The sequence below is a fragment of the Candidatus Kosakonia sp. 282A-S69 genome, from assembly GCF_029433855.1.
Taxonomy (GTDB): Bacteria; Pseudomonadota; Gammaproteobacteria; order Enterobacterales; family Enterobacteriaceae; genus Kosakonia; species Kosakonia cowanii_A.
In genome coordinates this window covers 1,028,595-1,143,937 of sequence record NZ_JAROAU010000003.1, presented here as the reverse complement: position 1 = coordinate 1,143,937, position 115,343 = coordinate 1,028,595, and the positions used below count along the sequence as shown (strand labels likewise).

The 115,343-nt window shown below is 54.8% G+C and carries 100 protein-coding genes, 1 riboswitch and 1 other annotated feature (2 of these 102 cut by a window edge); of the genes, 30 read left to right on the top strand and 70 right to left on the bottom strand.

Annotated elements, in window-relative coordinates; translation table 11 throughout:
* Both sbmC and dacD read right to left on the bottom strand, forming a co-directional pair.
* Positions 1-80, bottom strand: partial view of a DNA gyrase inhibitor SbmC gene (gene sbmC / locus PU683_RS11035; protein WP_277174270.1) — the 5' portion only. Its footprint begins 394 nt before the window's first position; only the first 80 of its 474 coding nucleotides appear in the window; its start codon is at positions 78-80; its stop codon lies off the left edge, out of view.
* A gap of 121 nt (positions 81-201) precedes the next feature.
* Positions 202-1,362 (bottom strand): serine-type D-Ala-D-Ala carboxypeptidase DacD, encoded by a 1,161-nt coding sequence (dacD, locus tag PU683_RS11030; protein ID WP_277171497.1) that lies wholly within the window; start codon positions 1,360-1,362, stop codon positions 202-204.
* 209 nt (positions 1,363-1,571) lie between these two features.
* On the opposite strand from dacD, the gene sbcB reads away from it, so the two are divergent.
* A complete protein-coding gene (gene sbcB, locus PU683_RS11025; RefSeq protein WP_277171496.1) occupies positions 1,572-2,996 on the top strand; it encodes an exodeoxyribonuclease I in 1,425 nt (474 codons plus the stop codon).
* 34 nt (positions 2,997-3,030) lie between these two features.
* Here sbcB and tsuB read toward each other — a convergent pair whose 3' ends face one another.
* The 4 genes from tsuB to PU683_RS11005 form a co-directional block, all read right to left on the bottom strand.
* Positions 3,031-3,258 (bottom strand): thiosulfate utilization sulfurtransferase TsuB/YeeD, encoded by a 228-nt coding sequence (tsuB, locus tag PU683_RS11020; protein WP_023479141.1) that lies wholly within the window; start codon positions 3,256-3,258, stop codon positions 3,031-3,033.
* Between the two features lie 16 nt (positions 3,259-3,274).
* Positions 3,275-4,330 (bottom strand): thiosulfate utilization transporter TsuA/YeeE, encoded by a 1,056-nt coding sequence (tsuA, locus tag PU683_RS11015; protein WP_277171495.1) that lies wholly within the window; start codon positions 4,328-4,330, stop codon positions 3,275-3,277.
* A gap of 172 nt (positions 4,331-4,502) precedes the next feature.
* On the bottom strand, positions 4,503-5,864 hold the full coding sequence (locus tag PU683_RS11010; protein ID WP_277171494.1) for an APC family permease: 1,362 nt from the start codon (positions 5,862-5,864) through the stop codon (positions 4,503-4,505).
* A gap of 338 nt (positions 5,865-6,202) precedes the next feature.
* The gene (locus PU683_RS11005; protein ID WP_277171493.1) at positions 6,203-7,027 is read right to left on the bottom strand and encodes an SDR family oxidoreductase; all 825 of its coding nucleotides are present in this window, start codon (positions 7,025-7,027) and stop codon (positions 6,203-6,205) included.
* 175 nt (positions 7,028-7,202) lie between these two features.
* Between PU683_RS11005 and hisL the strand changes: the two genes are divergently transcribed.
* From hisL to hisIE, 9 genes are all read left to right on the top strand, one after another.
* Positions 7,203-7,253: a his operon leader peptide gene (gene hisL / locus PU683_RS11000; RefSeq protein WP_124971351.1), complete on the top strand. Its 51-nt coding sequence runs from the start codon at positions 7,203-7,205 to the stop codon at positions 7,251-7,253.
* Positions 7,229-7,350 (top strand) — a sequence feature (His leader region). It overlaps the preceding gene by 25 nt.
* Before the next feature lie 35 nt (positions 7,351-7,385).
* Positions 7,386-8,285: an ATP phosphoribosyltransferase gene (gene hisG / locus PU683_RS10995; RefSeq protein WP_023479108.1), complete on the top strand. Its 900-nt coding sequence runs from the start codon at positions 7,386-7,388 to the stop codon at positions 8,283-8,285.
* A 51-nt stretch (positions 8,286-8,336) separates the two neighbouring features.
* Positions 8,337-9,641, top strand: a complete 1,305-nt coding sequence (gene hisD, locus PU683_RS10990; protein WP_277171492.1) for a histidinol dehydrogenase — start codon at positions 8,337-8,339, stop codon at positions 9,639-9,641.
* A complete protein-coding gene (hisC, locus tag PU683_RS10985) occupies positions 9,638-10,699 on the top strand; it encodes a histidinol-phosphate transaminase (RefSeq protein WP_277171491.1) in 1,062 nt (353 codons plus the stop codon). Before hisD ends, hisC begins: the two co-directional genes overlap by 4 nt.
* The gene (gene hisB, locus PU683_RS10980; RefSeq protein WP_277171490.1) at positions 10,696-11,763 is read left to right on the top strand and encodes a bifunctional histidinol-phosphatase/imidazoleglycerol-phosphate dehydratase HisB; all 1,068 of its coding nucleotides are present in this window, start codon (positions 10,696-10,698) and stop codon (positions 11,761-11,763) included. The genes hisC and hisB overlap by 4 nt, the downstream gene beginning before the upstream one ends.
* The gene (gene hisH / locus PU683_RS10975) at positions 11,763-12,353 is read left to right on the top strand and encodes an imidazole glycerol phosphate synthase subunit HisH (RefSeq protein ID WP_277171489.1); all 591 of its coding nucleotides are present in this window, start codon (positions 11,763-11,765) and stop codon (positions 12,351-12,353) included. The genes hisB and hisH overlap by 1 nt, the downstream gene beginning before the upstream one ends.
* Entirely contained in the window at positions 12,353-13,090 is a 738-nt protein-coding gene (hisA, locus tag PU683_RS10970) for a 1-(5-phosphoribosyl)-5-[(5-phosphoribosylamino)methylideneamino]imidazole-4-carboxamide isomerase (protein WP_277171488.1), read from the top strand. Before hisH ends, hisA begins: the two co-directional genes overlap by 1 nt.
* Positions 13,072-13,848, top strand: coding sequence for an imidazole glycerol phosphate synthase subunit HisF (gene hisF / locus PU683_RS10965; RefSeq protein ID WP_277171487.1), 777 nt, complete (start codon positions 13,072-13,074; stop codon positions 13,846-13,848). The genes hisA and hisF overlap by 19 nt, the downstream gene beginning before the upstream one ends.
* On the top strand, positions 13,842-14,453 hold the full coding sequence (gene hisIE / locus PU683_RS10960) for a bifunctional phosphoribosyl-AMP cyclohydrolase/phosphoribosyl-ATP diphosphatase HisIE (RefSeq protein WP_277171486.1): 612 nt from the start codon (positions 13,842-13,844) through the stop codon (positions 14,451-14,453). The genes hisF and hisIE overlap by 7 nt, the downstream gene beginning before the upstream one ends.
* Before the next feature lie 42 nt (positions 14,454-14,495).
* Here the strand turns inward: hisIE and wzzB are convergent, their stop codons facing one another.
* The 39 genes from wzzB to PU683_RS10765 form a co-directional block, all read right to left on the bottom strand.
* A complete protein-coding gene (gene wzzB / locus PU683_RS10955; protein ID WP_277171485.1) occupies positions 14,496-15,479 on the bottom strand; it encodes an LPS O-antigen chain length determinant protein WzzB in 984 nt (327 codons plus the stop codon).
* Between the two features lie 217 nt (positions 15,480-15,696).
* Positions 15,697-16,863: a UDP-glucose 6-dehydrogenase gene (ugd, locus tag PU683_RS10950; RefSeq protein ID WP_277171484.1), complete on the bottom strand. Its 1,167-nt coding sequence runs from the start codon at positions 16,861-16,863 to the stop codon at positions 15,697-15,699.
* 267 nt (positions 16,864-17,130) lie between these two features.
* Positions 17,131-18,537 (bottom strand): NADP-dependent phosphogluconate dehydrogenase, encoded by a 1,407-nt coding sequence (gene gndA / locus PU683_RS10945; protein WP_023479125.1) that lies wholly within the window; start codon positions 18,535-18,537, stop codon positions 17,131-17,133.
* 104 nt (positions 18,538-18,641) lie between these two features.
* On the bottom strand, positions 18,642-19,040 hold the full coding sequence (locus PU683_RS10940) for a WbuC family cupin fold metalloprotein (RefSeq protein ID WP_277171483.1): 399 nt from the start codon (positions 19,038-19,040) through the stop codon (positions 18,642-18,644).
* Entirely contained in the window at positions 19,027-20,238 is a 1,212-nt protein-coding gene (locus tag PU683_RS10935; RefSeq protein ID WP_277174269.1) for a glycosyltransferase family 4 protein, read from the bottom strand. Before PU683_RS10935 ends, PU683_RS10940 begins: the two co-directional genes overlap by 14 nt.
* Positions 20,238-21,368, bottom strand: a complete 1,131-nt coding sequence (gene wecB, locus PU683_RS10930; protein WP_277171482.1) for a non-hydrolyzing UDP-N-acetylglucosamine 2-epimerase — start codon at positions 21,366-21,368, stop codon at positions 20,238-20,240. The genes PU683_RS10935 and wecB overlap by 1 nt, the downstream gene beginning before the upstream one ends.
* Positions 21,368-22,471: a UDP-2-acetamido-2,6-beta-L-arabino-hexul-4-ose reductase gene (wbjC, locus tag PU683_RS10925; RefSeq protein ID WP_277171481.1), complete on the bottom strand. Its 1,104-nt coding sequence runs from the start codon at positions 22,469-22,471 to the stop codon at positions 21,368-21,370. The genes wecB and wbjC overlap by 1 nt, the downstream gene beginning before the upstream one ends.
* A 1-nt stretch (position 22,472) precedes the next feature.
* Complete coding sequence (gene fnlA, locus PU683_RS10920) at positions 22,473-23,507, bottom strand: UDP-N-acetylglucosamine 4,6-dehydratase/5-epimerase (RefSeq protein WP_277171480.1); 1,035 nt, start codon at positions 23,505-23,507, stop codon at positions 22,473-22,475.
* A complete protein-coding gene (locus PU683_RS10915) occupies positions 23,507-24,592 on the bottom strand; it encodes a glycosyltransferase (protein ID WP_277171479.1) in 1,086 nt (361 codons plus the stop codon). Before PU683_RS10915 ends, fnlA begins: the two co-directional genes overlap by 1 nt.
* Positions 24,593-24,594: 2 nt before the next feature.
* On the bottom strand, positions 24,595-25,719 hold the full coding sequence (locus PU683_RS10910; RefSeq protein WP_277171478.1) for a glycosyltransferase family protein: 1,125 nt from the start codon (positions 25,717-25,719) through the stop codon (positions 24,595-24,597).
* Positions 25,709-26,977 carry a hypothetical protein gene (locus PU683_RS10905; protein WP_277171477.1) on the bottom strand — a complete coding sequence of 423 codons (1,269 nt, stop codon included), beginning with the start codon at positions 26,975-26,977 and terminating at the stop codon, positions 25,709-25,711. Before PU683_RS10905 ends, PU683_RS10910 begins: the two co-directional genes overlap by 11 nt.
* Positions 26,965-27,927, bottom strand: coding sequence for a glycosyltransferase family 2 protein (locus PU683_RS10900; protein ID WP_277171476.1), 963 nt, complete (start codon positions 27,925-27,927; stop codon positions 26,965-26,967). The genes PU683_RS10905 and PU683_RS10900 overlap by 13 nt, the downstream gene beginning before the upstream one ends.
* On the bottom strand, positions 27,905-29,155 hold the full coding sequence (locus tag PU683_RS10895) for an O-antigen translocase (protein WP_277171475.1): 1,251 nt from the start codon (positions 29,153-29,155) through the stop codon (positions 27,905-27,907). Before PU683_RS10895 ends, PU683_RS10900 begins: the two co-directional genes overlap by 23 nt.
* On the bottom strand, positions 29,152-30,255 hold the full coding sequence (locus PU683_RS10890; protein WP_277171474.1) for a DegT/DnrJ/EryC1/StrS family aminotransferase: 1,104 nt from the start codon (positions 30,253-30,255) through the stop codon (positions 29,152-29,154). The genes PU683_RS10895 and PU683_RS10890 overlap by 4 nt, the downstream gene beginning before the upstream one ends.
* Positions 30,248-31,447, bottom strand: a complete 1,200-nt coding sequence (locus tag PU683_RS10885) for a formyltransferase family protein (protein WP_277171473.1) — start codon at positions 31,445-31,447, stop codon at positions 30,248-30,250. Before PU683_RS10885 ends, PU683_RS10890 begins: the two co-directional genes overlap by 8 nt.
* Positions 31,447-31,839: a sugar 3,4-ketoisomerase gene (locus tag PU683_RS10880; protein ID WP_277171472.1), complete on the bottom strand. Its 393-nt coding sequence runs from the start codon at positions 31,837-31,839 to the stop codon at positions 31,447-31,449. Before PU683_RS10880 ends, PU683_RS10885 begins: the two co-directional genes overlap by 1 nt.
* 3 nt (positions 31,840-31,842) lie before the next feature.
* Positions 31,843-32,712, bottom strand: a complete 870-nt coding sequence (gene rfbA / locus PU683_RS10875) for a glucose-1-phosphate thymidylyltransferase RfbA (protein WP_277171471.1) — start codon at positions 32,710-32,712, stop codon at positions 31,843-31,845.
* Positions 32,713-33,786, bottom strand: a complete 1,074-nt coding sequence (gene rfbB, locus PU683_RS10870) for a dTDP-glucose 4,6-dehydratase (protein ID WP_277171470.1) — start codon at positions 33,784-33,786, stop codon at positions 32,713-32,715.
* Positions 33,787-34,184: 398 nt separating this feature from the next.
* The gene (gene galF / locus PU683_RS10865) at positions 34,185-35,078 is read right to left on the bottom strand and encodes a GalU regulator GalF (RefSeq protein WP_277171469.1); all 894 of its coding nucleotides are present in this window, start codon (positions 35,076-35,078) and stop codon (positions 34,185-34,187) included.
* A 178-nt stretch (positions 35,079-35,256) separates the two neighbouring features.
* On the bottom strand, positions 35,257-36,672 hold the full coding sequence (wcaM, locus tag PU683_RS10860; protein ID WP_277171468.1) for a colanic acid biosynthesis protein WcaM: 1,416 nt from the start codon (positions 36,670-36,672) through the stop codon (positions 35,257-35,259).
* 12 nt (positions 36,673-36,684) lie between these two features.
* Entirely contained in the window at positions 36,685-37,905 is a 1,221-nt protein-coding gene (wcaL, locus tag PU683_RS10855; protein ID WP_277171467.1) for a colanic acid biosynthesis glycosyltransferase WcaL, read from the bottom strand.
* The gene (gene wcaK / locus PU683_RS10850; protein WP_277171466.1) at positions 37,902-39,182 is read right to left on the bottom strand and encodes a colanic acid biosynthesis pyruvyl transferase WcaK; all 1,281 of its coding nucleotides are present in this window, start codon (positions 39,180-39,182) and stop codon (positions 37,902-37,904) included. The genes wcaL and wcaK overlap by 4 nt, the downstream gene beginning before the upstream one ends.
* A 32-nt stretch (positions 39,183-39,214) precedes the next feature.
* A complete protein-coding gene (wzxC, locus tag PU683_RS10845) occupies positions 39,215-40,693 on the bottom strand; it encodes a colanic acid undecaprenyl disphosphate flippase WzxC (protein WP_277171465.1) in 1,479 nt (492 codons plus the stop codon).
* A 9-nt stretch (positions 40,694-40,702) separates the two neighbouring features.
* Complete coding sequence (gene wcaJ, locus PU683_RS10840; protein WP_277171464.1) at positions 40,703-42,097, bottom strand: undecaprenyl-phosphate glucose phosphotransferase; 1,395 nt, start codon at positions 42,095-42,097, stop codon at positions 40,703-40,705.
* A 55-nt stretch (positions 42,098-42,152) separates the two neighbouring features.
* Complete coding sequence (gene cpsG, locus PU683_RS10835; protein ID WP_277174268.1) at positions 42,153-43,523, bottom strand: colanic acid biosynthesis phosphomannomutase CpsG; 1,371 nt, start codon at positions 43,521-43,523, stop codon at positions 42,153-42,155.
* A 108-nt stretch (positions 43,524-43,631) separates the two neighbouring features.
* Entirely contained in the window at positions 43,632-45,068 is a 1,437-nt protein-coding gene (cpsB, locus tag PU683_RS10830; protein WP_277171463.1) for a mannose-1-phosphate guanyltransferase, read from the bottom strand.
* Complete coding sequence (gene wcaI / locus PU683_RS10825; RefSeq protein WP_277171462.1) at positions 45,065-46,372, bottom strand: colanic acid biosynthesis fucosyltransferase WcaI; 1,308 nt, start codon at positions 46,370-46,372, stop codon at positions 45,065-45,067. The genes cpsB and wcaI overlap by 4 nt, the downstream gene beginning before the upstream one ends.
* Positions 46,369-46,842: a GDP-mannose mannosyl hydrolase gene (locus tag PU683_RS10820; protein ID WP_187799363.1), complete on the bottom strand. Its 474-nt coding sequence runs from the start codon at positions 46,840-46,842 to the stop codon at positions 46,369-46,371. The genes wcaI and PU683_RS10820 overlap by 4 nt, the downstream gene beginning before the upstream one ends.
* 2 nt (positions 46,843-46,844) lie before the next feature.
* A complete protein-coding gene (gene fcl / locus PU683_RS10815; RefSeq protein ID WP_023479152.1) occupies positions 46,845-47,810 on the bottom strand; it encodes a GDP-L-fucose synthase in 966 nt (321 codons plus the stop codon).
* A gap of 2 nt (positions 47,811-47,812) precedes the next feature.
* Complete coding sequence (gene gmd / locus PU683_RS10810; RefSeq protein ID WP_277171461.1) at positions 47,813-48,934, bottom strand: GDP-mannose 4,6-dehydratase; 1,122 nt, start codon at positions 48,932-48,934, stop codon at positions 47,813-47,815.
* A 25-nt stretch (positions 48,935-48,959) separates the two neighbouring features.
* Positions 48,960-49,514 carry a colanic acid biosynthesis acetyltransferase WcaF gene (wcaF, locus tag PU683_RS10805; RefSeq protein ID WP_023479143.1) on the bottom strand — a complete coding sequence of 185 codons (555 nt, stop codon included), beginning with the start codon at positions 49,512-49,514 and terminating at the stop codon, positions 48,960-48,962.
* Between the two features lie 22 nt (positions 49,515-49,536).
* Positions 49,537-50,283: a colanic acid biosynthesis glycosyltransferase WcaE gene (wcaE, locus tag PU683_RS10800; RefSeq protein WP_277171460.1), complete on the bottom strand. Its 747-nt coding sequence runs from the start codon at positions 50,281-50,283 to the stop codon at positions 49,537-49,539.
* 13 nt (positions 50,284-50,296) lie between these two features.
* Positions 50,297-51,517 (bottom strand): colanic acid polymerase WcaD, encoded by a 1,221-nt coding sequence (wcaD, locus tag PU683_RS10795; RefSeq protein ID WP_187799366.1) that lies wholly within the window; start codon positions 51,515-51,517, stop codon positions 50,297-50,299.
* Complete coding sequence (gene wcaC, locus PU683_RS10790; RefSeq protein ID WP_277171459.1) at positions 51,492-52,709, bottom strand: colanic acid biosynthesis glycosyltransferase WcaC; 1,218 nt, start codon at positions 52,707-52,709, stop codon at positions 51,492-51,494. The genes wcaD and wcaC overlap by 26 nt, the downstream gene beginning before the upstream one ends.
* Positions 52,706-53,197: a colanic acid biosynthesis acetyltransferase WcaB gene (gene wcaB, locus PU683_RS10785; protein WP_023479173.1), complete on the bottom strand. Its 492-nt coding sequence runs from the start codon at positions 53,195-53,197 to the stop codon at positions 52,706-52,708. The genes wcaC and wcaB overlap by 4 nt, the downstream gene beginning before the upstream one ends.
* Positions 53,197-54,042 carry a colanic acid biosynthesis glycosyltransferase WcaA gene (wcaA, locus tag PU683_RS10780; RefSeq protein WP_054803228.1) on the bottom strand — a complete coding sequence of 282 codons (846 nt, stop codon included), beginning with the start codon at positions 54,040-54,042 and terminating at the stop codon, positions 53,197-53,199. Before wcaA ends, wcaB begins: the two co-directional genes overlap by 1 nt.
* Positions 54,043-54,148: 106 nt before the next feature.
* A complete protein-coding gene (gene wzc, locus PU683_RS10775) occupies positions 54,149-56,317 on the bottom strand; it encodes a tyrosine-protein kinase Wzc (protein ID WP_277171458.1) in 2,169 nt (722 codons plus the stop codon).
* Positions 56,317-56,763, bottom strand: coding sequence for a low molecular weight protein-tyrosine-phosphatase Wzb (wzb, locus tag PU683_RS10770; RefSeq protein ID WP_277171457.1), 447 nt, complete (start codon positions 56,761-56,763; stop codon positions 56,317-56,319). Before wzb ends, wzc begins: the two co-directional genes overlap by 1 nt.
* A gap of 5 nt (positions 56,764-56,768) precedes the next feature.
* Positions 56,769-57,911: a polysaccharide export protein gene (locus PU683_RS10765; protein WP_277171456.1), complete on the bottom strand. Its 1,143-nt coding sequence runs from the start codon at positions 57,909-57,911 to the stop codon at positions 56,769-56,771.
* 686 nt (positions 57,912-58,597) lie between these two features.
* Between PU683_RS10765 and PU683_RS10760 the strand changes: the two genes are divergently transcribed.
* Together PU683_RS10760 and PU683_RS10755 are read left to right on the top strand one after the other, a co-directional pair.
* Positions 58,598-60,181 carry a TerC family protein gene (locus tag PU683_RS10760; protein WP_277171455.1) on the top strand — a complete coding sequence of 528 codons (1,584 nt, stop codon included), beginning with the start codon at positions 58,598-58,600 and terminating at the stop codon, positions 60,179-60,181.
* A 158-nt stretch (positions 60,182-60,339) separates the two neighbouring features.
* Positions 60,340-60,882, top strand: coding sequence for an NUDIX hydrolase (locus PU683_RS10755; RefSeq protein WP_277171454.1), 543 nt, complete (start codon positions 60,340-60,342; stop codon positions 60,880-60,882).
* Between the two features lie 70 nt (positions 60,883-60,952).
* On the opposite strand, the gene asmA is transcribed toward PU683_RS10755, so the two are convergent.
* The 3 genes from asmA to udk all read right to left on the bottom strand — a co-directional run bounded on the left by asmA (position 60,953) and on the right by udk (position 64,137).
* Positions 60,953-62,803 carry an outer membrane assembly protein AsmA gene (gene asmA, locus PU683_RS10750; RefSeq protein WP_277171453.1) on the bottom strand — a complete coding sequence of 617 codons (1,851 nt, stop codon included), beginning with the start codon at positions 62,801-62,803 and terminating at the stop codon, positions 60,953-60,955.
* A gap of 25 nt (positions 62,804-62,828) precedes the next feature.
* Positions 62,829-63,410, bottom strand: coding sequence for a dCTP deaminase (gene dcd / locus PU683_RS10745; protein WP_277171452.1), 582 nt, complete (start codon positions 63,408-63,410; stop codon positions 62,829-62,831).
* An 85-nt stretch (positions 63,411-63,495) separates the two neighbouring features.
* The gene (udk, locus tag PU683_RS10740) at positions 63,496-64,137 is read right to left on the bottom strand and encodes a uridine kinase (protein WP_023479149.1); all 642 of its coding nucleotides are present in this window, start codon (positions 64,135-64,137) and stop codon (positions 63,496-63,498) included.
* 353 nt (positions 64,138-64,490) lie between these two features.
* On the opposite strand from udk, the gene PU683_RS10735 reads away from it, so the two are divergent.
* Positions 64,491-67,820 (top strand): diguanylate cyclase, encoded by a 3,330-nt coding sequence (locus tag PU683_RS10735; RefSeq protein ID WP_277171451.1) that lies wholly within the window; start codon positions 64,491-64,493, stop codon positions 67,818-67,820.
* An 88-nt stretch (positions 67,821-67,908) separates the two neighbouring features.
* Here PU683_RS10735 and alkA read toward each other — a convergent pair whose 3' ends face one another.
* The gene (gene alkA, locus PU683_RS10730) at positions 67,909-68,769 is read right to left on the bottom strand and encodes a DNA-3-methyladenine glycosylase 2 (RefSeq protein ID WP_277171450.1); all 861 of its coding nucleotides are present in this window, start codon (positions 68,767-68,769) and stop codon (positions 67,909-67,911) included.
* 133 nt (positions 68,770-68,902) lie between these two features.
* On the opposite strand from alkA, the gene yegD reads away from it, so the two are divergent.
* The 10 genes from yegD to yegS all read left to right on the top strand — a co-directional run bounded on the left by yegD (position 68,903) and on the right by yegS (position 84,837).
* Positions 68,903-70,255: a molecular chaperone gene (gene yegD, locus PU683_RS10725; protein ID WP_277171449.1), complete on the top strand. Its 1,353-nt coding sequence runs from the start codon at positions 68,903-68,905 to the stop codon at positions 70,253-70,255.
* 176 nt (positions 70,256-70,431) lie between these two features.
* Positions 70,432-71,655 (top strand): MdtA/MuxA family multidrug efflux RND transporter periplasmic adaptor subunit, encoded by a 1,224-nt coding sequence (locus PU683_RS10720; protein ID WP_277171448.1) that lies wholly within the window; start codon positions 70,432-70,434, stop codon positions 71,653-71,655.
* Positions 71,655-74,777, top strand: coding sequence for an MdtB/MuxB family multidrug efflux RND transporter permease subunit (locus PU683_RS10715; RefSeq protein ID WP_277171447.1), 3,123 nt, complete (start codon positions 71,655-71,657; stop codon positions 74,775-74,777). Before PU683_RS10720 ends, PU683_RS10715 begins: the two co-directional genes overlap by 1 nt.
* Complete coding sequence (gene mdtC / locus PU683_RS10710; protein WP_277171446.1) at positions 74,778-77,855, top strand: multidrug efflux RND transporter permease subunit MdtC; 3,078 nt, start codon at positions 74,778-74,780, stop codon at positions 77,853-77,855.
* Positions 77,852-79,267 (top strand): MFS transporter, encoded by a 1,416-nt coding sequence (gene mdtD / locus PU683_RS10705; protein WP_277171445.1) that lies wholly within the window; start codon positions 77,852-77,854, stop codon positions 79,265-79,267. The genes mdtC and mdtD overlap by 4 nt, the downstream gene beginning before the upstream one ends.
* On the top strand, positions 79,264-80,736 hold the full coding sequence (gene baeS / locus PU683_RS10700; RefSeq protein WP_277171444.1) for an envelope stress sensor histidine kinase BaeS: 1,473 nt from the start codon (positions 79,264-79,266) through the stop codon (positions 80,734-80,736). Before mdtD ends, baeS begins: the two co-directional genes overlap by 4 nt.
* A complete protein-coding gene (baeR, locus tag PU683_RS10695) occupies positions 80,733-81,455 on the top strand; it encodes an envelope stress response regulator BaeR (RefSeq protein ID WP_277171443.1) in 723 nt (240 codons plus the stop codon). Before baeS ends, baeR begins: the two co-directional genes overlap by 4 nt.
* 17 nt (positions 81,456-81,472) lie before the next feature.
* A complete protein-coding gene (locus PU683_RS10690) occupies positions 81,473-82,204 on the top strand; it encodes a tetratricopeptide repeat protein (protein WP_277171442.1) in 732 nt (243 codons plus the stop codon).
* Between the two features lie 117 nt (positions 82,205-82,321).
* Positions 82,322-83,683 (top strand): prephenate-dependent tRNA uridine(34) hydroxylase TrhP, encoded by a 1,362-nt coding sequence (gene trhP / locus PU683_RS10685; RefSeq protein ID WP_277171441.1) that lies wholly within the window; start codon positions 82,322-82,324, stop codon positions 83,681-83,683.
* A gap of 251 nt (positions 83,684-83,934) precedes the next feature.
* On the top strand, positions 83,935-84,837 hold the full coding sequence (gene yegS, locus PU683_RS10680; protein WP_277171440.1) for a lipid kinase YegS: 903 nt from the start codon (positions 83,935-83,937) through the stop codon (positions 84,835-84,837).
* 520 nt (positions 84,838-85,357) lie between these two features.
* Here the strand turns inward: yegS and PU683_RS10675 are convergent.
* From PU683_RS10675 to PU683_RS10625, 11 genes are all read right to left on the bottom strand, one after another.
* Positions 85,358-86,131, bottom strand: a complete 774-nt coding sequence (locus tag PU683_RS10675; protein WP_277171439.1) for an ABC transporter ATP-binding protein — start codon at positions 86,129-86,131, stop codon at positions 85,358-85,360.
* Positions 86,132-86,141: 10 nt separating this feature from the next.
* Positions 86,142-87,005, bottom strand: a complete 864-nt coding sequence (locus PU683_RS10670) for an ABC transporter ATP-binding protein (protein ID WP_277171438.1) — start codon at positions 87,003-87,005, stop codon at positions 86,142-86,144.
* Positions 86,977-87,882: an ABC transporter permease gene (locus PU683_RS10665; protein WP_277171437.1), complete on the bottom strand. Its 906-nt coding sequence runs from the start codon at positions 87,880-87,882 to the stop codon at positions 86,977-86,979. Before PU683_RS10665 ends, PU683_RS10670 begins: the two co-directional genes overlap by 29 nt.
* On the bottom strand, positions 87,879-88,916 hold the full coding sequence (locus tag PU683_RS10660; RefSeq protein WP_277171436.1) for an ABC transporter permease: 1,038 nt from the start codon (positions 88,914-88,916) through the stop codon (positions 87,879-87,881). Before PU683_RS10660 ends, PU683_RS10665 begins: the two co-directional genes overlap by 4 nt.
* On the bottom strand, positions 88,913-90,541 hold the full coding sequence (locus tag PU683_RS10655) for an ABC transporter substrate-binding protein (RefSeq protein WP_277171435.1): 1,629 nt from the start codon (positions 90,539-90,541) through the stop codon (positions 88,913-88,915). Before PU683_RS10655 ends, PU683_RS10660 begins: the two co-directional genes overlap by 4 nt.
* Positions 90,542-90,638: 97 nt before the next feature.
* Positions 90,639-91,793, bottom strand: a complete 1,155-nt coding sequence (locus tag PU683_RS10650; protein WP_277171434.1) for a mandelate racemase family protein — start codon at positions 91,791-91,793, stop codon at positions 90,639-90,641.
* A gap of 227 nt (positions 91,794-92,020) precedes the next feature.
* On the bottom strand, positions 92,021-93,073 hold the full coding sequence (gene fbaB, locus PU683_RS10645; protein ID WP_277171433.1) for a class I fructose-bisphosphate aldolase: 1,053 nt from the start codon (positions 93,071-93,073) through the stop codon (positions 92,021-92,023).
* 153 nt (positions 93,074-93,226) lie between these two features.
* Positions 93,227-94,027: a bifunctional hydroxymethylpyrimidine kinase/phosphomethylpyrimidine kinase gene (gene thiD / locus PU683_RS10640; protein WP_277171432.1), complete on the bottom strand. Its 801-nt coding sequence runs from the start codon at positions 94,025-94,027 to the stop codon at positions 93,227-93,229.
* A complete protein-coding gene (thiM, locus tag PU683_RS10635; protein ID WP_277171431.1) occupies positions 94,027-94,809 on the bottom strand; it encodes a hydroxyethylthiazole kinase in 783 nt (260 codons plus the stop codon). Before thiM ends, thiD begins: the two co-directional genes overlap by 1 nt.
* Positions 94,810-94,844: 35 nt before the next feature.
* Positions 94,845-94,941, bottom strand: a riboswitch (TPP riboswitch).
* A 76-nt stretch (positions 94,942-95,017) separates the two neighbouring features.
* Entirely contained in the window at positions 95,018-95,989 is a 972-nt protein-coding gene (locus PU683_RS10630; RefSeq protein ID WP_277171430.1) for an Rpn family recombination-promoting nuclease/putative transposase, read from the bottom strand.
* A 104-nt stretch (positions 95,990-96,093) separates the two neighbouring features.
* Positions 96,094-97,167, bottom strand: a complete 1,074-nt coding sequence (locus PU683_RS10625) for a LacI family DNA-binding transcriptional regulator (protein ID WP_277171429.1) — start codon at positions 97,165-97,167, stop codon at positions 96,094-96,096.
* Positions 97,168-97,435: 268 nt separating this feature from the next.
* Here PU683_RS10625 and PU683_RS10620 point away from each other — a divergent pair, with 268 nt between their 5' ends.
* Entirely contained in the window at positions 97,436-98,701 is a 1,266-nt protein-coding gene (locus tag PU683_RS10620) for a maltoporin (RefSeq protein WP_277171428.1), read from the top strand.
* Positions 98,702-98,839: 138 nt separating this feature from the next.
* On the opposite strand, the gene PU683_RS10615 is transcribed toward PU683_RS10620, so the two are convergent.
* The 6 genes from PU683_RS10615 to PU683_RS10590 form a co-directional block, all read right to left on the bottom strand.
* The gene (locus tag PU683_RS10615; protein WP_277171427.1) at positions 98,840-99,151 is read right to left on the bottom strand and encodes a PTS sugar transporter subunit IIB; all 312 of its coding nucleotides are present in this window, start codon (positions 99,149-99,151) and stop codon (positions 98,840-98,842) included.
* 65 nt (positions 99,152-99,216) lie between these two features.
* Entirely contained in the window at positions 99,217-101,274 is a 2,058-nt protein-coding gene (locus PU683_RS10610; protein ID WP_277171426.1) for a beta-galactosidase, read from the bottom strand.
* 30 nt (positions 101,275-101,304) lie between these two features.
* Positions 101,305-102,492: a glycoside hydrolase family 53 protein gene (locus tag PU683_RS10605; protein WP_277171425.1), complete on the bottom strand. Its 1,188-nt coding sequence runs from the start codon at positions 102,490-102,492 to the stop codon at positions 101,305-101,307.
* A gap of 4 nt (positions 102,493-102,496) precedes the next feature.
* On the bottom strand, positions 102,497-103,348 hold the full coding sequence (locus PU683_RS10600; protein WP_042716650.1) for a sugar ABC transporter permease: 852 nt from the start codon (positions 103,346-103,348) through the stop codon (positions 102,497-102,499).
* Positions 103,349-103,357: 9 nt separating this feature from the next.
* A complete protein-coding gene (locus PU683_RS10595; RefSeq protein ID WP_277171424.1) occupies positions 103,358-104,665 on the bottom strand; it encodes a carbohydrate ABC transporter permease in 1,308 nt (435 codons plus the stop codon).
* A 57-nt stretch (positions 104,666-104,722) separates the two neighbouring features.
* The gene (locus PU683_RS10590) at positions 104,723-105,958 is read right to left on the bottom strand and encodes an extracellular solute-binding protein (RefSeq protein ID WP_277171423.1); all 1,236 of its coding nucleotides are present in this window, start codon (positions 105,956-105,958) and stop codon (positions 104,723-104,725) included.
* A 342-nt stretch (positions 105,959-106,300) separates the two neighbouring features.
* On the opposite strand from PU683_RS10590, the gene PU683_RS10585 reads away from it, so the two are divergent.
* The 4 genes from PU683_RS10585 (at position 106,301) to PU683_RS10570 (ending at position 109,546) form a co-directional block, all read left to right on the top strand.
* The gene (locus tag PU683_RS10585) at positions 106,301-107,413 is read left to right on the top strand and encodes an ABC transporter ATP-binding protein (RefSeq protein WP_277171422.1); all 1,113 of its coding nucleotides are present in this window, start codon (positions 106,301-106,303) and stop codon (positions 107,411-107,413) included.
* A 149-nt stretch (positions 107,414-107,562) separates the two neighbouring features.
* Positions 107,563-108,576 carry a zinc-binding alcohol dehydrogenase family protein gene (locus PU683_RS10580; RefSeq protein ID WP_277171421.1) on the top strand — a complete coding sequence of 338 codons (1,014 nt, stop codon included), beginning with the start codon at positions 107,563-107,565 and terminating at the stop codon, positions 108,574-108,576.
* Between the two features lie 196 nt (positions 108,577-108,772).
* Positions 108,773-109,108 (top strand): RcnB family protein, encoded by a 336-nt coding sequence (locus PU683_RS10575; protein WP_034812043.1) that lies wholly within the window; start codon positions 108,773-108,775, stop codon positions 109,106-109,108.
* Positions 109,109-109,120: 12 nt separating this feature from the next.
* Positions 109,121-109,546 (top strand): GNAT family N-acetyltransferase, encoded by a 426-nt coding sequence (locus PU683_RS10570; RefSeq protein ID WP_277171420.1) that lies wholly within the window; start codon positions 109,121-109,123, stop codon positions 109,544-109,546.
* A 194-nt stretch (positions 109,547-109,740) separates the two neighbouring features.
* Here PU683_RS10570 and apbC read toward each other — a convergent pair whose 3' ends face one another.
* Positions 109,741-110,850: an iron-sulfur cluster carrier protein ApbC gene (gene apbC, locus PU683_RS10565; protein ID WP_277171419.1), complete on the bottom strand. Its 1,110-nt coding sequence runs from the start codon at positions 110,848-110,850 to the stop codon at positions 109,741-109,743.
* A 165-nt stretch (positions 110,851-111,015) separates the two neighbouring features.
* Between apbC and metG the strand changes: the two genes are divergently transcribed.
* Both metG and PU683_RS10555 read left to right on the top strand, forming a co-directional pair.
* Positions 111,016-113,046, top strand: coding sequence for a methionine--tRNA ligase (gene metG / locus PU683_RS10560; RefSeq protein WP_277174267.1), 2,031 nt, complete (start codon positions 111,016-111,018; stop codon positions 113,044-113,046).
* A 90-nt stretch (positions 113,047-113,136) separates the two neighbouring features.
* Positions 113,137-113,592 carry a YehR family lipoprotein gene (locus PU683_RS10555; protein WP_023479721.1) on the top strand — a complete coding sequence of 152 codons (456 nt, stop codon included), beginning with the start codon at positions 113,137-113,139 and terminating at the stop codon, positions 113,590-113,592.
* 93 nt (positions 113,593-113,685) lie between these two features.
* Here the strand turns inward: PU683_RS10555 and PU683_RS10550 are convergent, their stop codons facing one another.
* The 3 genes in view from PU683_RS10550 to PU683_RS10540 are tightly spaced (at most 52 nt apart) and all read right to left on the bottom strand, a layout consistent with a single transcriptional unit that may run on beyond the window.
* Complete coding sequence (locus tag PU683_RS10550; RefSeq protein WP_277171418.1) at positions 113,686-114,156, bottom strand: YehS family protein; 471 nt, start codon at positions 114,154-114,156, stop codon at positions 113,686-113,688.
* 52 nt (positions 114,157-114,208) lie between these two features.
* On the bottom strand, positions 114,209-114,928 hold the full coding sequence (gene btsR / locus PU683_RS10545) for a two-component system response regulator BtsR (RefSeq protein ID WP_277171417.1): 720 nt from the start codon (positions 114,926-114,928) through the stop codon (positions 114,209-114,211).
* A protein-coding gene (locus PU683_RS10540) for a sensor histidine kinase (RefSeq protein WP_277171416.1) crosses the window boundary here: on the bottom strand, positions 114,922-115,343 show its 3' end. The gene runs 1,267 nt beyond the window's last position; the window shows 422 of its 1,689 coding nt (coding positions 1,268-1,689); its start codon lies off the right edge, out of view — the gene reads right to left on this strand; the stop codon is at positions 114,922-114,924. The genes btsR and PU683_RS10540 overlap by 7 nt, the downstream gene beginning before the upstream one ends.

The following is a 115,343-nucleotide window of genomic DNA, read 5'->3' as shown; positions in this document are numbered from 1 at the left end:
TTGACCTTCTCTTCCCACGGCCCCACCAGATGAAACCCGGCGATACGGCGCTGCTCTACTTGTTTAACGTTGTAGCCCATCATGACCTCCTGCGCGTTACTGTTTGTCTGTACAGTATATCTACCCGGCGACCATCCGGCTTGCCGCACGCGTCAATTATGCGAGCAGACTCGCAAGCCTGCCACTCTGCCCGCACGCTGGTCACCCTTTGTGGTGCAGGTAGTCGCTCAGACGGGAGAAGAGCCCACCTTTGCCAACGCTCTCTAGCGTCACCAGCGGCATTTTGGCGATCACTTTATCGCGGTCATACAGCTGGATTTCACCGACGCGCTGATGCGCGGCAAGGGGCGCTTCTAGTTCTTTGCTGTCCAGCACATATTTGGCTTTGATGTTTTGCAGTTCCGCTTTCGGCAGCACCAGCCAGCGATCCTCATCGGTGCCGACGGCAATCTGCTCTTTATCGCCATACCAGACGCGTTCGCTGCCCACTTTTTTACCGTTACGCAGGATCTCAACCGTATCGAAGTTCTGCTGGCCCCAGTGCAGCAGCTTGCGCGCCTGCTCTTCGCGCCCTTTCGGGCTGTCCGCCCCCATGATCACCGCAATCAAACGCCGCTGACCATCCACACTTGAGGCGATCAGGTTAAAACCAGCGCCAGAGGTGTGGCCCGTCTTCAGCCCATCGACATTCAGGCTTTTGTCCCATAAAAGGCCATTGCGGTTCTGCTGCGTGATGCCATTCCACGTCAGGCTCTTTTCGCTGTACATGTGATAGAAATCCGGCTCGCCGTGAATAATGGCGCGAGATAACACCGCCAGATCGTAGGCCGAGCTGTGCTGCCCCGGCGCATCCAGGCCGTGTACCGTTTCAAAGTGGGTATCACGCAGGTTCAGTTTCTGCACATAGTCGTTCATCATTGCCACGAACTGCGGCTCCCCGCCAGCAACGTGATCCGCCAGCGCCACGCAGGCGTCATTGCCGGAATCCACAATCAGCCCGCGACTCAAATCGCGCACGGTCAGACGGTCGCCAGGCTTCAGGAACATAAGTGACGAGCCGGCAAACACCGGGTTGCCCTGCGCCCAGGCATCTTTGCCAACCGTCACAACATCATCGGCACTGATGCGATGGCTATCAATCGCGCGATCGACGACATAGCCGGTCATCAATTTCGTCAGACTCGCCGGATTACGCTGCTGATGCTCATGCCCCGCAGTTAAGATTTGCCCGGTTGTGTAGTCCATCAACACCCATGATCCGGCCTGCACTGCCGGGGGTTGAGGGGCAAATGGGAGGTCGTCGGCCTGAGCGCAATGGACGCTCACCGCCAACAATGAAGCAGCAAACAAACGGCGTTTCAATGAAATATCCTCAATACTTCGGAAAGGGGCGTCCTTTGTACGGAACTTCGTGTGTCGTTACCTGGCAAAATTGCAAAGAAATGTGACATAAATCATTTTTAAGCCCCTGTTTTTGCGTGTTACGCCGTAAGCTGGCACGGTTTTTCTTCGGCACACGGGCGACGATGGTTTACCATAGTCGGCATACTTTCTGACAGGATGAGCTTCTGGTGTCTGATTCCCCGGCTACCCCGACATTTCTTTTTCATGATTACGAGACCTTCGGAACCAGCCCCGCGCTGGATCGCCCGGCGCAATTCGCCGCGCTGCGCACCGATGCCGATTTCACGACTCTCGGCGAGCCGGAAGTCTTCTACTGCAAACCCGCCGATGACTATCTTCCCCAGCCTGAAGCGGTGCTGATCACCGGGATTACCCCGCAGGTGGCACGCGCCAGAGGTGAAAACGAAGCGGCATTTGCGAAACGTATTCACGCCCTCTTCACGGTGCCAAATACTTGCGTGGTGGGCTACAACAACGTCCGTTTTGATGATGAAGTGACGCGTAATATTTTTTACCGCAACTTCTACGATCCCTATGCCTGGAGCTGGCAAAACCATAACTCGCGCTGGGATCTGCTGGACGTAATGCGTGCCTGCTACGCCCTGCGCCCGGAGGGGATCAACTGGCCGGAGAATGAAGAGGGGCTGCCCAGTTTCCGCCTTGAACACCTCACCAAAGCCAACGGCATTGAACACAGTAACGCCCACGACGCGATGGCGGATGTCTATGCCACCATCGCCATGGCGCAGCTGGTGAAAGCGAAGCAGCCGAAGCTGTTTGCCTATCTCTATAGCCATCGCAGCAAGCAGAAGCTGGCGACCTTAATTGATGTGTCGCAGATGAAACCGCTGGTGCATGTCTCTGGCATGTTTGGCGCGGCGCGCGGCAATACCAGTTGGGTTGCGCCGCTGGCGTGGCACCCGGAAAACCGCAACGCGGTGATTATGGTTGATCTGGCAGGCGATATGTCGCCGCTGCTGGAGCTGGATGCCGATGCGCTGCGTGAGCGCCTCTATACGCCGAAGAGCGAGCTGGGGGATGCTGCTGCGGTGCCGGTTAAGCTGGTGCATCTTAACAAGTGCCCGGTGCTGGCGCAGGCCAATACGTTGCGGCCAGAGGATGCCGAGCGGCTCGGCATCGACCGCCAGCGCTGTCTCGATAATTTACAGATCCTGCGTGACCACCCGCAGGTGCGCGAAAAAGTGCTGGCACTCTTCGCCGAAGCGGAGCCGTTTGTACCGTCGGAGAATGTCGACGCGCAGATCTACAACGGCTTTTTCAGCGATGCCGATCGCGCTGCAATGAAGATCCTGCTGGAGACCGAGCCGCGCAACCTGCCCGCGCTGGATATCACCTTTGCCGACGGGCGCATTGAGAAGCTGCTGTTTAACTACCGGGCGCGCAACTTCCCCGGCACGCTCGATGAAGAGGAGCAGCAGCGCTGGCTGGCGCATCGCCGCGAGATCTTCACGCCGGAATTTTTACAACGCTATGCCGAAGAGTTGCAGGCGCTGTTCCAGCAGTATGAAGGGGACAGTGAAAAACAGGCGCTGTTGAAAGCGCTGTGGCAGTACGCCGAAGAGATTGTCTGAACGTTGCCCTCCCGTGCGCGGGAGGGCCTGCGGCTTACGCCTTCTGGACGGTGATGCTCCAGGCGGCATCACCCACCTGCTGGTAATCCGTAATGGTGTGCCCCTCTTCTGCCGCCCACTGGGGAATCGCTTCCGTCGCCTGGGTGCAGTCGAACTCAATCACCAGTTCATCGCCGCTGTGCATCTCTGCCAGCGCCGCTTTTGCTTCAATCAGTGGGAACGGGCATACCTGGGTTACCACATCGAGTTTTTTAACCGCCATAACAGCTCCTGTTTATTTAAGCCACAGCCGCGGCAAGCTTCGCTTTGCGCTGCGGACGAACATATAAAAACCATGACGCGGTCCATACGCCAAAGATCATAAATACCAGACCGATCCAACCCTGCCAGGTCATCATCGCCGTCATCACCAGACCATTACCGATGGAGCAGCCGCCGGCCATGCTGGCACCGACGCCCATCAACAGCCCGCCGAAGCCGCTGCGCAGCGTGGTTTGCGCATCGGCGGCGCGTACGCGGAACTCGCGGCTGGCTTTCGCGGCAATCAGCGATCCGAGGAAGATCCCCAGCACCAGGAAGACGCCCCAGTTCAGCACTTTGCTCTGGCCTGCCACCAAAAATTGCAGAATGTTGGCGGTCGGCGAGGTGATGCCGAGACCAAACATGCGCCCGGTAGCTTCGCTCAGCGGCCACGCCAGCAGCGCAATCAGCCCGATAAGCACGGCGGTGACAAACGGATGCCAGCGCTTCTCAAACAGAATGTGCGCAAGGCCGGTTCTGCGCGGCGGCAACGAGGCCACTTTCAGCTTCGGTTTACGCAGCTCTTTCGCAACCACCCACAGGGTTACCGCCACCAGCAAAACAATTAACGGCCAGACGGAGAAGCCAAAGGTCTCGGCGATCGAGTTGTGTTCGGTGCTGTAGGTTTTCAACAGCTGGTTGAGGCCCGCCGCGTTCGGCGAGCGCATCACCGCACTCATCACCATATAGGTGAAGAGCGCAATCCAGCTGCCGATCAACCCCTCCCCGGCGCGATACCAGGTTCCGGTTGCACAGCCGCCGGCGTAGACGATGCCGAGCCCAAAAATATAGCCGCCCACCACCGTGCCAAGCCACGGGAAAGCGCCTGCGTCATACTGCACCACACCCGCCTGAATCAGGGCGAAAACCCCCACGCTCTGAATAGCAATCGCGATCAGCAGGGCGTAAAACATACGGTTATTTTTCGCGATATACATATCGCGAAAGCCGCCAGTGAGGCAGAAACGGCCCCGCTGCATCACAAAGCCGAGCAGCGCGCCGCAGATCAATCCACTTACAATCATTGAGAACATAACGGTGTAAACGTCCGGAAAAACAAGATCGCAAATTATTCACAAGCGGGCGGACGGGAACCAATAACAAAATGGTCTAGCATAGGGTGTTTGGTTATTAGCAGCTGGCGGAAGGGCGAAGGCAAAAAAAACCGGAGGCGTGGCCTCCGGTTCTGTTATCTCTGAACAGATCTTACTGGGTAATATCTTCGTACTGCGGCACCGGGTTACGGAAGCTGCGGGTCACGCAGGCGAGGTAAACCAGACCAATACCGCCCCAGATGAGGCCCAGCACCATCGAGCTCTCTTCGAGGTTGACCCACAGCGCACCCACTGTCAGCGCGCCGCAGACCGGCAGCACCAGGTAGTTGAAGTGGTCTTTCAGCGTTTTGTTACGCTTCTCGCGGATCCAGAACTGGGAGATCACCGACAGGTTAACGAAGGTGAAGGCCACCAGCGCACCGAAGTTGATCAGCGCCGTCGCGGTGACCAGATCGAAGTTAATCGCCAGCAGCGCAATCGCGCCAACCAGCAGCACGTTCCACGCCGGAGTGCGCCATTTCGGGTGCACATAGCCGAAGAAACGGGTCGGGAAAACGCCGTCGCGGCCCATGACGTACATCAGACGGGAGACGCCTGCGTGTGCCGCCATACCGGATGCCAGTACGGTGACGCTTGAGAAAATCAGCACGCCCCACTGGAAGGTTTTGCCCGCAACGTAGAGCATGATCTCCGGCTGCGACGCGTCCGGATCTTTAAAGCGCGAGATATCCGGGAAGTAGAGCTGCAGGAAGTAGGACGCAACGATAAAGACCACGCCGCCCAGCAGTGCGGTGAGGAAGATTGCGCGAGGAATCACGCGCTCAGCGTCTTTGGTCTCTTCAGAAAGAGAAGAGATGCCGTCGAAGCCGAGGAACGAGAAGCAGAGGATCGTCGCACCGGTGATCATCGGCACCACGTGCGCCCCTTCGGACCAGAACGGACGGGTGCTGGTCAGCGTACCTGCGCCTTCGCCATGCGAGACACCGTAGATGATAAGCCCGACGATGACGGCAACGATGCCCATCTGCAGGATCACGATCAGGGTGTTGAAGTTCGCCACGGTCTTAATGCTGCGCAGGTTGGAGATGGTCATAAAGGCCACCAGCGCCACCACGAACAGCCACGACGGAACAGAAGGCACCAGCGCTTCAAAGTAAATTTTCGCCAGCAGAATGTTGATCATCGGCATGAACAGGTAGTCCAGCAGCGATGACCAGCCGACCATAAAGCCCACGGCCGGGGAGATAGATTTCTGCGCATAGGTATAGGCGGAGCCCGCCGACGGGAAGCGGCGCACCAGTTTACCGTAGCTCAGGGCAGTAAAGAGAATAGCGACCAGGGCAAACGCGTAGGCGGTTGCCACGTGACCATCGGTCAGGCCGGAGACGATACCGAACGTATCGAACAGCGTCATCGGCTGCATATAGGCAAGGCCCATCATTACAACCGGAATCAGCGTAAGGGTCTTACGCAATTCCACGCGAGAGGTTTTTGGAGTAACGTTATGCGACATGGCTATCCTCCAGAACGGCGGCCGCCGTCGCAAATGCAAAATATTGCCCCATTTGTGTTCTTTCCTCAGCGACAACGACTGTCGGTTTTTAAATGTGTATCTATCCGGTACGAAGCCCGGCCTCTTTTATTGAATGACGTTTTGCTTGCAAAAAAATAACCGACGCGTTGAACGTCGGTTAATCTTCTCTTTTTTTGCAGCGGCATATTCTGCACCATGTTGAAGCACAATGACAATAGAATGCAGGCCGCCGCAAAGATTAATGATGTCTAACCGTTTGATTTTTAAACGCCAGCATGATCATTAATCCTTCTAATAGCATTTTTTGCTAAAAAGCTCTACTCCAGAGGCATCTGCATGGGATCGGGGTAGAGATATTCAAAGCCTAGTTCATAACAGATGCGGCTGCCATCCACCACTTTGCCGCGCTTTTCCGCCGGCGAATCGGTAAAGTTTGGCGCTGGCAGACCCAGCTTACGCGCCATCGCCGGATAGAAAGTTTCGCGCGTCGGATGCGCGGGCGCGCAGATATTATAAATGTGCCCGCCTTTCGGCGATTGCAGCAGCAGCGTAATAGCGGCAATCACATCTTCGAGATGCACCAGGTTAACGCCAAGCTGACCGTCCGGCGCGGTTTTACCGGCGAAGAAGCGCCCCGGATGGCGAGCGGGCCCGACTAATCCGGCCAGACGTAAAATATCGACCTGCGTACCCGGTAAATTGTGCAGCCAGTCCTCCAGCTCCTTCAACACGCGCCCGCTGGCGGTCACTGGCTGCCGCGGCGTACTCTCTTTAACGATACCAGGCGCATCGCCATACACCGAGGTAGAGCTGGTAAAAAGTATGCGCGGAATGCGGTGCGCCAGCGCGCTGTCGACAATCTCCTGCATCGCCTGCAGATAGAACTCCTCGCCGGGGCCGCTGCGACGGGCAGGTAGTGTTATCACCAGCGCGTCGACACTCATCAGCGCATCGAGATCGTCTGCGTCACAGACCAGTTCCGGTTCGAGCCTGAGCAGATAGCTTTCAATACCGCACATGCGCGCCGCCTCGACGCCATCTTCCGTGGTCTTACTGCCAGTCACGTGCCAGCCTCGCGCCATTAATGAGAGCGCCAGCGGCATCCCCAACCAGCCTAATCCGACAATTGCGACTTTTTTCATGCCTCTCCCCTGCTGACAACCTGCGAATAGCATTAGGCTACGCCAGCGCTCTGTCAGTGACAATTCATAGAACGAATATGAAATGATTTAATCATAAAAAAAAGCCCTTGCCTTCAACGCCCAAACTGGTTTACGGTAATTGCCAACATATGAATAAGCATTCATCGAGAATTTTATGAACCGCGTTCCATCTAAACACCACCATCATCACCATCACCCTGACTAGTCTTTCAGGCGATGTGTGCTGGAAGAGAGTCAGATCTTCCAGTGGTGCATGAACGCAAGAGAGCCCCCGGAAGATCGCCTTCCGGGGGCTTTTTTTTGGACAAATTTTAGCAGGATTACAGAGGACAACAGAATGTTAGATAACTCGCGTTTACGCATAGCTATTCAGAAATCCGGCCGTCTTAGTGACGATTCACGCGAACTGCTGGCCCGCTGCGGTATCAAGATCAACCTGCACACCCAGCGCTTAATCGCCCTCGCGGAAAATATGCCGATCGATATTCTGCGTGTCCGCGATGATGATATTCCAGGCCTGGTCATGGATGGTGTGGTCGACCTCGGCATTATTGGCGAGAACGTTTTAGAAGAGGAGCTGTTGACCCGCCGCGCACAGGGCGAAGATCCGCGCTACTTCACCCTGCGCCGCCTCGATTTCGGCGGCTGCCGCCTGTCGCTGGCCACGGCGGTCGATGAAGCCTGGGACGGCCCGCTGTCGCTCAACGGCAAACGCATCGCCACCTCCTACCCTCACCTGCTGAAACGCTACCTCGATCAGAAAGGCGTCTCCTTTAAATCCTGCCTGCTGAATGGCTCGGTCGAAGTCGCCCCGCGTGCCGGTCTGGCGGACGCGATTTGCGATCTCGTCTCTACCGGTGCGACGCTGGAAGCAAACGGCCTGCGCGAAGTCGAGGTGATCTACCGCTCGAAAGCCTGCCTGATCCAGCGCGACGGCGAGATGCCGGAGGCCAAACAGCAGCTGATCGACAAACTGCTGACCCGTATTCAGGGCGTAATCCAGGCACGGGAGTCGAAATACATCATGATGCACGCGCCGAGCGAGCGTCTGGACGAGGTCATCGCCCTGCTGCCGGGTGCTGAACGCCCGACCATTCTGCCGCTTGCGGGCGATCAGCAGCGCGTGGCGATGCACATGGTCAGCAGCGAAACCCTCTTCTGGGAGACCATGGAGAAGCTGAAAGCACTGGGCGCCAGCTCCATCCTGGTACTGCCGATTGAGAAGATGATGGAGTAAGGCCTCGCTGTGTGCGGCCTGCGGTCCCGTTTGCCAGATAAGGAAAAGAGTATGAGCTTTGACACCATCATCGACTGGAACAGCTGTAGTGAAGAGGAGCAGCGCGCCCTGCTGCAGCGCCCGGCGATCTCCGCCTCTGAAAGCATTACCCGTACGGTCGCGGAGATTATTGAAGCAGTGCGCACAGGCGGCGATGACGCCCTGCGCGCCTTTAGCGCGAAGTTCGACAAAAGCCAGGTCGATGCGCTGAAAGTGACCGCGCAACAGATTGAAGAAGCCAGCGCCCGCCTGGGTGACGATATCAAACAGGCAATGGCGGTGGCGGTGAAGAACATCGACACCTTCCATACCGCGCAAATTCTGCCAACCGTGGATGTGGAAACCCTGCCCGGCGTGCGCTGCCAGCAGGTGACCCGGCCGATTGACTCGGTGGGGCTCTATATTCCCGGCGGCTCTGCGCCACTCTTCTCGACGGTGTTAATGCTGGCGACTCCGGCACGCATCGCCGGTTGCCGCAAAGTGGTGCTCTGCTCACCGCCGCCGGTTGCCGATGAGATCCTCTACGCCGCGCAGCTGTGTGGCGTGCAGGCGGTCTATCAGGTCGGCGGCGCGCAGGCGATTGCCGCCCTCGCCCTCGGTACCGAGTCAGTGCCGAAAGTGGATAAGATTTTCGGCCCCGGTAACGCCTTCGTCACAGAAGCTAAACGTCAGGTGAGCCAACGCCTCGATGGCGCGGCAATCGATATGCCGGCTGGCCCCTCTGAAGTGCTGGTGATCGCCGACAGCGGCGCAACGCCGGATTTCGTTGCCTCCGATCTGCTCTCGCAGGCGGAGCACGGCCCCGATTCGCAGGTGATCCTGCTCACCCCAGACAGTGGGATGGCATCACGCGTGGCGCAGGCCGTTGAGCGTCAGCTCGCGGATCTGCCGCGGGCGGAGACGGCACGCCAGGCGCTTGCTGCCAGCCGCCTGATTGTGGCGCGCGACCTGGCGCAGTGCGTTCAGATCTCAAACCAGTATGGCCCGGAGCATCTGATAATTCAGACCCGCGACGCGCGCGCGCTGGTGGAGAGCATTACCAGCGCCGGCTCGGTGTTCCTCGGCGACTGGTCGCCGGAGTCGGCGGGGGATTACGCCTCCGGCACTAACCACGTGCTGCCGACCTATGGCTACACCGCGACCTGCTCCAGCCTGGGGCTGGCAGATTTTCAGAAACGCATGACGGTGCAGGAGCTTTCGCGCGAGGGGTTTGCGCAGCTTGCCAGCACCATTGAGACGCTGGCGGCGGCTGAACGCCTGACCGCGCACAAAAACGCCGTAACCCTGCGCGTCAAGGCGCTGAAGGAGCAAGTATGAGCATTGAAGAGCTGGCGCGTAAAAATGTACGCGAACTGACGCCGTACCAGTCGGCGCGCCGTCTTGGCGGCAAAGGTGATGTCTGGCTGAACGCCAATGAGTTCCCGACCGCAGTCCCGTTCGATTTAACGCAAAACGCACTCAACCGCTACCCGGAGTGCCAGCCGAAAGCGGTGATCGATAACTACGCCGGGTATGCGGGCGTAAAACCGGAGCAGGTGCTGGTGAGCCGCGGCGCTGATGAGGGGATTGAACTGCTGATCCGCGCCTTCTGCGAGCCGGGCCAGGATGCGGTGCTCTTCTGCCCGCCGACCTACGGCATGTACAGCGTCAGTGCGGAAACTTTCGGCGTCGAATATCGCACCGTGCTGGCCCGTGAAAACTGGCAGCTGGATCTGCAGGGCATCGCCGATAAACTGGACGGCGTGAAACTGGTCTACGTCTGCAGCCCCAACAACCCGACCGGGCAGATTATCAACCCGCAGGATCTGCGCAGCCTGCTGGAGATGACCCGCGGTAAAGCGCTGGTTATCGCTGATGAAGCCTATATCGAGTTCTGCCCGCAGGCGACGCTCGCCGGCTGGCTGAGCGAATATCCGCACCTGGTTATTCTGCGCACCTTATCCAAAGCCTTTGCGCTGGCTGGGCTGCGCTGCGGATTCACCCTCGCCAATGAAGAGGTGATCGCCCTGCTGATGAAGGTGATTGCGCCCTACCCGCTCTCCACGCCGGTCGCCGATATTGCCGCGCAGGCGCTGAGCCCGCAGGGCGTGGTGGCGATGCGTGAGCGTGTGGCGCAGATCGTCGCCGAGCGGGCCTACTTAGTGAAGGCATTGCGCGATATTCCCTGCGTTGAGCAGGTGTTCGACTCCGAAACCAACTATATTCTTGTGCGCGTGACCGCCTCGAGCGCGGTGTTTAAATCACTGTGGGATCAGGGCATTATCCTGAGAGACCAGAACAAGCAACCCTCTTTAAGCGGCTGTCTGCGTATCACTATTGGTACCCGTGAAGAGAGCCAGCGCGTCATTGACGCTTTACGTGCGGAGCAAGTATGAGCCAGAAGTACCTCTTTATTGATCGTGACGGAACCCTGATTTCCGAGCCGCCCACCGATTTCCAGGTGGACCGATTTGACAAGCTCGCTTTCGAGCCGCAGGTGATCCCGGTGCTGCTCAAGCTGCAGGCGGCGGGCTATAAGCTGGTGATGATTACCAATCAGGATGGTCTCGGCAGCAGCAGCTTCCCGCAGGCGGATTTTGACGGCCCGCACAATCTGATGATGCAGGTATTTACCTCGCAGGGTGTGGAGTTTGAAGAGGTGCTGATCTGCCCGCACCTGCCGACCGATAACTGCGACTGCCGCAAACCGAAAGTGAAACTGGTCGAGCGCTGGCTGGAAGAAGGCGCGCTGGATCGCGCCAACAGCTATGTGATTGGCGATCGCGCCACCGACATTGAGCTGGCTGACAATATGGCGATTGGCGGCCTGCGCTATAACCGTGAAACCCTCAACTGGGCGATGATTGGCGAGCAGTTGACCCGTCGCGACCGCTACGCGCATGTTGTCCGCAACACCAAAGAGACGCAGATCGAGGTCAAAGTGTGGCTTGACCGCGAAGGCGGCAGCAAGATCAACACCGGCGTCGGCTTCTTCGACCATATGCTCGATCAGATCGCCACCCATGGCGGTTTTCGCATGGAGATTGCGGTAAAAGGCGATCTCTATATCGACGATCACCACACCGTTGAGGATACCGGCCTGGCGCTGGGCGAAGCGCTGAAGCTGGCGCTCGGCGACAAGCGCGGCATTAACCGTTTCGGCTTTGTGCTGCCGATGGATGAGTGCCTGGCGCGCTGCGCAATGGATATCTCCGGCCGCCCGCACCTGGAGTATAAAGCGGAGTTCACCTATCAGCGCGTCGGCGATCTGAGCACTGAAATGGTGGAGCACTTCTTCCGCTCGCTCTCCTACACCATGGCGCTGACCCTGCATCTGAAAACCAAGGGCAAAAACGATCACCACCGTGTTGAGAGCCTGTTTAAAGCCTTTGGCCGTACGTTGCGCCAGGCGATCCGCGTTGAGGGCGATACCCTCCCCTCCTCAAAAGGAGTGCTGTGATGAATGTGGTGATCCTCGATACCGGCTGCGCCAACCTGCACTCGGTGCAGTCCGCCATTACACGCCACGGCTATGAACCGCAGGTCAGTCGCGATCCCGACGTGGTGCTGCGCGCCGATAAACTCTTTCTGCCAGGCGTCGGTACCGCGCAGGCGGCGATGGATCAGCTGCGCGAGCGCGAGCTGATTGAGCTGGTCAAAGCCTGCACGCAGCCGGTGCTGGGTATCTGCCTCGGTATGCAGCTGCTCGGGCGTTTCAGTGAAGAGAATGGCGGCGTTGACCTGCTGGGCATTATTGATGAAGCGGTGCCGAAGATGAACGATGTCGGGCTGCCGCTGCCGCATATGGGCTGGAACCAGGTCTACCCGAAAGCGGGCCATCGCCTCTTCCAGGGCATTGAGGATGGTGCCTACTTCTACTTTGTTCACAGCTACGCAATGCCGGTCAATGCCAGCACCATCGCCCGCTGTGATTATGGCGAGCCGTTTACCGCCGCCGTACAGAGCGACAACTTCTACGGCGTGCAGTTTCACCCGGAGCGCTCCGGGCGCGCGGGCGCGCAGCTGCTGAAAAACTTCCTGGAGATGTGATGATCATTCCCGCTTTAGATTTGATTGATGGCAGCGTAGTGCGCCTGCATCAGGGCGATTACGCCCAGCAGCGCGATTATGGCAGCGATCCGCTGCCGCGCTTGCAGGCGTATGCCGCCGAGGGCGCGCAGTTGTTACACCTCGTCGATTTAACCGGCGCGAAAGATCCGGCGCGCCGCCAGATCCCGCTACTGAAAACGCTGGTGGCAGGCGTCACCGTGCCGGTGCAGGTTGGCGGCGGCGTGCGCAGCGAAGAGGATGTTGCCGCCCTGCTCGACGCGGGCGTGGCGCGGGTGGTGATTGGCTCGACGGCGGTGAAATCGCCCGAGAGGGTTAAACGCTGGTTTACCCGCTTCGGCGCCGACAAGCTGGTGCTGGCACTGGATGTACGCATTGATGAACAGGGCACAAAGCAGGTGGCGATCAGCGGCTGGCAGGAGAACTCCGGCGTGACGCTGGAAGCGCTGGTGGAGACCTATCTTGCCGTTGGTCTGCGCCATGTGCTGTGCACGGATATCTCCCGCGACGGCACGCTGGCAGGCTCGAATGTGTCGCTGTATGAAGAGATCTGCGCCCGCTGGCCGCAGGTAGCGTTTCAATCCTCCGGCGGCATTGGCGACATTAACGATATCGCCGCGCTGCGCGGAACAGGCGTGGGCGGCGTGATTGTCGGCCGTGCGCTGCTGGAAGGTAAATTCACGGTGAAGGAGGCCATTCAATGCTGGCAAAACGGATAATCCCTTGTCTCGATGTGCGTGATGGCCAGGTGGTAAAAGGCGTGCAGTTTCGCAACCACGAAATCATCGGCGACATTGTGCCACTGGCAAAACGCTACGCCGAGGAGGGCGCAGATGAGCTGGTGTTTTACGATATCACCGCCTCCAGCGATGGCCGTGTGGTAGATAAAAGCTGGGTGACGCGCGTGGCGGAGGTGATTGATATCCCCTTCTGCGTCGCGGGTGGTATTAAGTCAGTAGAGGATGCGGCGCAGATCCTCTCCTTCGGCGCGGACAAAATCTCCATTAACTCGCCGGCGCTGGCGGAGCCTGAGCTGATTACCCGGCTGGCGGATCGCTTCGGCGTGCAGTGCATTGTGGTCGGGATTGATACCTGGTTCGACGCAGCAACCGGCAAATATCACGTTAATCAATATACCGGCGATGAGAGCCGCACACGTGTAACGCAGTGGGAAACGCTCGACTGGGTGCAAGAGGTGCAGAAGCGCGGTGCCGGTGAAATTGTACTGAATATGATGAACCAGGATGGCGTGCGTAATGGCTACGACCTGGAACAGCTGAAGAAAGTGCGCGACGTGTGTAATGTGCCGCTGATCGCCTCCGGCGGTGCCGGCACGATGGAACACTTCCTTGAAGCCTTCCGCGATGCGGATGTCGACGGCGCGCTGGCCGCCTCGGTGTTCCACAAACAGATTATCAATATTGGTGAATTAAAAGCGTACCTGGCAGGCCAGGGCGTGGAGATCAGGGTATGTTAACAGAGCAACAACTCTCCCAACTGGACTGGGAAAAAACCGACGGTCTGCTGCCCGCCGTGGTGCAACACGCGGTCTCCGGCGAAGTGCTGATGCTGGGCTATATGAACCAGGAGGCGCTGGCAAAAACGCTGGAGAGCGGGAAAGTGACCTTCTTCTCGCGCACCAAAGGCCGCCTGTGGACCAAAGGCGAAACCTCCGGGCACTTCCTCAATGTGGTGAAGATCGCCCCTGATTGCGACAACGATACGCTGCTGGTGCTGGTGGATCCGATTGGCCCCACCTGTCACAAAGGCACTTCAAGCTGCTTTGGCGACACCAGCCACCAGTGGCTGTTCCTCTATCAGCTGGAGACGCTGCTGGCAGAGCGTAAAAGCGCCGATCCGGCCAGCTCCTACACCGCCAAACTCTATGCCAGCGGCACGAAGCGTATTGCGCAGAAGGTTGGCGAAGAGGGTGTAGAGACGGCGCTGGCGGCAACGGTAAATGACCGGGAAGAGCTGACTAACGAGGCGTCGGACCTGATGTATCACCTGCTGGTGCTGCTGCAGGATCAACAGCTCGATTTGACGACGGTGATTGAGAACCTGCGCGCGCGGCATCAATAAGCTGTGGGCATAAAAAAACCGGGCACTGCCCGGTTTTTCTTTTTACGCTCGCTGCTTGTAGGCTCGCAGTGCGTTGCGTGTTAGCACAATACCTGCTCCGATGAAACCGCCGAGAAGTACGGACAGAATCATTATCAGCGAACGACGAGGGCTGTCGCGCTGAATCGGTAAGGTGGGTTTCATGACATAACGATAGGCGTGAATATTCTTCGGATCGACTTTAAGCCCCTGTATATCAAGAAGATTCTTTCTGTCACGGTAATATTCATCAGAGAAAGCTAGAGGACGAGAGGACTCATTTTTAATCATCGATTCCAGCGCACTGCTGCCAAGCAGGAACATGGTGTCTTGTGAGACGTTTTCTGTTTGTTGCACCTGTGGCGACTGCAGTTGTGACTCTTTAGCAACAGCAAGCGCCTGAGATATCTGCTTGATCCGCAGATCTTTCTGCTCCTGAGCGACTTTTTCTTGGGTTGAAAGCGACTCAAGCAAGTCAGTAGCGCGGGCTTTGATATTGATATTCAGGTCATCAACCAGCTCTTTAGAGATCTGTTGATCGACTTGCTCAATATACTCTGCAAGTTTTTGCTGCGCCTCTCTGGCTGATGAAGCCTGATAGGTGACTTTTAAGGGTAAATCCTGCCCCTGGACGGCGGGGTCGATGGTCAGTTTTTCTGGTATCTGCTGGTTTTTTAGCGTTTCAACCAACGCGGAAAAGGCGGTATTGAAGCGGGCAATAACACGCTGCTGCGTCCCAGTGGTATCGAATTTAGTATCGTTGCTGAGCACGTTAATGGCGCTGGTGTAACTGGCGATCTGACCCGCATCAGGTGAGCTGACGACGGCGACAGATGTCCACTTCTCCTTTGCCGTTGCGAGATAAACCCCAGCAATAACTATACTAAATAAAATAAAAATGATAACGACCCATTTTCCACGCCAAATTTGCGCTAAAATATCAACCAAATCAATTTGTTCAGCGTCGTTATTCTGTCGGTAGGACAGGTTATTTTTTTCGTGTGTCATAGCCACCCTAAATGAGAAGCATAAAAAAGAGTTATAGAGCACGAGTTTAGCGTTTCGCCTTCTTTTTGCTATAGGAATCGATGTAAATAAATGTTAGCAGGCGTTATTTAAGCCATCAGGCGAGTTTATTTCTGTTATTCCTGGATACGGGGCGATTTTTACCTTTCCCGGTAGAGGATCGACGGCCCATCCGGGCCGTCTTTTGAAGAATCACAGATTAATCATTGTTGAAGAGATCGCGGGTATAGACTTTATCCTCTACGTCTGCCAGTTCGCTCGCCATGCGGTTGGAGACGATCACATCTGCCTCTTGCTTAAACGCTTCGAGATCGCGCACCACGCGCGAGTGGAAAAACTCATCTTCCTGCATCACTGGCTCATAGACGATAACCTGCACGCCCTTCGCTTTAATGCGCTTCATGATGCCCTGAATCGACGACGCACGGAAGTTGTCTGAACCACTCTTCATCACCAGGCGATAGATACCCACCACTTTCGGTTTACGCGCGAGGATAGAGTCAGCAATAAAGTCTTTGCGCGTGCGGTTAGCATCAACGATCGCCGAAATAATGTTATTCGGCACCGACTGATAGTTCGCCAGCAGCTGCTTGGTGTCCTTCGGCAGGCAGTAACCGCCGTAACCAAATGAGGGGTTGTTGTAGTGGTTGCCGATGCGCGGATCAAGGCAGACGCCCTCAATGATTTGACGCGTGTTCAGGCCAAGGCTCTCAGCGTAGCTGTCCAGCTCGTTAAAGTAGGCGACGCGCATTGCCAGATAGGTGTTGGCAAACAGTTTGATCGCTTCTGCTTCGGTGGAGTCCGTAAACAGCACCGGGATATCCTGTTTGATAGCCCCTTCCTGCAGCAGTGCGGCAAAACGTTCGGCGCGTTCTGAACGCTCACCAATCACGATTCGTGAAGGGTGCAGGTTGTCATACAGCGCTCTGCCTTCACGCAGGAATTCTGGCGAGAAAATCACATTATCAATACCCAGCTTCTCTTTAATCGACTGGGTGAAGCCCACGGGAATGGTCGATTTGATGATCATCACTGCCTGGGGGTTGATGGCGTGAACATCACGGATCACCGACTCTACGCTGCTGGTATTGAAGTAGTTGGATTTCGGGTCGTAATCCGTCGGTGTGGCAATAATGACGTAATCAGCGTTGCGGTAAGCGTCATGCTTATCGGTGGTTGCGCGGAAATTGAGCGGCTTATTCTGTAAATACTCCTCAATCTCTTTATCCACGATCGGAGAAATTTTCTCATTAAGCATATCCACTTTGGACTGCACAATATCGAGCGCAACGACCTCATGGTTCTGCGCGATAAGGATCCCGTTTGATAACCCAACGTAACCTGTTCCGGAGATTGTTATTTTCATTCGATAAGCAACTTTTGTCAGTGTATGAAACCGGAGGTAGCGATCCCATCGCCACCGCTTTATATCAATAACTGTTGGGGTTTTTACCTCTTCCGTTGAGAGAGTGTCAATAAGACAAACAGCGGCTGCGAAGCGCGCCCTGCCTGGCTTTGCCTGGCTTTATTCCTAAAAATAAATGCCCGACCCCCGTAATTATCGCGGTTTCGATGAAAAAAAAGCCCGGTTTTCACAACCGGGCTTATATTCAACTAATGGATGATTATCAGATTAATCCAGCCATTCCGTATGGAATACGCCGTCTTTATCCGTGCGCTTGTAAGTGTGCGCACCGAAGTAGTCGCGCTGCGCCTGAATCAGGTTCGCCGGCAGCACTGCAGAACGGTAGCTGTCATAGTACGCGACTGCCGCGGAGAAAGTCGGTACCGGAATACCGTTCTGCACCGCATAGGCGACAACATCACGCAGTGCCTGCTGGTAATCATCAGCGATCTGCTTGAAGTAAGGGGCCAGCAGCAGGTTAGCGATAGCCGGGTTTTCTGCATAGGCATCGGTGATTTTCTGCAGGAACTGGGCGCGAATGATGCAGCCCGCGCGGAAGATCTTCGCGATTTCGCCGTAGTTCAGATCCCAGTTGTGCTCGTCAGAGGCAGCACGCAGCTGAGAGAAGCCCTGCGCGTAGGAGACGATTTTGCCCAGGTAGAGCGCGCGACGCACTTTCTCGATGAATTCCGCTTTATCACCAGCCGGTTTAGCCTGCGGGCCGGAGAGAACTTTAGACGCCGCAACGCGCTGCTCTTTCAGCGAGGAGATGTAACGAGCGAATACCGATTCGGTAATCAGCGACAGCGGTTCGCCGAGATCCAGCGAGCTCTGGCTGGTCCATTTACCGGTGCCTTTGTTAGCCGCTTCATCCAGGATCACATCAACCAGGTATGTGCCCTCTTCATCTTTCTTAGTGAAGATATCTTTGGTGATGTCGATCAGATAGCTGCTCAGCTCGCCCGCATTCCACTCGCTGAAGGTTTTCGCCAGCTCGTCGTTAGAGAGGTTCAGGCCGCCTTTCAGCAGGGCATACGCTTCAGCAATCAGCTGCATATCCCCATATTCGATACCGTTGTGCACCATTTTGACATAGTGACCGGCACCGTCAGGACCGATATAGGTAACGCACGGCTCGCCATCTTCAGCTACCGCGGCAATTTTGGTCAGGATTGGCGCAACCAGCTCATAGGCCTCTTTCTGGCCGCCAGGCATGATAGAAGGCCCTTTCAGCGCGCCCTCTTCACCACCGGAGACGCCAGTGCCGATAAAGTTGAAGCCTTCCGCAGAGAGTTCACGGTTACGACGAATAGTGTCGTGGAAGAAGGTATTACCACCATCAATGATGATGTCGCCTTTATCGAGATAAGGTTTCAGGGAGTCAATCGCGGCATCGGTACCGGCACCGGCTTTCACCATCAGCAGAATGCGGCGGGGAGTTTCCAGAGATTCGACAAATTCTTGTACGGTGTAGTAAGGAACCAGCTTTTTGCCTGGGTTCTCGGCAACAACTTCTTCGGTTTTTTCGCGCGAGCGGTTGAAGATAGAAACGGTATAGCCACGGCTTTCAATGTTCAGCGCCAGGTTGCGCCCCATCACGGCCATACCAACAACGCCGATTTGTTGCTTGGACATTACATACTCCTGTCAGGTGTGGTCACCACGCGACCTATGCGCGGCTTGAATGTTTGAAGATGGTAACTCAGGATCAGCACAGGTAGATAGCGTAAGATGCGTTTCTAAACGAACGCCTTAGCAAAGGAGGGATCAAAAGGTCCCTCCTTCACTTCCATCATAAGTGCACGCGGTGATACACATTCAACACTGTGTATGTCTCCGGGAGAAAACTCCACCACACTTATTCCGGTATTTTCACCGACAATAAATTGCTTAATGACCTTGCCATCATTTCCATGCAAGCAGACCTGAAGCTGTCCCTCCATGACGATAAACATTTCCCACTGGTGTGGAAGCTCATGGTAATGGGGTTCAACATAGCTGCCTCTGACCAAAGCAATCAGCAGTCTTTGCACCTTCTCCTGATGCGAGCTATGCAACAGCAGATGAGAACGCAGCCGTTCTGATTGCCCTGCTTGTAGGTAGAGTGCTTCGAGCTGCTCACTCTCAATTAATCGCATTGCCTGCCTCCAGCCTCATTTCTATCGTGTGTGCTGCAGACTCAACGGAGAACTGCTCTTGTAACAATCGATTAGCACCGATGCCAAAACGGCGGCGCGCATCACTATCCTGAAGCATTAACAGCGCAGACGTGTGAAGTTTGTCATCTTCACCATTGATATGAATTAAGCCTGCGTTATTTTGATTAACGATATCAAGCAGATCGTTCCCGGCATTCACGCTGCCTAATATAGGCAGCGAGTTGACCATATAACCCAGTAGCTTGCCGGGAAAATTGTGCGAGGAGTGTTTTGCAGAGAGCGAAAATAGCCCAATATCCACTTCAGCCAGAATGGACTTAAATTCTTCCTGGTTGACTGAGTCAAGGTAGGTGAAATTTGGCAACCCCCACTTTGTAGCCAGAGAGTTAATTAAACCTACCTCATCACCTTGTCCAACAAAAAGGAAATGGGCCTGTGGATGTTCCACCATCCGCCGCGCGAGTCGCATTAAGTTTGCCATATCCTGCGCATGACCAATATTTCCACCATAGAAGAAAATCACTTTATCTTCCAGGCCAAGACGCTTACGTAACGACACATATTCCTGAGTTAATATCCCTGGCTTCACAGATGCCCAGTTATGCAAAACCTCGCAAGGATAGCACTTGTTTGTCATCTGGAAGACTTCAAGGTTTTTAATGGACATGAGGCCGATATGGTCTGCCTGACGATAAGACGATCTTTCGAACAGACGGAAATAACGTTCAATCGGAGAACCCGCTTTTAACATTCCTGCGTCAATTACCCATTGAGGGAACATATCCCTCAACACAAGATAAGCTGGACATTGACAACGAGCTTTAATCTTCTTAACAAGATGCCCCCAAAATATGGAGGGTGAGTAATAAACCACACCATCAAAAGTCTCTTTTTTAATCCGACTCTTAATGGATTTCCACGCCCGATAGGACAAGAGCGTTTCATTGATGGCCCGCTTAACTCTACTCACATCCTTTAGTGGCCCACTTTTGAAACGCCATGTATTAACTCCCTGAAAGGTGTCTGATGACACCTCCTGTTGCAGGCCTGGATCAGGGGTAATTACCGTCACTTCGTGACCGCGTCGCATAAGTTCCTGAGCTAATTCATGAAACATCTTCGCGCCGACGCGGGTACTTTTGGGCAGGTAATCATCTATGATTAAAGCAAGTTTCATCAATATTCTTTCCAGACGACTCTCTTGACGTAATCTGTATAAGAGTGAACGATTCTGACAACTTTATCTGACACATTCGGCATGCTGTAATCGCTCACCTGCCGTAAGAGACGCGTCTCGCCGCGTGGCTGCGTTGCCAGTACGTCCAGCGCCTGGAGAACGCGCTCACACTCAAGCCCTACCATCATGACAGAGGCTTCTTCAAATCCTTCAGGACGTTCATGCGCTTCGCGGATATTCAGCGCCGGGAAATTCATGATGGAGGACTCTTCAGTGATGGTCCCACTGTCGGAAAGCACCGCACGCGAGTTTTTCTGCAAGTGGTTGTAATCATGGAAACCTAACGGCTTCAGCAGATTGATCAATGGATGGAACTCGATCCCCTGCTCGTTGATACGATTACGCGTACGCGGGTGCGTGGATACGATCACTGGAAGGTTGTATTTTTCAGCGATAGTATTCAGCGTTGTCGCCAACTTAATGAGTTGTTTTGGGGAATCAACATTCTCTTCACGATGGGCGCTAACAACAAAGAATTCACCCGGTTGCAGATTCAGACGTGAAAGCACATCCGAACCATCAATTTGCGGCATATAGTATGAAAGCACCTCAAACATCGGGCTGCCGGTTTTGATGATGCGGTCCGCTGGAATACCTTCAGCAAGCAGATATTCCCGTGCAATATCGCTGTAGGTCATATTGATGTCGGCAGTATGGTCAACAATGCGTCGGTTGGTCTCTTCCGGAACGCGCTGATCGAAACAGCGATTCCCCGCTTCCATGTGGAAGATGGGAACTTTACGACGTTTGGCAGGGATAGCGGAAATGCAGGAGTTTGTGTCGCCTAACACCAGCATAGCTTCTGGTTTTTCAGTCTCTAAAGCTTCATCGACTTTGATGATGACCTGACCAATCGTTTCAGCCGCGTTTTTACCCGCAGCGTTTAGGAAATAATCTGGTTTGCGCACGCCAAGGTCGTTAAAGAAAACCTCATTTAACTCATAATCATAATTTTGACCGGTATGGACAATAATATGTTCGCAGTGTTCATCCAGCTTAGCTAAAACGCGTGATAAACGGATAATTTCGGGACGTGTCCCAACCACGGTCATAATTTTTAATTTTTTCATTACAAGGATCTCGCAATAGTATCAGGCTCATCACGATTAAAAATTTCGTTTGCCCAGAGCATGACTATTAAATCATCATCGCCAATATTCGTAACGTCATGGGTCCAACCCGGCACCGTTTCAACGATTTTGAATTCATCAGAAGAAACATTCAGTTCATAACGTTCACCGGTAATCACATGTTCAAATCGGAAGCAGGCCTGACCACGAATGACCAGGAACTTCTCATTTTTGCTGTGATGATAGTGCCCGCCGCGGGTGATACCTGGGTGAGCGGTGAAAAATGAGAACTGTCCCGCAGAAGGCGTTTTCAACATCTCACAGAAGATCCCACGGGCATCGCCATAAGACGGTACCGTATAGGCAAATTCCTCAGCGGGTATATAACTTAGCCATGTCGAATATAGCGCACGGGTGAATCCCGTCCCGACTTCTTCAGTGACCAGTGTGGAGCGACTATTTTTGAAGCGGTTAATTAATTCCGCTACCTTGCCAACGGTAGTTGAATATATTGGCGTCACGTCCTTATATCCGCTGTCGCTCGTTGCCGTCAGTAACTTAATCGCATGAGAGCAAACGTCATCAATATAAACCAGATTTACCGGTGCAGATGGGTCGTTGATAACAATGTCGATATTGTTGGCAATGTTATGGCAGAAAGTCGCAACGAAGGAGTTGTAGTTTGGTTTACACCATTTACCAAATACATTTGGGTAACGGTAAATGTAATAAGCCGCCCCGCTTTCCTCAGCGTAACGCTCAATCTCTCTTTCTGCCGCAGCCTTACTCTGACCGTAGGCATTATCGAGTTCTGCCTGAATCGACGAACTGATCATGATCGGAGTCTTTTTCTGCTTAGCTAACAGCGTATCAACGATATGTTTCGTCAGATTGCTGTTGCCTTGCACAAACTCTTCAACGTTTTTTGGTCGATTAATGCCCGCCAGATGATAAATAAAATCGGCTTCTTGCAGTCCGTTTTCAAGGTCATCCGCGCTTGAAGCGCGGTCGATTTTTACAAGGTCAACGTACCCTGCTTCCTGAAGGCGTAAGCATAGGTTGCGTCCGATGAAACCATCAGCTCCAGTAATCAGGATTTTCATATCAGGCGTCCAGCTCGTAGGTTTTACCATCACGCAGTGCACGTATAAACGGCAACTTCAACAGCAGCGTTTTCATGCCTTCGACATCGAGTCGCTGGGTATTGTGAGAGTTATAATCGTCCACCACAGAGATACGGGTATCACCTTGTTCTACATATTTTCCGTAGTTCAGGTCACGCAGATCGGGCGGTACACGGTAGTAATCACCCATATCAATGGAGGCGATCATTTCTTCGCGGCTCAACAGCGCTTCATAGAGTTTTTCGCCATGGCGGGTGCCAATCACATTGATCGGGTGATCGTTAACATTCAGCAGCTCTTTCAGAGCGATAGCTAGCGTCTCAATCGTTGCCGCAGGCGCTTTCTGCACAAAAATGTCGCCGTTATTACCGTGTTCAAATGCATAGAGCACCAAATCAACGGCATCTTCCAGCGTCATCATGAAGCGAGTCATGTTCGGATCGGTAATGGTCAGCGCTTTGCCCGCCTTAATCAGATCAACAAACAGAGGAATCACCGAGCCACGCGACGCCATGACGTTGCCATAGCGAGTACCGCAAATCACCGTTTTTTCGCTGTTTACATTTCGGGATTTAGCGACCATGACTTTCTCCATCATTGCTTTAGAGATACCCATAGCATTGATAGGATAGACCGCTTTGTCAGTGCTCAGACAAACAACACGTTTCACTTCATTATTAATAGCGGCTTCAAGTACGTTTTCAGTGCCGAGGACGTTAGTTTTAACTGCCTCCATCGGATGAAACTCACAGGACGGTACTTGTTTAAGCGCTGCAGCATGATAGATAAAATCAACACCGCGCGTGGCGTTACTAATACTGTTATAATCGCGAACGTCACCAATATAGAACTTTAACTTATTGCTGTTATATTTCTTCCGCATGTCATCTTGTTTTTTTTCATCTCGACTGAAAATACGGATCTCAGCAATATCAGTTTCGAGAAATCTTCGCAGCACCGCATTTCCAAAAGAGCCAGTACCACCAGTAATCAACAATACTTTATTCTTAAACATTAAATCTCTCCTGAAACTAACTTTTCAAAAAAAATATTCCAATCAGATCGAGCTAAAGCTTCATCACGTAGAGGTGGGAATTTTTCGCTTTTACCTGATATGATTTTGGCAAGTGAAAATCGCCAACTCTCTACATCACTATAGTTAATAAAGCTCGCGCCGCAATATCCATTCAGCGTTTCCCTGGCATAGGGAAGATCGGCTGCGAGAATTTTAACCCCAAGATTAGCCGCCTCAACTAATGGCAAACCAAATGTCTCAATAAAGCTCGGGAAGAGCAGAGCCCTACAAGAATTATATTCATTCAACAAGCCCTTTTTATCAAGGAAACCTAAATAATGAACATTATCATTTAATCTAAGCTTATCCACTAACAGATCAAATTCCTTAAAATCACCTTTACAAAAAGTGATCCTTAATTCATAGCTACCAGCCTCTTTATTGACTCTATGCAGGGCCTTCAAGAGCAGTATATGGTTCTTATAGCTATAGGGGGCTGCAGGGTAAAACAAATAGACTTTACTCACTGTATGAGCAGTATTTCCATCGCAATCCGTACTAAACCGGGGATTGTCTGGCCGATAGACATGCACACGATTTTGTAATTTCGGTTTCTTTTTTACAACCGCAGCTTTCATCCATTTTGTTTGAACGACATATTGCGTATCTTTTTTGTCATATAAGAAAACAAAGAAAGAGTAAAAGAGATAATAGAAAATTAGCTTGATTTTCTTTGTACGTAAAACGCTTAGCAAATCATAAAAAGGCAACGGTTGGTGTAGATAGACAATTTGTTTGTAATCAACGTTAGCAGTGGTATTTTGCAAAGATATAACGCGCTGGGGTTTAATACCATGCTTTTTCAGATAAATGGGCAATCCTCTAGCATCCCACAAAATCCTCGCCAACCATCCCATTCGCGGGCATCTAATAATTGAAACATTATTTGATACAGATAATTCAATATCTTCAGCAACGAAAACATAGTAATGCGTATTAGTATGTGCGGCATAAGAAATAAATTGCTCGAGTATTGTCAAGCCGCCACCAGGGGATATTGCGGTTGCGTTTACTACAAAATCCATAATTAGTCCTTATTATGCAGATTTTGATGTATCTTATTTATACATCTATCCCAAGATAAATGTTTTTCTGCATAATTTATTCGTGAAACATAGTCTTCGCGAGGATTTTTTTGTCGTGCATGATCAACCACCGAAGATAAACGAGTCAATTCATCATCAACAATAAATAGATTGTGTTTTATTTTTTCCGTCAGGCCGTAGAAATCGTTAACAACGACGTATCCCCGACAAGTGTAAATATCAAAAAATTTGGAAGGAAAGAAATAACGCTGGTTTATACCTCTGTCATATCGCAGACAGAAATTCAACAGAGCCGTGGTTGTATAGTGCTTTACTTCTTCAGGCGGAACCTTTCCATGAAAAATAATAAAGGGGTTGATTTTGGCCAGATTTAAAATCTTCTCTTTATCTGTCCCATCGCCAAAGATATGCAGGGGTATACTAATTTTTTGATCAACCCACGCCTTACATAAATCATAAGCACCGTTATAGGGCATCAGGGTGCAGGCAAGCACACCATATTCTGCCAGTTCACCTTCTCTGTAATCAGACTGTACGTCACCGATAATTCCCCCGGCCCAAACCAAGCTTCCCTCTTTTTTGAAGTTGAAGTCTTCAACTATTGCTTCACTAATTGGAAGTATTTGGGTATAGGCCAGCTTGGCAATTTGAAGTGCTAACCATTCCCAAAAACGCCCTTGCTTTACGGACTTAAAAAAAGAAGCATTGCAATGAATATCCTGCAAAATCAATACATTCTTTCTTCCAAACAGACGCAAAATCAAGCACGTCAGGTTGACAAAAAAAAAGGAGTTGTACTGATACACGACTCTGAAATTATTACTAATAACATGAACCAGCAACAAGAAAGAAAAGACCAGAAACTTTATAGCCTTAAAATTAAAGATAAATGGGTAATAGATATTGCCGAATCGTCTGGGTTTTTCGATCAAATCAGAGTATGGCCATGCCCTTTTCTCGCCCAGCACAAAAGCTTCAGCCTCATCATATGATTTGCTGAGAGAATTCAATATTTGATGCTGTACTTTTGAACCGGCTGGCGAACCGGCATCAGCTACTTCGTCTAGCGGATTGAAAAAACCGACTAATAAAGCTTTATTTCTCACAAAGATTGGCCTTGTAACAATAAAAAATGATAACTAAAACCAAGAAATTCATTAAGTCATTATTAAGTAATAGCATCCCTTTAAAATAAAAAAAGGGCAGTGATATCAAAACTGTTGAAGCAACAATGGGGTTGTATTCTATATTAATTGCTTTATATATAATTTTGGCTATAAAGACCGCAGGCAGGAAAAAGACTATCATACCCACAATTCCAATCAAATTAATGTCCCGGATATAACCGATGTCGCTGTGTACTCCGAAAACATCAATGCCGGTGCCAAAAATCAATTGCGTATCATTACCACCGAGATAATGCATATTGGCAAGTTCAAGGAAAACACCAGTAACGTTTCCACTGAGTAAATTTAATACATCTTCAAGTCGCATACTGAGACGTGCAAATGTATCCGCCTTAACTCCACCGCCAACATTCACTATACCTATTGATAACACAGTGTATACGGCGAAAAGTAGCACCGATAAACCGAGAGTTATTCCAAGCGAGCGACTCCAGTTAATAATGAATAAATTCAAGATGCCACTAACAAGGACTAATCCAATATAGATAAGTGATGGCAGTAAGCCAACCTGAGCATTAAGAATGATCGCATACGTTGTCAGAAGAGAAAAAAGAAGCCAAACGGCTCTATTTATAACTCTTTTGCCGAAAAAAACATTATTCAGACAAATAACGTTTATGATACCTAAAAACATAGGCATGCTGTATGTCAATCCTGAACTCAACCCAAAGGATCTCAGCAGTCCATACTGGTTTGAAATATTTTCAAAATTCTTGATTTTTGACGATGACAAAATCCAGCTTCGGATTCCTTCATTAGATAATGTCAGATATACAAAGATAAGCTGAATAATTGCCACAACAATAATCAGACAGAAAACATTCCTCCTAAAAAGATTATTGGAGTAAATGAAATTTGCAATATACAAAGCACAAAAAGGTATTTCGACAAGAAATATAAAATCCGCATAGGCTCTGACTAATAGCGCATTTTCGGAGATGATGACGTACAAAAGCAATACATATCCAATTACCAGAAAATTCCATAATAGATAAGAAACTGAGAACACGTTAAATTTAATATACTTGATCTTACCCAAAACAATTAAGTCAAAAGCCGCAACCAAAAATAGCAAGTGTACTAGATTTATAGCCGTAAAGTTATCTGGATTAAAAATAAATAAAAAGCTAAACAGTAGTATATAAATCACTTTCCAACTTAATATCACCTTTTCCATAAAAATACCAATTTTATCAACGATCTCAAATACATTTTATTGAGCACTTTCCTTTTACATCTTATTGCTCCCCTCAACGCATATATTTTTGTATCAATGTACTTAGAAAAAAGAATGAATCGTCTAAAGTTCCATTCCAGAATCGCATGGTCGTATGATGGGTGGTTTCTGAATTTGTTGATAGTTGTTAGATGTGCTTCGGAAACATCCAAACGCATCGGTCTTCTTTTACGTGTACCGCCAATCGCGGCAGGCGAGCGATAGTAATATAATGGCTCATCGATAAAAATAAGTTTGTAACGGGATGCCAGTTTTAAGGACATATCGTAATCTTCCGCGGCCAGAGAACTATCAAAGCCACCAACTTCTCTCAGCACATCCAGACGATACATACAAGTTACCGGCAGGACAGTTTTAAATGTAAAGAGTTCATCAAAGCTGATATCACCAGATAGGCCTGAGTTGTAAAGAGCTGATTCTGTATCCAGGATGCAATCATCATCATCCACCACACTCGCTTTTGCAACTACACAGGGTGAAGCAGGTTCGTTGTTGAGTGCTCTGACCTGCATTTCAACTTTATTACTGTAGTACATGTCATCAGACGAACACACGCTGAAATATTCGCCGTTAGCCATATCAATGGCCTTATTTAAGGTTGCAGACAGCCCCATATTTTGTTGGAAAATAGCTTTAAAAGAAAACCTCTCTTGCAATTTTTCAACAATTTCTTTTGTTGCATCTTTAGAGCCATCATCAATGAAGATAACCTCAATATTTTTATATGTCTGGTTGAATACCGAAACTAACGCTCGTTCAATAAATTGAGCGTGATTATATGAAGGTATTACGATCGTAACTAATGGGGTTCTGTCATGCATAACGCGCACCAAAATATCTTTATTATAAATTGATTGCATAGCAATATCAGCGTGAGAATCTTCTGACATTAGCAACCATGAAAATCAAATAAAGGGAATAATTCACTAAATAAGCAATATTGGCCCCCTCGGCGCCGAACTTAGGAATCAGCACCCAGCCGACGGCGACAAAGACCATTGAGAAAAAGATCTCACTAAATATGAACCACTTTGTTGCTCCGCGAGATATCATTGGACATGCATACAACCAGCCAACAACCTTCACCACGTCACCGATCAATTGAATAGCAAACAGATCTCTGGAGGCCGAAAATTCCTTAGTAAACAGAATGAATATAGCCACATCTCTAAGCATGTAAACTATAATAGCTACAACTGCAACTACAGGAAGGATAATTTTTAAAACGTCATGAATTTTGTTAATTATGTCGTCTGGGCTTTTTAATGTTGACAGTGTGGGAATAAAATATGTACTCAATGAAATAGTTATAATACCTAAATATACTTCAGATATTTTCCAAACCGCTTGCCATTGACCTGCAGCGTCCCAACCAGCGTGATCTACTAAAATATTCCTGATTAAAATCAATGAAATAGGTAACGTAAGGGAACTGGTCAACGCCATAAGCATGTACAGCCCAATCTCTTTACGCTTTTCATTGGTGCTTGAACCCCACCATAACTTCATTTTTGTCCATGGTTGAGCAATATTACTGAGTACCAGAACAAGGCCAATCGCGGCTGATTGAGCAACTGCAGCGATGAGAATCCCTTCAATACTAAATAAAGCAACCAGCGCAATAATTATTGCGCTTGAGATTAAAACAGAGATCATACTTGTGATAATGAATCTCTTGTATTGTTGTTTTCCATTTAGTACTGAAGAAAAAAGAGTGCCTAACGCTGAAAGCGGCATCAGTAGTATTGCTAACTGAACAACATAGCCATAATGCTTAGTTTGAAAAAGCCATTGTGATATTTCTGCTGAAAAAAAAACTCCCGGCACAGCAAAAAGCACGGTGATCAAAAGTATTAACTGAATAGACGCTTTCCACCATCCAGAACAATACTCATCGCCTTTATCCTGATTCTGTGCTGTATAGCGGACAATGCCATTACCTGCTGGAGAGTTCGCGATTCCGTTAAGGCTATTTACCATGTTTTGTACCTGCCCTAACAGAGCCATACCATTTGGCCCTGAATAGACAGCGACAATTTTAACAATAATAAAACCGAGTAGCATGCGTAATAACGTAAGCAATGCACTCATTGCTGTAACCGAGAAAATTGTTCTCATAGAGTGAATTTATTTATTGCATTAATCACAGTGACTACCTCAGCATCGCTCATAGTCGGATCGAGAGGAATGGAGAGAACAGTGTTGTGAATTTTTTCAGTAACAGGGAGTTCTTTATCATTCCATTCAGAGTAAGCTTTTTGCTTATGCGGAGGGACAGGATAATGAATCAGAGTCTGAACTCCATTACGCTCTAAATGCTTTTGTAATAACTCTCGATGCTCTGTTCTGATAACGAACAAGTGCCATACATGCTCTTCTTCTTTAGCTACGCTCGGTAATTTTACGTATGGGTTATGAATATCGCTTAAGTATTTACTGGCAATTGCACGGCGCAGCTCCGTATCCTGCTCAAGGTATTTCAACTTGACGCGAAGCATAGCTGCTTGAATTTCATCCAGGCGGCTATTACAGCCGACATATAAATTTTCATATTTCTTATGTGAGCCGTAATTTCTCAGAGCCTTTAATACATTAGCCAAGTCAGCATCTTTTGTTGTGATAACGCCTGCATCTCCTAGCGCACCAAGGTTTTTTCCCGGATACAAGCTAAAACCTGATGCGTCGCCCCACGCTCCTGCTTTAATACCATTAATAGAAGCGCCATGTGCCTGCGCTGAATCTTCTAATACAAGCAGATTTTTTTCTTTAGCAAACTGCATAATCTCACGCATTGGCGCAATTTGGCCATACAGATGCACAGGAAGAATGCCTTTGACATCGCTGTCCCAGGCCTTCATAACACCGTCAATACTAAGATTGAATGTTTCGTTATCAGGCTCAACCAAAACAGGGACCAAATTATTTTCGGTAATCGCAAGGATAGAGGCGATATAGGTATTTGCAGGGACAATGATTTTATCGTTATCTTTTAATTTGCCCATTTCTTTCCATGCGCGTAGGACAAGAACCAAGGCATCGAGGCCATTTGCTACGCCGATAGTGTGTTCTATCCCCATATATTGGGAGAATTCACACTCAAATTCGGTCAGTTCTTTTCCTTGAATATACCAACCCGAACGAATGACGCGGGAACATGCATTCACTAGCTCTTGTTCATATCTTTCATTAATTTTTTTTATATTTAAGAAATCAACCATTTATACACCCCGTCATATATTTATACAGTTTTTTATCTTCATCGTTTTTCAAATAGTCGAAAACAGAAAGACCACGATAATCCTTTATATGAAGATTCGAACCAAGTTTGAGTAAAACATCTAATCCTGAATAGTTCCCTGTTCTCTTCATATATTCTTTATAATACATAGCGACGGTAGTGCCGTTATGATTGATATCGTTAATATCTGCTCCTTCGTCTACTAACCACTTGACGACTTCTAAATTACCATGATAAGCGGCGACAATTATTGGACTCCAGCCCGCTTCGTTCTTTTCAAACAGCGTACATTTATGTCTCAATATGTTAGTGAGATAAGCAACATCTTTATCTTTGCAAGCATTCAACACTTCAAGAAAGTTATCTTTAAAAACTAAAAGATCATAATCTATAGTCGAAATAACAAATCGATCAGCACGATTTTCTAGAATCGTACCCGGTTTTGTGAGCGATGCACTTTGCAGGATTTTACCATGGAAGACATTGACGCCTTCAATCTTAGCAAGTTGATAAGCCCTGAATGTAAAAGCTCTTATCTGGCTTAATATCTCATATGCTGTCTTATTAAGGTCTATTGTTAGATTTGCATAGTTAATTGTTTTGTTTGAATAATAAGACGATCCAATGGCGTTCTGCTTAACCAGAACAATGTTGGATTTTAATATATTCTCGATGTTGTCAATAACTAGTTTAGTGCCATATTTAATGTATTTGAGATATAAACTATTAGCAGTTTCTGTTTCGCTTAGCGAGAATGACTCTTGCGACAATATTTCGCCAGTGTCGATACCATGGTTTATCTTATGTAAAGTTACGCCACTTTCACTCTCATTGTTCAATATTGGCCATGCCGACGTAAACATACCTTTATATTTAGGTAGAAGCGAAAAATGAATATTATAGATATTTTCATGAAGAAACTTATCTGGATTAACAATTTTATCGAATTCTAATGACAGGAATATCGCATCTTTTATGGCATAGGTTTCAGCAAGAGAAAGCTCATTGATATTAGCTTTTTTACAATATTTTCTATACGAGCGCTGGAATCCATCATTTCCCTCGTCGTTCTTATTAAACACAGCGTAAAGCTCGACGTCCGGTCTGTGCTCTCGGATCCAGCTGGTAACATCGACAGCTATGTTATTTTTACCGGCAATAATCAGCTTCATTATAGAACCATCATTTGTTTGAAATCTTCATAGCTGCGAATATAATCACTTTCGTCATAATAATCATCAGCAAGAACCATCAATACACAATCGTCTGAATAGTCGTACATTTCATGCCAGACCATTGGCTCTATGACTAAGCCGATTGTCGGAGAATCTAATAATATATGCTCAATATTTTTACCATCGTCCAGTAAAAATCTGCATGAACCTTTTACTGGAATAGCAATTTGTGTCAGTTTTTTATGCGCATGAAATCCGCGCCGGACATCATTAGCAGTATCAAACATGTAGTAGACCCGCTTAATTTCTATCGGGATATCTTTATGCTGTTCAACTACTACTAATGCTCCACGAGCATCGCCCTTTTTACTCAACTCTACTAATTTCATTGCTTACTGGCCCTTAACTAATCTGAGCAAATACTGACCGTAATGATTTTTTTTGAAAGAATCGCCTTTAGATAAAAGGTCTTCAGTACTTAGCCAGTTATTGCGCCATGCAATTTCTTCCGGACAGGCAACCATCATACCCTGCCGCTTCTGCACGGTTTCAACAAAACTACCCGCCTCGATCAAACTGTCATGAGTGCCGGTATCAAGCCAGGCAAACCCACGTCCCAGCAGTTCCACTTTCAAATTATTATTCCGGAGGTAAATCTCATTGACGGAAGTAATTTCCAACTCACCACGAGAAGAGGGTTTAACGCTTTTAGCTATATCAATAACATTGTTATCGTAAAAGTAGAGCCCGGTTACTGCCCAATTCGATTTAGGCTTTGCTGGTTTTTCTTCAATACTTATTGCATTAAAGTCTTTGTCAAATTCGACGACGCCAAAACGTTCAGGATCCATTACTTGATACCCAAAAACAGTCGCTCCACTATTTCTCTCAGCGGCGGCGCGAAGTTTTGGTGTAAAGCCCTGGCCGAAGAAAATATTATCACCCAGCACCAGACAGACTGAATTTTTTCCGATAAATTCCTCACCAATGATGAAAGCTTGTGCTAAACCATCCGGAGAATTCTGGATAGCATAGGAAATATTAATACCAAACTGCGAACCATCACCTAATAATCGAATAAACCCCTGTTGATCATCTGGTGTAGTGATAATCAAGATATCTTTTATCCCTGCCAGCATTAATACTGATAAAGGAAAGTAGATCATTGGTTTGTCATAAACAGGTAGAAGCTGCTTAGATATTCCCATAGTGATGGGATACAATCGTGTACCTGAGCCACCCGCTAAAATGATACCTTTCATTTATACCAACCCCAGTCGTTCACGTTGATAACTGCCATCCTGCACTCGGCGACACCAGTCTAAATTATTTAAATACCATTCAACCGTTTTACGAACACCGCTTTCAAAGGTTTCCTGCGGCTTCCAGCCCAGTTCGCGGTTAATTTTGTCTGCGTCAATCGCGTAGCGGCGATCGTGACCCGGGCGGTCGGTGACATAGGTAATCTGATCGCGATACGAGCTGGCCTTCGGCACGATTTCATCAAGCAGATCGCAGATGGTGTGAACCACATCGAGGTTCTGTTTTTCGTTATGACCACCGATGTTATAGGTTTCACCAGCCACGCCCTGGGTCACGACCGTATAGAGCGCACGGGCATGATCTTCTACATACAGCCAGTCACGAATCTGGTCTCCTTTGCCGTAGATCGGCAGCGGTTTACCCTCAAGCGCGTTGAGGATCACCAGCGGAATCAGTTTCTCGGGGAAATGATAGGGACCATAATTATTTGAACAATTGGTGACAATGGTGGGGAAGCCATAGGTTCTGCGCCATGCGCGCACCAGATGGTCACTTGAGGCTTTGGAAGCAGAGTAAGGGCTGCTCGGCGCATATGCGGTGGTTTCTGTGAAAAGTGGCAGCGTTTTACCGGCGGCAACCTCATCCGGATGCGGCAGGTCGCCATACACTTCGTCAGTCGAAATGTGGTGGAAGCGAAACGCGGCTTTACGCGTCTCATCCAGCTGGGACCAATATTGACGCGCTGCTTCGAGCAGGACGTAAGTACCCATAATATTGGTTTCGATAAAGGCAGCAGGCCCGGTAATGGAACGATCGACATGGCTCTCTGCGGCAAGGTGCATCACAGCATCAGGCTGATGCTCAGTAAAGATGCGCGCCATCGCTGCGCTATCACAGATATCTGCATGCTCAAACGCATAACGGGCGCTCTTATCGACGTCTGCGAGTGATTGCAGATTTCCGGCATAGGTTAATTTGTCAACATTAACCACATGATCCTGAGTGTTATTAACAATATGACGCACAACTGCAGAGCCAATAAAGCCTGCACCACCGGTGACCAGTATTTTCACGAGAATTATCCGTACTTGCTTTGCAATGTTTAGAACGCGAGCGGCGAGTAGTGGAAGAGGCGTGAGCAAATAAATGGCACGCTACCGCCCCAGGCTTTCAGCTACCCGAACGCTGTATGCAACAGTCAACATTAATATCGTCAAAGCCCGACACACGCGTCATTCCCGCTGCGCTGGGCACAAAATGCTAAGCGGCTATTCTCCGCTGAAACAGTCATGGAAACAAGGGAAAATCTATAGTCTAAAAGCTTAAAAAATCCACATAACTACCTTTTTTAATTGTTTATTTTTAAATAAAAACAAAAAAGGCAGTAAGAATAACCTGAGAGTAAACTCTCTCAGCGTTACCCTTTACTGCCCTGTCGGTCAGGCGTAAAGCACCGGGTTAATTTATCTGATTATTGCGCCAGCAATTTCTGAATGCTGTCGCGGAATTTTTGACCTTCTTTCAGATTACGCAGGCCATAGTTCACGAACGCCTGCATGTAACCCATTTTCTTACCGCAGTCGTAGCTGTCGCCGGTCATCAGCATGGCATCGACGGACTGTTTTTCTGCCAGACGCGCAATCGCATCAGTCAGCTGAATACGTCCCCAGGCACCCGGCTCGGTTTTTTCCAGCTCTTCCCAGATATCCGCAGAGAGCACATAGCGCCCTACCGCCATCAGATCGGAGTCCAGCGTCTGCGGCTGATCCGGCTTCTCAATAAACTGCACGATGCGGCTCACTTTGCCTTCGCTATCCAGCGGCTCTTTGGTCTGGATAACCGAGTACTCAGAGAGATCGCCCTTCATACGTTTTGCCAGCACCTGGCTGCGACCGGTTTCGCTAAAGCGCGCGACCATTGCGGCGAGGTTATAGCGCAGCGGGTCGGCGGTTGCCGTGTCCAGCACGATATCCGGCAGCACGACGACAAAGGGATTGTCACCCACGATGGGGCGCGCACAAAGGATGGAGTGGCCCAGCCCCAGCGGCTGCGCCTGACGCACGTTCATGATGGTGACGCCCGGCGGGCAGATAGACTGCACTTCCGCCAGCAGCTGACGCTTAACGCGCTGTTCAAGCAGCGCTTCAAGCTCATAGGAGGTGTCGAAGTGGTTTTCAACCGCGTTTTTTGACGAGTGGGTAACCAGAACAATCTCTTTGATCCCGGCCGCGACAATCTCGTCGACAATGTATTGAATCATCGGCTTGTCGACAATCGGCAGCATCTCTTTTGGAATCGCTTTTGTGGCGGGAAGCATGTGCATCCCAAGTCCGGCTACCGGAATAACTGCCTTTAAATTAACCATTATTTCTTCCACCTATAATTTATTGATGAATTATAAACCCTTGATCTGTTTTCGCCAGTGCGTTGATGGCAAACAGGTATGAAAATGGCGACGAGTAATGCTCCCTCATAACAACTGATGTAATCCTAACGCCCCGGTTTAATCTCCAGGATTCCTCGCAAAAGCCCCGTAAAGAGGCTTATGACCGTTTAGCGGGTAAGCGGAAGTTTAAATTTTCGACATTTACGGTGTGCTGATCGACACGGTCGATATCCACGGAGCTCTGACCATTTTCATTGACTGCGTGAATATTCGCCATCGACAGCAGCGTCTCATTTTTCGCCATAAAGCGGCCACGCACATCTTTACGCAGGTCAAAGTTGAGCTTGAGCGCCGGGCCGACCGCCGCATCCTGCGTAATATGAATGTTGCGCAGAAAGAGGTGCTGCGGTTTGTTATGCAGCTCAAGCGTGGCCTGCTGCATCTTGATGTTGGTGATGGCCACGAACGAGGTGGCATTACCCGAGGAGACCTGAATGCCGCGCAGCTTATATTTACTGCGGCTGTTATCCTGCTGAATATCGTTGAGTTTGAAGTTTTGCGGAATGGATAAATAATCGCCTTTGATCACGCCGTAACCAATCAGCATGCCGGCACTATTTTCCATGGTGACATTATCAATAACGAAATTATCACAGCCATAAATAGCGACCGTTGCGTTATCAATCCCCGCTTTTTTACTGAAGTCCGGCGTAATGTTTTTCGCTTTGATATTACGAATAACGAAATGCTTACCGTTTTCTACATGCACCAGCTGGCGGCAATTACTGCCGGTGATATTTGCCACGACAAAGTTTTTCACCGACTGATCTTCCGGGTAATTATTGTCATAGGTGCTGCCCGCTAACCCGATGCCAATCCCCCAGTTAATTTTGCCGTTAGTACAGTTGATATTGTCGATGACGTGATCGGAAATGAGGATATTGCGGTCATTGATTGCCACGTTCCACTCAATCGCATCGCCCTGCAGATCGCTAAAACGACTATGGGTGATACGCGCGCCATCCAGCTGGTTATGGAAACCCTGGCGCAAAATGCCGTAGTTGGCTTTGCTGATGGTGATGTTATCGATCAGCAGATTGCGCATCACACGCTTCTCTTTACCACCAATATAGATCTGCATTACCGGGCCATAACCGCTCATGCTAACGCCTTTAATGGTGCAGTCTGAGCCGCGCACATCCAGCATAACGTTATAGAGGCTGCCGCCCTGCTCGCCGATGACCTTGCTACCATCCTGCAGGACAAGACGTCCGCGTCCGCTGCCTTTTAACGCACCGCGCACCAGCAGCGTTTTACCGGCGGGAATAAAAATGCCGGTATTGATGTTTTCACACACCAGCCCGGCGGGAACCTCTACCGTCTGCGCTTCGGAAAAAGCCTTATTGAGCGCAGCCGGCCAGTCATTGTGGTTGTAATCACTTAATTTTACCGTGTCGCTGCGGGTCAGGGCACGCGCGGCAGGCAGATGCAGCAGGGGAAGCGCCGCCAGCGCGGAGCTGGCGGTCAGAAAAGAGCGGCGCGTCAGCGCGGTTGAGCGTCGTTTCGCAGTCATAAAAGCCTCTTATCAAAGCGTTTGCAGCAGACTGGCCAGTTGCTGGTTGATGATCGTTTGATTAAAGTCCGTTTCCACTTTTTCCCGTGCGCGGGTCACGACCGGCGTAAGCTCCTCACTCGCCATCTGACCAAAGGAAGCCAGACGTTCAGCCAGCGCTTCGGCGTCGTTTTCCGGCACCAGCCAGCCGGAGCGCCCTGCCTCAATCAGTTCAGGTATGCCGCTGTGAACGGTCGAGACGACAGGAATACCAACCGCCATCGCCTCCATCAGCGCAACCGGAATACCTTCCATGTCGCCATCAGTGCCGGTAATGGAGGGAAGCAAAAAGACATCCGCTTCATCAAGCAGCGCTTTTACTTCATGGCTCGGCTTAAAGCCGGGCATCTCAATCACATCCTCAAGCTGAAACTGCTCGATCAGGGTGCGTAAACGGCGCTCCCAGGGGCCGATGCCCAGGATGCGGTATTTGAACGCCACGCCGCGCGCTTTCAACAAGCGGCAGGCTTCAATCGCAACGTGCAGCCCCTTTTTCTCCGTCAAACGCGCGACAGAGATGATTTGCAGCGGACGGCCCGGCGATTTCACTTCACGCAGGCTAAAACGCGTCATATCCACGCCCATGCGCGAGACGGCAATCTTACTCTGCGGACAGCCCATGGTGAGCAGCCGCCCGGCCCACAGATCGCTTATCGGCAGCATCAAATCACCGCGCTGAAAGAGCTGCTGATACTCCGGGGTGTAGTGCGTAAGCACGTCGCGGTGCGAGATATCGATCCCGTGAAAAACGGTGGCGATCTTGCCCTTCAGCACGCCAAGCTCGCGCAGTTTTGCGGCGGTGACGCCCGCCGGGCCAAAGTGGGCGATAAAGACATCCGCGGTGAAAGTTTGCGGCGCGAGGCCGCAGATCGCCGGCAGGATCAGGTTGCGCGCCTCATCACCGTAACGGGAGAGGTTAAGCGCTTTCCAGGTCGATGCCTTAAACATGCCGCGGGCGATGGCCTGCCCGCGATAACTCAGCTTCGCCAGCTTCCCTTCCGGCTCCGCCAGCAGCCAGTGGGTCTTCTCCGCCAGCTTATATTCAGTGTACGCGGCGTGAGTATTGTTCATATCGCCCTTGTGCAGGGCGACAATCTCAACCTCAAAACCCATATTGATAAAGGCGACAATCTGGTTGAGGACAAACGTTTCGGACGAGAGAGGAAATTTCAGCAAAAAGAAGCCGACTTTCATTTCACCCCCTGCACGCGCTCAAGCACCGATTGCACCATCTTAATGCCCTGTTCGCGCTCGGCCGCCACCGCCGTTGCCAGACGTGCGTTGATCGCCGGCAGTTGACCCAGCGTATCAGCCGCCATTGACGCCAGTGAACCGTCAAGCAGATGACGAATATCCACCGCCATCTCCGGCATGCCGAGCTGCTGCATGATGCCAGCCGACTTGTGTTCGTAGTTGATGGCAATCGCCGGGGTACCGAAGTTCATCGAGATGATCGCCGAGTGCAGGCGCGTACCGATGGTTAAGTCGCACGCCGCGAGAATTTTCCCCATCTCCAGATCGTTCAGCTCGTCCATGACCACGTGGTAGCGGGACGGGTCCTGAATATGCTGGCGCAGGTTGAGCGCCACCATACGGTCATCTTTGTTATAGCTGTCGATGCCGGTGCAGGTGGAGAGCGCAATCACCTGATAACCGGCGTCAATCACCCGGTTAACGACATCAGCAAAGGCCTTTTCATACGCCTGCTGGGTGGTGCCAAGACGTTTATCAAACGGTGCCAGTTCACGCAGGGTAATGGCAACGCTCTTCTCTTTTGCCGCCAGATCCAGCCAGTGCTGAACAGCATAACTGGCGGTAAAGTCCTCCTGATGGTGATCCACCAGCCAGGCGGTATCGACGCCCTGCTCCACTTTATCGGTGGTGATGCCGCTCTGCTTCATCAGATTGAGGCTGACATGCTCGCGCAGGATCAGCGCGTCGCAATGGCCGAACACGTAGTTCGCCAGCTTATTGAAGTCGTCGTTCTGGAACGGCCCGACGCTGTGACCAATCATAAACAGCGGTTTTTTCGCCATAAACGTACAGAGTGCATGTTCAAACTGCGGCACACCGTAGAGATCAACAAAGAAAGAGCCGCCGACCTGGATAATCGCATCGTAATCCGCCAGACGGCGTACAAAATCGGTAAACCCCTGTGCGATGGAGATATTGCGCAGCTTGCCGGTATCGGTCACGCGCGAAAGCAGCACCTGGTGCTGGTAGCGACGGCGCAGCACTTTCTTCACGCGCCCCATCAGGCCAGCGGCGTTGTTGTGCGCTTTCATCTGGCTGTAGAGCGGGTCGCCCATTACCGGACGATTGAGTAACCAGGAGGAACTCACCGGAAAGCGGCTCATTACGTCCACTTCCGCCTCAGGATTCAGGCGGGCAATAGCGTCCAACAATCCACGTAAAATTGCGCTGTCACCACGGTTGCCGCATGTGTGATTGCCAAGGATCAATAATTTCATAACGACCTCATAAAGGGGTTCAATAAGGTTTCTTATCCTGCGCGAAGCAGTGTTTTCAATTTCTCGTTGCGGCAAAACTGACGCTTCATCTCCACCACCAGCGCGTTACGCGAGACAATCAGCATCACGGCGAAGGCGATAGCACCCGCTGCAACCTGAATCGCCAGCATCGCGGCGAGCGGCAGATGGCCATTCAGCGCCAGGCCGAGGCCATAGCTGACCACCAGCGTCGGCAGCGACAGGTAGAACGGCAGCCACAGGCTGAGGATGTACTGGCGGTAGCTCGAGCCGAGCACCGGTTTAATCATCACGAAATAGCTCAGAATGGTGTTGATAATCTGCACCAGCAGGAAGCCGAGCGTCACGCCCAGCGCACCGGCCATATGGCCGCCAATAATGATCGCCGGAATAAAGAGAAACGTTTTAAAGACGTTGAATTTAAAGCTGATATCGACACGCGCTTTCGCCATCAGCAGCGAGCCGATAGGGTTACCGACCGCCCGCAGCAGGCCAACAATGCACAGCAGTTGCAGGATCGGAATGATGCTGTTCCACTTCTCGCCAAATACCAGCGGCACAAAGTTATTCGACACCACCATCAGGCCGAGCAGGATCGGGAAGTTGATGATCCCCACCACTGACAGCAGCTTGTAGAAGTTCAGGCGCAGCTTTTCCGTGTCATCCTGGATCTTGGCGAACGCCGGGAAGAGCACGCGGGTAATGATCGGGTTGAGCTTCATGGGCGGCACTACCGCTACGTTGTAGGCGAGGTTGTAGCCCCCGGCAACGCTCGCACCGAGGATACGCGCCAGCACCAGCGTGGAGAGGTTGGTGTTTACGTAGTTGATGATGCTGTCTGCCGTAAGCCACGCGCCAAAACGCAGGTTGGAGCTGACGGAAGCGAGGGAGAAGTGCAGACCAGGGCGGTAGATCTTGCGGCCAAAGTAGCCAAACAGCAGCGTACGCACGGCGCTGTTGACCAGATAACCGAGGATCGCGGTCATCGCCAGCGGCCAGAAGAAGGCGCTGATCACCGTAAAGCTGAAGCCCGCCATTACCGACAGGGTCTCAATCGCGCCAATCTTGTTGAACTCCAGCTCTTTTTGCATCAGCGCGCGGAACTGCTGCCCGTGCGGGATCACCACAAAGGCAACCGACAGGGTTTTGATCAGCGGTGCCAAATCGGGGTTATTCAGCACATCAGCAATCAGATTGCTTAAGGAGAAGACCGCGATACAGACCACAATCCCCAGCCCGACGTTAAGCCAGTAGAGCGTGGTCAGCTCGAGATGGCTGATCTCTTTGCGCTGAATAATCGAGTTAGCGATACCAAAATCCGACAGCGTATCCGCCAGCGCGATAATCACCAGCGAGACGGTCAGCAGACCGAACTGGTGGTTATCGATAATGCGCGCCAGCACCGTCATCTGCACCAGCCCCAGACCAATAATGGTCAGAGTGGCCATTGCTGACCACTTTGCTCCGCTGATGGTTTTTTCTCTCAGGCTCATGACCTTTCCTTAATACGCCGCTTTGTTGACAAAGCCTTTAAAGATGGTCAGAAAAACGATCTTGATATCGAACCACAGGCTCCATTCGCGGATGTACTCCAGATCGAACTCAATGCGTTTTTCCATTTTTTCCAGCGTGTCGGTCTCGCCGCGCCAGCCATTAATCTGCGCCCAGCCGGTAATGCCCGGTTTCACTTTATGACGCAGCATGTAGCCCTCAATCAGCGCACGATACTGCTCGTTATGCGCAACGGCGTGAGGACGCGGGCCGACAATCGACATCCCGCCGGTGAGCACATTGATAAACTGCGGCAGCTCATCAAGGGAGGTGCGGCGCAGGAAGCTGCCCACCTTGGTGACGCGCGGATCGTTCTGCGTCGCCTGGGTCACCACTTTGTCGTTCTCCATCACCTTCATCGAGCGGAACTTCCACACCTTGATCGGCTTACCATCCATGCCGTAGCGCGTCTGGCGGAAAATGATCGGCCCTGGCGAACTCATCTTCACCGCCACAGAGATGGCCAGCAGCACCGGCGAAATCAGCAGCAGGATCAGCGACGAGAGCACGATATCTTCAAGGCGCTTCAGAATACGGTTAACCCCGGAGAGCGGCGTGTCATACAGCGGCACAATCGGTACGCCGTTCACCTCTTCAATGCGTGAATGCAGGATGTTGAAGGTGAAGACATCCGGGATCAGGATCACTGAACAGGTGGTGTCTGCGAGATCGCGCACCAGTTTTTTGATGCAGACGGCGTCATTCATCGACATCGCAATGTAGACGTTATGGATCTTGCCGCTGCGGGCATCTTCAACCAGTTGTTCAAGGTTACCCGCCCAGCCGGTATCAATGCCGCCCGGTTTCGGATTGTAATAGACACCGACCACATCGAAGCCCAGCCATGGCTCATTTCGGAAACCATCGAGCAGCGCCTGCCCCATCGGCATATCCCCTGCCACGGCGACACGGCGGGTGTTATACCCGAGATTGCGCAGCCAGCCGGCACCAAAACGGATCACCGCCCGGCTAAACATCAGGCCGAGGCTGGTGAGCAGATACCAGGTGAAATAGAGCGAGAAGGTGTTATCAAAGTCAGAGTTAAACGACATTAATCCGGCGCTGAAGACGATGCTTAGCGTCCAGTTCTGCAACAGCAGCGTCAGTTCGGTCATCATTCTGACGCCGCGCCAGGAGCGGTAAAAATCGGTCATGCCGCCGATCATCTGGAATACCACCAGTGTGGTCAGCGCCATCAGCAGATGCATGTAGAAAAATGGCAACGCATTGACTTTGCACACCAGCCACAACCCAGCGAACATAATGGTGATGTCTGAGAATCGCTGCACGATAGAGATTAACGATGCATTCGTTTTGGCCCGGTCGCGCTTTTTTAGATTTGTCATCGTTGTACCTGCCTGTTTGCCCTCCTCCCCTCATGGGGAGGAGAACGACTAAGAGTTACTGATTCAACAGCGCCAGAATTTCCTGCGTTCGCGCCTCCATCAACGCCACGTCGTGTCGGGATTCGACATTCAGACGCACCACCGGCTCGGTATTAGAGGAGCGCAGGTTGAAACGCCAGTCGGCAAAAGCGATGCTGATGCCGTCGGTGTAATCCACTTCCAGCGCATCCGGGGCGTAGCGATCTTCAACGCGTTTAATTGCGCTGACCGGATCTGCCAGCTTACTGTTGATCTCGCCGCTTGCCGGGAAGGCCACCATGCGATCCCCGACCAGTTCGGCCAGCGTTTTACCCTTCAGGCACAGCAATTCAGTCACCAGCAGCCACGGGATCATGCCGCTGTCGCAGTAGGCGAAATCGCGGAAGTAGTGGTGTGCGCTCATCTCGCCGCCGTAAATGGCGTCCTCTTCGCGCATACGCTCTTTAATAAAGGCATGGCCGGTCTTCGACATCACCGGCGTACCGCCTGCGCGTCCAACCACATCGACGGTGTTCCAGGAGAGACGCGGATCGTGAATGATTTTCGCGCCGGGGTGTTTTTCCAGGAACGCTTCTGCCAGCAGACCAACGATGTAGTAGCCCTCAATAAACTGACCTTTGTCGTCGAACAGGAAGCAGCGGTCGAAGTCGCCATCAAAGGCGATGCCCATATCTGCCTGGTGCTCAATCACCGCATTCCGGGTGTCATCGCGGCACTCGGGCAGCAGCGGGTTAGGAATACCGTGTGGGAAGGTGCCATCCGGCTCGTTGTGCACTTTAATAAAGCTCACCGGCACATTCAGCGCTTTGAAACGCGCTTCGATGGCGTCGATCACCGGGCCTGCCGCGCCGTTACCGGAGTTGATCACCAGCTTAAGCGGCTTGAGGTTAGCGGTGTTGATGTAGCCGAGCAGATGGTCGATATAGTCATCACGCAGGGAGATTTGCTTGTAGCTGCCGCGTTTTTCCGGGTTGACCGGCGGGAAGTCATTGGCTTCGGCCAGGCGCTGTACGTCGCGCAGGCCGGTGTCGCCGCTGATCGGGCGCGCGCCTTTGCGCACCAGTTTCATGCCGTTGTAGTCCATCGGGTTGTGGCTGGCGGTCACTTCGATACCGCCGTCAACGCCGAGATGGAAGGTGGCGAAATAGATCTCTTCGGTACCGGACAGCCCGATATCCAGCACATCAACGCCGGCGTCCTGCAAGCCTTTGGCTAACGCCAGCTTCAGCGCTTCGCTGGTCTGACGCACATCGCCGCCGAGCACAATGGTCTGCGGCTTCAGGTACTCCCCATAGGCGCGGCCAATACGCCAGGCTATATCTTCATTCAGTTCTTCGCCCAGCTTTCCGCGAATATCGTAAGCTTTAAAACAGGTTAATTTTTCCATCATTACCTCTTCTTCAGGCAACAGTCAGCCTTGACCGCAACTGGCCACATAAGTGTTATCAATAGTTGTTCTGGCCGAACCCGCGCGCGGCGGGCCGGCAATGGGCGTTTAAATACGCCCGTAACGATCGGCGAAGCGCACAATGTCATCCTCTTCCAGGTACGAGCCGGAGCGTACCTCAATCAGGTCGAGAGGGATCTTGCCCGGGTTTTCCAGGCAGTGACGCGCGCCGAGCGGAATGTAGATAGATTCGTTTTCGCCGAGCAGTTTGACTTCATCATCGATGGTGACTTTTGCCGTGCCGGCCACCACCACCCAGTGCTCGGCGCGATGGTGATGCATCTGCACCGACAGACCTTCGCCCGGTTTCACGGTGATGCGTTTCACCTGGTAGCGATCGCCTGCATCGATGGAGTCATATTTGCCCCACGGACGGTAAACTTCGCGGTGGATATGGTGCTCGTGACGCCCTTCAGCTTTGATCTTCTCGACCACCTTCTTTACGTCCTGCACCGCATTACGGTCGGCGATCAGCACGGCGTCTTTGGTCTGCACCACCACCAAATCTTTCACGCCAACGGTCGTCACCAGGCCTGATTCGGCATAGACGTAGCTGTTTTCGGTTTTGTGACTGATCACATCACCATGGTGGACGTTGCCTTCCGGCGTGTGCTGGCTGATCTCCCACAGCGAGGACCAGGAGCCAACATCGCTCCAGCCCGCGTCCATCGGCACCACTACCGCATCGGCGGTGCGCTCCATGACCGCGTAGTCAATAGACTCTTCCGGACAGGCGAGAAACGCCGCTTCATCGACGCGGATGAAGTCCATATCCGGGTCGGTGGCATTCATCGCTTTTTCACAGGCTTCGAGAATATCCGGGCGATATTTTTGTAGCTCCTCCAGGTAGCGACCGGCGCTGAACAGGAACATGCCGCTGTTCCAGTAGTATTCGCCGCTGGCGACATACCCCTGCGCAGTTTCCAGATTCGGTTTTTCGACAAACTGCGCCACTTCAAACGCCACGGCATCGACCTGGCCCGGGCTCACTTCGCCGCGGCGGATGTAGCCGTAACCGGTTTCGGGCATATCCGGCACAATACCGAAAGTGACCAGTTTGCCCGCCTCGGCATAAGGCATGGCATTACGTACCGAAGTACGGAACGCCTCTTCATCCTGAATAACGTGGTCCGCTGCCAGCACCAGCATCAGCGGATCGCTATCCGGGTTGTGGCGTTTTACCGCCAGCGCCGCCAGCGCAATGGCCGGAGCGGTGTTGCGGCCTGCCGGTTCAAGGATGATGTTCTCCGTCAGCTTGTTAAGCTGGCGCAGCTGCTCGGCGACAATAAAACGGTGCTGCTCGTTACAAATCACCACCGGGCTTTCGCACTCAACGCCGTTCAGGCGGCAGACCGTGGTCTGCAGCATGGTGAGATCGCCCTTCAGGCAGAGAAACTGTTTAGGGTAAAGCACGCGGGAAAGTGGCCACAGACGGCTGCCGGAGCCCCCGGCCATCACGACCGGATAGAGTTGCGTTTGACTCATGATTTATCCCCATTGCCGTCGAAATTGAGGCGCGCCTCATGCGCCGCGCCATCGAGGGCGGCTGCGGGCGTCGCGGATTTCTCCGGGCTGATATCTGCAATAAACTGGCTTAACACGTTCTCTTTTTCGAGCGTGCGTTCGGCATATTCACGTGCCACCGTGTTGTTTGTGGGCAGCGCTAACGCGCGTTCAATGCCCGAGGTCAGCGCATCGACCGATTCCGGTTCGACGCAGACCGCAATGCCAGGCTCATTCAGGCAGAGCTGGCCAAGTTCGGTACTCTCTTCGGCGGTGATCACCGCATTGCCGCCCACCGCCAGGATGTTGGTCAGCTTGGAGGGCAATACCGCATCCGCCGCGCCGCGCTTCTGGATAACCAGATGGCAGTCGCCGAGCGTCAGCAGCGCCGGCAGCGCTTCATAAGGCTGCAACGGGAAGAATTTCACATTGTCGAGGCCGCGCTCGCTGACCATTTTCTCCAGCCGCGCTTTGCCCCCGCCCTGCCCGACGATAGCGAACAGCCACGGATGGCCCTTCAGTCGCGCAGCGGCTTCAATCACATTTTCTAATCCCTGCTTCTCGCCAATGTTGCCGGAGTAAAGAATGATTTTTTTGTCATCCGGCAGTCCGAGGTCGCGGCGTAGCTGCGCAACGCTTGCCGCGTCGACATCACGAAAACGCGCCACTTCGGACCAGTTCGGGAAGAAGATAATCTTGTCGGCTGACACGCCCTTCTCACGCGCTTTGTTCATCATTGAGCGCGAGATGGTGGAGACGTTATCAACGTTATGCAGATTGCTGCGTTCAAATGCGGCCGCCAGTTTTGCCACCAGGCCGCCTTTACCTTTGCCCGCCATGCCTAACCCGAGCATGGCGTCCACTTCATAATCCTGAATGTGCAGCAGCGTGCGGGCACCGCTCAGTTTTGCCAGCAGGCGCATGCCCGGCGTGCAAAACAGCGTCGGCACCACGCCGATAATGCGATCCGGCTTCCAGCTGCGCTGGGCCATCAGCGGGAAAAAGCTGCTGACAGCAAAGCTGCCTAAGTGCAGCAGACGCTTGATGGTTGACGGCTGCTGCGGCACGTAGAGCGGGCAGCGCCACACCGTGGCGGCACCCTGCTCTTTACGCCAGCGCCAGGCACTGTAAGGGTGCCCGACTTTCCACTCCGGGTAGTACGGCGGCGCAGTGATAACGCGAACGTCATGGCCCTGACGGGCCATCCACTCCACCATTTCGCCGGTGTACTTACCGATCCCGGTCAGCTCCGGCGAATAGTTGATGCCATAAACCAGGATTTTCATAAGCCCGGTACTCCCTGCGCGTCGAGGAAATAGGCGCGGCTGTTGTCATGCACCAGCGGGTCGGCAATCAACGCCTCCGGCGAAACCCAGCGATAATCATCGTGCTGCTCCGTTGGCAGGGCGAGGGTCTCCTCGTCCACGCGCAGACGGAAGCCGAGCACGATGTAGTGGGTCGTAAAATCGGGGCCGGAGAAGTTATCGTCATAGAAGTGCTGCCAGACGCCGTAAAACTCACCTGCCGACATCGGCAGGCGCAGTCCCAGTTCCGCCTGAGTCAGCCGCTCGAAAGCGGCTGCCAGCGGCTCGTCCTTTTGCACGCGTCCGCCCGGCACAAACCAGTATCCCTGGGCCGGACGGTTAGTGCGTTTGCCGAGTAAAAACTCGCCGCGTGAGTTCTCCACGATGAGATCGATGGAGATCAGCGGGGTGGAACGCACCACCGTGGCAAAATCTTCCTGACTTAAAAACATGCTTACCCCCGGAACCGGTGCTGGTTTTCAAGGAACCACTGGTAGGTGCTTGCCAGCCCCGCTTCCAGTGAGATCTCGTGATACCAGCCCAGTTGATGCAGACGGGTCACGTCCAGCAGCTTACGCGGCGTGCCGTCCGGCTTGGTGGCGTCAAACACCACGCGGCCTTTGTAGCCCACAACGCTTGCAACCGTCTGTGCCAGTTCGCGAATGGTGCAGTCAACGCCGGTACCGACATTGATATGCGACAGCATCGGTTCGGTATTCTCCTGCCACACTTCGCGCGCCAACTCCTGCACATGAATGCTGGCCGCTGCCATATCATCCACATGGAGGAATTCACGCATCGGCGTGCCGCTGCCCCACACCACCACGTCTGCCGCATTCTCCTGGGTCGCTTCGTGGAAACGACGCAGCAGCGCAGGAATAACGTGCGAGTTGCTCGGGTGGAAGTTGTCGTGCGGACCATACAGATTGGTCGGCATCACCGAGCGGTAATCGCGGTCATACTGGCGGTTATAAGATTCGCACAGCTTAATCCCGGCGATTTTGGCAATCGCGTAGGGCTCGTTCGTCGGCTCCAGCGTCCCCTGCAGCAGCTCGCTTTCAGCAATCGGCTGCTTCGCCAGTTTCGGATAGATGCAGGACGAACCGAGGAACAACAGTTTGTTCACGTCGTGCTTGTGCGCCGAGTGAATGATGTTGCTCTCAATCATCATATTTTCGTAGATGAAGTCCGCCGGGTAGGTATTGTTCGCCACAATACCGCCCACTTTCGCTGCCGCCAGGTAAACCTGGTCAATACGTTCGCTGGCAAAAAACGCGTCCACCGCCGCGGCATCCAACAGGTTCAGCTCTTCGCGCGAGCGCAGCACCAGTTCGATATCCGCACGCTGTTCGAGCTGTCGTACGATGGCTGACCCCACCATCCCGCGATGGCCAGCCACAAAAACACGTTGTTTGGTCATGCTCAGGACTCCAGCGCGATGGCAACCTCGTAACCGTGGGCCTTAAGCAGTGAGTGTTTTTTCGCTGCTTCCAGATCTTTTGCCACCATTTCGGAGACCATCTCCTGCAGGGTAGTTTCCGGTTTCCAGCCCAGTTTTTCGTGCGCTTTGGTCGGGTCGCCCAGCAGGGTTTCCACTTCAGCAGGACGGAAGTAACGCGGGTCAACGGCAACAATCACATCACCCGGTTTCACGCCCGGCGCATCGTGGCCAGTTACGGAAACAACGATACCCTTCTCTTCGACGCCGGTGCCTTCGAAGCGCAGTTTGATGCCCAGCTGAGCGGCAGCCATTTCAACGAACTGACGTACGGAGTACTGCACACCTGTCGCGATAACGAAGTCTTCCGGCTGCTCCTGCTGCAGCATCATCCACTGCATTTTCACGTAGTCTTTGGCATGGCCCCAGTCACGCAGAGAGTCCATGTTGCCGAGGTAGAGGCAGGATTCCAGGCCCTGAGCGATGTTGGCGATCGCACGGGTGATTTTACGGGTCACGAAGGTTTCGCCGCGACGCGGGGATTCGTGGTTGAACAGGATGCCGTTACAGGCGTACATGCCGTAGGATTCACGGTAGTTCACGGTGATCCAGTAAGCGTACAGTTTGGCAACGGCATACGGAGAGCGCGGGTAGAACGGCGTGGTCTCTTTCTGCGGGATTTCCTGCACCAGGCCATACAGCTCAGAGGTGGATGCCTGATAGAAACGGGTTTTCTTCTCCAGACCCAGGAAGCGGATCGCTTCCAGCAGACGCAGCGTACCCATGGCGTCAACATCAGCGGTGTATTCCGGGGATTCGAAGGAGACCGCAACGTGGCTCATCGCACCCAGGTTGTACACTTCATCCGGCTGCACTTCCTGCAGGATACGGGTCAGGTTTGACGTATCGGTCAGATCGCCGTAATGCAGGTGGAATTTCGGGTTGCTTGTGTGCGGATCCTGATAAATGTGATCAACACGCTCAGTATTGAAAGAGGAAGCGCGGCGTTTGATGCCGTGAACTTCGTAACCCTTTTCCAGAAGCAGTTCTGCCAGATAAGAGCCATCTTGCCCGGTAACGCCGGTGATGAGAGCGACTTTAGACATAATTTATTTTCCTCAATGTTCCCTGTTAGGGAGTTACCTTTTCAACGCGTTCGCGCGTTACCACTGCGGGATTGCCCCGACAAATCGCATTTGCCGGTAGCGATTTAAAAACACTGCTACGTGCACCGACGACCGTGCCGTCGCCGATAGAGACACCGGGAGCAACAAACACATCTGTCGCCAGCCAGCACTTCTCGCCAATCACGATGGGCGTCGCGTTAATATCGAAATGCGCGCTCATATAGTCGTGACTGCCGGTGCACAAATAACACTTCTGTGACACCACAGAATTTGCGCCGATGGTGATGTCGCCGAGCGTATATAACACCGCGTCATCCCCCACCCAGCTGTAATCACCCAGGGTTAATTTCCATGGGTAGGTAATTTTGACCGATGGTCGAATCACTACGCCTTTACCAACCTTCGCGCCGAAGAGGCGTAATAAGAAGGCGCGCCAGCGATAAAGCACCTGCGGGGACCAGGCAAATAGTGTCGCCTGCACTGCCCACCACAATTGAACCTTAATAGCATTCCCGCCCCGAAAGCCTTTCGGCACGGAGAATCCTTTTAAATCTTGCATATTCTTTCCTTATGTCCGGGCGTTACGCTTTGTTATATAAAGCCTTTGCTTTACCCGTCGTCCGTAAACGCAACATATAGGATAATTCTGCCCAGAAACCGGGGACGTGTAATATCATGCGCTGAACTTTACGGGCGTCCTGGCATAATTCGAGATTATTAGAAGTGGATACACCGCCCATCGAAAATTCAGATACCAGCCCTTTCAGACGCTTAAACGGAAAGCCCGCTTTATACATTCTGGCCGCTAACGCGTAATCGGATGAGACTTTAAATTGCAGATCGTAGGGGTACGTTTTTAACCCGTGCACCGGGAAAAAGATGGCCTGATGACTGGCCGGCAGGCTGTGATAAATATACCAGCCGCTTTTCGCATTGCGGCGCAGCTTGTTACCGTCGCCGAAATCAAGCAGCGCATCGCCGATATACATGGCGGTCTCTTTCGCTTCGCTTAACTGGCGTACAACGTCGACAATTTCTTCATGGAAAATATCGCCAGAATTAAGAAATATCGCAAAGCGCCCGGAGGCCATATCGATGCCTTTATTCATGGCATCGTAAATACCTTTATCGCGTTCGCTTATGAAACGTAAATTATATTGGCCGTTGAGGCTTTTCAGAAAATCCTCAGTACCGTCCTGCGAACCGCCGTCAACCACGATCCACTCGAACTCGATATCTTGTGCTTTCGCCAGGTGAGCCAGCGACTGCCAGGTCTTCTTCACACCTTCATAATTGCGAAACGCGACAGTAATAACACTAAGCAGCATGTGACCCACCTTCTCATGAACTTACAATATTCAACGCTTTACGCAGAATAAACGGACAAACAATTAAAAATGCATATTCCGGACTAAAAATTGACCCCGTAAAGAACAACGAGATCGGGGTAAACAAGAAAAGTTGAACGCGAAAATTCTGATTGTTGCCAAAAGCATTCATCGTCATTTTAGCGACTTTAAACATGTACCATCCGGTCAGTATTACCGCCAACCATGAAAAATATATGATCAGCAGATACAACCCATTGTCTATTGTTTTCCCGACGTCTGCACCGTTAAAGATTCCGAATGATGCGACATATTCATAAAGTGAGCCGAATCTTACTACGCCATCAATATTGGTCAGCGAATATCCAACCATCACAAGCGGACCGATAATTCGGTAATAAGAGGAGGATCCTTCCGTTCCCAAATCGCCAATACGCGTCGCAATATAAGGAAAAGCAAATACGAGGCCCACGACAAACACCGCAAGTGAAATAATTGCCAGCGGTAATTTCTTTTGAATCGCCTCTTTATTGAGATACTGAAACGCCCACTCCAGCAGGTAGAACATGATAAATGTCATTACCCCGGAGAATGAGCCTGAGAGTACTATCCCTGCCAGAATCATAGCATCGGTTTTCGGAGTTTTGATACCAAACTGTTTGATGCTGAGCCAAATTGAGATTAACGCCAGAGCGAAGAATGCCGGTTCGAAATAGAGTGCCGTGGTTCGCTTACCGCCGAACTTGATAAAATTCAGCACGTAACTGTTACTGTAAATAAGATATTTCGAAATTATTTCCATCAAACTACTGCCGCCAGTAAGAATGATCTGAGCCATCTCCATTGCGGCGAGCGTGACTATTAACGCCACCACCATGTAGAAAAATCTCAAAATCTTGCGATAGTTATGCGGCGATATCGTTTTGAAGCGAATACTCCATACCATGCCAATAATGATCACGATGTAGACAAACAGCATTGTTGACGTGACATATTTGCTGGCATCCAGCGACTTACCGAAAATAAAGTTGAAGAGCGTTAATCCTGCACCAAGCATCAGCGCTAACATCAATTTTTTCAGGTTGATGCGCTCAACGTAGAGCAGCAGCAGCACCGGTAAAAAAGTCACAATCGTGATCGGGAAGCTCTCACCGAGCTGGAATAATTTCACGTTGACCAGCAGGTAGATCAACGGCAGCAGCAGATAGCTACAGACTCTGATAGAACGAGACATACTCCTCCAGCATCTGATGACCGCTATAGGCCTGGCGGCTTCGCGCGCGAAACGCGTCGAGGCTCTCGCCAAACACCGCCTGGGCGATTTCTGCTTTATGGCACTGCACCAGTTGCAGCACCTCCTCTTCACTGAAGGTTTTTCCGCCCGACTTTTGCAGCACTTCGCGCGCCGCATCGCTGTGGGTAGCGATCACCGGCACCCCGATGGAGAGCGCTTCACAGAGGATCAGCGGGTAGTTGTCGACGCGCGAACTAAAGACCAGTGCATCCATCTCATTGAGTTCGCTCATCAATTTACGCTTATCGGTAAGAAAGCCGTGGTTGACCACCTGCGGCCCCTCAAAGGGGGAGAATTTACCGAAGGTGTGCAGCTCGACGCGATCCTCAAGAGCCATGATGTCGCGCACCAGTTGCTGATTGGTTTTCCCGTCGTAGCGTAAGTCGTGGGCGACGATAGCGATCTTCGGTTTACCCTGCGTCACTTTTACCGGCGCAAGCTGGGCGAGGATCTCTTCTGTCGCTACATCGATACCGTTGTTAATAATCTGGCAACGACCAGCGCCATAGAGGCTGTTAAAGGCATCAGCCACATGCTGGCTCGGGGAGATAAACTGGCAGCCCAGTGAGAGCATGGTATTAAACAGCTGGCGCTTACGCCCCACTAACTGATGCGCGCGATCGATTTTAACGGGCGGATAGTTGCTCAGCGTCGGGCACTTCTGACAGTGGGTCTTCCACCCTTCGCAGCCGTCGGTAAAAGCACAGCGGCCGGTGACACTCCAGTGGTCGTGCAGCGTCCAGACGAAGGTGACGTCCGGTTTGTGCGCTTTCACGCGCTGGCAGAACGCCACCAGATCCTCAAGGTTGAGCCAGTAGCTGTGCATCACATGAAAATGGAGCACCAGCGGCCCTTCGCTGCGGGTAACGTTGCGATAAAGATTATTAAGATTACCGAAAACATCGCGGTTAAAGAGGCGGAACAGCGCCAGGTTGGCAATCGAGGTCAGACGCGGCGTCTGTTTATAGACGTTCTGGTAGTTGTCATGGCTGACACTTTTTTTACCCCCTTTACCGTAGCCATAAATAAAGCGCGACTGATAACCCTGCTGCAGCGCTCGCTGGTGGAGATCCAGCGCAACACCTGCAGCACCGCCCTCTGCGAGGCGTACGTTAAACTGCAAAATATTCATTTAATCACCTTCACGCGCGCTTTTTCACCCACCACCAGCGCGTTGTCCGGCACACTGTCCAGCACCACGCTGCCTGCGCCGATGGTGACATTATTGCCAATGGTAATATCGCCAATCATCACCACATTCGCCCCCAGCTCAACGCCGTTGCCAATGACCGGGCAGGCCAGGCTGTCCGCGCCGCGGTTACCGATGGTCACACCATGGCGAATGGTAAAATCATCACCCGCTACGACATTTTTATTAATCACCACCGCATAGCCATGGTGAATGGTGAAACGCCGGCCGATCGTCGCCGCCGCCTGAATCTCATAGCCAAACAGACATTCCGTTATGAAGCGGTAGAGCAGAATGACCGGCGCGGCCCAGATGTTGTTAATCACATGCTTCTTGCGCCACACCGAGCAGAAGTGCGCGATACGGTAGGCTGCAACCATGCAGCAGGGGCGCAAATTCCAGTGGTTTGCGCGAAAATCTTCCAGTCGCATTATTTACCCCGCAGCCCATCAGCCAGACGTTTACCGTTGCGCACCGAAAAGAGCGTCAACAGCGTGCGCCAGTTCATCCGCTTATTACGGATCTGGTAGAGGGTGAAGAGTTGATACTTCTTGCTGGCACGGTCGAACTTATCCTTGTGCTTGCGATAGAAGTGGAAGTAGCCGGAGAACTTCTTCGGTGAAGAGGTGATCTGCATCTCGCCGTGGTTGATATGCAGGATCTGCGTCGCCTCCTCAATTTTGAATGGCTCGCCATATTCGGTGACCATGCGCAGGAAGATGTCGTAATCCTGTGCGGCTTTCAGCTGGGTATCAAACAGCGACTCTTTAAAACGCCACGCCCAGGTAAAGACCTGATTGCCGACGATATTGCGTTTGTAGAAGAGCTTGCGGGAGAACGGTGATTTCGGGTAGAGCGGCAGGCTGGCGGGCTGCGCGTAGACCTCACCCTGGCACACATAATCATTGGCGTAGAGGAAGGCGCGGGTGTTGAGCAGATGCTTATGGGCGAGGAAAACCGATAAGCGGTTTGGCGTCCACTCGTCATCGTCATCGATACCGGTAATGTATTGCCCGCGCGCCTGCAGGATGGCCTGGTTGCGCACGGCGCAGGCACCGGAGTTGAAGTCGTTGCGCGTATAGCTAACGCGCGGGTCGCCCAGTTCGTCAACAAACTGCTGCAGCTGATCGAACGACGCGGAGCAGTCATCAACGATGATCATTTCCCAGTGCGGGTAATCCTGGCGCAGCACCGATTTAATGGCGCGGATGGCCAGCTGCTGACGGTTCCAGGTAGGCATATAAATTGAAATTAATGGGTTTGCTGTTGTGCTCATGATGCGATCCCTAATGCGTTCCACATGCCGCTTTTCGCCCTCGCTTACGCCCTCCCCCTGTTAAGGGGAAGGGCAAAGCACGCTGAGGGTAGAGGTATAAGTCTTGTTATTTCGAGTCGGACTTGTATTCGTACTCGTAGTAGCCGTAATCCTGGTAGCCGGTTGCACGGCGGAAGATAGAGTTCAGGATGACGCCTTTCACCTGGATGCCGTTCTGCTCGAAGCGGCTCAGGCTGGTCTGGATCTCTTTCAGGGTGTTGACCGCGTAACGCGCCACCATCAGCGTGGTACCCGCATGACGACCAACAACGGCCGCATCGGTCACCGCGAGGATTGGTGGGGTATCAATCAGCACCAGATCGTAGTTTTTGCTTGCCCACTCAACCATCTGGGTGAAGCGTTCGCTCATCAGCAGCTCAGAGGGGTTAGGTGGCACCTGACCGCGCGGAACCAGATCGAAGTTACGGATCGAGGTCGGCTTCGCGCAGCTCTCGATGGTGCCCTTCCCTGCCAGCACATCTGACAAACCATTGATATTGTCGGTACCCAGCAGTTCGTGGGTGTAGCCTTTACGCATATCGCAGTCGATCAGCAGCACGCGCTTGTTGGTCTGGCTGATGACCGCCGCGAGGTTGGCGCAGACAAAGGTTTTACCGATGGAGGGGCTGACCCCGGTCATCATCAACACATTGTTGTTGGCCTGCATCATGGCGAAGTGGAGACTGGTACGCAGGCTGCGAACCGCTTCAATCGCCAGATCGGTCGGGTTACCCACCGCCAGCAGCTGGCTCTGCTTGAAGCGGCGTGCGCCTTTCGCAGTTTGCGCGTTGTCACGCTCCTTCTGCCACTCGGAGAGCGGGATGCTGGCATAAACGCTGATTCCGTGCTCTTCCAGCACCTGCGGGCTTTCGATACCGCGGTTGAAGAGGGAACGCAGCAGCACGCCAACGACGGAGATAATCAGGCCGAAAATAATGCTGCCGAGAATAATCAGCGCTTTTTTCGGCTTCAGCACGCCAGGCTGGGTGATTGCCGGGTCAACGATACGCACATCGCCCACGGTGCTCGCCTGGGTGATACGCAGCTCCTGCTGTTTATTCAGCAGCTGCATATAGACCTGCTGACCAGATTCAACATCGCGGGTCAGACGCACAATTTCCTGCTGCGTCTGCGGCATGGCCGTAATGCGTTTATTAAGCCTGGTTTTCTCATCTTCCAGCGCCTGACGTTTCTCCAGCAGCGTGCGGTACGCCGGGTGCGCTTTGGTATAGAGCTTGGAGATCTCCGCCTCTTTGAAGGTCAGTTCGTTCAACTGCGCATCGATGTTGACCACAGAGTCGAGCACCGATTTAGCTTCAAGCGGCAGGTCGACGGAGTCTTTCGTCTGACGATAGGCGTTGAGCTTATCCTCCGCGACGTCGAGGTTGTGACGCACTTCCGGCAGTTGCTTATCAAGGAAGATGAGGCTCTTCGCCGCTTCTTCTGATTTGCGCTCAATATTCTGCTCAAGGTAGTTGCGGGTGATGCTGTTGAGAATGGCGCGGATCTGATCGCGATCTTCGCCGGTGTAGCTGAGGCTCAGCACGCCGGTGTCTTTACCGTTCTCCACAACCGTCAGGTTGTTTTGCAGATTGTTGATCATGCCGAGGGTCGAGAACTTGGTGACAGTAAACTCGCTGTCATCAGAGGCCTGGATCGCGCTCACCATCATGGTGACGCCCTCTTTGCTCAACGGCTTGCCCACTTCACCGCGCGCTTCAAATCCGCCATCGCTGCTCAGCAGATAGGTTTTCGGGCTGAGCACTTTTAGGGTAAAGGTCTGCTCTGCCCACCCTTTCGGCAGTTCGAACGAGGTGACCTTAACGGTCTCATTCTGCCGCCCCATCAGGCGATCCCAGCCTGCGCCAAACAGCGGGAAGGTGTTTTTCACCACTGAGATGTCGAGGTCGAGATCGTCAACGGTTTTACCCAGTACCAGACGGGACTGAATAAGCTGAATTTCCGCTTCCGACGCCGGAGGCTTGTTACTCAGCGCACTGTTAATATCCTGCACCAGCGAGCTACCGGTATTCTGCTCGATCTGCACCAGCGCATCGGCGCTATAGATAGGCGTGGCAAACATGCAGTAAACCAGCGCGGCGAGGGCAAATAGCGCGGTAATGCCCAGCACCCACCAGCGAGCCTCAATGATTGTGCCGAGTAAACGGCCAATATCGATTTCGTCATTGCCCACTGCCGACGTAGCAGAATGCGAATGGTGTGTTTTCTCTGTCATTATTTTCCCTGCTGAGCTTGCAATGCCTGCGCCCAAAGGCGGGCAGACTGGTCAAGTAAGGTGTAAACGGCTTCAAAAGCTTCACGACTTTTGCGATACGGATCGGGGATCTCCCGTTCGTTATCCCAGTGGCCAAACAACATGACCTTTCCGCGCATCTCCGGAGTAAGTTCGCACAGGCGGGAGATGTGTCGCTTCTCCATAACCAGAATCAGATCGAATTCACGACACAATTTCCCTGAAATCTGGCGTGCGACGTGCCCATCCAGTGAGAGTTGGTTATCTGCCGCCACGGCCGTGGCGTTGGCATCTGCGCCATGCCCGACCAGTGCGCCCAACCCGGCAGACTCAACCGTAAGTCCGGGGTAGTATTTTTTCAGAAGCCGTTCCGCCGTTGGGGAACGACAAATGTTCCCCACGCAAACCACCAGAATTTTGTTGAACATGCCTGTTACCACGTATGAATATCTTTGGCCGTATCCGTCATGTAGCGAACGCCACTGATGGTTGGCAGCAACTGGTTGATAAGACGGTTCCAACGCGATACCGGTGCGGTGGTGACATAGACAACGTCGTAAGGCTGGAGGCGGAAGTTAGTGGCCATGACCAGTGACGTGGCATCCGACATATCTAGCTGGTAGATGTTGGCAATCTTGTTACCGCGACCGCCCTCGCCATCCTTGATTGGACGGATAACGAAGATACCGCTGGCGTTAGAGGAGGTCAGGTCGAGACCTTCAGCCTGGCCGAGCGCTTCGGTCAGCGTCATGCCGCTGAAGTCCATTTTGAGGGTGCTCTGTTTTTTCACTTCGCCCATCACGAACACTTTCAGATCGTCATTGCGCGGAACAAACAGAATGTCGCCAGGGTAGAGGAGACGGTTCTGGCTGAGGTCGCCGTTTTGCATCAGCGCCTGCAGTGAAATACGCTCCTCTTTGCCTTTGTGGGTCAGCACGACATTGCGCCAGTCAGCAAGGTCGGTCAGACCACCAGCGGCGTTGATCGCATCAAGCACGGTCAGCGGCACGTTGGTGATCGCCTGCTGGCCTGATTTATTGACCTGACCGGAGACATAGGCTTTTTGCGAGCGGAACGCGGCGATATTAACGTCCACCTGCGGGTCGGCAATATAGGTCGCTAAGCGGCTGGTAATATCACTACGGATTTCGGCCAGGGTCTTACCCACTACGCGGACTTTGCCGATATAGGGGTAGAACATGGTGCCATCCGGCTGCACCCAGTTACCGGTATCGCTGGAGCTGCGATACTGACCGGCAGGGGTGGTTAATTCCGGGTGATCCCACACAGTGACGCTCAGGACATCACCAGGGCCGACGCGGTATTCATAAGAGGAGATCTCTTGATCCAGCGACATGTTCGGCTGGGCAACGTTTACGCGCGGGCGCAGTTGCTCAATCAGACGCGGGGTCAATGGATAAACGTTCACCATACTGTCTAAATCAAAGTCAGCATCCTGCTGTTTAATCACGTCCTTTCCCGATGTCGACATATTGCTACCCGGGAATACGGTGCAGCCACTCATTAAGCTTATGGACACCAATAATGGCATCAATTTCATTTTAGATTTCATCATTGATTAATTATCACTATGGCAGAGTAATTATCCTGTGCGATTTAAATAAGCGCTCAAGCAGTACACAGAATCACAATGCAGTTAATTCACCAGGAATATAACTGGCATCAGTCCTAAAAAGCATTTATCCAACCCCATGACAATACAGAATAATCCGGCTGCAGTCATGCCGACAGGCATGCTACCGCCCCTGGCTTCCAGTTACCAATGCACTGATCATCGATATATCGTTGATAGTCATCCTTTACATCCTCGTCAGGGCGCCCACTGTGGCGCGCGCTAAATACGGCGGGTATCCTTTTCCGCGTCGAATAACAACGTGGAAATTAACATCGCAGGTATATTTGAAAGATGCTGGTGGAATTGTTGCAGCTAAGGCAAAGGCAGGCAAGGCGGCATCTCCCGACTGAAGCTTTTTTAAGAATAATATTAACGTCAGGTTTTCTCACTTTTAGGAATTAACTTATATTGACAACTTGGGGATGCAGCCTGCCCCATGCGATAGTTCCTAAATTCGCATCTTAAATAGTTATAAATAAACTTAATCACGGTGAGGGAATGGAATTAAATAACTCTTAAATATCTTATTAAATAAGATTAATCGCAGGCGGCATTGCATTCGCCATGAAAGTTACCCATGATCTGTTTGTGACAAGTGTCATCTTATATAAGGTTTTACGCTAACAATGGAGTGGATTGCTGATCCATCAATCTGGGCCGGGCTGATCACACTGGTGGTTATTGAGTTAGTGCTCGGTATCGATAACCTGGTCTTTATCGCCATCCTGGCGGAAAAATTACCTCCCGCAGAGCGCGACCGCGCGCGCGCGACGGGTTTAATTCTCGCTATGCTGATGCGCCTGGTGCTGCTCGCCTCCATTTCGTGGCTGGTGACACTCACGCAACCGCTGTTCACCGTGCGGGGTTTAAGCTTTAGCGCCCGCGATCTCATCATGCTGTTTGGCGGCCTGTTCCTGCTGTTTAAAGCGACAGTTGAGCTGAACGAACGGCTTGAGGGAAAAGACAGTGATAACCCCAGCCAGCGGCGCGGGGCAAAGTTCTGGGCGGTGGTTGCACAGATCGTGGTGCTCGACGCAGTCTTCTCTCTCGACTCGGTGATCACCGCCGTCGGTATGGTAGACCATCTGGCGGTGATGATGGCTGCCGTTATTATCGCCATCTCGCTGATGCTGTTGGCGAGTAAAGCCCTCACCCGCTTCGTCAATAATCACCCGACAATTGTGATCCTCTGCCTCAGTTTCCTGCTGATGATTGGCTTTAGCCTGGTGGCAGAAGGCTTTGGTTTCCATATTCCGAAAGGCTATCTCTATGCGGCGATTGGCTTCTCGGTGATGATTGAGTCCCTCAATCAGCTCGCTATCTTTAACCGTCGCCGCTTCCTGTTTGCCAACCACACGCTGCGCCAGCGCACCACCGAAGCGGTGATGCGTCTGCTTAGCGGGCGTAAAGAGGATGCGGAGCTGGATGCGCAAACTGCCTCTATGCTGGGCGACAGCGACGATGCGCAGATTTTCAATCCGCAGGAGCGGCGAATGATTGAGCGCGTACTGAACCTCAATCAACGCACGGTGAGCAGCATCATGACCTCCCGTCACGATATCGAACATATCGATCTCAATGCGCCGGAAGCCGAGGTTCGCGCCCTGCTGGATAAGAACCAGCATACCCGCATCGTGGTCACCGGCGGCGAGCAGGAGGAGTCGCTGCTCGGCGTGGTGCATATTCTCGATCTCTTGCAGCAGTCCCTGCATGGCGACCCCTTGGATCTGCGTGTGCTGGTGCGCCAGCCGCTGGTTTTCCCGGAAGGGCTGCCGCTGTTGCAGGCGCTGGAGCAGTTCCGCAATGCCCGTACCCACTTCGCTTTTGTGGTCGATGAGTTCGGCTCGGTTGAAGGAGTGGTGACATTAAGTGATGTGATGGAGACTATCGCCGGTAACCTGCCTAACGAGGTGGAAGAGATTGACGCTCGCCATGATATTCAGAAAAACAGTGATGGCAGCTGGACCGCAAACGGCCATATGCCGCTGGAAGATCTGATTCAGTATGTGCCGCTGCCGCTGAATGATAAACGCGATTACCACACGATTGCCGGGCTGTTAATGGAGCATCTGCAGCGTATTCCCGCCCCTGGCGAGGAGGTCACGATTGGCGATTTCCGCCTGAAAACGCTGGATGTTGAGAGCCACCGGGTGCAGAAAGTGCAACTGATCCCCGTAGCAAGCGACATTCCCTCAGACTACGAAGTGTAAACCCGCCGGGGTACGCCCCGGTTTTCCCCTCCCCTTCCAGAGAGCTAAATCGGCCAAGTCTGGCTGACACCATTGCGCGCCTCGCCGCTGCATGAAAAATCTTGTTTACGCACGAATTTGCACGATATGATACCTGCACAGGCAAAAAAGGAGCATCTATGCAATCTGAACAGGCACAAGCACGTATTATTAAGGCGGTTCCGCTGTCGCAGGACTGGGGAAAGCTGACAAAGTACACCTTCGATTTCCGCCGCCGTGACGGCGAATGGCAGCGGCAGAGCCGCGAAGTCTATGACCGCGGCAATGGCGCAACCATCCTGCTCTATAACCGCACTAAACGCAGCGTGATCCTCACCCGGCAGTTTCGCTTACCGCTGTTTGTGAACGATCATGCCGGTTTTTTGCTGGAAGCCGCCGCCGGGCTGCTGGATGAGCTGGACGCGGAGACGCGCATAAAACAGGAGGCTGAAGAGGAGACCGGCTACCGTTTAGAGCGGGTCGAAAAGGTCTTTGAAGCCTGGATGAGCCCCGGCTCGGTCAGCGAAAAGCTGCACTTTTTTATCGCCGAATATGATGAGAGCCGCCGCATCGGCAATGGCGGCGGTCTGGCCGAGGAGGGGGAAGATATTGAAGTGGTGGAGATTGCCGATGGCAAAACCATTATGCTGCTCCAGCACCTCGCCTTAGCGGGGCGCCTTTAATATCCACATAAAGCCCGTAAGTCTGAGAAGGCGAAGCCGCCATCAGGCCTGTTGCCCGATGGCATCACACTTACATCTTATCGAGCAGCTTCTTCACATCTTTGCTGCTCTGCTTATCCTTGTTGCGCTCGGCCCAGTCGCTCAGGCGGCGCTTCGCCTCATCCTGCAGATGCTTACGCAGGAGCTGATCAACCTGCAGAGTGTAGTTGAGCGCCTGCCACTGACCATATACGCGCAGCGGGATCGGCGTCGTTTTGAGGTAGTCGATAAGCTCACTCTCCCCTCGCCAGCCACCCAGCACCTGGATATTGAAGCGGGTGTCTGCCTGCTCCTTAACCAGATCCATTTTGCCCTCGCCGGTAAGGGAGATAAGCGGTGAGCTGCCCTGCATATTGCTCAGTGTCATCTGCCCCGCTTTCAGCGCCAGATCGCTGCTAAAGCTGTCGAGCTGGGTTGCCGTGTCATATTTCTCCTGCGTCTGCACATCCGTGCTGCGCGACACAGCCTGCTGCACCAGCTGCTGGAAGTTGAGCCCTTCCATGCGGCTATTTTTCAGCTCAACATGCGCTTCGCCCTGCCACAGACGGCGGAACTCCTCAGCATCAATGCTCGGGCCGGAAAAATCGCCCGCCATCGACAGGCTGCCAGTAAGCGCGATGGGATAATTAAAGGCTTTCAGAATGTCGCCAATCTCGACATTGTCGAGGCGCGGCTGGAACACCGCCCGCGAGACATCGCGGCGCACATCAAGCTGGCCCGGCAAGAAGATCTGCCCGGCGCCCATCTTCCCTTGCAGGGTTGGAATGGCGAGCAGGCCGGCATTATTGTTGAACTGCCCGCTGACATCGGCAAACTGCATCCCGCGCCAGCGCACGGCTTTTGCAGTGATCGCTACCTGGGCGGTGAAATCACGCAGGCCGTCAAAGTGCGGCACATCGGCACTGTTGGCGATCACCGGACGCGGCGGGCGGCTTTGCGCCTGCCCCTGTTGATCCGGCGCGCTGTTATCTGTCACGCTATTTTTCGGCGGCAACAAATTATCGAGATTGAGATTATCGAACTGCAGATCCAGCACCCAGACCGGCAGCGTGCCGAACGTCACGCTGCCATTGCCGGTCAGGACGCTGTCATTGGCGCGCAGCTTCAGCGCGCTCAGCGCCAGGCGTTGCTGTTCGCCCTGCCACTGTGCCTGCAGCTGACCTTCGCCTTCGATACCCTGGGACGGCACATCCCCGCCGCGCAGCTGCCACTTGACGCTATCCACCACTGCAGAGAGTTGATGCGGATAGTCGTGCGCGTCGAGATTCGCGCGCACGGCAAGGGTCAAATCGCGTTGATTACGGTTGATGCGCCCGGAGAACTCCAGCGACGCCTGGTGCTGCTCATCCTGTTCCATCTGCAGCCGGATATCGCGCACCGCCACCTGCTCATCGTTCTCATGCTGTAACACCAGCACGCTGTCCGCTATTTGCAGGCTGCCGATATCCCAGGACCAGCCGCGATCCTCTTCAGCCTGCGGCAGGGTATTTTCACGCGGCGCGACCGGCGCGTCTTTATCCACTGCGGCCTGAGAATCCGGCGTGAGCTGGATCACCGCACCTTTTAACATGACCTGCTTAACATGCAGCTGATGGGAAAGCAGAGGCAGGAGATTGACATCGAGGCGCATATTGTCCGCTTTTACTACCGGCGTCTGCGCACCCGGCGCGGTTAAGGTCATGCGCCCTGAGAGAATGCTGAGCTGCGGCCAGACGTGCCAGCGCAGGGGGCCTTCAAGCTGTAACTGATAGCCGCTACGCGCTTCAACCTGACGCACCATATAAGCACGGAAATCGTTGGGGTTGACCAGCAACACCAACGCTGACAGGCCGGCAACCAGCACGACCAACAGAATCATCAGCGTGGTTAACACTCTTCTCATGGCGTCCTCTGCAGAGATAACTTGCTCAGTCTTTATCGATACGGCTGGCAACCGCGCCCTGCTGATCGCGATATTTCGCATCTTCGCGGCGGTTGTAAGGGCGCTCGGCCGGACCGGAGAGCGGTTCGAAGCTAAGCGCGCCGATCAGCATGCCGGGGCGCAGGGCCAGCGGCAGTTTGCCTGAATTATAGAACTCCAGCACGATACAGCCAGACCAGCCGGGATCGATACGGTGCGCGGTCACGTGCACCATCAAACCTAATCGCGCCAGCGACGAGCGGCCATCAAGCCAGCCAACCAGATCCGCCGGCAGTGTGACGGACTCATAGGTCACCGCCAGCGCCAGTTCGCCCGGATGGAGGAAAAAGGCTTCGCCATCGGCGAGGACAATCTCATCGCTCATCACCCGATCGAGGGCGGCGCTTACTTCCTGTTTCGGCCCACTCAGATCGATAAAAGCTGCGGTATGACCACTGAATGTGCGGAATTTGTTGCCCAGACGGACATCCACGGTCGCGCCATTAATTCGTTCTACCGGCGGACGCGGGTTAATTGCGAGTCGGCCCTCATTCATCCAGGCTTCGATATCGCGGTCACAAAGACGCATAGCACATTCTCCTTTGGTGCGACACGCCCCTGAAAAAGCCTCAGGGGACGGGTAGTTAACACTGAGTTTGACAGCCTAACATGTATTATTCAAAAAATTGGCTGATTTTGGCTTTCAGGATGTCGATTGCGATACGGTTCTTGCCGCCGCGCGGCACGATGATATCGGCATACTGCTTGGAGGGTTCAATAAACTGCAGGAACATCGGACGTACGGTTTTCTGGTACTGCGCCATTACCGAATCCATCGAGCGCCCGCGTTCATTCACATCGCGTTTGATGCGGCGCATCAGGCAGATATCCAACGGCGTATCGACAAAAATGGAGAAGTTCATCTCATCGCGCAGGCGAGAGTCGGTCAGCAGCAGGATCCCTTCCAGAATGATGACTTTTTTGGCTTCGATACGAATGGTCTCCGCAGTGCGGGTATGTTCAACATAGCTGTAGACCGGTAACTCAATGGATTCGCCGCGCTTAAGCGACTGAAGGTGCTGGAATAACAGACTGTGATCCATCGCGCTTGGATGGTCATAGTTGGTTTTTACACGCTCTTCCATCGACAGATGGCTTTGATCTTTGTAGTAGCTGTCTTCGGGAATAACGCCAATGTGTTCATCACCCACCTGCTCGCGCAACTCGCGGTAAAGCGTACTGGCAATAAGACTTTTACCTGAAGCAGATGCGCCGGCGATGCCGATGATGACGCACTGATGTGACTGATCAGTCATAAATTTAGGGACCTGATTAACCTGGATGTAAAGGAAGGAAGACGCCGTAGCGTCAAACGCGGCAATTATAGGGATTTCACCGCCGCGATACCAGTCGAAAGCGCCAGTCAGGGCGATAAGCAAAAATGGCGGCATTTTTCGCCAATCTACACGCTTTTTTTCTCAGCAAGGTGGGTAAAAATGACGCACCGGGCGCGTTTTGAGCATTCACTAAGTAATTAATAACACTATGATGTCAATTTATGAGCGCACGCCATAGGAATTGTAAATTGTTTGTACTAGCATAATCCGACATTCTCATTTCATTCGTCGGCCGCCGTGTCGGACGGCACAGGGTTGCGGATAAAGCGGTAATGAAAAAACAATACCAACACGTTTTGGTTACCACACCACATCCCGTGCTGCGGCTAGTAAGTCTTGGGCTGCTCTCTTTTATCTTTACGCTCTTCTCCCTTGAGCTGATTCGATTTGGCACCATTATTGCGCCGCTCTGGTTCCCTACCGCCATTATGACCGTGGCGTTCTATCGTCATGCAGGCAAGATGTGGCCGGGCATCGCCCTCGTCTGCGCGCTGGGGAATGTCGCCGCCACCGTCGCACTCTTTTCGCCATCATTTGTCGATTTACGCTACACGCTGGTCAATATCGTGGAAGCCTTCACAGGCGCGATCCTGCTGCGCAAACTGCTGCCTTCCTATAATCCGCTAAAAAATCTGGCCGACTGGATACGGCTGGCCATTGGCAGCGTGCTTATACCGCCGCTGATTGGTGGGGTGCTTATCTGCTTGCTGGTGCCGACGGATAACCTGCTGCGCACCTTTATTATTTGGGTATTGTCGGAAGCGATCGGTGCGCTGGCGCTGGTGCCGCTCGGTCTGCTCTTCAAACCTCACTACCTGCTGCGCCACCGCAACCCGAAACTGCTGCTGGAAACCCTGGCTACGCTGACGCTAACGCTGCTGCTGAGCTGGCTGGCGCTGCACTATCTGCCGTGGCCCTTTACCGCCGTGATTGTGCTACTGATGTGGAGCGCGGTACGCCTGCCGCGCGTGGAGGCCTTCTTAATTTATCTCGCGACGGTGATGGTGGCGTCGCTGGTGCTCGCTATCGATCCTAACGTCGTCAGTTCGTCGAAAACCGATGTCATGATGAACGCGCCGTGGCTGCCCTTTTTGATGATCCTTCTGCCGGTGCATGTCATGACCATGGTGATGTACGCCTTTCGCACCGAGCGTAAGCACATCATTGAGAGCGAAGCGCGTTTTCGTAACGCCATGGAGTATTCAGCCATCGGCATGGCGCTGGTCGGTACCGACGGGCAGTGGCTCCAGGCCAACAAAGCCCTGTGCCAGTTTCTCGGCTACAGCCAGGAGGAGCTGCGCCTGATGACCTTCCAGCAGCTCACCTGGCCGGAAGATCTGGCCCGGGATATGGCGCAGTTGCAGCAGCTGTCGCGCGGCGAGATTGCCAGTTATTCGATGGAAAAACGCTACTACACGCGCAACGGCGATCTGGTGTGGGGGTTGCTGGCGGTCTCGGTGGTGCGGCACGCCAACGGCACTCCGCTCTACTTTATCGCTCAGGTTGAAGATATTAACGATCTGAAGCAGACCGAATGGGTCAACAAACGGCTGATGGAGCGCATTACGCTTGCCAACGAAGCGGGCGGCATCGGCATCTGGGAGTGGGAGCTGGAGCCGGACATCATCAGCTGGGATAAACGGATGTTTGAGATGTATGAAGTGCCTGCACATCTCAAACCGACCTGGCAGCTCTGGTATGAGCGCATTGTGCCGGAAGATCGGCCGGAAACCGAGCGGGTGATCCGGGACGCGCTGGCATCGCGCATCGCTTTCAAGCTCGAGTTCCGCATTGCCGTAAAAGATGGCATCCGCCATATTCGCTCGCTGGCGAACCGCGTGCTCAACAAGCAGGGCGAGGTCGAGCGGCTGCTCGGCGTCAGCATGGATATGACGGAGGTGAAGCAACTTAACGAGGCGCTTTATCAGGAGAAGGAGCGGCTGCACATCACCCTCGACTCCATCGGCGAAGCGGTGCTCTGTACCGATGTCGCAATGAGAGTCACCTTTATGAACCCGGTCGCTGAGAAGATGAGCGGCTGGTCTCAGGAGAGCGCCATGGGGCAGCCTCTGCTGAAGGTGCTGCACATCACCTTCGGCGACAGCGGTCCGGTACTGGAAAATATTCACAGCGGCGATATGTCGCGTACGGATATTGAACAGGACGTGGTGCTGCACTGCCGCGCGGGTGGCAGCTTCGACATTCACTACACCATTACGCCGCTCAGCACCCTCGACGGGCAGAATATCGGCTCGGTATTGGTGATTCAGGATGTGACCGAGTCGCGCAAAATGCTGCGTCAGCTGAGCTACAGCGCCTCGCACGACGCCCTCACCCACCTGGCGAACCGCGTCAGCTTCGAGGCGCACCTTAAACGCCTGCTGTCGTCGGTGCAGGAGTACCACCAGCGTCATGCGCTGGTGTTTATCGATCTCGATCGCTTTAAAGCGGTCAACGACACCGCCGGGCATGCCGCTGGCGATACGCTGCTACGAGAGATCTCGACGCTGATGCTCAGCCTGCTGCGCTCAACGGATATTCTTGCCCGCCTGGGCGGCGACGAGTTTGGCCTGCTGCTGCCGGAGTGTAATGTCGAAAGCGCGCGTTATATCGCTGGTCGTATGATTGAAGCGATCAATGATTATCACTTCAGTTGGGAGGGGCGTGAGCACCGTATCGGAGCCAGCGCCGGGATCACGATTATCGACGAGTATAACCATCAGGCTTCCGAAGTGATGTCGCAGGCCGATATCGCCTGTTATGCCTCGAAGCACAGCGGGCGTGGCCGCGTCACGGTCTACGAACCGCAGCAGAGCCTGGTGCAGCATGAGCGCTCAATGATGTCGCTGGAGGAGCAGTTGCGCATCATTAAAGAGAACCATCTGCTAATGATTGCGCGCGGCGTCGCCTCGCCGCGGATTCCGGAAGCGTGTAACTTCTGGCTGCTCTCTTTGCGCTTGTGGACCAGCGAAGGCGAAGTGATGGAGGAGCATGCGTTTCGCGCTGGCCTCCACGAGCCAGAGCTGATTCGCGCCCTCGATCAGCGCGTCTTCCATGAGTTTTTCCACAAACATGCCGCCGCCATCACCGCCAAAGGGTTGGGTGTCGCCCTGCCCCTCTCTGTGCACGGGCTGGCAAGCAGCAGCCTGGTCGATGAGCTGCTACTCATGCTGGAGAGCGGCCCGATGCCGGGGCGTCTGCTGCATCTGGTGATCCCGGCGGAGGCGCTGGTGCGCGAAAGCCATAGCCGGATTGAAAACCTCAGACGTCTGCGTCAGGCGGGGTGTCGCATTATCCTCAGCCGTGTCGGGCACGATCTCGATATTTTCGAGCACATTACGCCGCATATGGCTGATTACTTGCTGCTGGAGCCGGAGCTGGTCTCTAACGTACACGGTAATTTGATGGATGAGATGATGGTGACCATTATTCAGGGGCATGCGCAGCGCCTTGGGCTCAAGAGCATTGCCGGGCCGACGCATCAGCCGATGATGATGGATACCCTCTCCGGGATCGGCATTGACCTTATCTATGGCGATACCATCTCCCAGGCGCACCCGCTGGATTTGATGCTCAACACCAGTTATTTCGCTATCAACTAACTGCCGGAAGGCGGCAGTGCCTTATCCGGCCGACAAAAACCGCCCCGGAACAGCAGGCACGCGTCTCCCAGGCCCGATAAGCGGAGCGTTATCGGGCATCGTTCTGCGGCTCCGGCGACCACTCCGGCGTAAACCAGATATGCAATAGCGCATAAGAGCGAAACGGCTGCCAGCGCTCGGCATAGCGGCGCGTCTGCGCGGGCGTCATACCGGCGAAACGCTGCTTAATCGCATAATCATCCGGTAAGAAGATATCTTTTGCCTGCCAGCCGCGCAGCGCAAAGTAGTTCGCCGTCCAGCGCCCAATCCCCGGATAGGTAAGCAGCGCTTTCACCCCCTGCTCTACATCATCCGGCTTCTGCAACGGAAAGGTGCCGTCACAGGCAGCTTCGGCAAGGGTAATCAGCGCCTGCGCGCGTTTGAGCGGCATCCCCAGCCCTTTCAATACCTCCGCATCGGCGGCGGCAATCTGCTGCGCGGTGGGAAAAGCGATAAAGCCCGGCGCCTCATCCATCACCTCGCCATATCGGTGTGCGACTTTCGCCGTCAGCTTTGCTGCCATCGCCACGCTCACCAGTTGCCCGAGCACCGCGCGCACCGCCTGCTCAAACGGATCGACCGAGCCGGGCAGCCGCAGGCCAGGGCGCGCGGCGGCGAGTTCGCCCAGCTGCATATTGATACGCTCCGGCTCGCAGGAGAGGTCAAATAACCTCGTCAGCCGCTGTAAACAGTGTTCGGCGATCGGCTCAAGCCCCTCGCTTAAAGTGACCTTCAGCGTTGCGCTTGTCTCATCCGGCTCGGCGCTAATCACTCCGCGATGGCCGCGAAAGGCATAGCTGCGCACATAGCGCGTCTCGCTCACCTCCTCCACGCCCGCAACGGCGCGCGCGCCTAAAAAACGTAACATCCACGCCCAGTCATAGGGCGGTTGCCAGTGCAGTGTGTACATACCATCTCCCCGCTGATAATGCTAAAAGCATAACAACTCAGGGAATTTTCGCCTTGCTTTCATATTCCGGTTGTCGCCCTGCACGCATTCGGCTAAAGTCGCCCCCCTTCTTCACAGGCATGGGGATTGCACGGTGTTTATTGGATTTGATTACGGTACGGCAAACTGCTCGGTAGCGGTGATGCGCGACAACGCGCCACACCTGCTGACCATGGAAAATAACAGTACCTTACTGCCGTCGATGCTCTGCGCGCCGACGCGCGAAGCGGTGAGCGAGTGGCTCTATCGCCACCATCAGGTTCCGGCAACGGGCAGTGAAACCCAGGCGCTGCTGCGCCGGGCGGTGAGCTTCAACCGCGAAGAGGATATTGACGTCAACGCCGCCAGCGTCCAGTTCGGACTTGCCTCACTGCGCCAGTATGTGAGCGATCCGGAAGAGGTCTACTTCGTCAAATCGCCGAAGTCTTTTCTCGGTGCCAGCGGCCTGAAACCGCAGCAGATCGCGCTGTTTGAGGATCTGGTCTGCGCCATGATGCTGCATATCCGTAAACAGGCAGAGAGCCAGCTGCCTGAGACGATTCGCCAGGCGGTGATTGGGCGGCCAATCAACTTTCAGGGGCTCGGCGGCGATGAGGCTAACGCCCAGGCGCAGGGTATTCTTGAGCGCGCTGCGACGCGCGCAGGCTTCGAAGAGGTGGTGTTCCAGTTTGAGCCGGTCGCCGCTGGCCTCGATTTTGAAGCGACATTAAATGAAGAGAAGCGTGTGCTGGTGGTTGATATCGGCGGCGGTACCACCGACTGCTCGCTGATCCTGATGGGTCCGCAGTGGCGTGAGAAAGCGGATCGCAGCGCCAGCCTGCTCGGCCACAGCGGTTGCCGCGTTGGCGGGAACGATCTCGACATCGCGCTGGCGTTCAAAAACCTGATGCCACTGCTCGGCATGGGCGGACAGACGGAAAAAGGGATTGCGCTGCCAATCCTGCCGTGGTGGAACGCGGTGGCGATTAATGATGTTCCGGCGCAGACGGAGTTTTACAGCACGGCAAACGGTCGCCTGTTAAACGATCTACTGCGCGATGCGCGCGACGCCGAGAAGGTCGCCCTGCTGGTGAAAGTATGGAAGCAGCGCCTCGGCTACCGGCTGGTACGCAGCGCGGAGGAGAGCAAAATCGCCCTCTCCGACACGCAGCAGGTAACCGCCTCGCTGCCGTTTATCAGCGACAGCCTCGCCACCGCCATCGATCAGCAGGGGCTGGAAAATGCCCTTAACCAGCCGCTGCAGCGCATTATTGAGCAGGTGCAGCTGGCGCTGGCAACCAGTAATGAGACGCCGGATGTGATCTATTTGACCGGCGGTAGCGCCCGCTCGCCGATTATCAAAAAAGCGCTGGCGGAAACGCTCCCCGGCATTACCATTGCCGGTGGTGATGACTTTGGCTCGGTGACCGCGGGGCTGGCCCGCTGGGCGCAGGTCGTCTTCCGTTGATCTTACTGCCGGGTGGCCTCACCCGGCACGCTTTCTGCTGCAAAATCTCCCTAACGCAAATTATCTGTCGTGGCTACGTTTCCAGACAGTGTTTCATTTTTCCTCCATTTTTCGGCGCGCCAGGGTGACTACACTACTATTACTTCGCCATTCGATTTAAAGAGATACCTATAACGATGAAAGGACGAGTCACGTTTCGCCGCACCGTTGTCGCGGCACTGGTCATCGCACTGGCAGGTGCGGCCTGGTACTATTACGCACACAACGCATCAATACCCACGGACGCCGGGCAAAAAGCGCCTTCGGGCGGGGGTCGACACGGCATGCGCGGCGCGCTGCCGCCAGTGCAGGCGGCCACCGCCACCCGCGAATCCGTTCCGCGCTATCTCTCCGGCCTCGGCACCATCACCGCGGCGAATACCGTTACCGTGCGCAGCCGCGTCTCGGGTCAGCTTAAAGCAATCCATTTCCAGGAGGGGCAGCAGGTTAACGCCGGCGATCTGCTGGCGGAGATTGATCCCAGCGAGTTCAACGTGGCGCTGGCACAGGCGCAGGGGCAGCTGGCGAAGGATAAAGCGACGCTTGCCAACGCCCGCCGCGATCTTGCCCGCTACCAGCAACTGGCGAAAACCAGCCTCGTCTCGCGCCAGGATCTTGATGCCCAGCAGGCGCTGGTCAGCGAATCTGAAGGCACGGTAAAAGCGGATGAAGCCTCCGTCGCCAGCGCCCAACTGCAGCTGGAGTGGAGCCGCATCACCGCGCCGGTCAGCGGGCGCGTTGGCCTGAAACAGGTTGATGTCGGCAACCAGATTAGCAGCAGCGATACCACCGGCATTGTGGTGCTGACGCAGACCCATCCTATCGATCTCATCTTTACCCTGCCGGAGAGCGACATTGCCACCGTGGTGCAGGCGCAGAAAAATGGGCAGAAACTGGTAGTGGAAGCCTGGGATCGCACCAACAAGCAGAAGCTCAGCAGCGGCACGTTGCTGAGCCTGGATAACCAGATCGACGCCACCACCGGCACCATCAAGCTAAAAGCCCGTTTCGACAACCAGGACGACGCCCTCTTCCCGAATCAATTTGTCAACGCCCGTATGCTGGTCGCCACCCAGCAGGATGCGGTGGTGATCCCCGCCGCCGCGCTGCAGATGGGTAATGAAGGCAACTTCGTCTGGGTGCTGAACGATAAGAACAAGGTCAGCAAACACACGGTGACGCCGGGCATTCAGGATAGCCAGAAAGTGGTGATTAGCGCTGGCTTATCGGCAGGCGATCGCGTCGTCACCGACGGTATTGACCGCCTGACAGAGGGCGCGCAGGTCGAAGTGGTTGATGCCAGCGAGGCGGAAACGCTGCCCGCGAAGCGGGAACGTCCGGCGAAAGGAGCACAAGGCTGATGCAGTTGTTACCGCCGGGCCGGACGGGTGGCCCCTCACGTCTGTTTATTTTGCGTCCGGTCGCCACCACGCTGTTGATGGTGGCGATCCTGCTGGCCGGGATCATCGGCTACCGCTTCCTGCCGGTTTCCGCGCTGCCGGAAGTCGATTACCCGACCATTCAGGTGGTTACGCTCTACCCTGGCGCCAGCCCGGATGTGGTGACCTCGGCGATCACCGCCCCGCTCGAACGCCAGTTTGGTCAGATGTCGGGTTTAAAACAGATGTCTTCGCAGAGTTCCGGCGGCGCGTCGGTGGTCACCCTACAGTTCCAGCTGAGCCTGCCGCTGGATGTCGCCGAACAAGAGGTGCAGGCGGCAATGAACGCCGCCAACAGCCTGCTGCCTTCGGATTTGCCAAACCCGCCGGTCTACAACAAAGTGAACCCCGCCGACCCACCCATCATGACGCTGGCGGTCACCTCTTCCGCCATGCCGATGACGCGCGTGGAGGATATGGTGGAAACGCGCGTGGCGCAGAAGATCTCCCAGGTCTCCGGCGTCGGGCTGGTTACCCTCTCCGGCGGCCAGCGTCCGGCAGTGCGCGTCAAACTCAACGCGCAGGCCATTGCCGGGCTGGGGTTGAGCAGTGAAACCGTGCGCACCGCCATCAGTAATGCCAACGTCAACTCGGCGAAGGGTAGCCTTGATGGCCCGACCCGCGCCGTCACCCTCTCGGCTAACGATCAGATGCAGTCCGCCGAGGAGTACCGCAAGCTCATCATCGCTTACCAGAACGGCGCACCGATCCGTCTGGGTGATGTCGCTACCGTCGAACAGGGTGCGGAGAACAGCTGGCTCGGCGCGTGGGCGAACAAGCAGCAGGCGATTGTAATGAATGTGCAGCGCCAGCCGGGCGCTAACATTATCGATACCGCAGATAACATCCGAGCCCTGCTGCCGCAGCTGACCGAAAGCCTGCCGAAATCCGTCAGCGTGAAAGTGCTTTCGGATCGCACCAACAATATCCGCGCCTCGGTAAGCGACACGCAGTTTGAGCTGATGCTGGCCATTGCGCTGGTGGTGATGATCATCTACCTCTTCTTGCGCAATATTCCGGCGACGATTATCCCCGCCGTCGCGGTGCCACTGTCGCTGATTGGTACTTTTGCGGCGATGGTGTTTCTCGATTTCTCCATCAATAACCTGACGCTGATGGCGCTGACCATCGCCACCGGCTTTGTGGTCGATGACGCGATTGTGGTGATCGAAAACATCTCACGCTATATCGAAAAGGGGGAAAAACCGCTGAATGCGGCGCTGAAAGGCGCAGGCGAGATCGGTTTTACCATTATCTCCCTCACTTTCTCGCTGATTGCGGTCCTGATCCCGCTGCTGTTTATGGGCGATATCGTCGGGCGGCTATTCCGCGAGTTTGCCGTGACGCTGGCGATTGCCATACTTATCTCCGCGGTGGTGTCACTGACTTTAACGCCGATGATGTGCGCCCGCATGCTGAGCGCGGAATCCCTGCGCAAGCAGAACCGTTTCTCTCGCGCCTCGGAGCGCTTTTTTGAGCGCGTGATTGCCGGTTACGGTCATCTGCTGAGCAGAGTGCTTAATCATCCGTGGCTGACGCTTGGCGTCGCCCTCGGTACGCTGGTGCTGTCGGTGATGCTATGGATCTTTATTCCGAAAGGCTTCTTCCCGATCCAGGACAACGGCATTATTCAGGGCACGCTACAGGCGCCGCAATCCGCCTCCTTTGCCAGCATGGCGGAACGCCAGCGCCAGGTGGCCGATATTATCCTGCGCGATCCGGCCGTTGAGAGCCTCACTGCTTTTGTCGGCGTTGACGGCACGAACCCGTCGCTTAACAGCGCGCGGTTGCAGATCAACCTTAAACCGCTGGAGGACCGCGACGATCGGGTTCAGCCGGTAATCGAGCGGCTGCAGCAAGCGGCGGGAAATGTGCCCGGTATGTCACTCTACCTGCAACCGACGCAGGATCTGACCATTGATACCACCGTCAGCCGCACCCAGTACCAGTTTACCCTGCAGGCGAACTCCCTCGAGGCGCTCAGCACCTGGGTGCCGCAACTGGTGAGTCAATTGCAGACGATGCCGCAGCTGGCGGATGTCAGCAGCGACTGGCAGGACAAAGGACTCGTGGCCTATGTCAACGTGGATCGCGACAGCGCCAGCCGCCTCGGTATCAGCATGGCGGATGTTGATAACGCGCTCTATAACGCCTTTGGCCAGCGCCTGATCTCCACGATCTACACGCAGGCGAACCAGTACCGAGTGGTGCTGGAGCATGACACCACGCAGACGCCAGGCCTGGCGGGGCTGGATAATATTCGCCTGACCAGCAGCGAAGGCGGCGTGGTGCCGCTGTCGTCAATTGCCAAAATCGAGCAGCGCTATGCGCCGCTCAGCATCAACCATCTCGATCAGTTCCCGTCGACCACCATCTCCTTTAACGTCGCCGACGGTTACTCGCTGGGCGATGCGGTTGACGCGGTACAGCAGAGCGAGAAGACGCTCCACTTCCCGACCGATATCCGCACCGAATTCCAGGGTAGCACGCTGGCGTTTCAGGCGGCGCTCGGCAGCACCATCTGGCTGATTGTTGCGGCGATTGCAGCGATGTATATCGTGCTTGGCGTGCTGTATGAGAGCTTTATCCACCCGATAACCATCCTTTCTACCCTGCCGACGGCGGGCGTCGGCGCGCTGCTGGCGCTGATGATTTCCGGCAGCGAGCTGGATGTGATCGCCATTATCGGCATCATTCTGCTGATCGGCATTGTGAAGAAGAACGCCATCATGATGATCGACTTCGCCCTCGCCGCCGAGCGTGAAGCGGGCATGTCACCGCGCGATGCTATCTTCCAGGCCTGCCTGCTGCGTTTTCGCCCGATCCTGATGACCACGCTGGCGGCGCTGCTCGGCGCACTGCCGCTGATGCTCAGCACCGGCGTTGGCGCAGAGCTACGTCGCCCGCTGGGGATCGGCATGGTCGGCGGCCTGCTGGTAAGCCAGGTGCTGACGCTGTTCACGACGCCGGTGATCTATCTGCTCTTCGACCGCCTGGCGCTGGCGGCGAAAAAGCGCTTTCCGCAGCGTGAAGAGGAGGCGTAAGTGAAGTTTTTCGCCCTCTTCATTTACCGCCCGGTGGCGACGATCCTCATTTCGCTCGCCATCACGCTGTGCGGCATTCTCGGCTTCCGGCTGCTGCCGGTAGCCCCGCTGCCGCAGGTCGATTTTCCGGTCATCATGGTCAGCGCCTCGCTGCCTGGCGCGTCGCCAGAGACCATGGCGTCGTCGGTCGCCACACCGCTTGAGCGCTCACTGGGGCGCATTGCCGGGGTAAGCGAGATGACCTCCTCCAGCTCCCTTGGCAGTACGCGTATTATTCTCGAGTTCAATTTCGACCGCGATATCAACGGCGCAGCGCGCGATGTGCAGGCGGCGATCAATGCCGCGCAGAGCCTGCTGCCGAGCGGCATGCCGAGCCGCCCGACCTACCGCAAAGCGAACCCTTCCGCTGCGCCAATCATGATCCTCACCCTCACCTCGGATACTTACTCCCAGGGTGAACTGTATGACTTTGCCTCAACGCAGCTGGCGCAAACCCTGTCGCAAATTGAGGGCGTCGGCGATGTCGATGTCGGCGGCAGCTCGTTGCCCGCAGTGCGTGTCGATCTTAACCCGCAGGCGCTCTTTAACCAGGGCGTTTCCCTCGACGCGGTGCGCACGGCCATCAGCAACGCCAACGTGCGTAAACCGCAGGGCGCGCTGGAGGATGGCGCCCACCGCTGGCAGGTGCAGACCAATGATGAGTTAAAAACCGCGGCGGAGTATCAGCCGCTGATTATTCACCATAAGAACGGCGCCGCAGTACGTTTAAGCGATGTCGCCACCGTCACCGACTCGGTGCAGGACGTGCGCAACGCCGGGATGACCAACGCCAAACCGGCGATTTTGCTGATGGTTCGCAAGCTGCCGGAAGCCAATATCATTCAGACGGTGGACAGCATTCGCGCCCGCCTGCCGGAGCTGCAAAAGACCATTCCCGCCGCCATCGATCTGCAAATCGCACAGGACCGCTCGCCGACCATTCGCGCCTCGCTGGCGGAGGTCGAGCAGACGCTGGTGATCTCAGTCGCGCTGGTGATCCTGGTGGTATTCCTCTTTCTGCGCTCGGGGCGGGCAACCTTTATTCCGGCGGTGGCCGTGCCGGTGTCGCTGATTGGCACCTTTGCCGCCATGTATCTCTGCGGCTTTAGTCTTAACAACCTGTCGCTGATGGCGCTGACCATCGCTACCGGCTTTGTGGTCGATGATGCAATTGTGGTGCTGGAAAATATCTCCCGCCATCTGGAAGCGGGGATGAAGCCACTACAGGCGGCGCTGCAAGGGACACGGGAAGTGGGCTTTACGGTGCTCTCCATGAGCCTGTCACTGGTGGCGGTATTCCTGCCGCTGCTGCTGATGGCCGGGCTGCCGGGTCGGTTGCTGCGCGAATTTGCGGTGACGCTCTCAGTGGCGATTGGCATTTCGCTGCTGATTTCACTCACCCTGACGCCGATGATGTGCGGCTGGCTACTCAAAGCGCATAAACCGCGTAGCCGCACGCGGGAGAGAGGCTTTGGCCGTCTGCTGACCGGTATCCAGCAGCAGTATGCCCGCTCGCTGAAATGGGTGCTTAACCACGCCCGTCTGGTTGGTGTGGTGCTGCTCGGCACCATCGCGCTCAACATCTGGCTCTATATCTCGATTCCGAAAACCTTCTTCCCGGAGCAGGATACCGGCGTGTTGATGGGCGGCATTCAGGCGGATCAGAGCATTTCATTCCAGGCGATGCGCGGTAAATTGCAGGACTTTATGCAGATTATCCGTGAGGACCCGGCGGTGGATAACGTCACCGGCTTCACCGGCGGTTCGCGGGTCAACAGCGGGATGATGTTTATCACCCTTAAGTCGCGCGACCAGCGCCACGCCACGGCGCAGCAGGTCATTGACCGCCTGCGTGGCAAGCTGGCGAAAGAGCCGGGCGCGAGCCTCTTTTTGATGGCCGTGCAGGATATTCGCGTCGGCGGCCGTCAGGCCAATGCCAGCTACCAGTTTGCGCTGCTGTCGGACTCCTTAAGCGACCTGCGCGAGTGGGAGCCAAAGATCCGCAAAGCCCTGGCGGCGCTGCCGGAGCTGGCGGATGTCAACTCGGATCAGCAGGATAACGGCGCGGAGATGAATCTCATCTATGACCGTGAAACCATGGTCCGGCTTGGCATCAGCGTGCAGGCGGCGAACAGCCTGCTGAATAACGCCTTTGGCCAGCGGCAGATCTCCACCATCTACCAGCCGCTTAACCAGTACAAAGTGGTGATGGAGGTCGATCCGCGCTACACCCAGGATGTCAGTGCGCTGGATAAGATGTACATCATCAACGATGCAGGCGCATCAATTCCCCTCTCCTACTTTGCCCACTGGCAACCGGCGAATGCGCCTCTGTCGGTTAACCACCAGGGGTTGTCGGCTGCCTCAACCATTGCCTTTAACCTGCCGGCGGGCGTCTCGCTCTCGCAGGCCAGCGAGGCGATTGACCGCACCATGACCCAGCTTGGCGTACCGGCCAGCGTGCGCGGCAGCTTTGCCGGCACCGCGCAGGTGTTCCAGGAGACGATGAACTCGCAGGTGATCCTGATCCTCGCCGCCATCGCCACGGTCTATATCGTGCTCGGCATTCTCTATGAGAGCTATGTTCACCCGCTGACCATTCTGTCGACCCTGCCGTCGGCGGGCGTTGGCGCACTGCTGGCGCTGGAGCTGTTTGGCGCGCCGTTTAGCCTGATTGCGCTGATTGGTATTATGCTGCTTATCGGGATCGTGAAGAAAAACGCCATTATGATGGTCGACTTTGCCCTCGAGGCGCAGCGCCAGGGGCAGCTGAGCGCCGAAGAGGCGATTTTCCAGGCCTGTCTGCTGCGTTTTCGCCCGATTATGATGACCACCCTGGCGGCGCTGTTTGGTGCTCTGCCGCTGGTGATCTCCAGCGGCGATGGGTCGGAGCTGCGCCAGCCGCTCGGTATTACCATTGTCGGCGGGCTGGTGATGAGCCAGCTGCTGACGCTCTATACCACGCCGGTGGTCTACCTCTTCTTCGATCGTCTGCGCACGCGGTTTAGTCGCAAAGTGAGAGAGCCCGTAAGTGAATGAATGAGCTACCGAAACAGATCCGCTGGCAGTTATGGATAGTCGCCTTCGGCTTCTTTATGCAGTCGCTGGATACCACCATTGTTAACACCGCCCTCCCCTCGATGGCGGCAAGCCTCGGCGAGAGCCCGCTGCATATGCATATGGTGGTGGTCTCCTATGTGCTGACAGTTGCCGTGATGCTGCCCGCGAGCGGCTGGCTGGCCGACCGGGTCGGCGTGCGCAACATCTTCTGCGTGGCGATTGTGCTCTTTACCGCCGGGTCGCTGTACTGCGCGCTGGCCGCCACGCTCGATCAGTTGATCCTGGCGCGCGTGTTGCAGGGCTTTGGTGGCGCGATGATGGTGCCGGTTGGGCGTTTAACGGTAATGAAGATCGTGCCGCGCACCCACTATATGGCGGCGATGACCTTTGTGACGCTGCCAGGCCAGGTTGGCCCGCTGCTCGGCCCGGCGCTCGGCGGTATTCTGGTGGAGTACGCCTCCTGGCACTGGATCTTTTTGATTAACCTGCCGGTCGGCATTATGGGGGCGATTGCCACCTTAAGCCTGATGCCGAACTACACCCTGCAAACCCGCCGTTTCGATTTTGCCGGTTTCGTGCTGCTGGCGGGCGGCATGGCGACGCTGACGCTGGCGCTCGATGGCAGCCGTGGTCTTGGCCTGACGCTCTGGCAACTGGGCGGGCTGGTAGCGGTGGGGGCGGCGGCGATCCTCTTCTACCTGCTGCACGCGAGGGGCAATGACCGGGCGCTGTTTAATTTGCGCCTGTTCCGCACCCGCAGCTTCTCGCTGGGGCTGACCGGGAGCTTCGCCGGGCGTATCGGCAGCGGCATGCTGCCCTTTATGACGCCGGTCTTTTTGCAGATTGGCCTCGGCTTTTCGCCGTTTCACGCCGGGCTGATGATGATCCCCATGGTGCTCGGCAGCATGGGGATGAAGCGTATTGTTGTGCAGGTCGTTAACCGCTTTGGCTATCGTCGCGTGCTGGTCGCCTCAACCCTGGGCCTCGCGCTGGTGAGCCTGCTCTTTATGGCAACAGCGCTGCTCGGCTGGTATTACCTGCTGCCGGTGGTGCTCTTCTGCCAGGGAATGATTAACTCGATGCGCTTCTCATCGATGAACACTCTGACGCTCAAGGATCTGCCCGATGAGCTGGCAAGCGGCGGCAACAGCATGCTGTCGATGATTATGCAACTCTCGATGAGTATTGGCGTCAGCGTCGCCGGTCTGCTGCTCGGCCTCTTCGGTCAGCAGCATCTCCCGGCGGACAGCGGCGTGGCGCACGAGGTCTTTCTTTATACCTATCTGACGATGGCGGTGATTATTGCGCTGCCGGCGGCCCTTTTCGCCCGCGTCCCCGATGACGCCAGCCAAAACGCGGTGATTGCCCGTCGCAACAGGAGAACATCATGAGGTTCTGGCGGCCGGGGATCACGGCCAAACTCTTTTTCGCAATCCTCACTACCTGCATTCTGCTGCTGTTCGCCACCCACTGGGCGGTGCGCATCAGCTTTGAGCATGACTTTATGAATTACATCAAGCGCGGCAACGATCTGCGCTTACAGATGCTAACGGATACTCTTGCCGAGCAGTATACCCAGCACGGCGACTGGCAGTTCCTGCGCCACAATGACCGGATGATTTTCCAGATCCTGCGCTCCTTTGATCGGGAAAATGAGCATGATGATGGCCGCCCAGGGCCAGGTGGCCCGGATCGCGGACGCGGCCCGGCCCCGCAGGAAGAGGCTGGGCCGCCGGATCGTCCGGATATGCCACCCCACGGCTGGCGCACCCGCTTCTGGGTGCTGGATCAGCAAAAACGGGTGCTGGTAGGCCCGCATTCACCGGTGCCGGTGGATGGTTCGCAGCGCGAGATCAAAGTGAATAACGCCACCGTCGGCTGGGTGATCGCCTCGCCGGTGAAGAAGCTGACGCGCAACACCGATATCAACTTTGATCGCCAGCAACGGCGCACCAGTTGGGTGATTGTCGGTCTCGCCACCCTGCTGGCCGCCATCGCCACCTTCCCGCTGGCGCGCGGGCTGCTGGCGCCGGTTAAACGGCTGGTGGACGGGACGCATAAGCTCGCCTCGGGGGATTTTTCTACCCGCGTGAAACCGGGCAGCCAGGATGAGATTGGCAGGCTGGCGCAGGACTTCAACCAGCTCGCCAGCACGCTTGAGAAGAACCAGCAGATGCGCCGCGACTTTATGGCCGATATCTCCCATGAGCTCCGCACACCGCTGGCGGTGCTGCGCGGCGAGCTGGAGGCGATTCAGGATGGCGTACGGCAATTTACCCCCGAATCGGTCACCTCCTTGCAGGCAGAGGTCGCCACCCTGACCAAGCTGGTAGACGATCTGCACCAGCTCTCGATGTCCGATGAGGGGGCGCTGGCGTATCAGAAAAAATCGGTGGATGCCGTCTCACTGGTGGAGATTGCTGCCGGCGCGTTCCGCGAGCGCTTTGCCTGCCGTAATCTGACGCTGTCGCTGGAGCTGCCGGAGAGCGCGACGGTGTTTGGCGATCCCGATCGCCTGATGCAGCTGTTTAATAACCTGCTGGAGAACAGCCTGCGCTACACCGACAGCGGCGGGCGAACGCTTATCCAGCTTATCCCACGCGATAACACGCTACTGCTGCGCTTTGCCGACAGCGGGCCTGGGGTGAGCGACGAGCAGTTACAGCGCCTGTTTGAGCGCTTTTACCGCACGGAAGGGTCGCGCAATCGTGCCAGCGGTGGCTCCGGGCTGGGGCTCGCTATCTGTCTGAATATTGTGGAGGCGCACGGGGGCGCTATCCATGCGGCGCACTCGCCATTTGGCGGGGTTAGCATTACAGTTGAACTTCCGCTTGAACGCGAAAAATCGAGAGATGTATGACAGAGTTACCTATTGATGAAAACACGCCGCGCATTCTGATCGTTGAAGATGAACCGAAGCTCGGACAGCTGCTTATCGACTATCTGCGCGCGGCGAGTTATGCGCCTTCGCTGATTACTCATGGCGATCGGGTGCTCAGTTACGTGCGCCAGACGCCACCGGATCTGATCCTGCTCGATTTGATGCTGCCGGGCGTGGATGGCTTAACACTCTGCCGCGAAATCCGCCGCTTCTCCAATGTGCCGATAGTTATGGTGACGGCGAAAATCGAGGAGATCGACCGCCTGCTGGGGCTGGAGATTGGTGCTGATGATTACATCTGCAAACCCTACAGCCCGCGTGAAGTGGTCGCGCGGGTGAAGACCATCCTGCGCCGCTGCAAACCGCAGCGCGAATTGCAGCAGCTTGACGCCGAAAGCCCGCTGATTGTCGACGAAGGTCGCTTCCAGGCGAGCTGGCACAGCAAGCTGCTCGATTTAACGCCTGCCGAGTTCCGCCTGCTGAAAACCCTCGCCAGCGAACCGGGTAAAGTTTTCTCGCGCGAACAATTGCTCAATCATCTGTATGATGACTACCGCGTGGTGACCGACCGCACTATCGATAGTCATATCAAAAATCTGCGTCGCAAACTGGAAGCGCTGGATGAGGAGCAATCCTTTATTCGCGCGGTATATGGCGTGGGCTATCGCTGGGAGGCGGACGCCTGCAAACTGGCGTAACTTTTTATAAGGAAGGGATGGTGAGGAAATTTACTTACGGCGCGCTGGCGCTGATATTCGCGGCCTTCGGTTGCCAGGCAGAGATTACCGAAGCGCAAATTAAGGCTGACTGCGCCAAAATCAGCAGCTACGCCAAACAGGGCGAGACATTTTACAAAGCGAAAAACTACCCGAAAGCGCGGGAAGCGTTCGAGCAGCAGGCCGCCTGGCAGGAGCAGTGCGATGCCAGCGACCAGAACTTCCAGGATGTGCTACAGGCTACCGCCTACAACAACGTGGCGCTGACCTGGATCCGCCAGGGTGAGTACCGCAAAGCGCAGGCGTGGCTGACCATCATGCCGGATGACGAGAAGTCAAAATATAATCTGTCGCGCATTCAGGACAAACTTGACGCGCTACCGAAGCCAACCTCGCCTGCCGGCGAGTACTGGCAATACTCCGGGCGCAGCGACTTCCAGATCCTGAAGCTGACATCGCAGGGCAACGACACCTACAAAGCCGACTGGCAGGGTGCCTACTACGGTCTGATGGGGCTTTACTCCGGGCCGAACATCGGCGAGTTCAGTGAAAAAGTGACGCTCAAAGCGGGTAAAGGCGATATCGTTATTTCGGATCTCGGCACGACCTGTACGATTTCGCTGGCGCTTTCGCCCGATGGAAAAAGCCTCGCCGTTAAAACCGACAATCCCGACAACTGCGCTTTTGGCCATAACGTCAGCGCCGACGGCACCTATCTGCGCGTCAACTGAGACGCCGGTTTACTCCCCCGGCGCGCAGCGCTACAATTCCCGCCCTAAATTCAGGGGAACTCCCCTGCCGCCCCATGAGAATGGGGCGATCTGACCTGTCATCAGAATGAGATCATCATGTTTAAACCGGAACTTCTCTCCCCCGCGGGAACGCTGAAAAATATGCGTTACGCTTTCGCTTACGGCGCGGACGCCGTTTACGCCGGCCAGCCGCGATACTCGCTGCGCGTGCGTAATAACGAATTCAATCACGAAAATTTGCAGATCGGCATTAACGAAGCCCACGCGCTCGGTAAGCAGTTCTACGTGGTGGTGAATATCGCGCCGCACAACGCCAAGCTGAAAACCTTCATCCGCGATCTGCAACCGGTGGTGGAGATGGGGCCGGACGCGCTGATTATGTCCGATCCGGGGCTTATCATGATGGTTCGTGAACACTTCCCGCAGATGCCGATCCACCTCTCCGTACAGGCCAACGCCGTCAACTGGGCGACGGTGAAATTCTGGAAACAGATGGGGCTGACGCGCGTGATCCTCTCCCGCGAACTGTCGCTGGAGGAGATTGCCGAAATCCGCGCCCAGGTGCCGGAGATGGAGCTGGAGATCTTCGTCCACGGCGCGCTGTGCATGGCCTACTCAGGGCGCTGCCTGCTGTCGGGCTATATCAACAAACGCGATCCGAACCAGGGCACCTGCACTAACGCCTGCCGCTGGGAGTATAACGTGCAGGAGGGGAAAGAGGACGCCGTTGGCAATATCGTGCATGTTCACGAGCCGATCCCGGTACAGAACGTTGAGCCGACCCTCGGCGTCGGCGCGCCGACTGATAAGGTGTTTATGATTGAGGAGGCGCAGCGTCCGGGCGAGTATATGACCGCCTTTGAAGATGAGCACGGCACCTACATCATGAACTCAAAAGATCTGCGCGCGATTGCCCACGTTGAGCGTCTGACGCAGATGGGCGTGCACTCGCTTAAGATCGAAGGCCGCACCAAATCCTTCTACTACTGCGCGCGCACCGCGCAGGTCTACCGCAAAGCGATTGATGATGCCGCCGCGGGCAAACCCTTTGATACCTCACTGCTGGAGACGCTGGAAGGGCTGGCGCACCGCGGTTACACCGAAGGATTTCTGCGTCGTCATACCCACGATGATTACCAGAATTACGAGTACGGCTACTCGCTCTCTGAGCGCCAGCAGTTTGTCGGCGAGTTCACCGGCGAGCGTAAAGGCTGCCTCGCTGCGGTGCGGGTGAAAAATAAGTTCTCCGTGGGCGATAGCCTCGAACTGATGACGCCGCAGGGTAACGTCAACTTTACGCTGGAGCAGATGGAGAGCGGCAAAGGTGAAGCGATGTCCGTGGCACCGGGAGATGGTTATACCGTGTGGTTGCCGGTGCCCCAGGATATGCCTCTGGAGTACGCGCTTTTGATGCGTAATTTCACTGGTCAGACGACAAGAAATCCGCACGAAAAGTAATTTAGCAGGGTTATTTTTACGCTGCGAAGATTCTTAGAATCGGATCACACACCGCCACGTTTAATACGGTTATTATGCACTCCGCTGAAAAAACATAACCCATAAATGCTGGCTGTACCAGGAACCACCTCCTTAGCCTGCGTAATCTCCCTTACGCAGGCTTATTTTTTTCTCCCTTTATCTGCTTTTTCCACGCCTTCGCTTTTCCTGAGATACACTTTCGTCATGGATTTTTTGTCAGGACGAAGAGAATGAGTACATTTCCCACAAGCTTATTGATCCTTAACGGCAAAAGCGCCGGTGACGAGCAGCTGCGCGAAGCGATAAATCTGCTGCGCAATGAGGGTATGGAAATTCAGGTGCGCGTCACCTGGGAAAAAGGTGATGCCGCGCGCTATGTCGCAGAAGCGCAGCAGCTTGGCGTCGCCACGGTTATCGCTGGCGGCGGCGATGGCACCATCAATGAGGTGGCGACCGCGCTGGTTAACTGCCCGGGAGAGCATAAACCGGCACTGGGGATCCTGCCGCTGGGCACCGCCAATGATTTCGCCACCAGTACCGCCATCCCGGAAGCGCTGGATAAAGCCTTGCAGCTGGCGATTGTCGGTAAAGCGGTGCCGATTGATATTGCGAAAGTGAATAACGAGACCTGCTTTATCAATATGGCAACGGGCGGTTTCGGTACGCGAATAACCAGCGAAACGCCGGAAAAACTGAAAGCCGCGCTCGGCGGCGTCTCCTATCTTATCCACGGCCTGATGCGCATGGATATGCTGAAATCTGACCATTGTGTGATTCGCGGCGAGGATTTTCACTGGGAGGGCGATGCGCTGGTGATCGGCATTGGTAATGGTCGCCAGGCCGGCGGCGGTCAGCAGCTCTGCCCGGAGGCGCTGATTAATGACGGGCAGTTGCAGCTGAGGATTTTTACCGGCGATGAGCTTATTCCCGCCCTCTTCACCACGCTGACTCAGCAGGAGGAAGATAATCCGCATATTATCGACGGCCACTCAGCGTGGTTTGAGATCAGCGCGCCCCATGAGATCACCTTTAACCTCGACGGCGAACCGCTGCGCGGTGAGCATTTCCGCATGGAGGTGATCCCCAGTGCGTTGCAGTGCCGACTCCCGCCGGATTGTCCGTTATTAAAATAAGTTTTATCGGTGAACCTAAACCGTAGGCCGGATAAGCGTTTACGCGCCATCCGGCATTATCTCTGCGACACCTTTGCCGGATGGCGGCTGCGCCTTATCCGGCCTACCAAAACGCGCTTTCAGCGATACTGGTGCGTTTTTTATCTGCAATATGACAGCGAGGGATTGTGTCCCCGCTGAAATCGGCGAACCGAAGCGTGAATGACAAGGTCTGGACGCCATGGATGGCGGACAGAGGCGAACCGAGACAGGATGTCGAGTCGAGCCGGCCGCCGTCAGGCTCGCGGGAGGTGAGCGTAGTGCGCAGCACCGATTTCCTCGCGGGGCCGCGGGGATTGACAAGGGGAGCGCGGCAGCTCCCCTTGTCCCGTTCACCGCACCGGTGATAAAAATATTCTGCCACACGCCTGGTGAACGGAACCCTTCCACCAGTGCAACATGCCGAAATGATTGCCGGATGGTGCGTAAACGCTTATCCGGCCTACGCGGTTTCAGCAGCGTTATTACCGGCAATCGGTGCTTAATACGCCGCCACCTCGCGTGCCATCTCGCGGCTATATTGCTGGCTGGCGTTCACCAGCATCTGCGTGTAATCCGATTGCGCCGCCCCGCTGACCAGCGCCTCCACCGTTAAGGTTTCAAGGATCTTGCCATGCTGCATCACCGCCACCTTCTGGCAGAGATGGGCAATTACCCCCAGATCGTGCGTCACCATCAGATAGGTTAACTGCGACTCCTGGTGCAGCGCCGCCAGCAGATTGAGGATCTCCGCCTGCACCGAGACATCCAGCGCCGAGGTTGGCTCATCAAGCAGCAGCACCCGCGGCTCCAGGATCAGCGCCCGGGCAATCGCCACGCGCTGACGCTGTCCACCGGAGAGCTGATGCGGGTAGCGCTCGCGAAAAGCGCGGCTTAAGCCAACTTTATCCAGCAGCGTGTTGATGCGCCGGTCGCGATCGTTAATGCCGTGGATTTGCAGCGGCTCTTCAAGAATATCGCCAATCGTATGGCGCGGATGTAGCGAGCCGTAAGGGTCCTGAAACACCATCTGCACCAGCCGACAGCGCGGCCGGCGGAGGCGCTTCTCCAGCCGCTGACCGTTAATCGCCAGTTCGCCATCCCAGTGGGTAAAAAGCCCCGCGAGGCACTTCAGCACCGTGGTTTTGCCCGACCCCGACTCGCCCACCAGGCCATAAATCTCCCCAGGCTGCACGGCAAAGGTGACATCGCTCAGCACCTGGTTGCGCTTCTCCCCTTCGCCAAACGCCAGGTTCAGGTGGTTTACAGTAATCATATGGCTCTCCTCACTCGCCCAGCCAGCTGGCCTGGCGCTGCAACACTGGCAGCACCGGACGACGGTTGTGAATCTCCGGCAGGGCGTGGATCAACCCCTGCGTATAGGGGTGCTGCGCGTTATCGAGATCTTTGGCGGCGATAGACTCCACCACCCGCCCGGCGTACATCACCAGCACGCGGTCGCAGAAGCTGCGCACCAGGTTGATATCGTGGCTGATGAAAATCAGCCCCAGCCCGCGCGATTTGACCAGATCGTCCAGCAGCCCCAGAACCTGCAAACGCACCGACACATCCAGCGCGGAGGTCGGCTCATCGGCAATCACTAACTCCGGGTCGGTGATCAGCATCATGGCGATCATGATACGCTGCCCCTGCCCGCCGGAAATCTCATGGGGGTAGAGGTGGTAGACCCGCTCCGGCTGGCGAATACGCACCACATCAAGCATCTCCAGCACTTTCGCTTTTGCCGCCTTTTTTTGCCCCGGATGATGAGTAAGCCAGGCTTCCGCAATCTGATCGCCAACGCACACCACCGGGTTCAGGGAGTATTTCGGGTCCTGCATAATCATCGAGATACGTTTACCTCGCACCTGGCGCATCTGCGCCTCGGTAACCTGGCGCAGATCGATATCGCCAAACTGCATGCGCTCGGCGGTGATCCGCGCTTTTGCCGGATGCAGGCGCAGCAGGGCGCGCCCGACGGTGGATTTACCGGAGCCGGATTCGCCGACAATCGCCAGCTTCTCCTGACCGAGCGTAAACGAGACGCCGCGCACCGCATGGGTGATCGCGCCGGCGTTGACGAAATCGACGTGCAGGTTGCGCACATCGAGAAGCGGCGAGTTATTCGCTGCGGGGATCGAGGATGTCACGTAAACCGTCTCCTAAGAAGTTGAACGCCAGGCTGTTGATCAAAATCGCCAGCCCCGGAATGGTCACTACCCACCAGCACTCCATCATGTAGGTGCGCCCGCTGGAGATCATCGCCCCCCACTCCGGATCGGGCGGCTGCGCGCCAAGGCCGAGAAACCCAAGCCCGGCGGCGGTCAGAATGATGCCCGCCATATTCATGGTGATACGGATAATTACCGACGGCAGGCAGAGCGGCACAATGTGTCGCCACAGCACGCGCAGCGGCGAAGCGCCCTGCAACCGCACCGCCGAGATAAAATCGGCCTGGCGCAGCGACAGGGTTTCCGCCCGCGCCAGCCGCGCAATGGGTGGCCAGGCGGTGAGCGTAATAGCGATCACCACATGCTCAAGACCGGGGCCGAGGGCCGCGACAAACGCCAGCGCCAGCACCAGGCTCGGAAAGGAGATAAAGATATCGGTGACGCGCATCAGCACCATATCGACTTTGCCGCCAAAGTAACCGGCGGTGACGCCAAGCAGCAGACCAAGCGGGCCAACGGTGACGGAGACCAGCAGCACGATATAGAGCGTAATGCGCGAGCCATAGACCAGACGGCTGAAGATATCGCGCCCGAACTCATCGGTGCCGAACCAGTGGGCGGCACTCGGCGCGCTCAGGGCGTTGTTGAGATCCATCACCAGTGGGTGATAAGGGGCAATCAGCGGCGCGAAGATCGCCACAATCAGCAGTAGCAGGAGAATGCTGCCGCCAATGGCAGTCAGCGGGTTGCGCGCCATTTTACCGATAAACCCCGCCGTGCGCCCCAGGCCACGCTTAATGCGCTGGCTGCGCTCGCGGCGGGCGACCGCAACAGGCGAATCGAAGGAGACCGTCATGATTTCGTCCTCGGATCAAAGAGTTGATAGAGCATGTCGGAAAGCAGGTTCAGCAGCACAAAGATCACCCCCACCAGCAGCACGCAGCCCATCACCGCATTCATATCCCCGAGCAGCAGGCTGCCGGTGAGATAGGAGCCGAAACCGGGCCAGGAGAAGACCGTTTCGATCAACACCGCCCCTTCCAGCAGCGAGCCGTAGGCCAGCGCCACCACCGTCAAGAGCTGAACGAGAATATTGCGAAAGGCGTGATTCCAGATCACCTGCCGCTCGGTCAGCCCTTTTACCCGCGCGGTGATGATGAACTCCTGCGAGAGTTGCGCCAGCATAAAGCTGCGCGTCATGCGGCTAATATAGGCCAGCGAGTGAAAACCCAGCAGCGAGGCGGGTAGCACCAGGTGGTTAATCGCATTCCAGAACACCTGACCGTTGCCCGCCAGCAGCGCATCGACGGTAATCAAGCCTGTGCGACGCGGCACGAGGCCATCGAGCCCCAGATCGAGCCGTCCGGCGCCGCCGACCCAGCCGAGCCAGGCGTAAAACAGCAGCAGCCCCATCATGCCGACCCAGAAAATCGGCGTCGAGTAACCGGCAAGGCTGATGATGCGCACCACGTAGTCCGCCACGCTGTTGCGCCGTGCCGCCGCCAGCACGCCAAGGGGAATGCCCAGGCCGGCACCGACGATAATGGCGAAGGTCGCCAGCTCCAGCGTCGCCGGGAAGACGCGCAGAATATCGTCCAGCACCGGTTTGCCGGTCAGCAGCGCATTGCCCAAATTGCCGTGCAGCAGGTTATTAAGGTAGATACCAAACTGCGTCATCAACGACTGATCAAAGCCGAGCTGGTGGTAAACCTGCTGGTAGGTGCTGTGATCGGCATCGGGGCCGACTATCGCCAGCACCGGATCGACCGGCATCACGCGGCCAATAAAGAAGGTCAGCAGCAGCAGCCCAAACAGGGTGATCGCCACCTGAGTGAGGCGCGTCGACACCCGCCGGGCCCGCGAGCCGGGGGCAAGCAGTAGCATACTCATGGTTTCTCTCCTTCAGCGCCGTCGCGTTTGTAGACTTCACGCAGAAAGGTGGTTGCCGACGGATGGGACTGGAAGTTTTTCACCTCATTGCGCACCACCACCGAATCGACCATTTGTGACAGCGGGATCAGCGCCGGGATCAGCTGGTCATAACGCACCTGAATTTGCTGATAATCCGCCTTCTGTTTCTGCGGATCGCGCTCCAGCAGCGCCTGGTCAATCATCTCGTTGAGCGGTTTGTCATAAAAACTGGTACGCCAGCCCTGGAAGTTGGTCAGTCGGGCTTCGTCGCTGTTATCGGGGTTATAGACCAGCGCTCGCAGGCTGGAGTGCGGGTGCGGTTCGACGCCGCTGCCACCGCGCCCGACCAGCATGTCGAACTTACGCTCACGCATCGCACCGTAGATCTGGTTCCCGGTGCCGGTGATGATTTTGGCGTTGATGCCCGCCTGCATCAGCGTCGACTGCACGGCAATGGCGATATTAAGAAACGGTTGATCGGCCAGCACGCGCAGCGTGGTGTCAAAGCCCTGCGGGTAGCCCGCTTCCGCCAGCAGCTTTTTAGCGCGTGGGATATCGAGCCGGTAGCCGGGGTCCGGCAGCGTCGACGGCATTCCCGCTTTAATCGGCCGCTGGTGCAACACCCCGTAGCCCGGCATCAGCGCGTTATTGATACCCTGGTAATCAATCAGGTAGCGCACCGCTTCGCGTACCTTCGGGTTGGCGAAGTGCGGCTCTTTCATGCTCATCGCCACGTAATAGACCGTGCCCTTCTGCACCGCCTCGACGGTAACGTTGGGATCTTTTCGCAGCGCATTGATATCCGATACCGCCATGTTGTTAGCAATATCGAGATCCCCTTTCGCCAGCATCAGGCGCAGGGTTTGCGACTCCTGAAAATGGCGTAGCACCACGCGGCTCAGCTTCGGCTCTTCGCGCCAGTAGTGGGGGTTACGCTTCATGCGCAGCACATCTTTCGCCTGCCAGGTCTCCAGCATAAAGGGCCCGGAGCCAGCTTCGTTGGTGGTCAGCCAGCGGTTACCCCAGTCGTTATTTACCGCGTGACCTTGCACCGTTTTACTGTCGAGCACGCCAAGATTGCCCAGCGCGCCGAGGGAGTAGAGCACCAGCTGGGGATCATTGGCTTTCGGCAGCCTGATCTCTACCGTGTAGGGGTCCGGGGCGCTGATCTGCTGGTCGATATTCTTTTTACTGAAACCGTAGGATTTCCATACCGACGCCTGCGCGAGGTTAAGGTGCAGAAGCCTGCGCATCGACCAGACCACATCCTCTGCGGTTAAGGGGTTGCCAGAGTGAAATTTCACGTCGTCGCGCAGATGAAAGATCAGGGTTTTGTCATCCGGGCTGATGCTCCAGCTTTTTGCCAGCGCCGGTTTGACGTTAGTCAGCTCGTTAGCATCCAGCTCCACCAGCGAGTCGTAGAGATTGACGACGATACCGACGACTTCGTTACCCGTCATCGCCGCCGGATCGAGGGTCAGTAGATTGTTCATGTTCATGCCGATGATGAGCTGATCGGGCGGCGTTTTTGCGTATGCCGCGCCGCTGCCCACCATCAACGAGAGCGCGAGTACGCACGCGCCCACGCGGGAGGTTTTTTTCATCTCTCTGTCGCCTGTAGGGTACGTTTTACCGGCGGGAATCAGCTCCCAAACCGGCCTACGTGTCCCGAAAGTCAGTGCTCCCGGGCATTGTTATTGTTCAGTCGTGGCTGACGGTGTTGGCTTCGATAAAGGCAAAGTTGATATCCTCCCCGAGTCCCGGGCGCTGCGGCAGATGCACAAATCCCTCATCATCCATCGGGTCAACGATGCTGTTGAGATAGGCGGCGGGCTGATCGTAATCGAGGAACGGGTGCAGCAGGCCACGCTCATACCAGCGGCAGTTGCGGATCGCACCGATAACCGCAAGGCTTGCCGCACCATTGCCGTGCACTTCGCAATCCATGCCGAAGGATTCGGCGAGATTCGCCACTTTTAGCGTCGGTGAAATGCCGCCCACGCCGTTCGCACCGGCGCGCAGGATGTCGCAGGCACCCGCTTTTACCCAGTCAGCACGGCTGTGGTGTTTTCCGCCGAGGCTCTCCGGGCCGATAATCGGGATCGACAAATTCCCGGCAAGCCAGGCATAAGAGGACATGCTCTCCTCCTCCATCGGCTCTTCAAACCAGGCAAAGTTGAGCTTCTCCAGCTCCTTACCAATCCACAGCGCTTCGGTACGGCTGTACCAGTGGTAGCCATCAATCATCAGATCGATATCGGGCCCGACCGCCTCACGCACCGCGGCGCAGGCTTTGATATCCATTTTCGGGTTTGGGGCAAATTTCACTGGCGGCATCCAGGTGTGCAGCTTGATCGCTTTATAGCCGCGCGCCACCAGCGTTTCGGCAAAAGCCGCGTACTCTTGCGGCGTGGAGAGACCGCCTTCGAGATCGTCGCCGCACATGGTGCTGCCGTAAGCCGGGACTTTATCGCGGTAGCCACCGAGCAGCTTATAGACCGGCATATTGAGCTTGCGACCAATCAAATCCCACAGCGCCTGCTCAACGAACGAGAGCGCGCGCTCGGTCAGTTGATGGGCGCTGCCGCGCTGCCAGTGCACCAGATCCTGCCAGATGCGCTCGCGGTTAAAGGGATCCTGGCCGACCATCACTTTGCGGAAGAACGCAGTAAGCACGAATGGACGAACCACTTCCGGTGGCGCGAATGAGTAACCGGTGCTGCCATCGTCCGCGGTGATGGTTAACATCGCCATCTTCGCCTGTGTCTCCGGCCCCGGATGGGAGTGCCCGGCGCTGTCAGAGACCCGTCGCGTGGGGTGCTGAAAGACGGTGACGTTTACAGATTCAATTTTCATTGCGTATCCTTGAGTTTTGAAAAGCTGTTTCAGAACAAAATATATGCACAAAATCTGGTCACATCCTCGGACAAATAGCGCTAAGCAGCGACCATTTTTTGGGCATGCGCACAAGGATGCGTGATACTTTTCACAAAAGGTTACGGAAATGTGATCGGAGTCCGTGGGGGGAAGTGGCGCAGGAGAGAGAAAACCCCCTTCCTGGCGGAAAGGGGTAACGACCGGGATCAGGCGATGGTGATCTTCTCGTCGAGATAGACATCCTGCACGGCGTTAATCAACTTCACGCCGTCGGCCATCGTTTTCTTGAACGCTTTACGACCCAGGATCAACCCCATGCCGCCGGCACGTTTATTGATCACCGCCGTACGCACAGCCTCGGTGAGATCCGCCTCGCCGCCGGAAGCACCGCCGGAGTTGATAAGCCCCGCCCGCCCCATATAGCAGTTGGCTAACTGGTAGCGCACCAGATCGATCGGGTTGTCGCTGGTTAGCTTGCTGTAGACCCGCTCATCGGTATAGCCGAATTTCACCGCGTTATAGCCGCCGTTGTTCTCCGCCATCTTCTGCTTCACGATATCCGCGCCAATGGTGGCGGCAATGTGGTTTGCCTGGCCGGTGAGATCCGCTGAAACGTGGTAATCGACGCCATCTTTCTTAAACGCGGAGTTGCGCAGATAGGCCCACAGCACCGTGACCATCCCCAGTTCGTGCGCGCGCTCAAAGGCGGCGGAGATCTCTTCAATCTGCCGACGGGATTCCGGCGAGCCAAAGTAGATGGTCGCACCGACCGCCACCGCGCCCATATTGAACGCCTGCTCGACGCTGGCGTAGTAGGTCTGGTCATAGGTGGTCGGGTAGCTGAGGGTTTCGTTATGGTTGAGTTTCACGAGGAACGGAATGCGGTGGGCATAGCGGCGAGAGACAGAAGCCAGCACGCCGTAGGTTGATGCCACACAGTTACAGCCCGCCTCAATCGCCAGCTCGACAATATTTTTCGGGTCAAAGTAGAGCGGATTGGCAGCAAACGACGCGCCTGCCGAGTGCTCAATACCCTGATCGACCGGCAAAATGGAGAGGTACCCCGTGCCTGCCAGCCGCCCGTGGTTGTAGAGCGTCTGCATGTTTCGCAACACCGCAGGCGGGCGGTTGTTGTCGATCATCACGCGGTCGACGTAGTCTTGTCCGGGCAGATAGAGCTGGTCAGCAGGAATGGTCATGCAACGGTGTTGCAGAAGGCTGTCGGCGTCTTTGCCAAGTAACTGCACAATATCAGTCATTACAATGCTCCCGTAAGCTTGCGCTTCGCGAATTGGATTGTCCTTACCCACCTTGCCTGGCGATGGGCAAACTAAGCCTGGTACTCTGGCGCCAGAATGTCCACCGTCAGGTTTTTTTTCAGCTTATTCTGCTGGCACGTTTCGGTTTCTGATTTACCACCACTGATGGAAGTGATGAACCGGGCCAATCCCCTCACCCACTTCAAGGGTATCGGCCTGCGCCAGCGCAGCGGTCAGCCACTTTTTCGCCTCTCCAACCGTTTCAGCCCAGCCGGTGTGGCGCGGCCGCAGCGCTGCCAACGCCGCCGAGAGCGTACAGCCTGTGCCGTGGGTATTTTTTGTCGCAATCCGCGCGGTGGTAAAGCGCTGCGCGCCGTCACGGGTGAAGAGCCAGTCAGGGCTTTGCGCATCCTCCAGATGACCGCCTTTCATTAACACCGCCTCGCAACCGAGCGCCAGCAGGGCTTCGCCCTGCTGATGCATCTCCCGCTCGCTGCGCGCGTGGGGCGCATCTAACAGCGCCGCCGCTTCCGGCAGATTGGGCGTGATAAGCGAAACCTGCGGCAGTAAATGCTGGCGCAGGGAGGCAACCGCCGATGGGGATAGCAGCGGATCGCCGCTTTTCGCCAGCATCACCGTGTCGAGCACCACATTGCGCACCCGGTAATGGCGCAGCCGCTCCGCCACCGCTTCCACAATATCCGTTTCCGCCAGCATGCCGATTTTGGTGGTGTCGATGCGCACATCGCTCAGCACCGAATCCAGCTGGGCGGCAACGAACTCAGGCTCAATGCGCAAGAGTGATTGCACGCCGCGGGTGTTTTGCGCCACCAGCGCGGTGATCACCGAGCAGCCATAAGCGCCCAGCGCCGAAAAGGTTTTCAAATCCGCCTGGATCCCCGCCCCGCCGCTCGGGTCGGTGCCGGCAATGGTTAAGGCATTAATCCGTTTCATCACTCCCCCTCCCCGTCTACCGCCAGCGCATCAAGAAAGGCGGGAACGAAACTGCCAGGGCCAGCGCTCTGCTGCATCGCGCGGCTGCCCGCCTGCTTCATTATCCGGCAGGCTGAGGCAATGTTAAGCCGGCGCTCGCCGGGCAGGGCGCAACAGGCGGCCACCACGGCCGAGAGCGCGCACCCGGTGCCGACCACGCGGATCATCAGCGGATCGCCGCCGCTGACGCTCAGGGTTTCGCGACCATCCGTGATGTAATCAATCTCACCGCTCACCGCCACGACTGCGCCGGTCTGTTGCGCCAGCTGCTGCGCCGCGGGCAGAGCCGCCAGTGCGCTGTCGGTGGTATCGACGCCGCGCCCGCCACATGACATACCGGCCAGAGCCAGGATTTCAGAGGCATTGCCGCGAATGGCGGCCGGTCGCAGAGCGAGGAGTTGCCGGCAGAAGCGGGAACGGAATGTGAGTGCGCCAACGGCAACGGGGTCGAGTGTCCAGGGGGTTTGTGCGCGGTTGGCGCTCTCAATGGCGGCGCGCATCGCTTCAGCGCGTTCGCGCGTCAGCGTGCCGACATTGATAAGCAAGGCATCGGCGATGGCGCTGAACTGCTGCGCCTCTTCGCTATCGATTACCATCGCTGGCGAGGCACCGAGCGAGAGCAGCACGTTGGCGGTGAAGGTTTGCACGACGTCGTTCGTCATGCAGTGAACCAGGGGAGAGTGTGTGCGGAGTTGCTGTAACGCGTGTGCAGCGTGCACAGGATCAAGCAGGTCAGGTTGCATCTTTTTTGCTCCTGCCCGGCGTGAAGAAGGGATGCCGGGCAGGCATCTGACTTCCCTACGCTGGCATTATCCAGATCAGGTAATACGGGTTTTTCTCAGCCTTCACAAAGAAGGGCACCCCGAGTCATAACATCAATAAATTGTGGTGAAACCGTTAAGTAGCTTAATGCTGACAGGTGACGGTGTAAATGCGCATTTGCCTACGCGTTCAATGGCGAATCTGCGCCAGCTCCGCTTCGGTAAGCCCGGTCATGCTCATCACCGTGCTGCGATCGAGGCCGTTTTGCAGCATCGCCCGGGCGATGCGGAGCGCCTCTTCTTTGCGCCCCTTCTCGATACCGCGCTGCTCGCCAAGCTCAAGGCCTTGTTCAATGCCTTGTTCAATGCCTTTTTCGATACCTTTTTGTTCAAGCTGCTGTGCAATTGTCATCAATTGGTCCTCATGCTGTGGTGCCTTCAGCGCCAGTTCACGCACAAAGGCGTGCGCATCTGCTGTCTCGCCAGCATACACCAGGTAGTTTATCAGCGAAGCTAATTGCTGTCGTGTGATGTGTTCGTTCACCAACAGAGTCGCGAGCCGATCAAGAATTTCGCTTAAGTCGCGCTGATGGATATGTTTCTGTAACAGCGTCAGCGCCGCCATGCTGCGGTGATTCATTATTTCGTTATCCGGTATCACCGAGACATCAACGAGTGGAAAACTGCTGCTGTATAGCTCTTGTGCGGTTGTCGGGCTGACAAACAGCTCCAACCAGTTCGTTGACCAGGGATAAGGGGTGCGCTTTCCGGTATAAAAAAGCAGGGGAATAACTAACGGTAGCGATTTATGCCCAGCATCAAGGTGTCTCTGCATCGCGGCAATCGCGTAACGCATTAACCGAAACGCCATATGGTGATCGGGAGTGGATTGATGCTCAATCAGCACATGGATATACCCCTCCCCTGCGCGTGTGTTCAGGCTGTAGAGCACGTCACTGTAATAAGCCCGCAGGTTCTCTTCGACGAAACTTCCCGACTCCAGCCTGAGCGTGCGTAAATCGCAGAGTGCCAGTAAATGTGCGGGCAGATGCAGTTCGATAAAATCCCTCGCCGTCGTCGGGTTGGTCAGAAACTGTTTGAATGCCGCATCGTGCGGCGTGGGGGTGTTCTTTGTTTTGCGTTGCGTGGTCGTATCGATCATGAAGGATTTGCCTCCCTGGCTTGCGTTCTGTCCCTCTAAATATCACTAAAATTTGACCACGCCCAGGTGGGCTTTTTCTGAAAAAAGCCAATTACCTTTTCCTGTTATTTCATCAGTTTATGCGCAATGGCCTGCAACTGCTCCGCGATCTCCTGCAGGTTAGCGCTCTGCGTCTGCGGTGCGCCGGTGGAGTGACGAACAATCAGGCGTGCGGGCAGCACCGATGAACCGCGGGCGGCGTCGCCGTGACCGCTGTCGAGCAGGCGACGCACCGCCTCTTTCCCCTGTAAATCAAGATCCAGCGAGACAGTGGTTAACGACGGGTGAAAGAAGGAGCTTTCATAGGTGTCGTCATAACCGATCACCGATTTCTCCCCTGGAATGGCAATCTGGTGTTGGTGAAACGCGCTCAGTACGCCGAGGGCCATCTGGTCATTACCGACCAGCACGGCGGTAAAATTGGGCGTTTCGCGCAGCATCTGCAGCGCCCCGGCGTAACCGCTCTGGGCATCCCAGTTGCCGTGGAACACCTTCACCGGTTTCAGGCCGTAGCTATTGAGAGTATCAACCCAGCTTTTTAACCGCAGCTTTGCCGAGACGGAGCTTTCCGGGCCCGCCAGCAGGGCGATATCCCGGTGCCCCAAATCATAAAGATGTTTAACGCTCGCACGCGTGCCGTCCGCCGGGTTGAACGAAACATTAAACACCGAGCTGTAAGGGTCAACATCGAGGAACAGGCAAACAATATCATCATTATCAGCAGCAATGCGCTGAGCCTCATCGGTCTCCAGCGGTACGTTAATGATCACCTTATCAACCAGCTGTGACTTCAGTTCGTTGATGGCCGACTGGATATCATGATTGACGTTCTCATCAATCATTGAGATCAGCACCTGGTAACCATCGAGATTGGCATAGCGTTTCACCGCCGCCGCCACCTGTGACGGGGCATGCAGCGCCAGCGAGGTGGTCACCAGCCCGAGGGTCTGACTCTGCTTACCGACCAGCTGTTGCGCCAGCCGGTTCGGCACATAACGCAGCAACTCTATCGCTTTCTCAACCTTGAGACGCGTGGCTTCGGATACATTGGCAGATTTATTGAGTACCCTGGACACGGTCTGATAGGAGACACCCGCATGGCGGGCAACGTCTTCTAACGTCGCGCTTTTAGACTTCATGGTCCGGTTCCTTATGTTGTTATGCGCCAATTGTAACAGGGCAGATCAAAAAAAACGCTCACCGCTCATTTCCTCGCCGTTTTAGTAGTAAAAAAGTATCACGCTCACAATACGCATAAATGTGAACAAATTCTCTACCTGTAACAAAAAACGCTGATTTATTTGCAGTTAATCACACATTTTAGATCGTCAGTTTGCCTGTTTTTACATTTAAGCATTTTATGACTGCGATTATGTGAACGTAATACAAAACAATAAGAGGAATACGATGAAGACTCCACTACGCACACTCTCTCTTGCGTTAGCCGCCGCGCTGACCTCAACCTCGCTGATGGCGGCCACATCGGTCCCCATCGATTTTCACGGCTACCTGCGCGGCGGCGTGGGCGTGTCGGGCGATGGCGGCCAGGTGGAGTGGCAGAAAAATAAGATTGGTCGTCTGGGTAATGAATCCGACACCTACGGCGAACTCGAGCTGGGCTCGGAAGTTTACAAAAAAGATGACGTCAGCTTTTACCTCGACAGCATGGTCAGCATGGTCTCCGATGGCTCGAATGATAACGAAACCACTATCGGCGACGATGCGCAGTTCGGCTTACGCCAGCTGAATCTGCAAATCAAAGGGCTGATCCCCAACGATCCCAACGCGGTGATCTGGGGCGGCAAGCGCTACTATCAGCGCCACGATCTGCACATTATCGATACCAAATACTGGAATATCTCCGGCTCCGGCGCGGGGATCGAAAACTACACCTTCGGGCCGGGCGCCGTCTCTTTTGCGTGGATCCGCGGCGATGCCAATGATGTGGATTACCGCGTCGATAACGACAATGACGTCAACATTAACTATCTCGACCTGCGCTATGCGGGCTGGAAACCGTGGGCGGGCGCGTGGACGGAGTTTGGTATCGACTACGCCATGCCGAACCCAACCAAAAAGCAGAAAGCCTACGGCGGGCTGTATGACGCGGATGATGGCGTGATGCTGACCGGTGAAATCAGCCAGGATATGCTCGGTGGCTACAACAAGCTGGTGTTGCAGTATGCCAACAAAGGGCTGGCGCAGAATATGGTGTCGCAGGGGGGCGGCTGGTATGACATGTGGAACGATGTCAATGACGCTACCGGCTATCGCGTGATCAATACCGGGCTGATCCCGATCACTGACCGCTTCTCCCTCAACCATGTGTTGACCTACGGCGCGGCCGAAGATACCACTGCGTTTACCGACAAATCCCGCCTGGTGTCGCTGGTTGGTCGCGCGCAGTACCAGTTCACCGAATATGTGCGCCTGATTGGTGAAGTGGGCGGCTTCTACCAGAAGGATAACTACAAAAACGGCACTCACTATAAGCAGAGCGGCGAGAAGTACACTATCGCGCTGGGCCTTGCCGACGGTTCCGATTTTATGTCGCGTCCGGAACTGCGCCTCTTCGCCTCTTATCTAAACGACTCTGAAAATGGTAAAGCGTTTGAAGATGGCACCAGGAATAATACCTGGAACTTTGGTGTACAGGTGGAAGCCTGGTGGTAAATCGCCGTTATATTTATCGTTTGAAAAAGAGTATGTAATTAACCTCGTTATTTATCTCCGACCCTTGCAGGTTTATATTGCTACTGCGTTCGTTATTGTTTATTTGGGATACCCGTTGCGGGTATCCCTTTTTTATTGCTAACGGGACGAAAAACGCTCGTCGAGTAATTTACGCAGCGCGTCAGACTGCTTGCCGAAAATAGCATGTACCTGCTGACCGAGAATAATGACGCCCAGCGCGCCCTCCTCCTGCAGCGCCTGGGAATCCACGCGGGTTAAATCACTTACCGTGACGCGCAGGCGTGTCAGGCAGGCATCAATCTGTTCAATATTCGTCTCGCCGCCAAAGGCCGCCGCCAGTCGCTCAATTTTCAATATCTCAGCTTCGCTGAGCGGGGTGGCCGGTTTGGCCTCAGAGAAGTAATGCAGGAAGGATTTAAGGCTTACCATCGCAGGTCTCCGTAATCAGCAGATAAAAAAACGCCTGCCCCAATGGGCAGGCGTACAGAGTGGGCTTACGCGTCGCGGCGAACGACGCGGCAATCCCAGGGCTTGAGCGCCAGCACACCGCTGACGGAGGCCTCGCTCAGGCAGTCGTGATAACCCGGCGGCAGCGTGATGCTCTGCGTCTGGGCGGTGAAGTTCTGAATAAAGACGAATGCCTGTTCGCCATCTTCCCGCGCGGTAGCCACCACACCCGGCGGCAGCTCAACGTGAAGCGCACGCGGCAGCGACAGCGTATCGATAAGATTGGCGAAGAAGTCCCGCTGGAACGCCAGATCGTTACGCGAGGCGACATGCCAGGCTTTGCCCTTGCCGAAGGCGTTGACCGTCACCGCCGGGCGACCGGCATAGAAATCATCCCGGTAGGTTGCCAGCGACTGCGCGCCCTCAAGCTGAATCAGCTCGCAGAGATGGCGCACCTGATAGGGCCCCTGCAGGCCCGCTTCGTTGCCCGCCAGCCCCTGCACCAGGTTACGTTCGTGGTCGTCAAGACAGTCAATCTCCTCCGCCCAGATGCCAAGCAGGTTGCGCAGCGGGCCGGGGAAACCGCCCAGGTGGCAGAGATCGCTCTCATTAACCACACCGCTCCAGTAGGAAGTGACCAGGTGACCGCCACTGGCGACAAAGCTCTCGGCGCGTTCAGCGAAGCCGTCGCGCACCATATAGAGCATCGGGGCGATCACCAGATGGTAGCGGCTGAGATCGGCATCGGCATTAATCACATCCACCGCCACGCCCTTCTCCCAGAAGGGCCGGTAGTGTTCGTTAACCGTCTTTTCATACTCCATGCCTTTATTGCGCGGCCCCTGCGCATCATCCAGCGCCCAGCGGTTCTGCTGGTCGAAGATAATCGCGACCCGCGCCTCGGTGCGACAGCCCATCACCGGGGTCAGCTTGCTGAGCATCTCACCGAGCGCGGAGACTTCACGGCCAACGCGGGTATCAAGGTGGCCAACGTGATCAATCACCGCGCCGTGGAACTTCTCCACCGAGCCACGGCTTTTGCGCCACTGAAAGTACTGCACCGAATCGGCGCCGTGCGCCACCGCCTGCAACGAAGAGAGGAGATGCATTCCCGGCTTTTTCAGCTTGCTGGTCGGCTGCCAGTTGGTGACGCTCGGCGTTGACTCCATCAGCACGAAGGGCTTGCCGCCTTTCAGCGTGCGCATCATGTCGTGATACATGGCGGTGTAGCAGGCAAGCTGGGTTTCGTCTTTATCGCGGTGCCACATCGGGTAGCTGTCCCAGGAGATAAAGTCGATCGCCTCAGCAAGCTGCCAGTAGTCGTAATCGTAGAAGTACTCCATGAAGTTGGTGGTCACCGGCAGCGCCGCATTGGCGGCCTTTAGCGGGGCGACTTCATGACGGCAGAAATCGGTCACCTGGGCGGTGTTAAAACGCCGCCAGTCGAGGTTAAGACCGTGAATGGAGAGTTCGCCCTGCGGCGCAGGGGACTCGATTTGCGACCAGTCACTGTAGGTGTGGCTCCAGAAGTCGCTCCACCAGGCGTGATTCAGCGCCTCCAGCGTCTGATAGCGCGCCTTCAGCCAGTCGCGGAAGGTCTGCTGGCATAAATCGCAGTGGCACTCGCCGCCATACTCGTTGGAGATATGCCAGCCGAGCACCGCCGGATGCTGCCCGTAGCGCTCCGCCAGCAGCGTATTGATCTTCAGCGTCTTTTCACGGTAGACCGGCGAACTCATGCAGTGGTTGTGGCGGCCGCCATGTAGCGCAGGCACGCGATCGCGCCCGACGCGCAGCACTTCCGGGTATTTTTGCGACATCCAGGCCGGACGCGCACCGCTCGGCGTTGCGAGGAATATATGAATTCCGCCGGCATATAATTTCTCAATCACCTCATCAAGCCAGGCGAAATTAAATACCCCCTCCTGCGGCTCAAGTTTCGACCAGCTAAATATACCGACCGACATCACATTACATTTTGCCTGCTGCATCATGGCAATATCGTTATCGATAATACCGGGATAATTTTCCCACTGTTCCGGGTTATAGTCCGCGCCATGCAATAGCGAGACGACCTTCGGGCTTAAAGGCGCAAATTTATTCATTATTCATTCCTGAAATTTACAACACGAAAATTAATTAAAGACTTTCACTGACGGCAGCACTTTTCCCTGGCAATCAAACAGGGCCTGGTTTTCACGCGCATTGCCCTCTTTCCAGTGATCATTGATATATTTCATGCCGGCGGGCGTTGCCCAGCCGTTGCCCGGCACGGCAATCCAGGTCGGTTCCCAGTAGAAGATGCCCTTGCCGCGCTGGCCCTGCACATTGATGACCGACTGCATTAAATCGTGCACATAGTCGTACTGCCCCTGCACCGTGGCCGGGTAGCCGCCCGCTTTCTCCTCGTTCGCCTGGAAGCTGTTCTCCGCGTTATCGCAGTTCGCCAGCGTGTAGGCGTAAGCCGCCTCGACGACGATCACATCTTTGTTGTAGCGCTTGCTGATGTCATCCATGTTGGCCTGCAGGGCGCTGATCGGCCCGTTCCAGTAGGTGTACATCGACAGGCCAATCACATCGAAAGGCACGTTGCGTTTGGTGATCTCATCAAACCACCAGCGGAAGGTGTCATTTTTGGTTCCTTCGGCGAGGTGCAGCATGATCTTCACCTGCTCGCCGTGGGTGAGGTTCTCTTTAACGCCCTCAATTCCAGCAGTGAGCAGCCCGGCCAGCCGGTCAAACTCGCCGCCGCCCTGCCCCCAACTTTTGCCCTCCGGCCAGAGCATACCGCCGTTAATTTCATTGCCGATCTGCACCATGTCCGGCAACACGCCCGCCTGTTTAAACTGTGCAATCGTGTCGCGGGTGTAATCATGCACCCTGGTTTTCAGCTGCGGATAATCGAGCTTCTCCCAGGCTTTCGGCTTGAACTGCTTACCCGGATCGGTCCAGAAGTCGCTGTAGTGCAGGTCGAGCAGCAGCTTCATGCCCTGCGCTTTTGCTCGCTTTGCCAGCGCCAGGGTGGTGGCGAGATCGTTATCGCCGCCGCCGTAGGCATTACCCTGCGCATCTTTCGGGTCGACCCACAGCCGCAGACGCACATAGTTGACGCCGTTGGCTTTCAGGATAGCCAGCGCATCCTGCGGCTGGTTTTTATCGTTATAGAATTTCGCCCCCTGCTTTTCCGCATCGAGCAGCGTGGAGATATCCGCCCCTTTAATAAAGTCGGCGGGCATCCGGGTAAATGGGCGCGTGGTCACTGCGCTGGCAGAAAAAGTGGCAGCGAGGCATACCGCCAGCAGAGCGGGAGTCAGTCGTTTCATATGCTTATCCTTTTGTACTGCCGGAGGTGAGGCCGGAGACGAAGTATTTTTGTAACGCCAGGTAGAGGATCGCCACCGGCACCGCAATCAGCACTGCGCCCGCGGCGTAGGTGGTGTAACTGGCACCCATTTTTTGCGCCACCAGGTTATAGAGCCCGATCGGCAGCGTGTATTTATCCGGCGTGCGCAAAATGGTGCTTGAGAGGATGAAATCCCCCAGCGGGCCGGTGAAAGAGAAGAGCGCCACCACCGCGATAATCGGTTTCGACAGCGGCAGGATGATCTCGATAAAGATGCGGAAATTACTGGCACCATCCATGCGTGCGGACTCATCAAGATCGCGCGGAATGGCATCCAGGTAGCCCTTCATCAGGTAGGTGTTCATCGGGATCATCCCGGCGACGTAGATCAGCACCAGCGCCATATGGCTGTTAATCAACCCCAGCAGCTGCGAGAGGACGAAAATCGCAATCAGCGCTGAGAACTGCGGGATCATCTGCAATAGCAGAAAGAGCATCAGCCCGTTCTGGCGTCCTTTAAAGCGAAAGCGCGAAAAGGCGTAGGCGGTAAAGCTGACGCTGATTAAGGTCAGGATCATCGTCAGCAGGCTGATTTTCATCGAGTTCCAGTACCAGGTCAGGTAGTTCACCTGGCCATTAAAGAGATCGGCATAGTGCTGGAAAGAGAGATTTTCCGGGATGATTGAGGTGCTGAGCAGGCTATTGCCGGCATTAAGCGATGCGCCAATCGTCCACACCAGCGGGTAGATAATCGTCAGCGATACCGCTGCTATCACCAGCCAGGAGAGCGTCAGGCGAATGACCTTCTCGCGGCGAATACTTTGTGATTGAGCCATTTTCTTCCCTTATGCCATGTCGTCGTTTTTGAACGATTTAGTGGCGCGGAACTGCCACAACGCCAGGCCGACGACAAAAATCGACAGCAGGATGGTGATGGTGGCCGCGATGGCGTACTGCGATGAGGACATCGTCAGCTTATAGATCCACGACACCAGAATGTCGGTACCGCCCGCATTCGCGCCGGCCACCGCCGGTCCGCCGTTGTTAAACAGGTAGATGATGTTGAAGTTATTAAAGTTGAAGGTGTATTGCGTGATGATGATTGGCGCAATTGAGTAGAGCACCAGCGGCAAGGTAATGGTGCGCAGGCGGGTAAAGGTGCCCGCACCATCCATCTTCGCCGCTTCATAGAGATCGTCCGGAATCGCCTGCAATACGCCGGTGGTCATGGCAAAGACAAACGGAAAGCCGAGCCAGGTCTGCATCATGATCAGCGCGGTTTTCGTCCAGAAAGGGTCTGTCAGCCACGGTTTCGGGTCGATGCCGAAGAAGGCAAGGATCGCGTTATTGATCACGCCAAAGGAGTCATTGAACATCCCGGCGAAGACCAGAATGGTGACAAAGCCCGGCACCGCCCACGGCAGGATGAAAATGGTGCGCACCAGCGGCTTAAAGCGCAGATCTTTCTGGTTAACAAGGATCGCCAGCAGCACGCCGACGCTGCACTGCAACGTGGTCGCCAGCAGCGTCCACACCACCGTCCACTGCAGCACGTCAAAGAAGGTTGAGCGCCAGATCGACAGGGTGAAAATATTGATGAAGTTCTTTAACCCAACCCAGTCAACCAGTTTGGCAGGCGGCGTGTGGTAGAGGTTGTAGTTGGTAAAGGCGATGGCGAAGCCGAAGAGGATCGGGAAAATCACCACGAACACCAGCAGGATAAAGCCTGGGCTAATCATCAGGTAGGGGAAGCCGTCGCTGAGCAGCATCTGGTACTGCTTGCGCACGCTGTTGAGCGGCTTACCGGCATCGCGCTTTTTGCCATTCAGCCACGCATCGCGCATTGAGAGCCCCCACACCATCAGGCCAAAGGCGATAATCAGCACGCTGATGATCCCCTCTGCCAGCAGGAAGATGGAGTTATCGCGCGGCACCTCTTCGCCAAGGGTGTATAAGCCCCACACCCCTTCGCGCAAAAAATCAGAGAAGATGCCGGTAAAACTCGCCAGCAGCAGCAGAAAGATAAGGCCTTTCAGCCACTGGCGATGGTAGAACTGGCCAAAGCCCGGCACGATGGCCAACAGCAGCCCGCACCACGCGTGACGCCCTGCGCCGGGCGCTTTGGCAAAATGTTCGCTGGGACTGATAATCACGTACGACTCCTTTTCGACAACGGGAGGTCGCCCTCCCGTTTCTGCACCAACATGCGGTTACTGGTTACTGGCCTGCATCGCTTCGACCTGCATCTGGATCTGTTTGGCGGCGGCATCCAGCGCCGCCTGCGGCGCCTGTTTACCGGTCAGGCTCAGCTCCAGCGCGGCGTTCGCCGGGCCCCACACTTCCCCCATCTCCGGAATGCCCGGCATTGCGGTTGCGCGTGCAGCCTGCACCGCCACGGCGCTCGCCTTCTCGTCGTTTTTAATCACCGGATCGTCAATCATCGCTTTCTGCGCCGGAATTTCGCGGGTGGCGAGATAGCGCGTCTTCACGTACTGCGGCTGGTTAATAAATTCGATAAATTGCTGCGCCAGCGCTTTGTCTTTGCTCCAGGTAGAGACGACATAGCCCTTCACGCCGAGGAAGGAGCTCATCGGTTTGCCATCCGGCAGCGTTGGCAGCGGCACGACGCCGTAGTTGATGCCGGCGGCTTCGTAGGGCTGGAACGCCCACGGGCCATTGATCACCGCCGCCGCTTTTTTCTCGGTAAACAGCGAATCGATGGCGTTAAGGCCGTTATCACCGAGGATGCCCGACGGGAATACCCCTTCGGCATAGAAGTTTTTCAGGAAGGTCACCGCTTCCACCGCGCCGGGTTTATTGAGGCCAATATCCTGCGGGTTATAGCCGCCCTTGTCGTTTTTCCCGAACAGATAGCCGCCCATCGGGCCAATAGCGCCCCAGCTGTAGTAAATCTGATCGAACTTCGCCAGCAGGCCATATTTATTCTGCGCGCGCTGTTTTTTCGAGTAGTCGAGCCACTCCGGCAGGCTTTGCAGCGGCTTGTCGATAAGATCTTTGTTGTAGATCAGCACCAGCGTCTCCACTGCTTTCGGCACGCCATACAGGGTGTTGTCGAGGCGGAAAGCGTTGATGGAGGCGGGCGTAAAGGCGTCAACCTTTTCTTTGTCCAGATTCAGGGGGGTGAGCAGCCCTTGCACAACCGCGCCGCCCAACTGATCATTGGGGATCACCAGCACATCCGGGCCGATGCCCGCCGGGCCATCGAGACGGAGTTTTTCCAGCTGCTGCGCGTAGGGCATCTCCTGCACGTTAACGTTGACGTTATATTTCTGCTCAAAATCGCGCACCGCATCCTGGATGCCCGCCGATTTTTTAATGTCTTCCCAGACATTGAGTTGCTGTGCGGCGGCGTGCGCCTGCAGGCCGACAAGCTGCCCGGCGGCAAGCGTTGTCAGGATCAGTGCGGTAAGGGTCTTCTTTTTCATTATCAACCTCATGTCAAGGTATAACAATTTCATGGTTTTTATGGCGCATCATCAGGTCACTGCTGCGGCAAACCACCTGATATTGCAGGGCTTAAGACGTATTCATTCTCCTTATCGGATTTGTTATACGCTACGCTTTACGCAGTGATAAAACGAGAATAAACGTTGCGTTATGTGACCAATGTTACAGAAATGAAAATTGAGTATAGGGCGCTAAATCCGTGGAAGTTATAGTCAGACCATGATTTTTCGCCGTTGAGCAGCACTGTCTCCTGATTGTTATACGTAAAACAAAACAGCTGACAAACGGCCAGTAACGGCTACTACATTCGGGGAACGTTGATGTCCAATATACGACTGAGAAATGTCACTAAGCGATTTGGCGACACGGTGACGCTGAACAATGTCAATCTGTCGATTGATGATGGCGAGTTTGCGGTGTTTGTCGGCCCCTCCGGCTGCGGGAAATCAACCATGCTGCGCATGATTGCCGGGCTGGAGGAGGTGAGCGAAGGCGAAGTGCTGATTGGCGACGAAGTGATGAATGATGTCGCGCCCGCCCATCGCGGTGTCTCGATGGTGTTCCAGTCCTATGCGCTCTACCCCCATATGACCGTGGCAGAGAACATGGGCTACGGGCTGAAAGTGAACAAAGTGCCGAAAGAGGAGATCCGCCGCCAGGTGGAGATGGTGGCGAAAACGCTGCAGTTGAGCCACCTGCTGGATCGCAAACCGAAGCAGCTCTCCGGCGGCCAGCGCCAGCGCGTCGCCATCGGCCGTGCGATTGTGCGTAATCCGCGCGTCTTTATGTTCGATGAGCCCCTCTCTAACCTTGATGCCGAGCTGCGCGTCGAGATGCGGCTGCACATTGCCCGCCTGCACCAGGAGCTGAAAACCACCATGGTTTATGTTACGCATGACCAGGTGGAAGCGATGACGCTGGCGGACAAAATCGTGGTGATGAACTACGGCAACGTTGAGCAGATGGGCTCGCCGATGTCGCTCTACTACAACCCAAAAAACAAATTCGTCGCCGGCTTTATCGGCTCACCGAAGATGAACTTTTTACCTGCTACGGTAAGTCAGTGGCAGCCGGGAGAAGTGACTATTGCTCTTGCGCAGGGCCACCAGTTGACACTCGGCATCACCACCTCACCGCTGGAGGTGGGCGCGGCCATTACGCTCGGCATTCGCCCGGAGCACCTCGCAACAGAGATGACGGGCGGCGTGCCGCTGGAGTTTCAGTGCGAAGTGGTGGAGCGGCTGGGCAATAACACCTATCTGTTTGGTCAATGTTATGGCCACGACAATATTAAAATTTTGCTGCCGGGGGATGTGCATTTCCGCCCGTGGCAGAAGATCGCCCTCGCCTTCGACAGCCGCCACTGCATGATCTTTGACGAGCAGGATCAGCGCGTCAGCGCCGACATCCCGGTACCCAACCACGATATGTAACGCCCAGGCCGGAGAAGGCAGAGCCGCCATCCGGCACTCTATTTTCACTCGGGAGCGATAAGTGCTGCTCCATTTTGCGGGTTTTTCATCAAAGCTGGGTTGTCTACCCTTACCGGTAGTGATGAAAACCCAATAAAACGGAGCCTGTTATGAAAGCCATCGCCATTACCCGCGCCGCCGCTGGCGGCAGCAACCTCGATGCCCTCACCGATATCGACCTGCCGCAACCGCAAGCCAGCGGCCACGATCTGCTGGTGGAAGTGAAAGCCATCTCCGTTAACCCGGTGGATACCAAAGTGCGCGCCGGTTTTAATGCCGATACACCGCGCGTCCTCGGCTGGGATGCGGTAGGCGTAGTAAAGGAGGTCGGCGAGTCAGTTACCCTGTTCCAGCCGGGCGATGAAGTGTGGTACGCCGGAGCGTTAACCCGTCCGGGGAGCAACAGCGAGTATCAGCTGGTAGATGAGCGTATTGTGGCGCGCAAACCCGCCTCGCTTGATAACGCCTCTGCCGCCGCCCTGCCCCTGACGGCAATCACGGCCTGGGAGCTGCTGTTTGACCGCCTCGGCGTAAAAGAAAATGGCAACGACGGCGATGTGCTGCTGATTGTCGGCGCCGCGGGCGGTGTCGGCTCGATTCTGACGCAGCTGGCGCGCCAGCTCACCCGCATGACGGTGATCGGCACCGCGTCGCGCCCCGCCAGCCAGCAGTGGGTGAAAGATCGCGGCGCGCACCATGTGATTGACCACAGCAAACCGCTGACCGAAGAGCTGGCGCGGATCGGCATCAAAGAGGTGACGCATGTTGCCAGCCTGACCAATACGCAGGATCACTATCAACAGCTGATTAACGCCCTCAAACCGCAGGGCAAGCTGGCGCTGATCGACGATCCCGACAGCCTTGATGCCATGCCGCTGAAAGCGAAGAGCCTCTCGCTGCACTGGGAGTTTATGTTTACCCGTTCGATGTTCACCACCGACGATATGATTGCTCAACACCAGCTGCTGACGCGGGTCGCGGAGCTGATCGACAGCGGCGTGCTGAAAACCACCCTCGGCGAGCATGGCGGTGCAATCACCGCGGCTAACTTACGTAAAGCCCACGCATTGCTTGAGAGCCAGCGCGCGGTGGGCAAAATCGTGCTGGAGGGGTTTGTGGGCTGATCCTGCCAGGATTACTCCCAAACCTGCCGGGCGGAGAGGAAAATTCCCTCTTCGCCCGCACTGCTTTTTCCTGGGTTTGCTTACACTTTTTACCAAAGCGTTATTTTTTGCTGGTTGCTCCGCTGTCTGTAAACGGCAATGATGTCGTGCTATTTATGCAACTACGTGAAATGTATAAGAACAACCTGGAGAGAGTATGCGTAAAACAAAAATGATGCTTCTGGGTGCACTGCTGGCAACGGCTTCGGCAACCTATGCTGAAACACCGCCCGCGACAGCGCCTGCAGGCGGCACACAGTCGTTTGAAGTGAAAGAGTTTGTTGCCGACTTTACCAAATTCACCATTGGCGACACGGTGCCGGAGATGTACCGCAGCGACGATTACAACATCAAACAGTGGAAGTTACGTAACCTTCCCGCGCCGGATGCCGGTAGCCACTGGACCTACATGGGCGGCAACTACGTGTTAATCACCGATGCCGACGGCAAAATCCTCAAAGCCTACAATGGCGACATTTTCTATCATCGTTAACCGGGAGCGCCTGTGATTATCCGCCGCTGGCAGGAGAGTGACAGGCCGTTTCTGCGTACCCTGTATCTGCATGCCCGTAAAGAAGGCTGGACCTGGCTCGACAGCCGCGACTGGGCTCTGGAAGATTTTGACTCCGCGACACTGGGAGAGGTGATTTGGGTAGCGGAAGAGGATGGGCATCGGATAGGGTTCGCATCGGTCCTGGAGAACGACAACTTCCTGCATAACTTGTTTATCGACCCTGCCTTTCAGGGCAGAGGGGTGGGCAGTGCGCTGCTTAAGCACGTGCAGAGCACCTTTACCAGCACCGGCGCGCTGAAGTGTTTGCTGCGCAATAACACGGCGCTCGACTTTTATCAGCGCCACGGCTGGCGCGTTGAGGCCAAAGGCGTCTCCCCGCAAGGGGATTATGTGCTGATGCACTATGTGTTGAAGTAGGTTTGCCTGTTGAGAGAAATGACGGCTAAGCGACACGGGTTTTGTCATTTCGTAGGCCTGATAAGGCGAAGCCGCCATCAGGCAATGTTGCCGCGGGAATAATGCCGGATGGCGCGTACCGCTTATCCGGCCTACAGAAAGGGACGACCTGAAACAACGGAGTCCGGATGGCGAGCACCATCCGGCACCTTCAATCACACCGCGCGGAACGCGATCTCACCGGGAATGATCTCACCCTGCCAGTAGAGCTGGGCGGCTACACGGCCGGCAAGGTTGCGGTAGATGGCGGTGAATTCGCTCTCCGGGCGGCTGACCACCGTCGGCGTACCCTTATCAAGATCTTCACGCAGCGAGATATGCAGCGGCATCTGGCCCAGCAGCTGGGTGTGATACTTCTCCGCCAGCTTCTCTGCACCGCCGGTGCCGAAAATCGGCTCATGGTGACCACAGTTGCTGCAAATATGCATGCTCATGTTCTCCACGATACCGAGCACCGGCACTTCCACTTTCTCGAACATGACGATACCTTTTTTGGCATCAATCAGCGCGATATCCTGCGGGGTGGTCACCACCAGCGCGCCGGTCACCGGAATATTTTGCGCCAGCGTCAGCTGAATATCGCCGGTGCCTGGCGGCATATCGAGCACCAGATAGTCGAGGTCCGGCCACATTGACTCCTGCAACATCTGCAGCAGCGCTTTGCTGGCCATCGGCCCGCGCCACACCATCGCATTATCATCCGTCACCAGGTAACCAATTGAGTTGGTCGCCAGGCCGTGGGCAATAATCGGTGCCATGTGCGTGCCGTCTGGTGAGGTTGGACGCTCATTCTCCGCGCCCAGCATCATCGGGATCGACGGGCCATAGATATCGGCATCGAGAATACCGACTTTCGCCCCTTCCGCAGCCAGCGCCAGCGCAAGGTTGACGGCAGTAGAGGATTTCCCTACCCCGCCCTTGCCGGAGCTGACGGCGATAATATTCTTCACGCCGTTAACGCCCGGCTGATTTTTCACCCGCTTCAGGGTGGCGATATTGTGCGACAGCTTCCAGTCGATGGCGCGCGCGCCGGTGAGACGCAGCAGCTCGGCGCTGCACTGAGCTTTCAGCTCTTCGAAGGCGCTGGCCCAGACGAACGGCATCAGCAGCTCGACATGCAGGGTCTCATCCAGCCATGCAACATGGTGGACAGCTTTCAGCGCTGTCAGGTTATGTTTGAGGGTGGGGTGCTGAAAATCGGCCAGCGTCCCGGTGACAATAGCCCGTAAGGCTTCCGGGGATTTGGCCTGGGATTGCGAACTCATCCCGACTCCTTTGTAGTTGTTCTGAAAACGACATTTGTAGCGCTCAAGTTTACCCCAAAGGGAATAATTATCCATTTATGGATTAATGCCCTTATCGCTTGGCGCAGATCGATGCGGTTTGGTAATATCGGAACCCCTTTTTCTCAAGAAGATGTAATGCCAACTATGACTCAAGTCGCGAAGAAAATTCTGGTAACGTGCGCGCTGCCGTACGCCAACGGCTCCATCCACCTCGGCCATATGCTGGAGCACATCCAGGCTGATGTCTGGGTCCGTTACCAGCGAATGCGCGGCCACCAGGTCAACTTCATCTGCGCGGACGATGCCCACGGCACGCCGATTATGCTGAAAGCACAGCAGCTGGGGATCACCCCGGAGCAGATGATTGGCGAAATGAGTCAGGAGCATCAGACCGATTTTGCTGGCTTCGACATCAGCTACGACAACTACCACTCAACGCACAGCGATGAGAACCGCGAGTTGGCCGAGCTTATCTATACCCGTCTGAAAGAGAACGGGTTTATCAAAAACCGCACCATCTCTCAGCTCTACGATCCGGAAAAAGGCATGTTCCTGCCGGACCGCTTTGTAAAGGGCACCTGCCCGAAATGTAAAGCGGCGGATCAGTATGGCGATAACTGCGAAGTGTGCGGCGCGACCTACAGCCCGACCGAGCTGATTGAGCCGAAGTCGGTGGTCTCCGGTGCGACGCCGGAAATGCGTGATTCCGAACACTTCTTCTTCGACCTTCCGTCGTTCAGCGAAATGCTGCAGGCGTGGACCCGCAGCGGCGCGCTGCAGGAGCAGGTGGCGAACAAAATGCAGGAGTGGTTCGAGTCCGGTCTGCAACAGTGGGATATCTCCCGCGATGCGCCCTACTTCGGCTTCGAAATTCCGGGCGCGCCGGGCAAATATTTCTACGTCTGGCTGGATGCGCCGATTGGCTACATGGGCTCGTTCAAAAACCTGTGCGACAAACGCGACGATCTCAACTTTGACGACTGGTGGAAGAAGGATTCCGACGCTGAGCTCTATCACTTTATCGGTAAAGATATCGTCTATTTCCACAGCCTCTTCTGGCCGGCGATGCTGGAAGGCAGCGGTTTCCGCAAGCCGACCAACCTGTTTGTGCACGGCTATGTAACGGTTAACGGCGCGAAGATGTCCAAATCGCGCGGCACCTTTATTAAAGCCAGCACCTGGCTGAACCATTTCGATGCCGACAGCCTGCGCTACTACTACACCGCGAAGCTTTCCTCGCGCATTGATGATATCGACCTCAACCTGGAGGATTTTGTCCAGCGCGTAAACGCCGACATCGTTAACAAAGTGGTGAACCTGGCTTCGCGTAACGCGGGCTTTATCGCTAAACGCTTCGACGGCGTGCTGGCGTCAGAGCTGGCCGATCCGGCGCTTTACAAAACCTTCACCGACGCCGCCGCTGCAATTGGCAGCGCGTGGGAGAGCCGCGAGTTTGGTAAAGCGGTGCGCGAAATCATGGCGCTCGCCGACGTGGCGAACCGCTATGTTGATGAGCAAGCTCCGTGGGTTGTCGCGAAGCAGGAGGGTCGCGATGCCGATCTGCAGGCGATCTGCTCAATGGGTATCAACCTGTTCCGCGTCCTGATGACCTGGCTGAAGCCCGTTCTGCCGTCGCTGGCTGCACGCACCGAAGCGTTCCTTAACACCACGCTGACGTGGGATGCGATTAACGAACCGCTGCTCGGCCATAAAGTAAATCCGTTTAAAGCGCTTTATAACCGCATCGAGATGAAACAGGTCGACGCGCTGGTCGAGGCATCAAAAGAGGAAGTGAAAGCCGCTGCCGCACCGGCAACGGGCGAGCTGGCTGACAACCCCATCCAGGAGACCATCAGCTTTGACGATTTCGCCAAAGTCGATATGCGCGTGGCGCTGATTGAGAACGCCGAGTTTGTTGAAGGCTCAGATAAGCTGCTGCGCCTGACGCTCGATCTCGACGGTGAAAAACGCAACGTCTTCTCCGGCATTCGCTCCGCTTACCCCGATCCGGGCGCGCTGATTGGCCGCCTGACGGTGATGGTTGCCAACCTCGCGCCGCGCAAAATGCGTTTTGGCATCTCTGAAGGGATGGTGATGGCTGCCGGTCCTGGCGGCAGCGATATCTTCCTGTTAAGCCCCGATAGCGGTGCAAAAGCGGGCCAGCAAGTTAAATAAAAAAATAAGGCGCTGAATTCAGCGCCTTTTTCTATACTGTTATACGCAGTCTTACAAAACATTACCTCACATGGAAAATAGGGGATTATCGTGAAATTCAGCAAAATCATTGCAGCACTCTTTTCTGTCGCTTTAGTTGTTGGCCTGACCGGCTGTGGTGATAAAGAAGAGAGCAAAACTTTTACCTGGGCGACGGGCGGCACGGAAGTGACGCTGACTTACTACTACAAGGGTGATGAAGTAGAGCGTCAGACCGCGAAGAACAAAATCGAATACTCCTCGATTGGTGCGAAAACCAAAGAAGAAGCGATGAAAGTTCTGGATCCGATCAGCAAAAAATACCAGAGCGTGAAAGGGGTGAAAGAGAGCGTAGCGTATGAAGAGACCTATGCTCAGGAGACGCTGGAAGTCGATTACAACGAAGTGGACTTCGCTCAGCTGAACAGCCTGCAGGGTTCTGAGTTTACCGGTACTGTTAACGGTAAAATCAGCATGAAGCAGTCCGAAGAGTTGCTGAAAGCGCGCGGCTTTAAAGAAGTGAAATAAGCCGTTCACTGCCCGGTAGCACAGAGTGCTGCCGGGCTAATTAAACCGCATCACCTCACGTGTATGCGGTTTTTTTATGGGCTAAAAATCGGGTTAACTCTTCGGCTTCTGACCGCGTACCGCCAGCCCGCGCAGGAAGTAGCGCAAAAACTGGTCGCCGCATTCGCGGAAATTCTTATGCTCCGGGGAGCGCATCATTGCGGTGATTTCCGGCATCGAGACGCGGAACTGCTGCTCGGTGAGGATCGCCAGAATATCGTCGGTCTTTAAGGAGAAGGCGATACGCAGCTTCTTCAGCACGATGTTGTTGTTGATCTTGCGCTCCATGGCGAGCGGCGGCGCGCTCTCATCTTTGCCGCGCTTTTCATAAATCAGCCCATTAAGAAACGCCGACAGCACAATATCCGGGCACGGTTTATACCCGTCCTCATCCTCTTTACGCAGCCACGGAACCAGCTGTTCAGCCGTGACTTCAGTGTCCGCCAGCGCCAGAATGCGCACCAGCGCGGTGTTGTCGACCTGCAGGGTGTAACGCAGGCTGCGCAGGATATCGTTATTTAGCATGTCTCTTTCCGAAATGATGAACCAGCGCGCAGTGTAGGCATCGCGCAGGAATTTACAACCCCAACGCCTCTTTTAAATTTTTCAGATAGCGTCGACTCACCGGCACCGTCAGCCCATCGCGCAGCAGCAGCTCGGCCTGGCCATTATCCTCAAGGCGGATCTCCTTAAGGAAGGCCATATTGACAAGATATTGCCGGTGGCAGCGCACCAGCGGCGTGCGGCTCTCCAGCGTGCGCAGCGTCAGCTCGGTAAAGCCCTCTTTGCCTTCGTGGCTGGTCACATAGACGCCGCTCATCCGGCTGCTGACAAACGCCACCTCCTCCATTTGCAATAACCAGATGCGGCTGTGGCCGGTGCAGGGGATAAACTTCAGCGGCTGCTGATTTTCCGCCAGCAGCGACACATCCTGCATACCGCGATCGTGACGTAAACGGTTGAGAGTCTTCTTAAGCCGTTGCGTTTCAATAGGTTTAAGCAGGTAGTCAAAGGCGTGCTCTTCAAATGCCTGCACCGCATACTCATCAAAAGCGGTGAGAAAAACGACATAGGGCCGGTTGTCGGGGTCGAGCATGCCGACCATCTCCAGCCCGCTGATGCGCGGCATCTGGATATCAAGGAACAGCACGTCCGGGCGCAGTGTATGCACCGCGCCAATCCCTTCAATGGCGTTACCGCACTCACCCACCACCTCAATATCGCGCTCTTCCTGTAGCAGGCTGCGCAACATTTCCCGCGCCAGCGGTTCGTCATCAACAATCAGCACTCTTAACATGCCTCTTCCTCCAGAGGGAGTCGTAAGGTAATGCGGGTAAAAAGATCCGGCTCGCAGGCGATGCTGATGCCGCACTCGTCACCAAAACGGGCGCGCAGCCGCTTATCGACGAGACTCATCCCTAAGCCACCGGCGTCCTTTTTCGGCTGATAAAGCCCGGCGTTATCCTCAATATCCAGGATCAGATGCTGCGCCTGCTGGCTGGCACGCAGGGTGATCTCGCCCACGCCCAGCAGCTGAGACGTGCCATGTTTAATCGCGTTTTCGACAATCGGTTGCAGCGTGAAGGCGGGCAAATGTAGGTGCGCCAGCGCTTCCGGCACCTCAAGCCTTATCTGCAATCGCGACTGAAAACGCGCTTTTTCGATCTGCAGATAGGCATTCACATGCTCAATCTCATCCGCAAGGGTGACGA

Excerpts from the sequence above, each read along its gene's own strand:
- tsuB (WP_023479141.1), bottom strand. The coding sequence starts at position 3,258 with ATGGCGGTTAAAAAACTCGATGTGGTAACCCAGGTATGCCCGTTCCCA.
- tsuA (WP_277171495.1), bottom strand. The coding sequence starts at position 4,330 with ATGTTCTCAATGATTGTAAGTGGATTGATCTGCGGCGCGCTGCTCGGC.
- PU683_RS11010 (WP_277171494.1), bottom strand. The coding sequence starts at position 5,864 with ATGTCGCATAACGTTACTCCAAAAACCTCTCGCGTGGAATTGCGTAAG.
- PU683_RS11005 (WP_277171493.1), bottom strand. The coding sequence starts at position 7,027 with ATGAAAAAAGTCGCAATTGTCGGATTAGGCTGGTTGGGGATGCCGCTG.
- hisG (WP_023479108.1), top strand. The coding sequence starts at position 7,386 with ATGTTAGATAACTCGCGTTTACGCATAGCTATTCAGAAATCCGGCCGT.
- hisD (WP_277171492.1), top strand. The coding sequence starts at position 8,337 with ATGAGCTTTGACACCATCATCGACTGGAACAGCTGTAGTGAAGAGGAG.
- hisC (WP_277171491.1), top strand. The coding sequence starts at position 9,638 with ATGAGCATTGAAGAGCTGGCGCGTAAAAATGTACGCGAACTGACGCCG.
- hisB (WP_277171490.1), top strand. The coding sequence starts at position 10,696 with ATGAGCCAGAAGTACCTCTTTATTGATCGTGACGGAACCCTGATTTCC.
- hisH (WP_277171489.1), top strand. The coding sequence starts at position 11,763 with ATGAATGTGGTGATCCTCGATACCGGCTGCGCCAACCTGCACTCGGTG.
- hisA (WP_277171488.1), top strand. The coding sequence starts at position 12,353 with ATGATCATTCCCGCTTTAGATTTGATTGATGGCAGCGTAGTGCGCCTG.
- hisF (WP_277171487.1), top strand. The coding sequence starts at position 13,072 with ATGCTGGCAAAACGGATAATCCCTTGTCTCGATGTGCGTGATGGCCAG.
- hisIE (WP_277171486.1), top strand. The coding sequence starts at position 13,842 with ATGTTAACAGAGCAACAACTCTCCCAACTGGACTGGGAAAAAACCGAC.
- wzzB (WP_277171485.1), bottom strand. The coding sequence starts at position 15,479 with ATGACACACGAAAAAAATAACCTGTCCTACCGACAGAATAACGACGCT.
- ugd (WP_277171484.1), bottom strand. The coding sequence starts at position 16,863 with ATGAAAATAACAATCTCCGGAACAGGTTACGTTGGGTTATCAAACGGG.
- gndA (WP_023479125.1), bottom strand. The coding sequence starts at position 18,537 with ATGTCCAAGCAACAAATCGGCGTTGTTGGTATGGCCGTGATGGGGCGC.
- PU683_RS10940 (WP_277171483.1), bottom strand. The coding sequence starts at position 19,040 with ATGCGATTAATTGAGAGTGAGCAGCTCGAAGCACTCTACCTACAAGCA.
- PU683_RS10935 (WP_277174269.1), bottom strand. The coding sequence starts at position 20,238 with ATGAAACTTGCTTTAATCATAGATGATTACCTGCCCAAAAGTACCCGC.
- wecB (WP_277171482.1), bottom strand. The coding sequence starts at position 21,368 with ATGAAAAAATTAAAAATTATGACCGTGGTTGGGACACGTCCCGAAATT.
- wbjC (WP_277171481.1), bottom strand. The coding sequence starts at position 22,471 with ATGAAAATCCTGATTACTGGAGCTGATGGTTTCATCGGACGCAACCTA.
- fnlA (WP_277171480.1), bottom strand. The coding sequence starts at position 23,507 with ATGTTTAAGAATAAAGTATTGTTGATTACTGGTGGTACTGGCTCTTTT.
- PU683_RS10915 (WP_277171479.1), bottom strand. The coding sequence starts at position 24,592 with ATGGATTTTGTAGTAAACGCAACCGCAATATCCCCTGGTGGCGGCTTG.
- PU683_RS10905 (WP_277171477.1), bottom strand. The coding sequence starts at position 26,977 with ATGGAAAAGGTGATATTAAGTTGGAAAGTGATTTATATACTACTGTTT.
- PU683_RS10900 (WP_277171476.1), bottom strand. The coding sequence starts at position 27,927 with ATGTCAGAAGATTCTCACGCTGATATTGCTATGCAATCAATTTATAAT.
- PU683_RS10895 (WP_277171475.1), bottom strand. The coding sequence starts at position 29,155 with ATGAGAACAATTTTCTCGGTTACAGCAATGAGTGCATTGCTTACGTTA.
- PU683_RS10890 (WP_277171474.1), bottom strand. The coding sequence starts at position 30,255 with ATGGTTGATTTCTTAAATATAAAAAAAATTAATGAAAGATATGAACAA.
- PU683_RS10885 (WP_277171473.1), bottom strand. The coding sequence starts at position 31,447 with ATGAAGCTGATTATTGCCGGTAAAAATAACATAGCTGTCGATGTTACC.
- PU683_RS10880 (WP_277171472.1), bottom strand. The coding sequence starts at position 31,839 with ATGAAATTAGTAGAGTTGAGTAAAAAGGGCGATGCTCGTGGAGCATTA.
- rfbA (WP_277171471.1), bottom strand. The coding sequence starts at position 32,712 with ATGAAAGGTATCATTTTAGCGGGTGGCTCAGGTACACGATTGTATCCC.
- galF (WP_277171469.1), bottom strand. The coding sequence starts at position 35,078 with ATGGTTAATTTAAAGGCAGTTATTCCGGTAGCCGGACTTGGGATGCAC.
- wcaM (WP_277171468.1), bottom strand. The coding sequence starts at position 36,672 with ATGACTGCGAAACGACGCTCAACCGCGCTGACGCGCCGCTCTTTTCTG.
- wcaL (WP_277171467.1), bottom strand. The coding sequence starts at position 37,905 with ATGAAAGTCGGCTTCTTTTTGCTGAAATTTCCTCTCTCGTCCGAAACG.
- wcaK (WP_277171466.1), bottom strand. The coding sequence starts at position 39,182 with ATGAAATTATTGATCCTTGGCAATCACACATGCGGCAACCGTGGTGAC.
- wzxC (WP_277171465.1), bottom strand. The coding sequence starts at position 40,693 with ATGAGCCTGAGAGAAAAAACCATCAGCGGAGCAAAGTGGTCAGCAATG.
- wcaJ (WP_277171464.1), bottom strand. The coding sequence starts at position 42,097 with ATGACAAATCTAAAAAAGCGCGACCGGGCCAAAACGAATGCATCGTTA.
- cpsG (WP_277174268.1), bottom strand. The coding sequence starts at position 43,523 with ATGGAAAAATTAACCTGTTTTAAAGCTTACGATATTCGCGGAAAGCTG.
- cpsB (WP_277171463.1), bottom strand. The coding sequence starts at position 45,068 with ATGAGTCAAACGCAACTCTATCCGGTCGTGATGGCCGGGGGCTCCGGC.
- wcaI (WP_277171462.1), bottom strand. The coding sequence starts at position 46,372 with ATGAAAATCCTGGTTTATGGCATCAACTATTCGCCGGAGCTGACCGGG.
- PU683_RS10820 (WP_187799363.1), bottom strand. The coding sequence starts at position 46,842 with ATGTTTTTAAGTCAGGAAGATTTTGCCACGGTGGTGCGTTCCACCCCG.
- fcl (WP_023479152.1), bottom strand. The coding sequence starts at position 47,810 with ATGACCAAACAACGTGTTTTTGTGGCTGGCCATCGCGGGATGGTGGGG.
- gmd (WP_277171461.1), bottom strand. The coding sequence starts at position 48,934 with ATGTCTAAAGTCGCTCTCATCACCGGCGTTACCGGGCAAGATGGCTCT.
- wcaF (WP_023479143.1), bottom strand. The coding sequence starts at position 49,514 with ATGCAAGATTTAAAAGGATTCTCCGTGCCGAAAGGCTTTCGGGGCGGG.
- wcaE (WP_277171460.1), bottom strand. The coding sequence starts at position 50,283 with ATGCTGCTTAGTGTTATTACTGTCGCGTTTCGCAATTATGAAGGTGTG.
- wcaD (WP_187799366.1), bottom strand. The coding sequence starts at position 51,517 with ATGTCTCGTTCTATCAGAGTCTGTAGCTATCTGCTGCTGCCGTTGATC.
- wcaC (WP_277171459.1), bottom strand. The coding sequence starts at position 52,709 with ATGAATATTTTGCAGTTTAACGTACGCCTCGCAGAGGGCGGTGCTGCA.
- wcaB (WP_023479173.1), bottom strand. The coding sequence starts at position 53,197 with ATGCGACTGGAAGATTTTCGCGCAAACCACTGGAATTTGCGCCCCTGC.
- wcaA (WP_054803228.1), bottom strand. The coding sequence starts at position 54,042 with ATGAGCACAACAGCAAACCCATTAATTTCAATTTATATGCCTACCTGG.
- wzc (WP_277171458.1), bottom strand. The coding sequence starts at position 56,317 with ATGACAGAGAAAACACACCATTCGCATTCTGCTACGTCGGCAGTGGGC.
- wzb (WP_277171457.1), bottom strand. The coding sequence starts at position 56,763 with ATGTTCAACAAAATTCTGGTGGTTTGCGTGGGGAACATTTGTCGTTCC.
- PU683_RS10765 (WP_277171456.1), bottom strand. The coding sequence starts at position 57,911 with ATGATGAAATCTAAAATGAAATTGATGCCATTATTGGTGTCCATAAGC.
- PU683_RS10760 (WP_277171455.1), top strand. The coding sequence starts at position 58,598 with ATGGAGTGGATTGCTGATCCATCAATCTGGGCCGGGCTGATCACACTG.
- PU683_RS10755 (WP_277171454.1), top strand. The coding sequence starts at position 60,340 with ATGCAATCTGAACAGGCACAAGCACGTATTATTAAGGCGGTTCCGCTG.
- asmA (WP_277171453.1), bottom strand. The coding sequence starts at position 62,803 with ATGAGAAGAGTGTTAACCACGCTGATGATTCTGTTGGTCGTGCTGGTT.
- dcd (WP_277171452.1), bottom strand. The coding sequence starts at position 63,410 with ATGCGTCTTTGTGACCGCGATATCGAAGCCTGGATGAATGAGGGCCGA.
- udk (WP_023479149.1), bottom strand. The coding sequence starts at position 64,137 with ATGACTGATCAGTCACATCAGTGCGTCATCATCGGCATCGCCGGCGCA.
- PU683_RS10735 (WP_277171451.1), top strand. The coding sequence starts at position 64,491 with ATGAAAAAACAATACCAACACGTTTTGGTTACCACACCACATCCCGTG.
- alkA (WP_277171450.1), bottom strand. The coding sequence starts at position 68,769 with ATGTACACACTGCACTGGCAACCGCCCTATGACTGGGCGTGGATGTTA.
- PU683_RS10720 (WP_277171448.1), top strand. The coding sequence starts at position 70,432 with ATGAAAGGACGAGTCACGTTTCGCCGCACCGTTGTCGCGGCACTGGTC.
- PU683_RS10715 (WP_277171447.1), top strand. The coding sequence starts at position 71,655 with ATGCAGTTGTTACCGCCGGGCCGGACGGGTGGCCCCTCACGTCTGTTT.
- mdtD (WP_277171445.1), top strand. The coding sequence starts at position 77,852 with ATGAATGAGCTACCGAAACAGATCCGCTGGCAGTTATGGATAGTCGCC.
- baeS (WP_277171444.1), top strand. The coding sequence starts at position 79,264 with ATGAGGTTCTGGCGGCCGGGGATCACGGCCAAACTCTTTTTCGCAATC.
- baeR (WP_277171443.1), top strand. The coding sequence starts at position 80,733 with ATGACAGAGTTACCTATTGATGAAAACACGCCGCGCATTCTGATCGTT.
- PU683_RS10690 (WP_277171442.1), top strand. The coding sequence starts at position 81,473 with ATGGTGAGGAAATTTACTTACGGCGCGCTGGCGCTGATATTCGCGGCC.
- trhP (WP_277171441.1), top strand. The coding sequence starts at position 82,322 with ATGTTTAAACCGGAACTTCTCTCCCCCGCGGGAACGCTGAAAAATATG.
- yegS (WP_277171440.1), top strand. The coding sequence starts at position 83,935 with ATGAGTACATTTCCCACAAGCTTATTGATCCTTAACGGCAAAAGCGCC.
- PU683_RS10675 (WP_277171439.1), bottom strand. The coding sequence starts at position 86,131 with ATGATTACTGTAAACCACCTGAACCTGGCGTTTGGCGAAGGGGAGAAG.
- PU683_RS10665 (WP_277171437.1), bottom strand. The coding sequence starts at position 87,882 with ATGACGGTCTCCTTCGATTCGCCTGTTGCGGTCGCCCGCCGCGAGCGC.
- PU683_RS10660 (WP_277171436.1), bottom strand. The coding sequence starts at position 88,916 with ATGAGTATGCTACTGCTTGCCCCCGGCTCGCGGGCCCGGCGGGTGTCG.
- PU683_RS10655 (WP_277171435.1), bottom strand. The coding sequence starts at position 90,541 with ATGAAAAAAACCTCCCGCGTGGGCGCGTGCGTACTCGCGCTCTCGTTG.
- PU683_RS10650 (WP_277171434.1), bottom strand. The coding sequence starts at position 91,793 with ATGAAAATTGAATCTGTAAACGTCACCGTCTTTCAGCACCCCACGCGA.
- fbaB (WP_277171433.1), bottom strand. The coding sequence starts at position 93,073 with ATGACTGATATTGTGCAGTTACTTGGCAAAGACGCCGACAGCCTTCTG.
- thiD (WP_277171432.1), bottom strand. The coding sequence starts at position 94,027 with ATGAAACGGATTAATGCCTTAACCATTGCCGGCACCGACCCGAGCGGC.
- thiM (WP_277171431.1), bottom strand. The coding sequence starts at position 94,809 with ATGCAACCTGACCTGCTTGATCCTGTGCACGCTGCACACGCGTTACAG.
- PU683_RS10630 (WP_277171430.1), bottom strand. The coding sequence starts at position 95,989 with ATGATCGATACGACCACGCAACGCAAAACAAAGAACACCCCCACGCCG.
- PU683_RS10625 (WP_277171429.1), bottom strand. The coding sequence starts at position 97,167 with ATGAAGTCTAAAAGCGCGACGTTAGAAGACGTTGCCCGCCATGCGGGT.
- PU683_RS10620 (WP_277171428.1), top strand. The coding sequence starts at position 97,436 with ATGAAGACTCCACTACGCACACTCTCTCTTGCGTTAGCCGCCGCGCTG.
- PU683_RS10615 (WP_277171427.1), bottom strand. The coding sequence starts at position 99,151 with ATGGTAAGCCTTAAATCCTTCCTGCATTACTTCTCTGAGGCCAAACCG.
- PU683_RS10610 (WP_277171426.1), bottom strand. The coding sequence starts at position 101,274 with ATGAATAAATTTGCGCCTTTAAGCCCGAAGGTCGTCTCGCTATTGCAT.
- PU683_RS10605 (WP_277171425.1), bottom strand. The coding sequence starts at position 102,492 with ATGAAACGACTGACTCCCGCTCTGCTGGCGGTATGCCTCGCTGCCACT.
- PU683_RS10600 (WP_042716650.1), bottom strand. The coding sequence starts at position 103,348 with ATGGCTCAATCACAAAGTATTCGCCGCGAGAAGGTCATTCGCCTGACG.
- PU683_RS10590 (WP_277171423.1), bottom strand. The coding sequence starts at position 105,958 with ATGAAAAAGAAGACCCTTACCGCACTGATCCTGACAACGCTTGCCGCC.
- PU683_RS10585 (WP_277171422.1), top strand. The coding sequence starts at position 106,301 with ATGTCCAATATACGACTGAGAAATGTCACTAAGCGATTTGGCGACACG.
- PU683_RS10580 (WP_277171421.1), top strand. The coding sequence starts at position 107,563 with ATGAAAGCCATCGCCATTACCCGCGCCGCCGCTGGCGGCAGCAACCTC.
- PU683_RS10575 (WP_034812043.1), top strand. The coding sequence starts at position 108,773 with ATGCGTAAAACAAAAATGATGCTTCTGGGTGCACTGCTGGCAACGGCT.
- apbC (WP_277171419.1), bottom strand. The coding sequence starts at position 110,850 with ATGAGTTCGCAATCCCAGGCCAAATCCCCGGAAGCCTTACGGGCTATT.
- metG (WP_277174267.1), top strand. The coding sequence starts at position 111,016 with ATGACTCAAGTCGCGAAGAAAATTCTGGTAACGTGCGCGCTGCCGTAC.
- PU683_RS10550 (WP_277171418.1), bottom strand. The coding sequence starts at position 114,156 with ATGCTAAATAACGATATCCTGCGCAGCCTGCGTTACACCCTGCAGGTC.
- btsR (WP_277171417.1), bottom strand. The coding sequence starts at position 114,928 with ATGTTAAGAGTGCTGATTGTTGATGACGAACCGCTGGCGCGGGAAATG.